112 protein-coding genes and 1 pseudogene (1 of these 113 only partly in view) are annotated in these 110748 nt (G+C 65.8%); 43 read left to right on the plus strand and 70 right to left on the minus strand.

What is annotated here, in order from left to right; genetic code table 11:
- Positions 1 to 180: 180 nt before the first annotated feature.
- The 10 genes from ACVWY0_RS08890 to ACVWY0_RS08935 form a co-directional block, all read right to left on the minus strand.
- Entirely contained in the window at positions 181 to 909 is a 729-nt protein-coding gene (locus ACVWY0_RS08890; protein WP_256471159.1) for an amino acid ABC transporter ATP-binding protein, read from the minus strand.
- A gap of 8 nt (positions 910 to 917) precedes the next feature.
- Positions 918 to 1607 carry an amino acid ABC transporter permease gene (locus ACVWY0_RS08895; protein WP_485836376.1) on the minus strand — a complete coding sequence of 230 codons (690 nt, stop codon included), beginning with the start codon at positions 1605 to 1607 and terminating at the stop codon, positions 918 to 920.
- Positions 1600 to 2271, minus strand: a complete 672-nt coding sequence (locus ACVWY0_RS08900) for an amino acid ABC transporter permease (RefSeq protein WP_056340879.1) — start codon at positions 2269 to 2271, stop codon at positions 1600 to 1602. The genes ACVWY0_RS08895 and ACVWY0_RS08900 overlap by 8 nt, the downstream gene beginning before the upstream one ends.
- 85 nt (positions 2272 to 2356) lie before the next feature.
- The gene (locus ACVWY0_RS08905) at positions 2357 to 3196 is read right to left on the minus strand and encodes a transporter substrate-binding domain-containing protein (protein WP_485836377.1); all 840 of its coding nucleotides are present in this window, start codon (positions 3194 to 3196) and stop codon (positions 2357 to 2359) included.
- Between the two features lie 275 nt (positions 3197 to 3471).
- Positions 3472 to 4221, minus strand: coding sequence for an SDR family NAD(P)-dependent oxidoreductase (locus ACVWY0_RS08910; RefSeq protein WP_485836502.1), 750 nt, complete (start codon positions 4219 to 4221; stop codon positions 3472 to 3474).
- 14 nt (positions 4222 to 4235) lie between these two features.
- Positions 4236 to 5078, minus strand: coding sequence for a fumarylacetoacetate hydrolase family protein (locus ACVWY0_RS08915; RefSeq protein ID WP_485836378.1), 843 nt, complete (start codon positions 5076 to 5078; stop codon positions 4236 to 4238).
- Entirely contained in the window at positions 5075 to 6280 is a 1206-nt protein-coding gene (locus ACVWY0_RS08920; RefSeq protein ID WP_485836379.1) for a fumarylacetoacetate hydrolase family protein, read from the minus strand. Before ACVWY0_RS08920 ends, ACVWY0_RS08915 begins: the two co-directional genes overlap by 4 nt.
- Positions 6277 to 7776: an aldehyde dehydrogenase (NADP(+)) gene (locus ACVWY0_RS08925; RefSeq protein ID WP_485836380.1), complete on the minus strand. Its 1500-nt coding sequence runs from the start codon at positions 7774 to 7776 to the stop codon at positions 6277 to 6279. The genes ACVWY0_RS08920 and ACVWY0_RS08925 overlap by 4 nt, the downstream gene beginning before the upstream one ends.
- On the minus strand, positions 7773 to 9119 hold the full coding sequence (locus ACVWY0_RS08930) for an enolase C-terminal domain-like protein (protein WP_485836381.1): 1347 nt from the start codon (positions 9117 to 9119) through the stop codon (positions 7773 to 7775). Before ACVWY0_RS08930 ends, ACVWY0_RS08925 begins: the two co-directional genes overlap by 4 nt.
- 136 nt (positions 9120 to 9255) lie before the next feature.
- Entirely contained in the window at positions 9256 to 9987 is a 732-nt protein-coding gene (locus tag ACVWY0_RS08935; protein WP_485836382.1) for a GntR family transcriptional regulator, read from the minus strand.
- A gap of 214 nt (positions 9988 to 10201) precedes the next feature.
- Here ACVWY0_RS08935 and ACVWY0_RS08940 point away from each other — a divergent pair, with 214 nt between their 5' ends.
- Together ACVWY0_RS08940 and ACVWY0_RS08945 are read left to right on the plus strand one after the other, a co-directional pair.
- Complete coding sequence (locus ACVWY0_RS08940) at positions 10202 to 11551, plus strand: MFS transporter (protein ID WP_485836383.1); 1350 nt, start codon at positions 10202 to 10204, stop codon at positions 11549 to 11551.
- A 128-nt stretch (positions 11552 to 11679) separates the two neighbouring features.
- Positions 11680 to 11991 carry a thioredoxin family protein gene (locus ACVWY0_RS08945; RefSeq protein WP_485836384.1) on the plus strand — a complete coding sequence of 104 codons (312 nt, stop codon included), beginning with the start codon at positions 11680 to 11682 and terminating at the stop codon, positions 11989 to 11991.
- Between the two features lie 173 nt (positions 11992 to 12164).
- Here ACVWY0_RS08945 and ACVWY0_RS08950 read toward each other — a convergent pair whose 3' ends face one another.
- Positions 12165 to 12665 (minus strand): hypothetical protein, encoded by a 501-nt coding sequence (locus tag ACVWY0_RS08950; RefSeq protein WP_485836385.1) that lies wholly within the window; start codon positions 12663 to 12665, stop codon positions 12165 to 12167.
- A gap of 143 nt (positions 12666 to 12808) precedes the next feature.
- Between ACVWY0_RS08950 and ACVWY0_RS08955 the strand changes: the two genes are divergently transcribed.
- Positions 12809 to 13057 (plus strand): hypothetical protein, encoded by a 249-nt coding sequence (locus ACVWY0_RS08955; RefSeq protein WP_485836386.1) that lies wholly within the window; start codon positions 12809 to 12811, stop codon positions 13055 to 13057.
- 30 nt (positions 13058 to 13087) lie between these two features.
- On the opposite strand, the gene ACVWY0_RS08960 is transcribed toward ACVWY0_RS08955, so the two are convergent.
- The gene (locus ACVWY0_RS08960) at positions 13088 to 14086 is read right to left on the minus strand and encodes an NAD(P)-dependent alcohol dehydrogenase (protein WP_485836387.1); all 999 of its coding nucleotides are present in this window, start codon (positions 14084 to 14086) and stop codon (positions 13088 to 13090) included.
- A gap of 165 nt (positions 14087 to 14251) precedes the next feature.
- Between ACVWY0_RS08960 and ACVWY0_RS08965 the strand changes: the two genes are divergently transcribed.
- Both ACVWY0_RS08965 and ACVWY0_RS08970 read left to right on the plus strand, forming a co-directional pair.
- Positions 14252 to 14983, plus strand: coding sequence for a TetR/AcrR family transcriptional regulator (locus ACVWY0_RS08965; RefSeq protein WP_485836388.1), 732 nt, complete (start codon positions 14252 to 14254; stop codon positions 14981 to 14983).
- 112 nt (positions 14984 to 15095) lie between these two features.
- On the plus strand, positions 15096 to 15251 hold the full coding sequence (locus ACVWY0_RS08970) for a VOC family protein (protein WP_485836503.1): 156 nt from the start codon (positions 15096 to 15098) through the stop codon (positions 15249 to 15251).
- Positions 15252 to 15317: 66 nt separating this feature from the next.
- On the opposite strand, the gene ACVWY0_RS08975 is transcribed toward ACVWY0_RS08970, so the two are convergent.
- From ACVWY0_RS08975 to ACVWY0_RS08990, 4 genes are all read right to left on the minus strand, one after another.
- Positions 15318 to 15890 carry an MOSC domain-containing protein gene (locus tag ACVWY0_RS08975; RefSeq protein ID WP_485836389.1) on the minus strand — a complete coding sequence of 191 codons (573 nt, stop codon included), beginning with the start codon at positions 15888 to 15890 and terminating at the stop codon, positions 15318 to 15320.
- Between the two features lie 107 nt (positions 15891 to 15997).
- Positions 15998 to 16222 carry a hypothetical protein gene (locus ACVWY0_RS08980; protein WP_104063475.1) on the minus strand — a complete coding sequence of 75 codons (225 nt, stop codon included), beginning with the start codon at positions 16220 to 16222 and terminating at the stop codon, positions 15998 to 16000.
- Between the two features lie 315 nt (positions 16223 to 16537).
- A complete protein-coding gene (locus ACVWY0_RS08985) occupies positions 16538 to 17770 on the minus strand; it encodes a ZIP family metal transporter (RefSeq protein ID WP_485836390.1) in 1233 nt (410 codons plus the stop codon).
- On the minus strand, positions 17760 to 18917 hold the full coding sequence (locus ACVWY0_RS08990) for a multicopper oxidase domain-containing protein (RefSeq protein ID WP_485836391.1): 1158 nt from the start codon (positions 18915 to 18917) through the stop codon (positions 17760 to 17762). The genes ACVWY0_RS08985 and ACVWY0_RS08990 overlap by 11 nt, the downstream gene beginning before the upstream one ends.
- Before the next feature lie 52 nt (positions 18918 to 18969).
- Between ACVWY0_RS08990 and ACVWY0_RS08995 the strand changes: the two genes are divergently transcribed.
- The 3 genes from ACVWY0_RS08995 to ACVWY0_RS09005 all read left to right on the plus strand — a co-directional run bounded on the left by ACVWY0_RS08995 (position 18970) and on the right by ACVWY0_RS09005 (position 21891).
- A complete protein-coding gene (locus tag ACVWY0_RS08995; RefSeq protein ID WP_485836392.1) occupies positions 18970 to 19638 on the plus strand; it encodes a metal-dependent transcriptional regulator in 669 nt (222 codons plus the stop codon).
- Positions 19639 to 20252: 614 nt separating this feature from the next.
- Positions 20253 to 20468 carry a hypothetical protein gene (locus ACVWY0_RS09000; protein WP_485836504.1) on the plus strand — a complete coding sequence of 72 codons (216 nt, stop codon included), beginning with the start codon at positions 20253 to 20255 and terminating at the stop codon, positions 20466 to 20468.
- 325 nt (positions 20469 to 20793) lie between these two features.
- On the plus strand, positions 20794 to 21891 hold the full coding sequence (locus ACVWY0_RS09005) for a D-TA family PLP-dependent enzyme (RefSeq protein WP_485836393.1): 1098 nt from the start codon (positions 20794 to 20796) through the stop codon (positions 21889 to 21891).
- A 20-nt stretch (positions 21892 to 21911) separates the two neighbouring features.
- On the opposite strand, the gene bcp is transcribed toward ACVWY0_RS09005, so the two are convergent.
- The 10 genes and pseudogenes from bcp to ACVWY0_RS09055 form a co-directional block, all read right to left on the minus strand.
- The gene (bcp, locus tag ACVWY0_RS09010; RefSeq protein ID WP_485836394.1) at positions 21912 to 22379 is read right to left on the minus strand and encodes a thioredoxin-dependent thiol peroxidase; all 468 of its coding nucleotides are present in this window, start codon (positions 22377 to 22379) and stop codon (positions 21912 to 21914) included.
- A gap of 66 nt (positions 22380 to 22445) precedes the next feature.
- Positions 22446 to 23147, minus strand: coding sequence for a winged helix-turn-helix domain-containing protein (locus ACVWY0_RS09015; protein ID WP_485836395.1), 702 nt, complete (start codon positions 23145 to 23147; stop codon positions 22446 to 22448).
- A 12-nt stretch (positions 23148 to 23159) separates the two neighbouring features.
- Positions 23160 to 24521 carry an allantoinase AllB gene (gene allB, locus ACVWY0_RS09020; protein WP_485836396.1) on the minus strand — a complete coding sequence of 454 codons (1362 nt, stop codon included), beginning with the start codon at positions 24519 to 24521 and terminating at the stop codon, positions 23160 to 23162.
- The gene (locus tag ACVWY0_RS09025) at positions 24514 to 25701 is read right to left on the minus strand and encodes a glycerate kinase (RefSeq protein WP_485836397.1); all 1188 of its coding nucleotides are present in this window, start codon (positions 25699 to 25701) and stop codon (positions 24514 to 24516) included. The genes allB and ACVWY0_RS09025 overlap by 8 nt, the downstream gene beginning before the upstream one ends.
- A gap of 36 nt (positions 25702 to 25737) precedes the next feature.
- Positions 25738 to 27516, minus strand: a complete 1779-nt coding sequence (gene gcl, locus ACVWY0_RS09030; protein WP_485836398.1) for a glyoxylate carboligase — start codon at positions 27514 to 27516, stop codon at positions 25738 to 25740.
- Positions 27517 to 27668: 152 nt separating this feature from the next.
- The gene (locus ACVWY0_RS09035) at positions 27669 to 28757 is read right to left on the minus strand and encodes a 2-hydroxy-3-oxopropionate reductase (protein WP_485836399.1); all 1089 of its coding nucleotides are present in this window, start codon (positions 28755 to 28757) and stop codon (positions 27669 to 27671) included.
- Positions 28693 to 29391 (minus strand): annotated as a pseudogene (locus ACVWY0_RS09040) (hydroxypyruvate isomerase family protein); the annotation flags it as partial. The gene ACVWY0_RS09035 and the pseudogene ACVWY0_RS09040, both read right to left, overlap by 65 nt.
- Positions 29392 to 29617: 226 nt before the next feature.
- Entirely contained in the window at positions 29618 to 29794 is a 177-nt protein-coding gene (locus ACVWY0_RS09045; protein ID WP_485836400.1) for a CsbD family protein, read from the minus strand.
- A gap of 167 nt (positions 29795 to 29961) precedes the next feature.
- A complete protein-coding gene (locus tag ACVWY0_RS09050; protein WP_485836401.1) occupies positions 29962 to 30906 on the minus strand; it encodes a hypothetical protein in 945 nt (314 codons plus the stop codon).
- A gap of 129 nt (positions 30907 to 31035) precedes the next feature.
- Positions 31036 to 31677, minus strand: coding sequence for an NADPH-dependent F420 reductase (locus tag ACVWY0_RS09055; protein WP_485836402.1), 642 nt, complete (start codon positions 31675 to 31677; stop codon positions 31036 to 31038).
- A gap of 41 nt (positions 31678 to 31718) precedes the next feature.
- On the opposite strand from ACVWY0_RS09055, the gene ACVWY0_RS09060 reads away from it, so the two are divergent.
- The gene (locus ACVWY0_RS09060) at positions 31719 to 32048 is read left to right on the plus strand and encodes a DUF1905 domain-containing protein (RefSeq protein WP_485836403.1); all 330 of its coding nucleotides are present in this window, start codon (positions 31719 to 31721) and stop codon (positions 32046 to 32048) included.
- Positions 32049 to 32118: 70 nt separating this feature from the next.
- Complete coding sequence (locus tag ACVWY0_RS09065; RefSeq protein WP_485836404.1) at positions 32119 to 33219, plus strand: ATP-binding protein; 1101 nt, start codon at positions 32119 to 32121, stop codon at positions 33217 to 33219.
- Between the two features lie 20 nt (positions 33220 to 33239).
- Here the strand turns inward: ACVWY0_RS09065 and ACVWY0_RS09070 are convergent, their stop codons facing one another.
- Positions 33240 to 33815: an RDD family protein gene (locus ACVWY0_RS09070; protein WP_485836405.1), complete on the minus strand. Its 576-nt coding sequence runs from the start codon at positions 33813 to 33815 to the stop codon at positions 33240 to 33242.
- Positions 33816 to 33936: 121 nt separating this feature from the next.
- On the opposite strand from ACVWY0_RS09070, the gene ACVWY0_RS09075 reads away from it, so the two are divergent.
- Complete coding sequence (locus tag ACVWY0_RS09075; protein WP_485836406.1) at positions 33937 to 34869, plus strand: threonine/serine dehydratase; 933 nt, start codon at positions 33937 to 33939, stop codon at positions 34867 to 34869.
- Positions 34870 to 34873: 4 nt separating this feature from the next.
- Here ACVWY0_RS09075 and ACVWY0_RS09080 read toward each other — a convergent pair whose 3' ends face one another.
- From ACVWY0_RS09080 to ACVWY0_RS09090, 3 genes are all read right to left on the minus strand, one after another.
- On the minus strand, positions 34874 to 35650 hold the full coding sequence (locus ACVWY0_RS09080; RefSeq protein ID WP_485836407.1) for a carbonic anhydrase: 777 nt from the start codon (positions 35648 to 35650) through the stop codon (positions 34874 to 34876).
- A gap of 165 nt (positions 35651 to 35815) precedes the next feature.
- Positions 35816 to 36760 (minus strand): formimidoylglutamase, encoded by a 945-nt coding sequence (gene hutG, locus ACVWY0_RS09085; RefSeq protein WP_485836408.1) that lies wholly within the window; start codon positions 36758 to 36760, stop codon positions 35816 to 35818.
- On the minus strand, positions 36757 to 37512 hold the full coding sequence (locus tag ACVWY0_RS09090) for an IclR family transcriptional regulator (RefSeq protein ID WP_485836409.1): 756 nt from the start codon (positions 37510 to 37512) through the stop codon (positions 36757 to 36759). Before ACVWY0_RS09090 ends, hutG begins: the two co-directional genes overlap by 4 nt.
- Positions 37513 to 37666: 154 nt before the next feature.
- Here ACVWY0_RS09090 and ACVWY0_RS09095 point away from each other — a divergent pair, with 154 nt between their 5' ends.
- A complete protein-coding gene (locus ACVWY0_RS09095; protein WP_058931198.1) occupies positions 37667 to 37966 on the plus strand; it encodes an antibiotic biosynthesis monooxygenase family protein in 300 nt (99 codons plus the stop codon).
- Positions 37967 to 37979: 13 nt separating this feature from the next.
- On the opposite strand, the gene ACVWY0_RS09100 is transcribed toward ACVWY0_RS09095, so the two are convergent.
- From ACVWY0_RS09100 to ACVWY0_RS09120, 5 genes are all read right to left on the minus strand, one after another.
- Positions 37980 to 40118 (minus strand): AfsR/SARP family transcriptional regulator, encoded by a 2139-nt coding sequence (locus ACVWY0_RS09100; RefSeq protein WP_485836410.1) that lies wholly within the window; start codon positions 40116 to 40118, stop codon positions 37980 to 37982.
- Between the two features lie 166 nt (positions 40119 to 40284).
- The gene (locus tag ACVWY0_RS09105; protein WP_485836505.1) at positions 40285 to 41097 is read right to left on the minus strand and encodes a bifunctional allantoicase/(S)-ureidoglycine aminohydrolase; all 813 of its coding nucleotides are present in this window, start codon (positions 41095 to 41097) and stop codon (positions 40285 to 40287) included.
- 10 nt (positions 41098 to 41107) lie between these two features.
- Positions 41108 to 42385, minus strand: a complete 1278-nt coding sequence (locus tag ACVWY0_RS09110; protein ID WP_485836411.1) for a DUF6986 family protein — start codon at positions 42383 to 42385, stop codon at positions 41108 to 41110.
- A 3-nt stretch (positions 42386 to 42388) separates the two neighbouring features.
- Positions 42389 to 43987 carry a malate synthase A gene (aceB, locus tag ACVWY0_RS09115; protein ID WP_485836412.1) on the minus strand — a complete coding sequence of 533 codons (1599 nt, stop codon included), beginning with the start codon at positions 43985 to 43987 and terminating at the stop codon, positions 42389 to 42391.
- Positions 43988 to 44003: 16 nt separating this feature from the next.
- Positions 44004 to 45398: an NAD-dependent malic enzyme gene (locus ACVWY0_RS09120; RefSeq protein ID WP_485836413.1), complete on the minus strand. Its 1395-nt coding sequence runs from the start codon at positions 45396 to 45398 to the stop codon at positions 44004 to 44006.
- Between the two features lie 221 nt (positions 45399 to 45619).
- On the opposite strand from ACVWY0_RS09120, the gene ACVWY0_RS09125 reads away from it, so the two are divergent.
- Positions 45620 to 46375 (plus strand): IclR family transcriptional regulator, encoded by a 756-nt coding sequence (locus ACVWY0_RS09125; RefSeq protein WP_485836414.1) that lies wholly within the window; start codon positions 45620 to 45622, stop codon positions 46373 to 46375.
- Positions 46376 to 46430: 55 nt separating this feature from the next.
- On the opposite strand, the gene ACVWY0_RS09130 is transcribed toward ACVWY0_RS09125, so the two are convergent.
- From ACVWY0_RS09130 to pucL, 3 genes are all read right to left on the minus strand, one after another.
- Complete coding sequence (locus tag ACVWY0_RS09130; RefSeq protein WP_485836415.1) at positions 46431 to 46904, minus strand: DUF2867 domain-containing protein; 474 nt, start codon at positions 46902 to 46904, stop codon at positions 46431 to 46433.
- Between the two features lie 121 nt (positions 46905 to 47025).
- Positions 47026 to 48501: a nucleobase:cation symporter-2 family protein gene (locus ACVWY0_RS09135; protein ID WP_485836416.1), complete on the minus strand. Its 1476-nt coding sequence runs from the start codon at positions 48499 to 48501 to the stop codon at positions 47026 to 47028.
- 165 nt (positions 48502 to 48666) lie between these two features.
- Positions 48667 to 49581 carry a factor-independent urate hydroxylase gene (gene pucL / locus ACVWY0_RS09140; protein ID WP_485836417.1) on the minus strand — a complete coding sequence of 305 codons (915 nt, stop codon included), beginning with the start codon at positions 49579 to 49581 and terminating at the stop codon, positions 48667 to 48669.
- Between the two features lie 373 nt (positions 49582 to 49954).
- Here pucL and ACVWY0_RS09145 point away from each other — a divergent pair, with 373 nt between their 5' ends.
- Complete coding sequence (locus ACVWY0_RS09145) at positions 49955 to 50128, plus strand: hypothetical protein (protein WP_167349832.1); 174 nt, start codon at positions 49955 to 49957, stop codon at positions 50126 to 50128.
- Positions 50129 to 50376: 248 nt separating this feature from the next.
- On the plus strand, positions 50377 to 51330 hold the full coding sequence (locus ACVWY0_RS09150) for a type IV toxin-antitoxin system AbiEi family antitoxin domain-containing protein (protein WP_485836418.1): 954 nt from the start codon (positions 50377 to 50379) through the stop codon (positions 51328 to 51330).
- 85 nt (positions 51331 to 51415) lie between these two features.
- On the opposite strand, the gene ACVWY0_RS09155 is transcribed toward ACVWY0_RS09150, so the two are convergent.
- Entirely contained in the window at positions 51416 to 52780 is a 1365-nt protein-coding gene (locus ACVWY0_RS09155) for an 8-oxoguanine deaminase (RefSeq protein WP_485836419.1), read from the minus strand.
- A 364-nt stretch (positions 52781 to 53144) separates the two neighbouring features.
- Here ACVWY0_RS09155 and ACVWY0_RS09160 point away from each other — a divergent pair, with 364 nt between their 5' ends.
- The 9 genes from ACVWY0_RS09160 (at position 53145) to ACVWY0_RS09200 (ending at position 64749) form a co-directional block, all read left to right on the plus strand.
- The gene (locus tag ACVWY0_RS09160; RefSeq protein ID WP_485836420.1) at positions 53145 to 53639 is read left to right on the plus strand and encodes a nucleoside deaminase; all 495 of its coding nucleotides are present in this window, start codon (positions 53145 to 53147) and stop codon (positions 53637 to 53639) included.
- 15 nt (positions 53640 to 53654) lie between these two features.
- Positions 53655 to 55166 (plus strand): NCS2 family permease, encoded by a 1512-nt coding sequence (locus ACVWY0_RS09165; protein ID WP_485836506.1) that lies wholly within the window; start codon positions 53655 to 53657, stop codon positions 55164 to 55166.
- Between the two features lie 296 nt (positions 55167 to 55462).
- A complete protein-coding gene (locus ACVWY0_RS09170) occupies positions 55463 to 56710 on the plus strand; it encodes an XdhC family protein (RefSeq protein ID WP_485836421.1) in 1248 nt (415 codons plus the stop codon).
- Entirely contained in the window at positions 56701 to 57636 is a 936-nt protein-coding gene (locus ACVWY0_RS09175; protein ID WP_485836422.1) for an FAD binding domain-containing protein, read from the plus strand. The genes ACVWY0_RS09170 and ACVWY0_RS09175 overlap by 10 nt, the downstream gene beginning before the upstream one ends.
- A 2-nt stretch (positions 57637 to 57638) precedes the next feature.
- Positions 57639 to 60473 carry a molybdopterin-dependent oxidoreductase gene (locus tag ACVWY0_RS09180; RefSeq protein WP_485836423.1) on the plus strand — a complete coding sequence of 945 codons (2835 nt, stop codon included), beginning with the start codon at positions 57639 to 57641 and terminating at the stop codon, positions 60471 to 60473.
- Between the two features lie 263 nt (positions 60474 to 60736).
- Positions 60737 to 62305 carry an NCS1 family nucleobase:cation symporter-1 gene (locus ACVWY0_RS09185; protein WP_485836424.1) on the plus strand — a complete coding sequence of 523 codons (1569 nt, stop codon included), beginning with the start codon at positions 60737 to 60739 and terminating at the stop codon, positions 62303 to 62305.
- Between the two features lie 46 nt (positions 62306 to 62351).
- Positions 62352 to 63095, plus strand: a complete 744-nt coding sequence (locus ACVWY0_RS09190) for an aspartate/glutamate racemase family protein (protein ID WP_252575260.1) — start codon at positions 62352 to 62354, stop codon at positions 63093 to 63095.
- A 27-nt stretch (positions 63096 to 63122) separates the two neighbouring features.
- Entirely contained in the window at positions 63123 to 63902 is a 780-nt protein-coding gene (locus tag ACVWY0_RS09195) for an SDR family oxidoreductase (protein ID WP_485836425.1), read from the plus strand.
- 223 nt (positions 63903 to 64125) lie between these two features.
- The gene (locus tag ACVWY0_RS09200; RefSeq protein ID WP_485836426.1) at positions 64126 to 64749 is read left to right on the plus strand and encodes a Pr6Pr family membrane protein; all 624 of its coding nucleotides are present in this window, start codon (positions 64126 to 64128) and stop codon (positions 64747 to 64749) included.
- On the opposite strand, the gene nboR is transcribed toward ACVWY0_RS09200, so the two are convergent.
- The 13 genes from nboR to ACVWY0_RS09265 form a co-directional block, all read right to left on the minus strand.
- On the minus strand, positions 64746 to 65354 hold the full coding sequence (gene nboR, locus ACVWY0_RS09205) for a nicotine blue oxidoreductase (RefSeq protein WP_485836427.1): 609 nt from the start codon (positions 65352 to 65354) through the stop codon (positions 64746 to 64748). The two genes, ACVWY0_RS09200 and nboR, sit on opposite strands and share 4 nt — an antisense overlap.
- An 83-nt stretch (positions 65355 to 65437) precedes the next feature.
- Positions 65438 to 68179 (minus strand): pyruvate dehydrogenase (acetyl-transferring), homodimeric type, encoded by a 2742-nt coding sequence (aceE, locus tag ACVWY0_RS09210; protein WP_485836507.1) that lies wholly within the window; start codon positions 68177 to 68179, stop codon positions 65438 to 65440.
- A gap of 211 nt (positions 68180 to 68390) precedes the next feature.
- Positions 68391 to 69122 (minus strand): maleate cis-trans isomerase family protein, encoded by a 732-nt coding sequence (locus ACVWY0_RS09215; protein WP_485836428.1) that lies wholly within the window; start codon positions 69120 to 69122, stop codon positions 68391 to 68393.
- 8 nt (positions 69123 to 69130) lie between these two features.
- Positions 69131 to 70573, minus strand: coding sequence for an amidohydrolase family protein (locus ACVWY0_RS09220; protein WP_485836429.1), 1443 nt, complete (start codon positions 70571 to 70573; stop codon positions 69131 to 69133).
- Positions 70574 to 70583: 10 nt separating this feature from the next.
- On the minus strand, positions 70584 to 71390 hold the full coding sequence (locus ACVWY0_RS09225) for an aspartate/glutamate racemase family protein (protein ID WP_485836430.1): 807 nt from the start codon (positions 71388 to 71390) through the stop codon (positions 70584 to 70586).
- A complete protein-coding gene (locus tag ACVWY0_RS09230; RefSeq protein WP_485836431.1) occupies positions 71387 to 72082 on the minus strand; it encodes a GntR family transcriptional regulator in 696 nt (231 codons plus the stop codon). Before ACVWY0_RS09230 ends, ACVWY0_RS09225 begins: the two co-directional genes overlap by 4 nt.
- 91 nt (positions 72083 to 72173) lie before the next feature.
- Positions 72174 to 73514 (minus strand): MFS transporter, encoded by a 1341-nt coding sequence (locus ACVWY0_RS09235; protein ID WP_485836432.1) that lies wholly within the window; start codon positions 73512 to 73514, stop codon positions 72174 to 72176.
- 394 nt (positions 73515 to 73908) lie between these two features.
- A complete protein-coding gene (uraH, locus tag ACVWY0_RS09240) occupies positions 73909 to 74250 on the minus strand; it encodes a hydroxyisourate hydrolase (RefSeq protein WP_485836433.1) in 342 nt (113 codons plus the stop codon).
- A complete protein-coding gene (gene uraD / locus ACVWY0_RS09245; protein WP_485836434.1) occupies positions 74247 to 74744 on the minus strand; it encodes a 2-oxo-4-hydroxy-4-carboxy-5-ureidoimidazoline decarboxylase in 498 nt (165 codons plus the stop codon). The genes uraH and uraD overlap by 4 nt, the downstream gene beginning before the upstream one ends.
- Positions 74745 to 74965: 221 nt before the next feature.
- Positions 74966 to 75769, minus strand: a complete 804-nt coding sequence (phnE, locus tag ACVWY0_RS09250) for a phosphonate ABC transporter, permease protein PhnE (protein WP_485836435.1) — start codon at positions 75767 to 75769, stop codon at positions 74966 to 74968.
- Positions 75766 to 76521, minus strand: coding sequence for a phosphonate ABC transporter ATP-binding protein (locus ACVWY0_RS09255; RefSeq protein ID WP_485836436.1), 756 nt, complete (start codon positions 76519 to 76521; stop codon positions 75766 to 75768). Before ACVWY0_RS09255 ends, phnE begins: the two co-directional genes overlap by 4 nt.
- Positions 76518 to 77435, minus strand: a complete 918-nt coding sequence (locus ACVWY0_RS09260) for a phosphate/phosphite/phosphonate ABC transporter substrate-binding protein (protein ID WP_485836437.1) — start codon at positions 77433 to 77435, stop codon at positions 76518 to 76520. Before ACVWY0_RS09260 ends, ACVWY0_RS09255 begins: the two co-directional genes overlap by 4 nt.
- Before the next feature lie 44 nt (positions 77436 to 77479).
- Positions 77480 to 78679 carry a TIGR03364 family FAD-dependent oxidoreductase gene (locus ACVWY0_RS09265; RefSeq protein WP_485836438.1) on the minus strand — a complete coding sequence of 400 codons (1200 nt, stop codon included), beginning with the start codon at positions 78677 to 78679 and terminating at the stop codon, positions 77480 to 77482.
- A gap of 165 nt (positions 78680 to 78844) precedes the next feature.
- Between ACVWY0_RS09265 and ACVWY0_RS09270 the strand changes: the two genes are divergently transcribed.
- A complete protein-coding gene (locus ACVWY0_RS09270) occupies positions 78845 to 79603 on the plus strand; it encodes a GntR family transcriptional regulator (RefSeq protein ID WP_485836439.1) in 759 nt (252 codons plus the stop codon).
- 10 nt (positions 79604 to 79613) lie between these two features.
- Positions 79614 to 80318 (plus strand): phosphonatase-like hydrolase, encoded by a 705-nt coding sequence (locus tag ACVWY0_RS09275; protein WP_485836440.1) that lies wholly within the window; start codon positions 79614 to 79616, stop codon positions 80316 to 80318.
- Between the two features lie 49 nt (positions 80319 to 80367).
- Here the strand turns inward: ACVWY0_RS09275 and ACVWY0_RS09280 are convergent, their stop codons facing one another.
- Complete coding sequence (locus ACVWY0_RS09280; protein ID WP_485836508.1) at positions 80368 to 80604, minus strand: hypothetical protein; 237 nt, start codon at positions 80602 to 80604, stop codon at positions 80368 to 80370.
- A 20-nt stretch (positions 80605 to 80624) separates the two neighbouring features.
- Between ACVWY0_RS09280 and ACVWY0_RS09285 the strand changes: the two genes are divergently transcribed.
- Positions 80625 to 81836: an FAD-binding oxidoreductase gene (locus tag ACVWY0_RS09285; RefSeq protein WP_485836441.1), complete on the plus strand. Its 1212-nt coding sequence runs from the start codon at positions 80625 to 80627 to the stop codon at positions 81834 to 81836.
- Positions 81837 to 81935: 99 nt separating this feature from the next.
- Here the strand turns inward: ACVWY0_RS09285 and ACVWY0_RS09290 are convergent, their stop codons facing one another.
- On the minus strand, positions 81936 to 82907 hold the full coding sequence (locus ACVWY0_RS09290; RefSeq protein WP_485836442.1) for a matrixin family metalloprotease: 972 nt from the start codon (positions 82905 to 82907) through the stop codon (positions 81936 to 81938).
- Positions 82908 to 83195: 288 nt separating this feature from the next.
- On the opposite strand from ACVWY0_RS09290, the gene ACVWY0_RS09295 reads away from it, so the two are divergent.
- The 4 genes from ACVWY0_RS09295 (at position 83196) to ACVWY0_RS09310 (ending at position 85411) form a co-directional block, all read left to right on the plus strand.
- Positions 83196 to 83969 carry an oxygenase MpaB family protein gene (locus tag ACVWY0_RS09295; RefSeq protein WP_485836443.1) on the plus strand — a complete coding sequence of 258 codons (774 nt, stop codon included), beginning with the start codon at positions 83196 to 83198 and terminating at the stop codon, positions 83967 to 83969.
- A 44-nt stretch (positions 83970 to 84013) separates the two neighbouring features.
- Positions 84014 to 84193, plus strand: a complete 180-nt coding sequence (locus ACVWY0_RS09300; RefSeq protein WP_104060605.1) for a hypothetical protein — start codon at positions 84014 to 84016, stop codon at positions 84191 to 84193.
- Positions 84194 to 84400: 207 nt separating this feature from the next.
- Positions 84401 to 84628: a hypothetical protein gene (locus ACVWY0_RS09305; RefSeq protein WP_485836444.1), complete on the plus strand. Its 228-nt coding sequence runs from the start codon at positions 84401 to 84403 to the stop codon at positions 84626 to 84628.
- 99 nt (positions 84629 to 84727) lie between these two features.
- Positions 84728 to 85411: a DNA alkylation repair protein gene (locus ACVWY0_RS09310; protein ID WP_485836445.1), complete on the plus strand. Its 684-nt coding sequence runs from the start codon at positions 84728 to 84730 to the stop codon at positions 85409 to 85411.
- Positions 85412 to 85495: 84 nt separating this feature from the next.
- Here ACVWY0_RS09310 and ACVWY0_RS09315 read toward each other — a convergent pair whose 3' ends face one another.
- Complete coding sequence (locus ACVWY0_RS09315; protein ID WP_058931239.1) at positions 85496 to 85693, minus strand: hypothetical protein; 198 nt, start codon at positions 85691 to 85693, stop codon at positions 85496 to 85498.
- 185 nt (positions 85694 to 85878) lie between these two features.
- A complete protein-coding gene (locus ACVWY0_RS09320; RefSeq protein ID WP_485836446.1) occupies positions 85879 to 86421 on the minus strand; it encodes a TspO/MBR family protein in 543 nt (180 codons plus the stop codon).
- A 184-nt stretch (positions 86422 to 86605) separates the two neighbouring features.
- Here ACVWY0_RS09320 and ACVWY0_RS09325 point away from each other — a divergent pair, with 184 nt between their 5' ends.
- Both ACVWY0_RS09325 and ACVWY0_RS09330 read left to right on the plus strand, forming a co-directional pair.
- A complete protein-coding gene (locus ACVWY0_RS09325; protein WP_485836447.1) occupies positions 86606 to 86938 on the plus strand; it encodes an ArsR/SmtB family transcription factor in 333 nt (110 codons plus the stop codon).
- Between the two features lie 12 nt (positions 86939 to 86950).
- Complete coding sequence (locus tag ACVWY0_RS09330) at positions 86951 to 87448, plus strand: SRPBCC family protein (protein WP_485836448.1); 498 nt, start codon at positions 86951 to 86953, stop codon at positions 87446 to 87448.
- 122 nt (positions 87449 to 87570) lie between these two features.
- Here ACVWY0_RS09330 and ACVWY0_RS09335 read toward each other — a convergent pair whose 3' ends face one another.
- Positions 87571 to 88863 (minus strand): MFS transporter, encoded by a 1293-nt coding sequence (locus ACVWY0_RS09335; RefSeq protein ID WP_252570491.1) that lies wholly within the window; start codon positions 88861 to 88863, stop codon positions 87571 to 87573.
- A gap of 24 nt (positions 88864 to 88887) precedes the next feature.
- Positions 88888 to 90108: a M20 metallopeptidase family protein gene (locus tag ACVWY0_RS09340; protein ID WP_485836449.1), complete on the minus strand. Its 1221-nt coding sequence runs from the start codon at positions 90106 to 90108 to the stop codon at positions 88888 to 88890.
- A 145-nt stretch (positions 90109 to 90253) separates the two neighbouring features.
- Here ACVWY0_RS09340 and ACVWY0_RS09345 point away from each other — a divergent pair, with 145 nt between their 5' ends.
- Positions 90254 to 91291, plus strand: coding sequence for an Lrp/AsnC family transcriptional regulator (locus ACVWY0_RS09345; protein WP_485836450.1), 1038 nt, complete (start codon positions 90254 to 90256; stop codon positions 91289 to 91291).
- A 97-nt stretch (positions 91292 to 91388) separates the two neighbouring features.
- Entirely contained in the window at positions 91389 to 91982 is a 594-nt protein-coding gene (locus ACVWY0_RS09350; RefSeq protein WP_485836451.1) for a DnaJ family domain-containing protein, read from the plus strand.
- 70 nt (positions 91983 to 92052) lie between these two features.
- Here the strand turns inward: ACVWY0_RS09350 and ACVWY0_RS09355 are convergent, their stop codons facing one another.
- Entirely contained in the window at positions 92053 to 94401 is a 2349-nt protein-coding gene (locus tag ACVWY0_RS09355; protein ID WP_485836452.1) for a transglycosylase domain-containing protein, read from the minus strand.
- A gap of 229 nt (positions 94402 to 94630) precedes the next feature.
- Here ACVWY0_RS09355 and ACVWY0_RS09360 point away from each other — a divergent pair, with 229 nt between their 5' ends.
- The gene (locus ACVWY0_RS09360) at positions 94631 to 95272 is read left to right on the plus strand and encodes a PadR family transcriptional regulator (protein ID WP_485836453.1); all 642 of its coding nucleotides are present in this window, start codon (positions 94631 to 94633) and stop codon (positions 95270 to 95272) included.
- A 21-nt stretch (positions 95273 to 95293) separates the two neighbouring features.
- Here the strand turns inward: ACVWY0_RS09360 and ACVWY0_RS09365 are convergent, their stop codons facing one another.
- Both ACVWY0_RS09365 and ACVWY0_RS09370 read right to left on the minus strand, forming a co-directional pair.
- Positions 95294 to 96595, minus strand: coding sequence for an ammonium transporter (locus ACVWY0_RS09365; RefSeq protein ID WP_485836454.1), 1302 nt, complete (start codon positions 96593 to 96595; stop codon positions 95294 to 95296).
- 371 nt (positions 96596 to 96966) lie between these two features.
- Positions 96967 to 97761: a carbon-nitrogen hydrolase family protein gene (locus tag ACVWY0_RS09370; RefSeq protein WP_485836455.1), complete on the minus strand. Its 795-nt coding sequence runs from the start codon at positions 97759 to 97761 to the stop codon at positions 96967 to 96969.
- A gap of 32 nt (positions 97762 to 97793) precedes the next feature.
- Here ACVWY0_RS09370 and ACVWY0_RS09375 point away from each other — a divergent pair, with 32 nt between their 5' ends.
- Positions 97794 to 98450, plus strand: coding sequence for a GntR family transcriptional regulator (locus ACVWY0_RS09375; protein ID WP_485836456.1), 657 nt, complete (start codon positions 97794 to 97796; stop codon positions 98448 to 98450).
- Between the two features lie 52 nt (positions 98451 to 98502).
- Here ACVWY0_RS09375 and ACVWY0_RS09380 read toward each other — a convergent pair whose 3' ends face one another.
- Positions 98503 to 99894, minus strand: a complete 1392-nt coding sequence (locus ACVWY0_RS09380; RefSeq protein ID WP_485836457.1) for an MFS transporter — start codon at positions 99892 to 99894, stop codon at positions 98503 to 98505.
- A 150-nt stretch (positions 99895 to 100044) separates the two neighbouring features.
- Between ACVWY0_RS09380 and ACVWY0_RS09385 the strand changes: the two genes are divergently transcribed.
- Together ACVWY0_RS09385 and ACVWY0_RS09390 are read left to right on the plus strand one after the other, a co-directional pair.
- Positions 100045 to 100731 carry a DUF2848 domain-containing protein gene (locus ACVWY0_RS09385; RefSeq protein ID WP_485836458.1) on the plus strand — a complete coding sequence of 229 codons (687 nt, stop codon included), beginning with the start codon at positions 100045 to 100047 and terminating at the stop codon, positions 100729 to 100731.
- 53 nt (positions 100732 to 100784) lie between these two features.
- Positions 100785 to 101183: a hypothetical protein gene (locus ACVWY0_RS09390; RefSeq protein WP_485836459.1), complete on the plus strand. Its 399-nt coding sequence runs from the start codon at positions 100785 to 100787 to the stop codon at positions 101181 to 101183.
- A 61-nt stretch (positions 101184 to 101244) separates the two neighbouring features.
- Here the strand turns inward: ACVWY0_RS09390 and ACVWY0_RS09395 are convergent, their stop codons facing one another.
- Positions 101245 to 101583, minus strand: coding sequence for a YnfA family protein (locus tag ACVWY0_RS09395; RefSeq protein WP_252570602.1), 339 nt, complete (start codon positions 101581 to 101583; stop codon positions 101245 to 101247).
- 75 nt (positions 101584 to 101658) lie between these two features.
- Here ACVWY0_RS09395 and ACVWY0_RS09400 point away from each other — a divergent pair, with 75 nt between their 5' ends.
- From ACVWY0_RS09400 to ACVWY0_RS09415, 4 genes are all read left to right on the plus strand, one after another.
- Positions 101659 to 102693, plus strand: coding sequence for an LLM class flavin-dependent oxidoreductase (locus tag ACVWY0_RS09400; RefSeq protein ID WP_485836460.1), 1035 nt, complete (start codon positions 101659 to 101661; stop codon positions 102691 to 102693).
- Positions 102694 to 102796: 103 nt separating this feature from the next.
- The gene (locus ACVWY0_RS09405) at positions 102797 to 103000 is read left to right on the plus strand and encodes a hypothetical protein (protein ID WP_141141640.1); all 204 of its coding nucleotides are present in this window, start codon (positions 102797 to 102799) and stop codon (positions 102998 to 103000) included.
- A 133-nt stretch (positions 103001 to 103133) separates the two neighbouring features.
- Positions 103134 to 104231, plus strand: coding sequence for a ferredoxin reductase (locus tag ACVWY0_RS09410; protein WP_058931257.1), 1098 nt, complete (start codon positions 103134 to 103136; stop codon positions 104229 to 104231).
- Between the two features lie 13 nt (positions 104232 to 104244).
- Positions 104245 to 105432 carry a fatty acid desaturase family protein gene (locus ACVWY0_RS09415; RefSeq protein ID WP_485836461.1) on the plus strand — a complete coding sequence of 396 codons (1188 nt, stop codon included), beginning with the start codon at positions 104245 to 104247 and terminating at the stop codon, positions 105430 to 105432.
- 62 nt (positions 105433 to 105494) lie between these two features.
- On the opposite strand, the gene ACVWY0_RS09420 is transcribed toward ACVWY0_RS09415, so the two are convergent.
- The 7 genes from ACVWY0_RS09420 to ACVWY0_RS09450 form a co-directional block, all read right to left on the minus strand.
- Positions 105495 to 106340: an alpha/beta fold hydrolase gene (locus ACVWY0_RS09420; RefSeq protein WP_485836462.1), complete on the minus strand. Its 846-nt coding sequence runs from the start codon at positions 106338 to 106340 to the stop codon at positions 105495 to 105497.
- 106 nt (positions 106341 to 106446) lie between these two features.
- Positions 106447 to 106644 (minus strand): hypothetical protein, encoded by a 198-nt coding sequence (locus ACVWY0_RS09425; RefSeq protein WP_111908848.1) that lies wholly within the window; start codon positions 106642 to 106644, stop codon positions 106447 to 106449.
- A gap of 272 nt (positions 106645 to 106916) precedes the next feature.
- Complete coding sequence (locus ACVWY0_RS09430; protein WP_485836463.1) at positions 106917 to 107726, minus strand: alkaline phosphatase family protein; 810 nt, start codon at positions 107724 to 107726, stop codon at positions 106917 to 106919.
- Positions 107723 to 108808 carry an ABC transporter ATP-binding protein gene (locus tag ACVWY0_RS09435; protein ID WP_485836464.1) on the minus strand — a complete coding sequence of 362 codons (1086 nt, stop codon included), beginning with the start codon at positions 108806 to 108808 and terminating at the stop codon, positions 107723 to 107725. The genes ACVWY0_RS09430 and ACVWY0_RS09435 overlap by 4 nt, the downstream gene beginning before the upstream one ends.
- On the minus strand, positions 108805 to 109719 hold the full coding sequence (locus ACVWY0_RS09440) for an ABC transporter permease (RefSeq protein WP_485836465.1): 915 nt from the start codon (positions 109717 to 109719) through the stop codon (positions 108805 to 108807). The genes ACVWY0_RS09435 and ACVWY0_RS09440 overlap by 4 nt, the downstream gene beginning before the upstream one ends.
- The gene (locus tag ACVWY0_RS09445; protein WP_485836466.1) at positions 109707 to 110630 is read right to left on the minus strand and encodes an ABC transporter permease; all 924 of its coding nucleotides are present in this window, start codon (positions 110628 to 110630) and stop codon (positions 109707 to 109709) included. The genes ACVWY0_RS09440 and ACVWY0_RS09445 overlap by 13 nt, the downstream gene beginning before the upstream one ends.
- Positions 110627 to 110748, minus strand: the 3' portion of a protein-coding gene (locus ACVWY0_RS09450) for an ABC transporter substrate-binding protein (RefSeq protein ID WP_485836467.1). The gene runs 1042 nt beyond the window's last position; 122 of the gene's 1164 nt are visible here — the last part of the coding sequence; its start codon lies off the right edge, out of view; it ends in the stop codon at positions 110627 to 110629. The genes ACVWY0_RS09445 and ACVWY0_RS09450 overlap by 4 nt, the downstream gene beginning before the upstream one ends.

Genomic DNA, 110748 nt, shown 5'->3' on the forward strand with positions numbered 1-110748 from the left:
CCCCTCACCCGCCACGAATTCCACGGCGAATGGAACTACACGCTCACCACACCCGACACGCCGTGACCGGCCGGCATTATTGTTTCGCGAGCCCTAAGGGCGGCTGCATGGCCCCGCGAACCGCGGCAGGGCGGGCCGACGGCGGAGGTCCCGCCGTCGTCCGCTTACTGCCTGTCGCCGTTACAGAACCTTGCTGAGGAACCCTTGAGTTCTGGCGTTCCGCGGCGAAGAGAAGATCTCATCGGGGGAGCCTTCCTCGACGATCAGTCCCTGGTCCATAAAAAGCACGCGGTCAGCCACTTCCCTGGCGAAGCCCATTTCGTGGGTGACCACCACCATGGTCATGCCCTCATTGGCCAGGTCCTTCATGACGGTCAGCACCTCGCCGACAATTTCCGGGTCCAGGGCTGAGGTGGGCTCGTCAAAGAGCATGATTTTTGGATCCATGGCCAGCGCGCGGGCTATGGCCACACGCTGCATCTGACCGCCGGACAGGCTCCCCGGGAAGGCCTCCATCTTTTCGGCCAGTCCTACCTTTGCCAGTAGCATTTCGGCTTTGGCGCGGGCTTCGTCCTTGTTGACCTTGGCCACCTTGAGCGGGGCCAGCATGACGTTGTCGATGACCTTCAGATGCGGGAACAGGTTGAAATGCTGGAAGACCATTCCCGCTTCCTGCCGGACCAGGTTGATATTCGTTTTCGAATCGTCCAACCGGTGCTTGTTGATCACGATGCTGCCGGACGTGATCGATTCCAGGCCGTTCATGCACCTCAGGAACGTGCTCTTGCCTGAACCCGAGGGGCCGATGACGCACACCACCTCGCGCTCACGGATGTGGCAGTCAACGCCTTTGAGGACATGGTTCGGGCCGAATTTCTTATTCAGATTCTCAACAAAAATCACAGTCATATTCCGATCTAAACGCTCGCGGGCTCGGGAAGTTTGAGGGGGTCCACCTGGATGCCGGTCCGTTTCTCGTACAGGCGTCCCAGCAGAGAGATGCTGTAGCAAATGACGAAGTACATGGCGGCGACGGTCAGGAACGTCATGATGGGGTCACCGGTGAGGTTGGTGACAATGTTGCCCGCGTGGGTCAGTTCGACCAGCCCGGTCACCGTCACCAGCGAGGAATCCTTGACCAGGCCAATGAGGAAGCCGACGCCGGGGGGAACCATGATCTTCCTGGCCTGGGGCATGACCACATACCGGAGCTTCGCCCAGTAGTTCAGTCCGAGGGCGTCTGCGGCTTCACTTTGTCCCCTGGGCACCGCCTCGATGCTGCCCCGCACGATTTCTGCCACATAGGCGGCGGCGAAGCAGGTCAGCGCGATGACGGCCGAGGCGAACTTATCCAGTTCCAGGCCGGGGAACAGCAGCGGGATCCCGAAGAAGATGAAGAAGATGATGACCAGAATCGGGATGCCGCGAACGCAGCTGATGTAGATGGTGCTGATCCACCGGGCGATCCTGCTGGGGGAGGTTCTGGCAATGCCAAGAATCAGGCCGAAGATGATTCCGAGAATGCCGGACATGGCGCAGAGCTGAATGGTCAGCCATGCTCCCTTGGCCAGCGGAATGAGGTCCTGCCAATCAAAGGCCCTAAACACGTGCGCCCACCGCCCACCGGAACAGCGTCGTCTCGGCCCGTTTGGAGGCCAGGGACAACAGGGCGGAAACGCCAAGGTAGAGCAGCCCGCCCACTGCGAGCACCTCGATGGTCCGGTACGTGGTGTTGCTGACGCTCATGATCGCGTTGGTCAGTTCAGGAAGCGAGATGATGGATCCAATCGACGAAGCCAGGAACAGCAGAATCAGCTGGTTGGTCAGTGCAGGGAAAACGTTCCGCGTGGCCGGCAGCAGGACGATGTAGCGCACGATCTGGGCGTTCTTCATGCCCAGCGCCTTGCCGGCCTCACGCAGGCCGTGGGGCACCGACTCGAAGCCGGCCCGGTATATTTCCGCCGTGTATGCCGCGTTGTTGAGGGTCAGGCCAATGACGGCGGCCCAGATGGGTTCGAGATTGATGCCCAGCGCGGGAAGGGCAAAGTAGATCAGGTACAGCTGCACCAGCAGAGGCGTGTTGCGGATGGCCTCGATGTAGCACGTGCAGAAGATGCTGACTGCTTTTCCGGGCCCGACCTTCCCCAGGTACAGAAAGACGCCGAGTGCGCTTCCCGCCACCATGGCCACGAGCGTGATGTACAGAGCTGTCCAGAGCCCCTCAAGCAATAGCGAGCTGAACGGGAGAAGGTCTCCGAAATATAAAGCCATGAGCAAAGGGTCCTATCCGTGAACGGCGGTGTGGGTGAACAACTGCCTGTCCTCCACCCACACCGGAGAGTGCGTCCGAATACTGTTAGTGGGCGAGGAAGGGCGGAAGTTCCAGCCCGAACCACTTCTGCAGGGAGGCCTCGTTCTGTCCGGAGATGGTGTAGTTCCGGATGAAGTTGTTGATGTAGTTAACCCACGTCTGGTCGCCCTGCTTGACGCCGATGGAGAACAGCGCCGGCCTGATCGGGTCGCCCTTGAGCACCTGGAATGCGGACGGCTCACTCTTCACGAGCCCGCCGATGATCGCGTTGTTTTCAATCAGTGCGTCCACTTTGCCGCTCTTGAGGGCCTGGATGGAATCGGCCGTGGTGTTGAAGCCGGCGATCTTGGCGTTCGGGAAGGTGGCCTTGAGGATTTGCTCGCCCACACTTCCGCGCGACGTGGCCACGGATTTCCCGTCCAGATCCGCGTAGCTGGCGATCGGGCTTCCCGCGGGCACCATAAAGACGGTGGAGCTGGCTGCGTACGGCTCGGACATGTCCACCACCTGGGCGCGCGCATCCGATGCCGTGAAGGTTGCAATGACGGCGTCCGCCTTGTCGGTCTGCAGCAGCGGGATGCGGCTTTCGTTCGTGGCCGTGACGAACTCAATCTTTGCGCCCAGCGAGGCGCCGAGCGCGTTCGCGACATCAATGTCGAAACCCTCGTGCTCACCAGATGACGTCATCACGCCGTATCCCGGAGAATCGGCACTGACGGCGATCTTGATCGTCTTCGTCTTGAGGATCTGGGTGAGGTGGCTGTCCGCCACGGCTCCTGTTGCGCTCGCAGCGCCGGCCGAGGCGCCGCCGGAGGAGCAGCCTCCCAGCGTGAGGGCCAACGCGATAGCCGGTACAAGAAGCAACTTCGGTGTTGCTTTGAACATGGGTGCTCTCCTGGAGATTGTTGATGCGGATCGGATGCGGGGTGACGGAGTCCGGGGATCCCGGTCGCTCGCCGTCGGAGATCATATAGGAATACGCACTATCATATAGGTGATGTGACACAGGTCAAGCCCCTCCTCAAAACCGCTTGTGTGCGCTCGCCGGAAGGGGACCGCGCCTCCCTCCTGAAACTCCAGAGGCGCCGCCGTGCCCCGATAACAGGACACGACGGCGCCTCGCAGCTTCTACTCCGACGGGGCGTTACCCTGGCGGGACGCTACTCGACGGGACGCAGACGCACCGCCTGCATGCCGCCGTCGACCGCCAGTTCAGTGCCCGTCGTCGAACCGGCCAGCGGACTGGCCAGATACGCAACCGCCGCTGCAACCTCCTCCGGCGTCACCAGCCGGCCGTGCGGCTGCCTGGCCTCCAGCGCCGCGCGCTCCGCTACCGGGTCATCCGCCTGGCTCAGCAGCCGGTTGATCCAGGGCGTGTCAGCCGTGCCCGGATTGACACAGTTGACCCGGATGCCTTCGCGGACGTGATCGGCCGCCATGCTGAGCGTCAGTGCCCGGATGGCGCCCTTGGTGGCCGCGTAGAGTGCGCGGGCGGGCAGCCCGGCCGTGGCGGCGATGGAGGACGTGTTGACGATCGCGGCGGCGGGAGACTGCCGGAGATGGGGCAAGGCGGCACGGCTTACCCGCACCGCGCCGATCACGTTGACGTCCAGAACGCGCTGCCACTCGGCGTCGTCATTGTCCGCAACGGTTCCCAGGGCTCCAATGCCTGCGTTGTTGACCACGACGTCGATCCCCCCGAATTCCCGGGCAACGCGTTCGACGGCGGCACGCACCGAAGCGTCATCGGCCACGTCGCAACGGATCGACAGCGCCGCTTCGGATGCTGCGTCCGGGTTCAGATCCAGCACCGCCACCTTCGCCCCGCGCCGGGTCAAGTGCGCCGTTGTGGCCGCTCCGATGCCGGAAGCCCCGCCGGTGACGATGACACGAATGCCTTCAAACTCCATTGCTGGGTCTCCGTTCATGCGATGAATTCATGGCGCTGGCGCCCCAGCCCTTCAATTTCGATTTCCACAACGTCGCCGGCCTTCAGGTACGGGAACCGCCCGGACAGCGCGACTCCCTCGGGGGTGCCGGTGCAGATGAGGTCGCCGGGCTCGAGCACCATGTACTGGCTCAGATTCCAGACGATGGTCTCGACGTCGAAGATCATGTCCGCGGTGGATGAATCCTGGCGGATTTCGCCGTTGACCCAGCTGCGGAGCCGCAGATTGCCGGCGTCGACCTCGTCCGGGGTGACCAGGTAGGGACCCGTGGGGCAGAACCCCGGTGAGCTCTTGCCCTTGGACCACTGGCCACCGGAAACGTTCAGCTGGAAGTCACGCTCGGAGAGATCGTCCACCACCACAAACCCGCCGATGTGGTCCCGGGCGGCCTCGGGGGAGTTCAGGTAGGAGGCGCGTTTGCCGATGATGATCCCGAGCTCCACCTCCCAGTCGGTCTTGGTCGAGCCCCGGGGGATGGCCACAGCATCGTCCGGACCACCCACCGTATTGGGCGTCTTGAGGAAGATGACCGGATGCTCAGGCGGCTGGGCACCCGATTCCGCTGCGTGGGCAGCATAGTTCAGGCCAACGCAGACGACGGCGGACGGGCGCACCACCGGGGCGCCGTAGCGTGCGACGTCGGAGCTTACGTCCGGCAGCGTGCCTGCGGCCAGTGCAGCGGCGGCAGCCGCGGGGCCACCGTTGGACAGAAAGTCACCGTTGATGGCCGGTGTGATGCTCTGGAGCAAGTAGTGCCGGTCCCCGTGGACCAGGACGGGCTGTTCGGCGCCCGGGGCGCCAATCTGGGCGAACTTCATGAGGCATATTCCTTACTGCTTGATGCGCGGACTTCGCGTTGGGCATGAAGATAGCCGAACAGCTGCCGCAGGCCAAACGACCATTCCGGTAACTCTTCTGCCGCCCCCACAACGTTCACGAGGGCTCCGAGATGGCTGCTGCGGATGGTCACAGTGTCGCCCAGGTGGTGCGTGAACCCCTGGCCCGGGTGGTCCCTGTCCTGGGTCGGCGCGAACAGCGTGCCGGTGAACAGGGCAAAGCCGTCCGGGTACTGGTGGTGCTTCCCAACCGTCGCGGTGACGAGCTCTTCGAACGGACGGCTGATCCGGGACACGGAATTGCGTCCCTCCAGCGAGTAGCCGTCCTCGCCTTCGATGCGCAGCAGGATCTCCTCCTGGCGCAGCGTCTCCAGGGTGAAACCGTCGTCGAACAACCGGATCAATGGACCTAGGGCGCTGGACGCGTTGTTGTCCTTCGCCTTCCCCAGCAGCAGGGCACTCCGGCCCTCCACGTCTCTCAGGTTCACGTCGTTGCCTAGGGTTGCGCCCACAACTGTGCCGGCCGAGGTGGCAATAAGCACCAGTTCCGGTTCCGGGTTGTTCCAGGAGGAGAACGCAGGGATCCCGACCCCCGCGCCCAGCCCCACCGAGGAGAGCACCGGGGCCTTCGTGAAGACCTCGGGATCCGGCCCGATCCCCACCTCCAGGTACTGCGACCACAGCCCTTCGGCGATGAGCACCTTCTTGGCTTCGGCAGCCGCGGGGGAGCCGGGCCGGATGGAGCTGATGCTGCCGCCGAGGGCACGGCCCACCAGTTCCCGCATCTCGGCCGCGCGGCTGGCGTCGCCGCCGCAGCGCTCCTCGATGACCCGTTCGATCATGCTGTCCACAAACGTCACGCCGCAGGCCTTGATGACTTGGAGGTCCACCGGAGCCAGGAAATGCGGACGGGCCGCGTCCCGCGTCAGCGACGCGTGAATGATCTCGCTGGTCTTCCACCGGGGCACTGTCATGGCGGCGCGGACGGCGGCCACGAGATCCGGCCGTTCCAGGAGCTCGGAGACGGTTTCGGCCAGATGCTGGAGGTCGAAGACGTCCTGCTCCTGGACGGCGACCACGCGTGGTCCGCCGGTTTCGACATCCCAGACGCGGCCGATCAGGAGTGCCCGTGCCGCGTCGTCCGGGAGTACCGAGGCCCCGCCGTGGTCCAATGCGGCGCTCATGGCCGGACCTCGATTCCTGCAGTCTGGACTGCAGTCTGTCCCTGCCGGACGGGCCGCTGCCACACCCCATCCACTCGCTGCGGAACCCGCCAGGGATTGGCGTCCTGCAGAGGTTCGGGCAGGCGACCTTCCGGGAACGACTGGTAGGCCACAGGCCGGAGGAAGCGCCGGATCGCGGCCGTTCCTACCGAGGTAGTGGCCGATGTTGTGGCGGGGTACGGTCCGCCGTGGTGCTGGGCGTAGCTGACCGTGACCCCCGTGGGCCAGCCGTTCCAGAGGACCCGGCCGCTGATGTCCGTCAGCCGTGCGGCCAGTTCTGACACGTCATCCTCCGGCTCCGCCTGGAGCGTGGTGGTCAGCTGTCCCTCCAGCAGTCCGGTGAGTTCCAGGAGTTCCGATTCGTCGCCGTACTCCACCACCAGGCTGGCGGGCCCGAACATTTCCTGCCGCAGAATTGACGGATCACTGCGGACAGCTGCGGAAGTCGTGTGGAGTACGGTTGGCGCCGGTGCCTCGTCGAAGTCTCCTTCCACAAGAACCTCCACCCCTGTGGTGCCCCGCAGATCCTGCACGGACTGCCGGTAGCCCTCGTGCAACCGCGGGCTCAGCAGCCGTGCTGCGGCAAAGTCCGCCAGCGCGCCGCTCAGAACCTGCCGGACGCCGTCGGCCTCTCCAGCCGGAACAAACAGCAGCCCCGGCTTGGTGCAGAACTGGCCCATTCCCATGGTGAATGAAGCGGCGTATCCGCTGAGGATTTCGTCGCGCCGCAGCGCCCAGGCGTTCTCGGTGACGAACACGGCGTTGATGCCGCCCAGTTCGCCGAAGAAGGGAATCGGTTCGGGCCGGGCGGCGGCACGGTTGAACAGTGCCCGGCCGCCCGCCGTCGAACCCGTGAACCCGATGGCCTTAACGGCGGGATGGTCCACCAGGGCCTCCGCGGCAGGCCGGCCGGTGACGAGCGAGAACAGCCCGGAAGGGGCTCCGGCGGCATCCAGCGCGGCGATGACAGTTTCGGCGGTGCGGAGCGCGAGGTCCCGGTGCCCGTCGTGTGCCTTGTGCACCACGGCGCACCCGGCGGCCAGGGCCGAGGCACTGTCGCCGCCCATCACGCTGAAGGCGAAGGGGAAGTTGGAGGCCCCGAAGACGCCCACGACGCCGATGGGCACGTTGAGCCGGCGCAGATCCGGCCGCGGGCCCATGCCCCAGTCCGCGTCCACGTGATCGATGGTGGCGTCGAAGTGCTCACCGTCGCGGACTTCCGTGGCGAAGAGCCTGAGCTGGAAGACCGTGCGCTTGAGCTCGCCCCGGAGCCGTGGCTCGCCCAGGTGGGTTTCCTGGGCGGCGATTTCCACCAGCGCATCGGCGTCGTTCTCCAGCGCGGCTGCTATCGCCTCCAGCCAGGCTGCGCGGGTGCCGGTGTCTGCGGTGCGGCCCTTTTCGAACGCGGCGTGGGCGGCGTCGACACTCGCGTTGAGGTCATGGACCGTGGTTGTCATCGGAGCGCACCGGCTCCGGTCACAGAGGCGCCTGTCACCGCGGCGCGGTCGCCCACTTCGAGCCATCCGGCCCCGGCGGGGAACTCCCAGCGTGCCCGCGAGGCGCTGAGCATTTCGGCGCCGGTGCCCGGGAGTTCCGGGGCGGCGTAGCGGCCGTTGACGATGCGGACCGGTTCGGCGAAGTGCTCGTGCAGGTGGTCAACGTACTCGATCATCCGGCCGTCCTGGCTCCCGGTGATGGCTGCATAGTCGAAGAAGGAGAAGTGCTGGACGAGTTCGCACAGCCCCACGCCGCCGGCGTGCGGGCAGACCGGTACGTTGAAGCGGGCAGCGAGCAGGAGGTTGGCGATGTTCTCGTTGACGCCGCCCACGCGGGTGGAATCCAGCTGGAGGACGTCGATGGAACCGGCCTGGAGCAGCTGCTTGAACACGATGCGGCTGGCGACGGCCTCGCCGGTGGCGACACGGACGGGGGCAACGCCCTTCCGGATCTCCGCGTGGCCCAGGATGTCGTCCGTGCTGGTGGGTTCTTCGATCCAGTACGGGTTGAACTCGGAGAGCTGGTTGACCCACTCGATGGCCTCGGACACTTCCCACCGCTGGTTGGCATCGATGGCGATCGGGAGGTCGCCCACGGCCTTTCGGGCCAGGGCCATGCGGCGGCGGTCGTCATTGATGTCGCCGCCCACCTTCAGCTTGATCATGGAGAAGCCGTCCGCGGCGGCTTCCTTGCTCAGGCGGACCAGCTTCTCGTCGCTGTAGCCCAGCCAGCCCGGCGAGGTGGTGTAGGCGGGGTATCCGTCCACCTTCAGGGCGGCGATCCGGGCGGCCTTTCCGTCTTCGCCGGCGCGCAGGATGTCCAGTGCCTGCTGGGGGCTGAGAGCGTCGCGGATGTGGGTGAAATCTACGACGTCGACGATTTCCTCGGCGGGCATCTCGCTGAGCAGGAGCCACAGGGGCTTGTTCTCGCGCCGTGCGCGGATGTCCCAGAGTGCGCTGACGAGGGCACCGGCCGCCATCTGCGTGACGCCCTTCTCCGGACCGAGCCAGCGCAGCTGGGAATCGTGGATGAGGCGCTTCGACGCGCCACCGAGGTCGTAGATCAGTTCATCAATGTCCCGGCCGAGGAGCAGGCCGGCGTAGGCGTCGATGGCGTGCGTGAGGATCTCGTTGCCGCGTCCGCAGGTGAAAACAAAGCCGTGGCCTTCGTCGCCCGCGTCGGTGCGGATGACGACGTACGCGGCGGAGTAGTCCGGGTCAACGTTGACCGCGTCGGAACCGTCGAGCTCCAGGGACGTGGGGAACCGCACGTCTTGGGTGTGGATGGAAATGACGGAGGTCATGGGTTTCTTCTCTCTCTGGTCAATTCAATTCGTGGACACGATTCCTATATGAATTCTCATAATCATATAGGAACGGTGACTCAGATCAAGTGCCGGAGAAAAAAGAAGCCCCGGCCAGCAGGCCGGAGCTTCGATTTCAGGTGACGATATGCCTTCTTGGTGGTCCGCCGTTCTCCAGCGGCGAGAGGTCTGCCGTGCCTTCGAAGGCCTTGGCGAACCGGGCGAAGGAGTTCCTGATGTGCTCGGCCATCGCCTCCTCGGCGCGGTCGGGCAGGCAGGATGCGATGGCCTCCCGTACGGTGGCATGCTCGGCGATGGTGATGGCGCCGTCGATGTCTGCCGGGTAGAGGCGGAAGGTGTGCAGGTGGCAGTGGGTCTGGGCGAAGGCGTGCTGGACTACCGGGTTCCCGGCTGCCAGCAGGATGGTGTCATGGAAGCGGGTGTCATGGGCCACGAGGTCCTGCCGCGCGTCGCCGCTGGTGGTCTTCATGGAGTCGCGGATGGCCGACAGTTCCTTCTCCAGGGCCGCGGCGGGGTTGGCGAGGCGGTCCACGGCCGCGGACCGCGCGGCCCACGGTTCCACCAGCAGCCGGAACTCAAAGAGCGATCGCAGCGCGGGCAGGTCCAGCAGCGGTGTGGTGCTGTATCCTCGGCCGGGGCTGTAGACCACCAGGTTGTCACCCTCCAGCCGTTGCAGAACTTCGCGGACCGGGGTCTGTGAGACGCCCAGGCTGCGGGAGACCGCATCAATATTGATCCGTGCGCCGGGTGCAATTTCGCCCTTGAGGATGGAGGCCCGCATGGCGGCGTAGACGTCACTGACGGCTGCCTTGCCTTTGGATGCATCGGATGATTGACGTGTGGGCACGCGGTTACCTCTTTGTGCTGGTTGGTGGAGTCGCTTTGGGAATCATATTCCACGGGTGGGAGCGGGCGGGGTGGGGCGTTTTCGTCCAAAAGTTGCTCTGGATCACATTAACTATATGATTATTCCGATTCCTACATGATATTGCGCCGGAATCCTCGGCGCCCTCCCCGGTGTCCAGGCACCCGAAAGCCACGTTTACGTCAAAGGAGACGGTATGACTGTCCTAGGCAGCAGGCTCGCCCCCAATTCTTCCCCCGATCGTTCCTCCAAGGCTCCCCGCACCATGACCCGCAAGCGCTGGGTGATCATCTGGCTCGCTTTCGTGGGACTCAGTATTAACTACCTTGACCGCTCCAGCCTCAGCGTTGCCCTGCCGATCATGGGTAAGGATTTTGAGCTCTCGGCAACCCAGCAGGGTCTCATTTTCGCCGCCTTCTTCTGGGCGTATGACTTCTGCCAGCTGGCCGCCGGGTGGTACGTGGACAAGGTTGGGCCGCGGAAGTCCTTCACCCTGGCAGCAGTATGGTGGTCCGTCTTCACCATGGTCACCGCCTTTGCGCAGAATTTCTGGTCGCTGTTCGCCGCACGCTTCCTGCTCGGTGTAGGTGAAAGCCCGGCCCCCAGCACCGCCGCCAAGGTGGTGGCCACCTGGTTCCCGGTCCGCGAACGGGCCTTTGCCACCAGTATCTGGGACTCAGGCTCCCGTGTAGGTGCGGTCATCGCGCTGCCGATCGTCACGTTGATCGTCGCCTTCACGTCCTGGCACGCGGTCTTCATCATCATTGGTGTGGCCGGCCTCATCTGGGCTGTCGTGTGGTGGAAGGTGTACCGGAGCCCCGAGGATCACCCGACGGCCAATGACGAGGAGCGGGCTTACATCCGGGAAGGCGGTGCCCGGAGCGAAGCGAGCGACGACGCCGACGCGGCGAAGCTTCCCTGGCGCTCACTCTTCAAGTACCGCACCATCCTCAGCATGATGTTCGGCTTCTTCTGCCTGAACAGCGCCATCTATTTCTTCATCACCTTCTTCCCGAGCTACCTCGTGAAGGAACGCGGCTTCGACCTGCTCAAGCTCGGCCTCTTCGGCGCCATCCCGGGCATCTGCGCGGTGGCCTTCGGCTGGCTGGCCGGCTATGTTGCAGACCGGGCCGTCCAGCGCGGCATCTCTGTAACACGGGTCCGCAAGTCCGCCATCGCCGGCGGTCTGATCGGCGGTTCGGTCATTATGTTTGCCGCCGTGGTCCCCGAGGCATGGATGGCACTTGCCATCCTGTCGGTGGCGTACTCCAGCCTCACGGTCGCCGCCACCGGCATCTGGTCCCTCCCCGCGGACATTGCCCCGAGTTCCCGCCACGTCGGATCCATCGGGGGGCTCCAGAACTTCGCCTCCAACCTGGCAGGCATCTTCACGCCGGTCCTGATCGGTGTCCTGGTGGACCAGACGGGATCCTACGTGGCGCCGCTCGCGGTCATCGGATTCGTGTCGCTGGCCGGTGCGGCGAACTACCTGTTCGTCCTTGGCAGGGTGGAGCCACTGAAGGTTCCTGCCTCCGCCGGGGCCTAGGCGAGCGGCAGGTTTCGACAAGCTCAACCACCGAGCGGACGACGGCGGGATCCCGCCGTCGTCCGCTTCTGCTGTTTCACACCGCCGGTGAGTCCCGCAGGCTGACGTTAGGGGTGGAAAATGATTCTATGAGGATCGAACTGCTCCACATCGACGAGTGCCCCAACCTTGCTAAGGCGCAGGAGCGGCTGGAATCAGCCCTGACCGCCTTGGGACACAGCGATATTCCAGTGACTACGCGACTCCTGGAGTCCGCGCCTGATACCGCGGGCACGGGATTTGCGGGTTCCCCCACCATCACCCTCAATGGGTCCGACATTTTCCCGACCGGCGCGCCTGCAAACGACCTGGCCTGCCGGATATACGCAGCTCCAAGCGGGCTAGCTGGCCTGCCAACTATCAACCAAATAACCGAAGCGCTCAAAAACAATGGACTCTGAAGCCACATGCAGATGCTCCTGCTGCGGCAGGGTGATGAGTCGCAAGAAGCTTCATGCGCTCGGCACCGAACCAGCCTACATTTGCCGGCGCTGCGGTTTATGGGTTGCCCTCAGGCTTCGGCGAGACGACCCAGAACGCATTGACTGACTTGCCGATTAAAAACGATGTGCCGTTAGGGCAGGTCCTTCACGCCGGCAGTCCCGTCGGCGGCCGCACCTGTTGAGATCCCGCTCAACGTGCCAATGTAATCCAGCGTTTTGGGACTGACGTGGCGCACGAGCGCAAGGGCTGCCCGAAGAGCGGCACCCTGGGTGTGGTCCTCGAGCGTGCCGCGGAGTTCCGCTACCGTTTCGATGCCCTGACGCTCGAACACTTGCGTGATGTCCTCAACCTGGGCCAGACGGCCGGGCGACGGCCAGTCGATGACTTCCGAGAGCTTCCCCGTATCGAGGTGCCGGCGGAATCCACTCGTCGTGGCGGCATCCGGCCATTCCGCGACGAGGGCTTCGACGCGCGGCTTGACGGTTTCGTTGTAGTTCTGGCGGCGCTGAAGCGTGGCATCCACAATGATGGCCCCGACGTGGTCCCAACCACGGCTGACATCGGTCGAGGCGTCTGTGCCGGGTGAGTCCATTGGCGCCGGAGTATTGGCATCATCATTATCGATAGTCATACCTGAATACTTCCACGTGCCGCGCGACGGCGGCTGGTCGGCGTCGTAGATCAGGGGCACTAAATGGAACGGACGACGGCGGGACCTGCCGCCGTCGTTCGTGGCGCCTTCCCGACACTGACGCACGGTGGGACCATTTCAGTATGAGTGAGAAGATCGCTGACGGCCCGCAGGATCACGGCCCACACCAGCACGCCCACGCCGCTCCGACAACGCAACAAATGCGGACCGTAGGTCAACGCCGCCGAGAGGCGGAGGAAAAACTGGAGCACCACCTCCAGGAAGCCCGCCACAAAGACGAACCGCACCACGATGCGGTGCCGGAGTCCGAAGGGGCGGGGCCGGTGGACGGCGAGTCCGAAGGATCCCCAGAAGGATCCCCAGAGGAATGATTCGGGGGCACGCTGCTTAAGGGGTGCGGCTCATGACGTCTGTCCCTGAAGTTGGTGGACCCGGAGGACCACATTGCCGCGCTTGCGTCCCGTGTCCACGAAGCGGTGGGCCTCGACGACGTCGGCGAGGTTGTAGGTCCTGTCGATGACAGCCTGATACTTGCCTTCCTCCGCGAGGCTCACAAGGTAGGCGACGTCGTCGGCGGTGTACGTGAGCTTGAGGCCGCCAAAAGTGACCAGCTTGCCGCTTCGGCGGCTCTGTCCTCGCGCGCCGAGCATGCCTTTGAGGTCGGCGATGACCAGAAGCAAGGCACCTCCCGGGGCGATGCTCCCTTGCACCCTCGCGAACGGGGCGTTCCCCACGCAGTCCATGACGACGTCGTACGTTGTTCCGTCTCCGGTGAAATCCGCCGCGGTGTAGTCGATGAAGCCGTCCGCGCCGAGTGATTCCACCAGTTCCCTGTTGGCCCCGCTGCTCACAGCGGTGACGTGGGCGCCCAGGTGTTTGGCCAGCTGTATTGCCGCTGTTCCCACCGCGCCCGAGGCGCCGTTGATAAGAACCGTGTCGCCGGTCTTGATGGCCGCCATGCCCAGGAAGGTTTTCGCCGTGAGTCCGCCGAAGAGCAGCGTGACGGCCTCCTCAAAGCCCATATTCCGCGGCTTGGCGGCGATGGGCCCATTCGCCGGAACGGACACGTACTCCGCGTGGCCGCCGAACCTTGCCCCGAGCATCGCAATAACCTCGTCGCCAGCCTGGAAGGCGGTAACGCCCGGGCCGATGGACTCCACTACGCCGGCCACGTCCACGCCGAGGACCCGGGTCCGCGGGCGGAAGACGCCGAGGGCCAAGACCGTGAATGCCACGAGTCCCTTGGGGACATTGCGGCTGCGGACGCGGTGGTCGGCGACGCTGACCGTGCTGGCCATGACTTTGATGAGCACCTCTCCAGCGCGCGGAGCGGGCCGTGCGATCTCCTCGACGCGGACCACGTCCGGCCCGCCGAACCGGCGGTAGGTCGCGGCTTTCACAGCGAGGCTCCGGCAGCGGCTGTGGCAGCCGCCGGCTGGGTTTGATTCATGATGCTCCTGAGTTTGGCTAGGTGTACGGCGTACACCTTTCTGATGAAAGCGACTTTAGGTGTACTTAGTACACTTGTCAATGGAAGATGTTTACGCCGTCGGAAGCAGGGAATAGTGACTCAGCGGATTGCGGTGGAACGCCGGCCGCGGTTGAACCGGGATCGGGTGTTGCAGGCCGCTGTCTCCCTCGCTGATGAGGTGGGGATCGGCCCGCTCAGCATGCGCCGCCTCGCCCAGGAACTCGACGTGGTGCCCATGGCGCTCTACAAACACGTGGCCAACAAAGACGAGCTCCTCGACGGCATGGTGGAGGTGATCATCGGCGAGATTGATCCTCCCGTTGCCGATGCTGACTGGAAGAGCACCGTGCGGCTGAGGGTGCTCTCGGCCAGGCGCGTCCTCCAGCGCCACAAGTGGGCCCGGCCCGTCCTCGAAACGCGCACAAACCCGACCCCTGCCGTCCTGGGCTACATGGACTCGTTCATTGGTATGTTCCTCGCCGGGGGCTTTTCGGTGGATCTCACCCACCACGTGATGCACGCCATCGGCAGCCGGATGTGGGGCTTCACGCAGGAACTGTTCGACTCAACCGCCGGCGAGTCCGGCGAATCGCGGGCTGAAGTGGCGCCGGAAGTCCAGGCTGCCATATTCCAGGAGATGTTCGTCCGCTACCCGAACGTCCTGCAGGTGGCAACGGCCGCCAGCCACGACGATGACTCGGTGGTGGGCCATGGCTGCGACGACCAGTTTGAGTTCGAGTTCGCCCTGGATCTCCTCCTGGGCGGCATCGAGCGGCTCCATCAGCGTGACTGGACCTCCAGGGGCGCGAGGCTGGAGCGGGCATAGCCGGCAAGGGAACGACCTCAAGAACGGTGAGACTGTTATTGGCCTCTTCCAGGGGATGTTTGAGAAGGACATGCTGACGTTCAACCCGGGCTGAAGCCAGAACGCGGAAGCGCTGGACTCCTTCACCGATGTGCGCGACCTGCAGCGGGAACTCAAGGCCCAGGGCGCGGAGTTCGTGTCCGAGGCTGACGAGGACACCACCGGGCCGGGGAGCTTTATCGTCGTGGATCCGGACGGCAACCCGGTGCTCGTGGATCAGCACGTCTGACCTGCCGGCGGCCGACTCTCACTAGGGCGGCGTCTGACTAGGGCGGCACCTTAGGGCAGCGTCCAACTAGGGCAGCCGCGACGCCCGCAACACCGTTGCCTCGCCAGCCCGTTCGGGCTCCAACGGCACAGGGCTGACCAGCACCGCCGGCCCGCGGTGCAGGACGCCGTCGGAAAGTACCCGGCACCGCACGCCGCCCCGCCCGCGCATTGCTTTGTGCGCCCCCGGGGCGAGCATCTCATCCATCCAGACGCACGGATGGGCGGGCCGCCCGGCCGCGAGCCGCACCAGGTCTCCCTGGGATTCCAGAGCAAAGTCGTGTCCCAGGAGCGGAGCCAGGTGGGCCCCTCGGAGTACAACGTTGCGCCGGGTCAGGAGCGGGTCCAGCCGTGCCGTTCCCAGTTCCGTGGCGATGGCCTCGAGTGACTCGATCGCGAACAGGGTGACTGCGGCGTCCATGTGCGCGGCCTTGCCGAAGAACCGGTCCCCGACGATGCCCTTGCCCGCCACGAGCTCCACCCGCCCGGCGTCCGTGGTGGGGACATCCGCAGCACCCTCGCGGGCGCGGCCGAAGTAGGCGTGCGCCGGCGACACCAGGAGATGCAGGACCTCAACGTCGTACCGATAGGTTTCCGTCATGCCACAAAACTACGCCACCACACGGGGGCTTAAGTGACCGTTCGCGCAGGCCCCAGACGCAAACGGATGACGGCGGGAGGTTCCGCCGTCGTCCGCTTGCGTTACTGCTACGCGGGCAGATCGCGCCGTTCGTGTGTCTGCCCGTAGGGGACATCGCGGCTGACGGCGACCGTGTAGCTGGTGTAGCTGTGTTGTGTGACCAGGATGCCGTGGCGGCTTTCCCTCATGGCGTGTTCGCGGGCCATTTCCACGGCGGTGTTGAGGTCGTTTTCGACGGTGTCAGGATCGTGGGCTGTGATTGCCAGGACGAGGTCAGAGTGGCGCTTGATCATGGTGGTCTCTTTCTCGGCGGGATCCCGGGACTCTGGGTGGGCACAGGCTTCCGGGGCCGGGCGTACCGGGGAGGCGGAAAGCGGTGGTTCCAGAGGGGTTGCCCGGCATCTCTGATGGGGCGGTGGCCGGCCGAATTGTCCGGCGGGCTGGATCGGCGGAAGCATCTGTTCCTGCGGATCTGTAGCCAGTGTGCCTGAAGCGTTGGTCCCGGGGCAATAGGTAGGCCGAAAAAATCGGGGCAGCCCGACTAAACGCCAGCGGACGACGGCGGGAGGTCCCGCCGTCGTCCGCCAAGTCGCTGTTGGTTCGTTGGCCTAGGCCTGGACTAGCAGGCCGGTGGCGAACATCAGTCCCATGCCCAGGACGACGCCGGCACCGGTGAGCGGGGTGAGGGTCTTGCCCGCGGTGTCCTTGAGCATTGGCAGGAGTTTGACGGCCACCTGGGCGACGGCTCCGGCTCCGATGCCGAGCAGGAAGGCCGCAAGGGCCGGCTGGTACACGGTCGCTCCGAGGAGGGCCCCGGCGGCCGCGGGCGCTCCTGCGATGAGTCCCAGGATCACCAGGCGGCCCAGGCCGGGGGGCTGTTTGGCGAGCGGGGTGACGATCGCCAGGCCCTCGGTGGTGTTGTGGATGGCGAAGCCGACAATCAGGGACGCGCCCAGGGCGAGTGAGCCCACCGCGTAGGCGGATCCTATGGCGAGGCCTTCGCCGAAGTTGTGCAGGCCGATGCCGATGGCGATCAGCAGCGCCAGGCGCTGGGGCGGCAGGGCTGCAGGTTCGCCCGAAGTAGTCGGGTTCTGGTGCCGGCGCATCCAGGCATCCGTCCCCTCGAGGATGAGGTAGGCGGTCACAGCGCCGAGGAAGACGACCATGGGGCCGCCGAACGCGCCGCTGCCGGCCACGAGTCCCACGGCTTCGAGGGTCGCGTCGATGGCCAGGAAGGCCAGCAGCCCGACGGTGACTCCCAAGAGGACGCGGACCCAGGACGCGGACGAACGGCGCACGAACGGCATCCACAGCATTCCCAGGGCCACGGGTATCACGCCCACATAGATCCCCATGAGCAACATGAGTCCGAAGAAGGAGCTGCCGCGCTCCGGACTCAGGGCGGCCGCGTCAATAACCGCCGGGATCTTGCCGCCGTTCGAGGTCACCAGCGCCACCTCGTAGGGGTCCCCTTCCACCCAGTTGTAGATGATGGTGAGGGTGGTGGACTCCAGCGGCGCCATGGTTTCCCGGGTCTGCGTGAACATGGCGTAGTAATCCGAGACGTTCACCTGGGCGACTGATACCGGGTCCGGTCCTTCGTTGCGGACGGTAATGGCGATCTGGCCAGCCGTCAGGCGGACGTCTTCGACGGCGACCTCCTCCTTCGGCGGAACGCCCTCGGAGAGTTTGTTGAGGCCCGGTGCGTTGAGCAGGGTGAACAGTCCGAGGAGGATCGCGATCAGGACCAGCGGACCGATGCCGAGCAGCCACCTTGGGACCGGCGGCCGGCGGTGGGGTGCTGCCGCCAGGGCGGCTGCTGACTTTTCATCAAGGCTCATGATGCGCCCACCTCGAAGAAGCCCATCCAGCCCAGTTCAGCGAACTCGGTCTTGTGGGCGTGGAACATGTATTTGCCCGGTACGGGAAGCGGAGCTCCACAATGCCGCGCTGGCCCTGCACCTGGGAGATGGTGTCGGTGTATTCACTCGGGGTCAGCATGGTCCCGGTGGGGTAGTAGTGGAAGAAGTTCCCGTGCACGTGGAATGAATTGATGGGGTCGTATTCGAGGACGTTGATCAGGTGGATCCGGACCAGCTCGTTCTGCTTGACCTGGACGGGGAAGTCCATGAAATGGAACGGCAGGCCGTTGACGGAGTAGAACTCGTTGTCGTCGCCGCCGTCGGTGTTGTAGCCGTTCATCACCATGACCATTTCGTTGTCGGCTTTCGGCCGGCCTTCTTTGGGTTCGATGATGAAGCCGCCGTAGAGGCCCTTGGCGATGTGCGGCGCCAGTGGCGACTGGTGGCAGTGGTAGAGATGCGTGCCGAATGGTGTGGCATCGAATTCGTAGGTGAAGCTTTGGCCCGGGGCGATAGACCCGGCGCCGATCCCCGGCGTGCCGTCCATCTCGGCCCGGTGGATCCCGTGGAAGTGGATGGTGTGGGGGTGTGCGCCGGCGTTGGTGAAGTGGATCCGGAGGGCGTCGCCTTCCTGCGCCCAGAGAGTGGGACCGGGGATCCGGCCGTTGTAGCTCCAGCCCGGGAACGTCACCCCGGGGGCGATCTCGAAATCTTTGTCCACCGCGACGATGTCCCATTCCCGGAGGGTGCGGCCGTCCGGAAGCTTACTGGTCGTCCCTCGGTCAAAATCGTGCAGGATCGCAGTCGGGTCGATCCCGGCGCGCTCCGGCGGGACGGAACCGCCGGCGAAGCCTGCGTGACCGGCATGGTTCGTCATGTGGCCAGAGTCCGTGCGGGGCGAACCAGCGCCCGCCGCTGAGGAAACGCCCGTGGAGGTCTTCGCTGCCTGACCTGAGACCGTGCCGTGTCCGGCGTGATGCCCGGGATCCTTGGAATCCAACGGTGCCCAGCCGGCAAGCGCAGGCGCGGCGGCGAAGGCCGCCGCTCCTGTGAGCATGGCACGCCGGGTCGGCATCGTCTTTCCCTCGGGTTTCGGCATGCCGTCCATCTCATCTCCATAGATCAAACACTTATGTTAGGCCAGTCTAACATTCATGTTCGGCTGGTAATATGGAGTTATGACCGTCTCCGAGCTGACAGCTTCCGCGCAGGACTACCTGAAGATGATCTGGTCCTCAACGGAATGGGCCGAGGCTCCCATCACTGTTGGCGCCATGGCCGAGCGGATGGCAGTGAAACCGTCAACCGTTTCGGACGGCATCCGTCGGCTGGCAAAGCAGGGCCTGGTCACCCATGCCCCCTATGGCAGCATCGAACTGACGCCCGCCGGCCGGGCACACGCTGTCGAAATGGTGCGCAGGCACCGGCTCCTGGAAACATTCCTCGTGCAGATTCTGGGCTACGGCTGGGATGAGGTGCACGACGAGGCCGAGATCCTTGAGCACGCCGTTTCCGACACCATGATCCAGCGCATTGACGAGAAGCTCGGCTTCCCCACGAGGGATCCGCACGGAGACCCAATCCCCTCGGGCGATGGGCTGCCGCATGCCCCGCAGGGGGAACCCCTAACATCCGTGGAACCGGAACGGACGGTCACCATCACCAGAATCTCGGACGCGGACCCGGACATGCTTCGGTACTTCACGCAGCTCGGGCTGGGACCGGACACCCGGCTCCAAGTCTTGGCACACCGCCCGTATGCGGATGTGACCACGATTAGGCTGGGGGACCGGGACGTTGATCTGGGTCCCTCCGCAGCAGAGGCCATCTGGGTAGTGGCAAACTAAGGGCCCTCCATGGGCGGGCGGGTGGCCCAGTGGCTCGCTATCGACCACTCGCAAGGTGTTCGTACGCTGATTCTTGCTGCCACCAGCGGAGGCAAACTGGCCGGAGCCGAGCCCACCAAGTACGCCATGGAAGCGCTGGTCAGCGGCGACATGGCGCCACTGGAGCCCCTGTTCTTCGCTCCGGAATGGGCTGCGGACCACTCCGACGCAATACACACTTTCTTCAATTCGAGGGCCACCGCCTGGGCCAAAGCACGCCACTTCCGGGCCAGCCGGGACCACGACGCGTGGAGCCGGCTCGGCAGCATCGAATCGCCCACCCTCATCCTCAACTGTCGGCCGGCGATTTGCCCCGATGTGGCCGCGGCCCGCACGCAGGCGGAGCGTTTCGTCGCCGTGAGCGACATCGTCAAGGCCAGCGATGAGGACCTCGCCTGGCTCTATCCGCACCGGACGCCGGAGGAAAGCCTGGCAGCCTGGCTTGAACTCGGACCGGCACTCGTAGTCCTGACGCGCGGCGCATCAGGCCCGGTCATTCTTGCCCGCCAGGGGAGGGCGGAAATGGCAGCCGACCCGTCTCTGTGGCAGACACCGTGGGCGCCGGCGACTCCTTCATGGCCGCGCTCATCTCCGGTCTGGACCAGCTCGCAGCGCTCGGGGCCGGCGCGCGGGACAGGCTCCAGAGCCTATCCCGCGATGAACTGCACGGGCTCGCCGCCTACGCTAACCGCGCCGCGGCGATCGCCTGCTCCAGGCCGGGGGCAAACCCGCCCCACTCGGCTGAACTCGGTCCGCTGTCTGTTCCGTTGCGGACCCAGTTAGGGCATTAACGAAAGCGGACGACGGCGGGAGGTCCCGCCGTCGTGCGTCTCCTGGACTGGGGCCCCAAGTGTCCGTTCGCGCAGGGTTCCGGCGGCGATGCCACCGGCCGTCACACCAAAACCATCGAGCCAGATCTCACACACTTGAACCTGGCTGCGGACGAACAACAACGAGCATGCGACAGCCGCCGCCGCTGAGGTAAGGTCCGTGAGGCATGCCGGGCGGACGGCAGGCGTACATGCCGGCTGTAAAAGTCTTCCCGAGGGTCAGTGTTGTATACATAGAGTATGCGAGGGTTGTTCCACATAAAGTGTTGAGATGAGGAAACCAAAGATGACCATCCCAGAGGAAATCGACACACCTGAGATCATCATCGACCGGGACGTGCTCCGGCGAAATATCGACCGCATGGCAACTGCTGTCCGGGCCAAGGGCCTGGACCTTCGGCCACATGTTAAGACGCACAAAGTGCCCGAAATCGCTGAAATGCAGCTGGCGGCCGGAGCCGTCGGACTGACAGTGGCCACCCTCGGAGAGGCCGAAGTCTTTGCAGAGCACGGAGCCAAAGACATCTTCATCGCCTATCCACTCTGGGTCGGTCCCCGACAGGCTGAACGGCTCCAACGCCTTGCAACAAAAGCCAGGATCGCAGTAGGTCTGGACTCACGGGGAGCAGCCGAAACCATGGCCGCGTCCATGGGCGATGCCGCCGGTGAGATTGAAGTGCTGCTGGAGATCGACAGCGGCCATCACCGCAGCGGGATAGCACCAGACGCCGCTGTCGACGTCGCCCAGGCCGCAGCGCGGGCAGGGCTGCGCGTCACGGGAATTTTCACGTTTCCGGGGCACAGCTATGCCCCCGGCATGCCGCTGAAGGCCGCGGACGAGGAACGGTTGGCCCTCGGCAAAACCGCCGACCTGCTCACCGCGGCAGGGTTCCCCATCACCCACGTCAGCGGCGGGTCCACCCCCACGGCCACGCTCACCGGCGACTCCGGAGCCACAGAAGTCCGGCCCGGCGTGTACGTCTTCGGCGATGCCCAACAAATGGAACTGGATCGCTGTGCGGCCGAAGACATCGCACTGACCATCGCGGCAACAGTCGTCAGCCGCCATGAAGGCACCGACCTCATACCGCGAAGGGTCATCCTGGACTCCGGCAGCAAAATCCTCGGCGGGGACCGGCCCGGCTGGGCCACCGGCTTCGGGCGGCTCCTGGACCACCCGGAAGCCCGGATTACCGCCCTGTCAGAACACCACGCCACCGTCATATGGCCGGCGGAGGCAACGCTGCCGGCTCTCGGAGACCGGTTGCGGGTTGTCCCCAATCACGTCTGCATAGCCATGAACCTCGTCGACGAGGTCACCGTGGTCAGCGGCGGCGAAATCGTGGACCGCTGGCGCGTGGCCGCACGCGGACGAAACAAATAACCCGCAAGAGACAGCGGTCCTTAGATGCCCAGTGCTTCCTTGAGCGCGGCGACGTGGCCCTGGGCCTTGATCTGGTACTGGGTGAGCGTGACGTTGCCTTCGGCGTCGAGCACCACGGTGGAACGGACCAGGCCGTCAACCACTTCGCCGTTCACCAGCTTTTCGCCCCAGGCACCGTAGGCCAGCGCCACGGCGTGGTCTTCGTCGGAAAGCAGCGGGAACGTCAGGGCGAAGTCGCCGGTGAAGGCCGCCAGTTTCTCCGGCGCGTCCGGGGAGATGCCCAGGACCTCGTAGCCCGAGGACTGCAGGCTGGCGAGGTTGTCGCGGAAGTCGCAGGCCTCGGCGGTGCAGCCGGGGGTGGCGGCTTCCGGGTAGAAGTACACAATGACGTTGCGTCCGCGGTAATCGGAGAGGGAGACCTTCTGGCCGTCGGCGTTGAGCAGAGCGAAATCGGGGGCCTGGGTTCCGGCGATGAGTTTCTGGGTCATGTTTCGATCCTTGACTTGTGGGGCAACCGCCGTGGCCGGCGATCATCTATCGGTGCAACGGGCTGCCTAGATGCAGTATTCCGCGGGTCCGCGGACCGTGCTGCCCGGTCCGGGCACAAACTGGTAGCCACCCCCGCGCACCGTGGCGATGGCGTGGCGGGCCGAGCCCAGCTTGCGCCGGACACGGCCAACATACACGTCGATGGAGCGGAAGGCCGCGCCCGGGCAGTCCAGGGACTCAAGGACGCCTTGCAGTTCTTCACGTTGAATCGTCCGCGACTGGTTTTCCACCAGGTACCTCAGGAGGCTGAATTCCATAAAGGTCAGGCTGACCGGGACACCATCCAAAAGGACGGTGTCCGCGGCCAGATCCACTGCCACGATGCTCCGCCGCCCGGCCAGGGAGACTGGCGGGGTGACGACGGCGGCGGTGCCGGTTCCGGCGTCGGACACCGTTTCCGAAACATCAGCGCCGCCGTCGGAAACGTCGGGACCGTCTGAACCCTCGACGCCGGACGTCCCGGTTCCGGCCGCGGTCCACAGGTGGACTCCGGCTTCCGGAGCGAGCTGCCGGGCACGCGCCAGGACCGCTTGGGCGGCCTGGGCCCAGACCGCCGGGTCGATGTCCTGGCCTTCACAGGGCTGGAGCCACACCGCCAGGCCGCGCGGCTGAAGCCCTGGCTGGAGGCCGGGACGAGCGCCCGGACTAACGCCAACACGGGAGCCGGCGTGCTGCCGCGGGTATGGTGCATGGACGTTGACGGCCATCGCGCTGGGCCCTCAGACGCCGCCGCGGCGGATCAGCTTGCCGCTGGGCGTGCGGCCGTCGATCTCGTTGCCGCGAAGGAACGTTTTGCGGACGACGCCGGAGAGCGCCTTGCCGTCGTAGGGCGTGATGGGGTTCTTGTGCTTGAGCTTGGTGACGTCGACGACGAACGCGTCGTCCGGCGCGAAGATGGAGAAGTCCGCGTCGTAGCCGAGGGCCAGCTGGCCCTTGTTGTGCAGGCGGGCCAAAGCGGCGGGCTTCTCAGCCATCCAGGAAACCACCTGTTCCAGGGTAATGCCGCGGTGCCGGGCCTCGGTCCAGATCAGGGACAGCCCCAGCTGCAGCGAGGAGACGCCGCCCCAGGCCACGGCGAAGTCGCCGTTTTCCAGGTCCTTCAGGTCCAGGGTGGAGGGGGAGTGGTCCGAGACGATGCAGTCGATGGTGCCCTCCTGCAGGCCCTTCCAGAGCAGCTCGCGGTTGGACGCCTCGCGGATGGGCGGGCAGCACTTGTACGCCGTGGCGCCGTCGGGGATTTCCTCGGCCATCAGGGTGAGGTAGTGCGGGCACGTCTCCACGGTGAGGTGGACGCCGTCGCGCTTTGCACTCGCGATCATGGGCAGCGCGTCGGAGGAGGACAGGTGCAGGATGTGGGCGCGGGCGCCGGTCCAGCGGGCCCGCTCGATGACCTCGGCGATGGCCTTGTTCTCGGCGCCGCGCGGGCGGGAGGCCAGGAACGTTTCGTAGTGGTCGCCGCCCGGGTGCGGGGCGCGGTCGATCGCGTGGGAGTCCTCGGCGTGGACGATCATGAGGGAGTCGAAGGACTTGAGCTCGGCCATGTCCTCCTCCATCTCGTCCGCTTCGAGGTGCGGGAACTCGTCCACGCCGGAGTGCAGGAGGAAGCACTTGAAGCCGAACACGCCCTCGTCATGCAGGCCGCGGAGGTCCTTCTTGTTGCCCGGTACGGCGCCGCCCCAGAATCCGACGTCCACAAACGCCTGGTCCTCGGCCACCTCGCGCTTGAGCTTGAGGCCTTCCACCGTGGTGGTGGGCGGGATGGAGTTCAGCGGCATGTCGATGATGGTGGTGACACCGCCGGCGGCGGCTGCACGGGTGGCGGAGGCGAAGCCCTCCCACTCGGTGCGGCCGGGCTCGTTCACGTGGACGTGCGTGTCCACGAGGCCGGGGATCAGGGTTTCGTCGTCGGCCAGGTCAATGACCTGAGTGCCGGTGAGGCCGTTGCCGAACGGCTCGATGGCGACGATCACGCCGCCGCGGATGCCGACTTCGCGGGCGGTGATGCCGGCGGTGGTGAGGATGCGCTGGCCGCGGATGACCAGGTCAAACACGCCGGCCGCGGGGGTGGTTTCTTCAGACATGGACGTTCTCCTTGGTGTCGGTACGGGCTGCACTCGTAGGCAGGTGCACGCCGATGTGCTTACCTAATTCTTCAAGCAGCGGGCCTGCTTCGGCCATACATTTTTCTACATTGGACTCAAAATCGGTCAGGGCGTGAACGGCTTTGAATCCGGCTTCGGTGAGTTGTTCCGGGCTCAGCGTACTGCGGCCGCAGACGGCAATCACAGGGATCCCGGCACGTGCCGCGGCGCGTGCCACACCCATGGGCGTTTTGCCGAGCAGGCTCTGCTCGTCCAGGCTTCCTTCGCCGGTGATGACCAGGTCCGCGCCGGCCAGCCGCTGCTCCAGTTCAGTGAATTCGAGGACGACGTCGATGCCCGGCCTGCGTGCCGCGGCCAGCGCCGCGATGGCAATGTAGCCGACGCCGCCGGCTGCTCCTGCGCCGGGTGCGACGGCGGCCCTCTCGGCGCGGATGCCGATCTCGCCGGCGAGGACCGAGACGAAATTCGTCAGGGCGGCGTCGAGGGCGACGACGTCACTCGGCGTCGCGCCTTTCTGCGGTCCGAAGATCGCGGCGGCGCCGCTGGGCCCCAGCAGGGGGTTGTCGACGTCGGACGCCAGGGTGAAGCGGGAGTCCTCCAGCCGGACGTCCAGGCCGGAGAAATCGATCCGGTCCAGGCGGGCCAGGGCGGCCCCGCCGCCGGGCAGCTCGTTGCCCTGGGCGTCCAGGAAGACCGCGCCGAGGCCCTGCAGGACGCCGGCGCCGCCGTCGGTGTTGGCGCTGCCGCCAACGCCCAGGATGATCTGCCGGCAGCCCAGGTCCAGGGCGGCACGGATGAGTTCTCCGGTGCCCAGGCTGGTGGCGGTGGTGGCCGTTCCGGAGTCCGGGCCGCCGCCTTGGATGACAGAGGGCAGCAGCGCGAGCCCGGATGCCGCGGCCATTTCGATCACGGCCTCCCGGCCGCGGACCGCGAAGTCGACCCGGACCGGCTGGCCCGTGGGGCCGGTGACAGTGGCGGTCCGGCGGGTGAAGCCGGAGCCGACGGCGGCGTCGAGCGTGCCCTCGCCGCCGTCGGCCACCGGAATGAGTGTGGTCTCAAGGTCCGCCACAGCTGACTGCAGTCCCGCGCTCAGGCGGCTGGCGACGTCGGGGGCGGACAGCGAGCCCTTGAACTTGTCCGGGGCGATGACCACACGCATTCCGGTACCTCCTTCTTTATGTGTCGAGTACGGGCGCTAGTCCAGCAGGGCGATGATCGCGGTGGGGGCGTCTTCGCCGCGGGCGGCCAGGTCCTCGAACTCGTTCACGCCGTTGATTTCAACGCCCATGGAGATGTTGGTGACCTTTTCCAGGATCACTTCAACCACCACCGGAACCTTGAACTCGCCCATCAGTGCCTTGGCCTTGTCGAACGCGGCCGGCAGATCGGACGGGTTTTCCACGCGGATGGCCTTGCAGCCCAGGCCCTCGGCCACCTTGACGTGGTCCACGCCGTAGCCGTTGGTCTCGGGGGAGTTGATGTTCTCGAACGCCAGGGACACGTTCTGTTCCATCTCGAAGCCGCGCTGCGACTGGCGGATCAGGCCAAGGTAGGAGTTGTTCACCACCACGTGGATGTACGGCAGGTTGAACTGCGCGCCCACGGCCAGCTCTTCGATCATGAACTGGAAGTCGTAGTCACCGGACAGGGCAACCACGGTCTCGTCCGGCTTGCCGCGGACTACGCCCAGGGCGGCCGGGGCGGTCCAGCCCAGGGGCCCCGCCTGGCCGGCGTTGATCCACTTGCGCGGGCCGAAAACGTGCAGCAGCTGCGCGCCGGCGATCTGCGACAGGCCGATGGTGGACACGTACGTGGTGTCCTTGCCGAACGCCTTGTTCATCTCCTCGTACACGCGCTGCGGCTTGATCGGCACGTTCTCGAAGTGCGTCTTGCGCTGCAGGGAGCCCTTGCGAGCGGTGCACTCGGCAACCCAGCCGGCGTAGTCCGGCAGCGACTTCGCTGCCTGGCGCTCGCGTGCCAGCTCAATCAGCCCGTCCAGCGCCGCACCGGCGTCGGACGCGATGCCCAGGTCCGGCGAGAACACGCGGCCGATCTGGGTGGGCTCAATGTCGATGTGCACGAACTTGCGGTCGGCCGTGTAGGTGTCCAGGCCGCCGGTGTGGCGGTTGGCCCAGCGGTTGCCGATGCCGATCACGAAGTCGGAGGCCAGCATGGTCTCGTTGCCGTAGCGGTGGCTGGTCTGCAGGCCCACCATGCCGGCCATGAGGACGTGGTCGTCCGGGATGGTGCCCCAGCCCATCAGGGTGGGGATGACCGGAACGTTCAGAAGTTCGGCCAGTTCCACCAGCTGCGCGGAGGCGCCGGCGTTGATGATGCCGCCACCGGCCACGATCAGCGGGCGCTCGGCTGCGGTCAGCATGTCCAGCGCCTTTTCCAGCTGCTTCCGGCTGGCCGTGGGCTTCTGGACAACGATGGGCTCGTAGGCGTCGATGTCGAATTCGATCTCGGCCATCTGCACGTCGAACGGCAGGTCCAGCAGGACCGGGCCCGGACGGCCGGAGCGCATCAGCTGGAAGGCCTTCTGGAAGGCGCCCGGAACCTGGCCGGGCTCCATGATGGTCATGGACATCTTGGTGACGGGGGCGGCGATGGTCTGGATGTCCACGGCCTGGAAGTCTTCCTTGTGCAGCTTGGCCACGGGGGCCTGGCCGGTGATGCAGAGCATGGGGATGGAATCCGCCCAGGCCGCGTACAGGCCGGTGATCATGTCCGTGCCGGCAGGGCCCGAGGTACCGATACAGATGCCGATATTGCCATCCTTGGCCCGGGAATAGCCGTCCGCCATGTGGCTGGCGCCTTCAACGTGGCGGGCCAGCGTGTGGCGGACCCCGCCGTTCTTCCGCATTGCCGAGTAGAACGGGTTGATTGCCGCTCCTGGCAGGCCGAACGCCTCGATGGCGCCTTCCTTTACCAGGATTGCGACGGCAGCGTCAACGGTGCGCATCTTAGTCATTGTGTACTCCTTGAAAAGTCTGTGGTCTTCGGTGGTTGAGCTTGTCGAAACCGTTTTTGGGTGTGCTGAAGGAAGTTTTTGTCCAGATAACGCCGTGTAGAGGGGCATTTGAGAGCGTTATCTGGACAAAAACTACGGGTGAGGAGCGAAGCCTACTTGCGGCCGCTGAGCTGCAGGACCTGCTTGAAGAGGCCGGAGTGGTCGAGGCCGCCGTCGCCCTGGTTGACGGTTGCGGCGACGAGCTGTGCGACGACGGCGCCAAGCGGGACGGCGACGTTGGCTTCGCGGGCTGCCGAGGTGACGATGCCGAGGTCCTTGTGGTGGAGGGCCAGGCGGAAGCCGGGGTCGAAGTTGCGGTCGAGCATCTTCTGGCCCTTCTGGTCGAGGACCTTGGAGCCAGCCAGGCCGCCGCCGAGGACCTTGAGGGCTGCGTCGGTGTCCACGCCGTAGGCCTCAAGGAACGCGATCGCTTCGCCGAGGACCTGGATGTTGACGGCCACGATCAGCTGGTTGGCTGCCTTGACGGTCTGGCCGGAGCCGGAGGGGCCCACATGGACGATGGTCTTGCCGACGGCGGTGAGGACCGGCTGTGCTGCCTCGAAGTCCGCTGCCTCGCCGCCCACCATGATGGAGAGAACGGCGTTGATGGCGCCCTGTTCGCCGCCGGAGACCGGGGCGTCGAGGGGGCGGATGCCTGCTGCGGCTGCTTCTTCGGAGAGGCGCTTGGCGACGTCCGGGCGGATGCTGCTGGCGTCGATCCAGAGGGTGCCCTTCTTCGCGTTGGCGAAGACGCCGTCCTTGCCGCTGACTACGCCCTCGACGTCGGGGGAGTCCGGCACCATGGTGATGACGACGTCGGCGTCCTTGACGGCATCGGCGATGCTCGTGGCACCCTGGCCGCCCTCGGAGACGAGCTTGTCGATCTTGTCCTGGCTGCGGTTGAAGCCGGTGACGGTGTGGCCGGCCTTGACGAGGTTGATGGCCATGGGGAGGCCCATGATTCCGAGTCCGATGACTGCAACGTTGCTCATTGTGGTTCCTTTACTGAAAGTCTGTTGGTGTTGCTGGGGGTGGCTAGCGGGCGACGCGCTGGTGGATGGCCCAGCTGAACGCGGTTTCCGCCGGTTCCTTGTATTCGAGGCCGATGTAGCCTTCGTAGCCGAGTTCGCGGCTGCGGGCGATCCATTCCCCGAGGGGAAGCTCGCCGGTTCCGGGAGCCCCGCGGCCGGGGTTATCGGCAATCTGGATGTGGCCGAAGTCCTTGGCGTGGTTTTCGATGACGGCTGCGACGTCGTCCTCGTTGACTGCCAGGTGGTAGAAGTCCGCGAGGAGCTTGATGTTCTCTGCGCCGGATTCAGCCTTGACGCGGGCGATCACCTTGAGGGCGTCCGCTGCCGTGAGGAGCGGGTACTTGGCGGCGCCGCTGACGGGTTCGAGGAGGACGGTGCCGCCGATGCCTGCGACGCCGGCAGCTGCCGCGGCGAGGTTTTCGGCGCCGATGGCGTCCTGCTTCTCGGCCGATTCGCCGTCCACGCGGTTGCCGTAGAGGGCGTTGAACGCCTTGCAGCCGAGGCGCTCACCGATGCCGGCAACGACGTCGATGTTGTCCAGGAATTCGGTGGAACGCGCGGGCCAGGAGACCAGGCCGCGGTCGCCGCCGGGCATGTTGCCGGCGTTGAAGTTCAGGCCCGTGAGCTGTACGCCGGCATCCTTGATGGCGTTCTCAAACCCGGTGATCTGGGCGTCTGTGGGGACGGAGGTGTCGAAGGGCCACCAGAACTCGACGGCGTCAAAACCGGCAGCCTTTGCGGCTGCGGGGCGCTCGAGCAGGGGAAGCTCCGTCAAGAGGATGGAGCAGTTCACTGTGTACGTCATCGTAGGTCCTTCCGAGGAGGGCTTTGATCTATCTTCCGCTTGCCTGGCTCTTCTCGAGTTTCCGCTTTGTGGAATTTAGATTCTGCTTTATGAAAAGTTTAGGGAAGGTGGGCGCGCGAGTCAAGGGGGTGTGTGGGTTGGGCGGGGGCGGGGACACCAAACTCTTCCCGACCGGGCATAAAGAGCGGGCGGCTCCTGGCAGGGCCGCCCGTTCGATTGATCGTATTCAGTGCCGCTTGAAGGCGTTCCTGATCTTTTCGCCGGCTTGCTTGAGGTCGGCCCGGACTGCGCGGGCCTTGCCTTCTGCCCTCATGCGGTCGTTTCCGCTGACCTCACCGGCGGCCTTCTTTCCCTTGCCGTGAAGCCTCTCCGCGGCGTTGTGGATCCTGTCACCCAAACCCATTGCGGTCCTCCTTGTGGTGCGGCCGGTTCGGCTGATTGCCGCCTATGCCGCCACTTAAATTGTAGAAAGGAATGGCCCCCACGGACCTGTTGGCAGCCTAAAAGATCTGCGGGAATGCGGGGGATTGAGGTAGTTCTGGTACCGGCCCCGCAGCTGAGTCCGGGCCTTCAGCTACGCCGACGCCGGCGGGCTAATTCCCCGACGGCCGCGCCTGCCAGCGCGATGGCCAGTGCCAGGAGGACGGTCGGGCCGGCCCCGCCGTCGGGTCCGAGCGTGGCCGTTAGGATCTGTCGGATCATCAGGGCCAATTCCTGCGGGTCCCGCTCCGGCAATCGTGTGCCCAGGACGTAATTGACGGAGATGAACAACGCAGGAACCACCCACAGAGCGGCCAGGTTCACCAGCCAAACGAATGCGCGGCGGGCGGGACGGAGGCCGCACCATGCCAGCGCCACGCCGACGAGCACCGCGGGCAACCAGCGCAGCAGCGTCAATACCGCTGGCGACACATTGGCCGCCCCGGCCAGATTCCCCGCCCACTCGCCGACCCACGACCCAAAAGGCACGGCGATGAGACCAACACCCAGGGCTGTCAGGGCCCTGGACTTCGCCGCGATGAGCAGAAGCGCCACCATGCTCGCGGCGATAGCGGCTAGCACCCCTGCGAGCAGCCCGGCGAAATAGACGCCTGACATCGCTCCGCCCGCCAATCCGCCGTCGAGCACTGAAAACGCCTGAACCGTCACCGTGGCCTGCACCGCGAGAACGCCCCCGGCCGCACACCAGACAATCAGCCGCCGTCGGGCAGGGGACCAAAGCCGCACCGCCAGGCCGGCGGCCGCCCCTCCCACGGTCATCAGCGCAACGAGCGTGGTGAGTTCGTATTGGCTCAACGGCAGGAGCGACACGGGCATCTGCTGCGGCAACACTTCCGCGCCCCAAAGGTTCTGCAGAGGAAGCTGCGCGCCGGTGACCAGCCACGGGGCCAGCCCAAGCAAACCCGCCAGAAGCCCGATCAACAAGGCGAGGGCTATGTCCCTGCCGAGGGCGTGGGGTGGCATTTCGGCGCCAGAGGCAGGCCGTGCGGCCTGGTTGTGGTTGAGGTGGCTCACGGAAATCCTTCGGTGTCAGGGGTCAGGGTTGGGCCGCGTCTGGGCCAAGAGAACGTGGATCACCCTGAATAATACGCCGAATGGATTAATTAATGCAGGCCGGCACCGGCCGGCACCGCCCGCCAAACGTCAGACGGTCCGCGGCGCCTTGGCCAGGGTCTCGCTGAGTTCAGCAGCGTTCTGCCGCACCACATTCGCCGGACGGCCCGGCTCCGCGCGCCAGCTCTCGGAGAGCGGGCCGAGGTCCACCGTGTCGAAGCCGAACTCGTCATATAGCTTCGTCACGAGCTCGCTGGCCTCGGCGTCGTCGCTTGCGCTGGCCAGGGCACGGCGGTTCGGGGTGCCGGCAGGCGTGCCGTCCGTGGTGATCTCGCTGTACCGGATGTGGTTGAAGCCCTTCGCCACCTTGGACGTGGGCAGGTGTTCCTGCACCAGCGCGGAGGACGTCGCTTCGCCGGCGTCGAGGGCCGGAACATGGCCGTCGCGCTTCCAGTAGTAGTTGCCGGTATCGATCACGATCTTCCCCGCGAGCGGCTCCACGGGGATGCTGCCGAGGCTCCTGAAAGGAATGGTCACGACGGCGAAATCGCCCGCCGCTGCCGCTTCGGCCGGCGTCGCGGCCCGGGCGCGGGGTCCCAGTTCCGCCACGAGTGCGGCCAGCGTTTCCGGACCGCGGGAATTGCTGATCACTACGTCGTAGCCGACTTCAACCGCTTTTCGGGCCACCTGGCTGCCAATGTGTCCTGCTCCGATGATTCCGATGGTTGTCATATCCGGGGCAACGCTGGCGCCCGTGGGGATATTTCGCCCCAATGGTCGCGTGCCATACTCAAAACGCGGCGCTGGAGTATTCGTTCCCGGCCAGGCTGTGGCTCTATCCCGGAGAAGCCGGGTGGTACTTCCTCACGCCCCCGGAGAAGCTTGCCACGGAGATCCGGGAGGACACAGCACTGTTGCGTCGAGGCTTCGGCTCAGTCAAGGTCACGGCAGTCATCTCCGGGGCCGGCTGGTCCACGTCGCTCTTCCCGGACAGCAAGAGCGGCTCCTACGTGCTGCCCGTCAAAAAGGCCATCAGGACCACGGTCGGCATTGGTGTGGGCGATCAGGTTCACGTTCACCTTGAGGTGTCCGAGCCAGCGTGAGCCGCGGACGAGTCGGGTAGTGTGAGATTCACAAGATTCACAAGATACACAGACATTCACAGGAGCCCTGATGGAGAACCCTTTTCGGCCGACCGCGGGAGCGACTCCGCCTGACCTCATCGGCCGCGGGGGAGTGCTCGACGAGTTTGCCTACGGGCTGCGCATCGGATCAGGGGCGCCAGGTCTTCTGACAATCTTTACCGGTGCCAGGGGCATCGGCAAGACCGTGATGCTGGGTGCGGCAGAAGACTTGGCACTGAACAACGGCTGGGCAGTAGTTTCCGAAACGGCCACAGGGGGATTTGTGGGGCGGATCGGAGAGTCGATGCGCCTGCTCACGAACGATCTGGGGGATGGGCCTACAGGCCGCCGGGTAACGGCGTTGTCCGTTGCCGGATTCTCCGTCACGACCCAGCTCGCGCCCGAAGAGCAAGTCGACTGGCGCGCCCGCGGTGCAGCGCTTCTGCGTCTGCTGGCTCAACGCGGGACCGGACTGGTCATTACCGTCGACGAAATCCATGCAGCAGATCGGGCAGAGTTGTCCCGGCTCGCCGCAGACGTGCAGCACTTCATCCGTGAAGGCCTTCCCATTGGCCTCATCTTCGCCGGGTTGCCCGCTGCGGTGTCGGACTTGCTCAACGAAGGCGTGGCTACCTTCCTCCGGCGTGCTGACCGCATCGATCTCCACGCGGCTTCCATCACCGAAGTGGAGCACTCATTCTCTGAAACGTTCGCTGAGGCCAGGATCTCGTTGAGCGCCAATCTTGCAAGGGAAGCGGCAGAGGCGACCGGCGGGTATCCATTTCTGATCCAGCTAGTCGGCTACCACTTGTGGCAGGAGTCGGAAAAGGCATCCGACGATCTGGATGCCGAGGCCGTGGCTCGGGCCGTGGCCGCCGCCCGACGCCGGAACGAACGTGTGGTCATCGAAGCGGCACTTTCAACCACGTCAGGCAGGGACCGGGATTTTCTGCAGGCTATGGCCGAAGACCGCCGTGCGTCGTCGACCACGGACATCGGCGCACGCACCGGAATGCGGCCAAACGCGGTAGGCAATTACCGCACGCGCCTCATGGATGCCGGACTCATCGAACCCGCAGGGCACGGGCTCGTGGACTTCGCCATCCCAGGTCTCCGCGAATACCTGACATCGCACCCCATTGCTCGCTGATTCAGTTCCTGCTGGTGCCGTCAGACCACCACCGTCCCGGCCGCGCGATCGTGCGGTCCACGGCCTGTGAACACCACCATGGCGATGTAAACCAATGCCGCGGCAGTTGAAGCCTGCAGCCCCAGAAAAACCCACACGGGCGGCGCGGCATCATAGCCATGCTGGTAGAACCTCCACATCATCTGCCACACGAAGAAATGGGCTGCCTCCCACGGCAGCAGCTTCACCACTGTGCGGACCAGGATCCGGCTGCGGGAAGGAGCCGCGCCGTCGGCTCCCACCACCGCCAGCCCCATCCGGCGCTTGCCCCAGGTTGAATGGTGCGGGCCCGACTCGCAGCGATACAGATAGACGCCAACAACGAAGGTCAGCAGAAAGAAGTACAGCACCTGGCTGCCGAGCGGCCCAAGGGTTCCAAGGGTGTCCGGCAGAGATCCTGTGACGACATAGGTCAGGAACGAGAGAAACCCCAGGAAAGCCATCCACGCGAGGATGACGACGTAGTCGAGCAGCAAGGCGAGCAGCCGCCGCCATACTCCGGCCGGCTTGAGTTCCCTTGTTGCGGCCACCGCTGGAGGCCCTGCAGAACGTGCCACGGAATCACCCTGTACCTTGCCTCCTGTTTGGGGGATTCTATCGCCGGATGCCCGGCGAAGGTCTACGCGGGCGATAGCCTGAACGTTGAACCCAGCCCCACCCCGGAACGAGGATTTCCCCATGATCACACGCACCGACGTCGACGAAGCCGCCGCCCGGATTGCGGGGAGGATCCGCGTCACGCCCGTGCTGGCGGCAGACCGCGGCGCGTTCCCCGGCGAAGTGTGGCTCAAGTGCGAGTTCATGCAGCACACCGGCACGTTCAAGGCCCGGGGTGCGTTCAACCGGGTCCTGGCCTGCCGGGAGCGCGGCGAGCTGAAGGACGACGTCGGCATTGTGGTGGCCTCCGGCGGCAACGCCGGGCTCGCCAACGCCTACGCGGCCACGGAAGTGGGCGTCCCTGCCACGGTGTTCGTGCCCGAGACCGCCCCGGCCGTGAAGGTCAAGAAGCTCTGGGCCATCGGCGCCAACGTGGTCCAGCGCGGGGCCGAATACTCCGAAGCGTACGACGCCGCGATGGCTTACGCCGCCGAGACGGGCGCGGTCTACTGCCATGCCTACGACCAGCCCGAGATCGCAGCCGGCGCCGGCACCATCGGAACCGAACTGCTGGAGCAGCTGGGCGACGTGGACACCGTGGTGGTGGCCGTGGGCGGCGGCGGGCTCATGGCGGGAGTCGCGGCCGCCGTGGAGGGCCTCGCCAAAGTGGTGGGCGTCGAGTCCGAATCCACGCCCACCCTGCACGCCGCTCTCGCGGCCGGGACCCCCGTGGACGTGGCCGTCTCCGGGATCGCCGCGGACTCCCTGGGGGCCCGGCAGATCGGCCGGATCGGCTTCGACGTGGCCGTCCGTACCGGCGTCCGCGCCGTTCTGGTCTCCGACGAGGACATCGTGGCCGCCCGCTCCCTGCTGTGGGAGCAGTACCGCATCATCGTGGAGCACGGCGCGGCCACAGCCTTCGCCGCCCTGCACTCCGGCGCCTACATCCCGGCGGCCGGGGAACGCGTGGCCGTGATCCTCTGCGGCGCCAACACGGACCCCGCCACCGTCTGAGGCCCTACTGGTCCACCGCGACGACGTCCCTGCCGTTGAGCGGCTGGACCGGCCGGCTGTTGCCCGCGTGCGCCGCGCGCAGTGCGGCGAGCTGCCCGGCCCCCAGCTCAATGGGGGTCTCGAGGATCAGCCAGCGCACGCCTTCCGAGCAGGGCGGAGTGGTCAGGCTGCCGTCATACGCGAAATGATCCAGCGACGCCGGGAACAGTGCCGGGAAGTCCACGACGCCGGCCGTCACCTTCTGCCCGCCGGCTGCGGCTGGCGCACCGTCCGTAAACGGCGCCCACGCCGCATTAGTAGCCCCCACTGTGGCGAGGATCCCGACGACGGCCAGCCCGCCGTCGTCGGCCTGGTGGACGAAGTGGAACTCCGCTTCGTGCCGTACACCGCCCAGCGTGTGCTCGGACGGGGCGTGGAAGTGCAGCTGCTTGAACGCGTACTCCTTGCCGCCAACCGTGATGCCCTGGGCGGTGAGGGCACGCAGCTCGGTGGTGTGGCCGTTGTCCGTCATTTCGCACTCGGAGGCGGAATAGGCCAGGGCGAGCGGCTCCGGGGAAAGACCCGAGCCACCACCGACGTCGATGGGGGACTGGGCGATGCCCGACGAGCAGGAGCCGAAATCGGAGCTCAAGGCGCCCCAGTGTTCGGGACCCTCGGCGCCGTCATAGGACCAGGTATGGGGAGCTGCGGAGGCGGACGGCGAGGGTGCCGCGGCCCCTGCGGCGGACCTGCTGCAGCCGGTGACAAGTGCCAGCAGCCCCAGGCCGGATCCAACTATCAAAGACTTCCTGGTCATTACTGTGGCGCTGCGCATTTCCATCCTTCGGGTCGTCATAGGTCCGCACCGGAGAGCCCGGTGCGGACCTACGACGACTACCACGGGGCCGGTGGCAGGTCTTGTCACAGAGGCTAACCGCAGGATGTGACCCGCTGTCCTTTCCGGAAGTCAGGGCGCCTTGGCCGCGCCGGAGGCGATCGTGTGGATGAGGCGGGCGGCCGTGCGTGCCGTGCGGGAGTCGATGTCGAACCTGGGGTTCAGTTCGACCACGTCGACGACGGCGAGCTTGGGGGAGCGGGCCAGCTGGCGGCACACTTCCAGCACCACGGAGAGCGGAACCCCGTACGACGCCGGTGCGCTGACACCCGGGGCGACGTACGCGGGGAGGACGTCGAGGTCGATCGTCAGATAGACGAGGTCCACGGAATCGATGAAGTCCTGCGTGAATTGCCGGACCTGTTCAGTCCTGGACTCGGTGCATTCCTCGTCCAGGAGGTACTTGACGCCAAGCTCCCGGGCTGTCTGGAAAAGTGCCTCGGTGTTGCCCGGCTGGCTGATGCCCACCACCGTGTAGCTGAAGCCGTGGCCGAGGGCGCGCTCGGCCTCGGCCACCTGCCGGAACGGCGTGCCAGAGGACGGGATTTCCTCGGCGCGCAGATCGAAGTGCGCGTCCAGGTTGATGATGCCGATGCGGCGTCCATCGGTGACCTGGCTGGCGCGGAGGCCCGTGTAGGTGCCGAAGGCGGTTTCGTGGCCGCCGCCCAGGATGATGGGCAGGTGGCCCGCGTCCAGGGCCTGGCGGACGGCGGCGCCGAGGCGCTCCTGGCCGTCCTCGAGGTTTCCGTCCACAACGCTGGTGTCGCCAAGGTCACGGACCAGGAGTCCCGCCGGCGCCGCCATCGGTGCGAGGGCGGAGCGGATGCTTGCGGGACCGTCGACGGCGCCGACGCGGCCTTTGTTCCGGCGGACGCCTTCATCGCTGCGGAATCCAAGGATGGCGATTCCCGTGGTGCCGGCCTGGGCCGTGTTCACGGCGTGGTGCCAGCGCCGGTGTTCGGGGCCGGGACCGTCGTCGCGGCCCCTCCACGTGTGCTGGATGGTGGGGTTGGTCATCGGGATCCTTCTCCGTGTCCGAGCGCCAATGCGGCGTCACGGGTGCTTGCTATGAGTTGCTTTTCGCGCCGGACCGCCCGGTCCGCCGGAGCCATGGTGCTGACGGCACCCAAAAGCCGGCCGCCGTCGTCGAACACGGGGAAGCTGACGCCCCAAACGCCCGCATCCACCGCCCCATAGCTGAGGCCGAAGCCGCGGCCCTGGACGATCTGGAGCTCGTGGTTCAGGTTGTCTGCGTCCTCTGCGCCCAGTCCGAGCCCAGCCACGATCCTGCTCTGCTCCTGGGGGTCCAGGTGCGCGAGCAGGGCCATTGCGCTGGCACCCTTGAGCAGGGGGAGCGAGAGGCCCGGCGAGTAGCTGCAGCGCAGCATCTGGGGGCCTTCAACGGCATCCACGCACAGTGCCTCCGCACCGCGGACCACCAGATAGGCGGCCAGCTCCTGGGTTTCATCGGAGAGCAGCTGTAGTTGCTCCGAGATGCGGCCCTTGACCATGGCCTCCTGGCGGAAGTTGGCGGCGAGGCGCAGGGTTTCCGGGCCGGCGCTGTACTGTCCGCGGCGCCTGGTCTGCGCCACCAGCCCGGACTGCACCAGCAGCGTCAGGTGCCGGTACACGGCGCTGGCGGGGATGCCCGTAGTCTTGCTGATTTGGGCTGCAGTCAAAGTCCGGTGCCGCGCGAATTCGAGCAGGATGTCGACGAACCGCGAGGCGTTGCCTTCCGATATCACGGAATGGCTCGGATCTTTATGCATGTCACTGACGTTAGTGGCTGGAATCATAGACGGCCTAAAGATGTTCCCATAGGGTGGGAATTTATTTTCCGTCGGGTGGGAATGTGCCGGGGGAACGCCTGGGGAACGGTCGCGGCCTACCGTTAAGCGAGAAATCTGAAAGGGGGTGAGAGCAATGGCAGACCACTATGCCTCAGGAACCTGGCAGGTGAAGCAGGGCAGCGAGCAGGAATTCATAGACCGGTGGACCGAGTTCCTTCAGTGGTCCCGGGCGAACTACCCGTCGATCCTGGTGGCGAACCTCATTCGTGACCGACGTGTCCCCGGTCATTATGTTTCGTTCGCGGAGTGGACCGACGAGGCGTCCCGGGACGCGTGGAAGCAGAACCCGGGGTTCATGACCCACTTCGATGCCTGCGTTGCGCTGTGCGAGCACATGAGCGGTGCTGATTTCGACCGGGTAGTGACCGTGTAAGGCATGGGCTTTACTACTCGGTGCCCTGCCGTTCTGAGGTTGTCCGGCGCGCGGCGGCGAGCGCCCGCAGCGCGCCGATTTGCTCGAACGCAATGGCAGCGTCGTCCAGCAGGTGCCGGTCAGCCGGACCGCCCGCGCCGGCCAATGCGGCCTGCAGCCGGCAGCGGGCGGACCAGAAAGGCTGATGGGCCCTTTCGTAGAGGCGCGCCGCGGAGAGGAATCGTTCGCGTGCCCCGCCCGCGTCCGCGTCGGTCAGCGCCAGCGAACCGCGGGCGGACTCGGCCATGGCAGTCCACGCCGAACTTTGGAAGGAGTGCCCAACCCGCTCGGCTGCCTGGGCGAATACGTTTGCGCCCGCCCTGTCGCCGAGCGCAGCGAACGCTTCGGCCGCCATCGGATACAGCAGGGCGGTGCAGGTCGGACATTCGCCGTAGCGCGCCGCGGTCGCCGCCGCGGACCGGACTATGCGGACTGCCTCGGCCGGATCGCGGCGCTCCAGCGCGTCCAACGCCGCTGTCGCATACAACCGGCCCCAGGTGTGCCGGGCCAAGGGTGACACCACGGCGATCGCCATCCCGTGACGAAGGTACGCCGCCGCCGCGATGCTATCGCCTCGCATTACCGCGAGTTCGGCAAGCCGCTGCCAAGGCAGCGCACCGGAGCGGGCATCGAGCTCAGCGTACAATTCCGTGCTTCGCTCCAAGCACCCCGCGGCTTCATCCCAGCGTCCCTGCAACAGGAGTGATTCCCCGAGCAGGCACCAGGCGAACGCCTGAGCGTGGCGCGCACCCCGGTCGATGGCCAGCGCCAGCGTGCCGCGGGCATAGTCTTCGACCGTCTCGCACAGCCCGTCCCCATACAGATGGTATTCACCGATGCAGCAATGGAATTCGAAGATCCTTCCCAGCCGCGGATTCTCGTCGCCCACATCGCCCAGCCGCTCGATCTCGGCCTGAACACCAGGCCGCCATGCTCCGCGCATATGACAGATGATGGCGAGTGTTTCCTGCACCGCGGCGACGTCCTCGCCCGTTCCGTAGACCGCGGCCGCCGCCAGGCTAGCCTCCGCTGCGGATTGTGCTTCGTCGTAGCGCCCCACGGACCACAGCCAGTTCGCGCGCGCCTCCAGGACCCGCGCCTTCTCGGCCTCGTCCTTCCTGCCTGCCAGCAGGCCCTCGGCCGCCCGTAAGTGGCTCTCCGCGGCAGCCGCGTCCTGCATCATAAGGTGGGCCTGCGCGGCTTTGCGGTGCAGCCGGGCCGACCGGTGATTGGCGCTGGAACCGCGCAGGCGCGCAACCGCCGCAACGAACGCTGCGACCGCACCCTGAAAATCGCCCGAGACCAACCGCAGGCCACCGACCTGCTCCAACAACTCGCCGGCCAGCTCAGGCTCCGACGACAGGCCTGAGCGGATCTGCTCGAACAGCCGTTCCGTGGCAGGGTCTGGCTCGATGCCTAGTTCCCGGTCCAGCGCTGCGCGCAGGCGCTCATGTTCCTGCATCGCCTCGTGTCGCCGGCCCGCCAGAGCGTGCACCCGCATCAACGCGGCACCTGCCTCCTCGTGGACGGGGTCAGCTGCAATGACCCGACGCAGTGCCGATACGGCGTCGTCGAAGTTGGCGCGGGCCTCCAACAATCGTGCCTGTTCGACCAGCAGAGCGAGGAAATCAGACCGGAGCGACCCCTCCCTGGTTATTGCCCAGTCCTCATATCGGTCCTCCGGCAGGAGATCCCCGTCGTACAGTCCGATCGCAGCCGCATACGCGGCCGGGTCGCCGGTCCGGCGTGCCCGCAAAGCCGCAGCCTCGAACGCCTCAACATCCACCCACGTCGACTCGCGGTCCAGCCGGAGCTGCTCACCCGAAATGAGGTACCGGTCCAATGCCGACAGGCTCGGATCCAAGACGAGGCGGGCCTCGTGGACCACCTTGCGAAGCTGACCGCCGGCCGCATCCGGGTCCAACCCGGGCCACAGATAATCCAGCACCTGCTCCCGCTGCAACCGGTGACCCGGTGCCAACGCCAGAAGTTTGACCACGGCCTTGGCCTTACGCAAACGCCACGCGCCATCCGGGATGTCCCGCGAACCCACCGACACCCGGAAGCCGCCCAGCAACCGGATTCGAACCTCGCCCTCGACCAACGCCGTCACGCTTCCAGAATCCCACCACCACGCTGTCAATGACAGGGCTGGCTGCGAGCCCCCGGCGGCGGATCGGGAAAGGATCCGCCTGGCTGCCGAGCCGCTGGTACGAACGACGACGGCGGCACTGAAGCGCCGCCGTCGTACGTTGTGTTTAAGCCGGCCCCCCGGCAGCCTAGGTGAGCTTGATCTGGCGGTTCATGTCCTTGTAGAGCAGGTAGCGGAACTCGCCCGGGCCACCCGCGTAGCAGGCCTGCGGGCAGAAGGCGCGCAGCCACATGAAGTCGCCGGCCTCCACCTCAACCCAGTCGTTGTTGAGCAGGTACATGGCCTTGCCCTCCAGAACGTACAGGCCGTGCTCCATGACGTGGGTTTCCGGGAACGGGATGACCCCGCCCGGCTGGAACGTCACAATGTTCACCTGCATGTCGTGGGCCAGGTCGCTGGAATCTGTGAAGCGGGTGGTCTTCCAGGCGCCGTCGGTATCCGGCATCGCGGTGGGTTCCACCTCGGCATCACTGGTAACGAAGGACTTTGCTTCGTAACCCTCAAGCCGCTCGTAGGCCTTGCGGATCCATTGGAACGAGACAATGTCATCCGAGACGTTCTCCAGGCCCCAGGTGGCACCGGCGGCCAGGTAGGCGTAGCCGCCTTCCTCCAGCTGGTGCAGTTCGCCGTCAAGGGTCAGGTTGACCTTGCCCTTGGTGACAAAGACGACGCCTTCCACTCCTGCTTCGAACTCGGCCTTGGGGGCACCGCCGCCGGGGCCGATCTCCACGATCAGCTGCGAGAACGTGGTGGCAAACCCGGAGATCGGGCGGGCCAGGATCCAGGAGCGCGTGTTGGAGAAACCCGGCAGGGTGCTGGTCACGATGTCGGTCATAACGCCCTTGGGGATGACCGTGTAGGCCTCCGTGACGATGGCCCGCTCCGTGGTGAGGTGGGTCTGCGGCGGCAGCCCGCCCTGGGGGTAGTAGTACTTGCCCATCATTGGATCCTTACTTCGAAGTGGAGTGTGCCAGCCGCGGGTGCGCCAGTGCGGTCAGCTGTGAAAGTTCGACGCCGGCAATCGCCTGAACCTCTTCGGTCCCCACGGCGCCGCACTGGACGCCGCGCAGGACGAAGGCGGCCAGGGCCCGGGCGGTGGCGGGTTCGTCCATGACCCCACCTTCGGTGCGTTCCACGTAGTTGCGCAGGCGTGCCGCTGCGGCCGGGAGCCCCTCGCGGTAGAACGCGTACGTGGCGGCGAAACGGCTGGGCAGCTGGGCTGCGTGCAGGTCCCAGCCCTGGTAATAGCCACGCTCCAGCGAGCGGCGGACGAGGCGTCCGTGCAGCTTCCAGGCATCCTCGACGGCGTCGCCCACCGGGATGATGTTGGTGGAACCGTCCGAGAGGCGGATGCCCGTGCCGGCGACGGCCAGTTGCATGACTTCCTTGGCGAAGTCCGCCACCGGGTGCTCCATGGACTGGTACTCGGCCGAGATCTGCAGCGAGGCGGAGTAGTCGTACGTGCCGTAGTGCAGGGCGCTGATGCGTCCCGGAACCACGTGCGGCAACTGTGCCACGGGGGAGGTGCCGTCCGGTCCGAGGATCAGCTGCGGCGTTTCCACCTGTACCTCGAAGCGGAGCCGGCCAGCGGGAAGCCCATGGACTTCCTCCAGACGGGACACGGCGAAGTCCATCGCCTGGACCTGGGCCACTGTGGTGACCTTGGGCAGGGTCAGGATAAGTCCGGCAGGAAGTTCGCCGGCCTGCGCGAGCGTGGAGACGAACAGGTCCAGTGTCTTCAGGCCGCGGGCCCGGGTGGGCGCCTCGAAGCACTTGAATCGGATACCGATGAACGGCGGCGCGGTGCCGGCGGCAACTGCCGCGGCCACAGCGTTGGCCGCCGCGACCGCCGCCACGTCCTCTGCCTCGTCGCCGCGGTCGCCGAAGCCATCCTCGAAATCGAGGCGCAGGTCCTCGATCGGTTCCGTACGCAGCTTGGCGCCGACCCGTGCGGCGACGGCGGCAGCCAGCTCCGGCGCCTGGCCCAGCAGCGCGCCGAGCTTCTCGAGTCCGCCGTGCGCCTCCGCCGTCGTGAGCGCCTGGGCGCCCCAGTCGGCAGCGAACGACGGTGTGAAACGGTCCGCCGGCACGTACACGGTGTGCACGGGCTGGCGGGTGCCGTCGTCGCCCGGGTAATTGCGTTCCAGCAGCTGGTCGGTGGCGGCCAGCTGTGCGTCGATGGCGGCGCGGTCCGCCGCGGAGAGCGACGGCGTGGGGGAGACCGCCATGCCTCAGCCCACCAGTTCGTAGGCCGGCGTGGTGAGGAAGTCCGTGTAGTCCTCGGACAGGCAGATCTCAGCGATCAGCGTGCTGGCCGGCCGGTAGTACAGGCGGAAGGCCTCGTCGCCGAATTCGGTCCGGAGCCGTTCTGTTTCCTCGCCCAGGATCTTTTCGACCAGTTCGCGGGTGACGGTGTTTCCGGTGTCGGCGAGGACGGACTTGTTGCGGATCTGCTGCCAGACCTGCGAGCGGGAGATCTCGGCGGTGGCGGCGTCCTCCATGAGGTTGTGGATGGCCACGGCGCCGTTGCCGGAGAGCCAGACGGCGGTATAGGCGACGGCGACATACAGGTTCAGCCGCAGCCCGCCTTCGGTGACCTGACCGTCGGCCGAGGCGATGTCGATCAGTTGGTCAGCGGTGACCGAAACTTCGGGGCGCTGCTTGTCCAGCTGGTTGGGGCGCTCGCCGAGTGCGGCGTCGAACACCTCGCGGCAGGTGGGGACGAGGTCCGGGTGGGCCACCCAGGAGCCGTCGAACCCGTCGTTGGCCTCACGGGTCTTGTCCGCGCGGACCTTGGCGAAAGCGGCCTCGGTGACCTCGGGGTGCCGGCGGTTGGGGATGACGGCAGCCATGCCGCCCATGGCGAAGGCGCCGCGCTTGTGGCAGGTCTTCACCAGCAGCTCGGTGTAGGCGCGCATAAACGGAGCCGTCATGACCACGGAGGCGCGGTCCGGCAGCACAAATTCCTCGCCGGCGTCGCGGAAGTACTTGATGATGCTGAACAGGTAGTCCCAGCGGCCGGCGTTCAGGCCCGAGGCGTGGTCCCGCAGTTCGTAGAGGAACTCGTCCATTTCGAAGGCGGCCGGGATGGTTTCGATCAGCATCGTGGCGCGGACGCTGCCCTGCGGGATGCCGAGGAAGTCCTGGGCGAACACGAAGACCTCGTTCCAGAGGCGGGCCTCGAGGTGCGATTCCATCTTGGGCAGGTAGTAGTACGGGCCGTGGCCGTTGAGCAGCAGTTGCTTGGCGGTGTGGAAGAAGTGCAGGCCGAAGTCCACCAGCGCACCCACGGCGGGGACGCCGTCGAGCAGCAGGTGGCGCTCCTCCATGTGCCAGCCGCGGGGACGGGCCACCACAACAGCCAACGGCGCGTCGGTGCGGAGCGTATATTCCTTGCCTTCGGGCGAGGTGTAGGCCAAGGTGCCGGTTGCGGCGTCGCGCAGGTTCAGGATGGCGTCGATGACGTTGGGCCACGTGGGCGTGCTGGCGTCCTCGAGGTCCGCCAGCCACACCTTGGCGCCGGAGTTCAGGGCGTTGATGGCCATCTTGGCCGGGGTGGCCGGGCCGGTCATCTCGACGCGGCGGTCCTGCAGCGCGGCGGGCGCCTCGGCGACCTTCCAGTCGCCGTCGCGGATTTCCTGCGTCTCCGGGAGGAAGTCCAGGCGGCTGGTGCGGGCGACGCCGTCGCGCTTGGCCTGGCGGGACTCGAGCAGCTCGTTGCGCGTGCCGGCGAAGCGCTGGTGCAGCGCCTCGACGAAGGCCAGGGCCTTCGGTGTCAGGATCTGTTCCGCGCGGTCGACCGGCTGGCGGTCAGTGACAGTGATAGCCATATTCGTAAGTCCTTTTCTAGAGAGCGCGGGCTGCATGAGCTGCGCCTGCCACTGCGGCAGCCACATCGGCGGCGACATGAGGATCGAAGACGCTGGGGATAATGTAGCTCGCGTTGAGCTCATCGTCAGCTACCCGGTTGGCAATGGCGTCTGCGGCGGCCACCAGCATCTCCGGCGTGATGTCGCTCGCGCCGGCGTCGAGCAGCCCGCGGAAGAAGCCCGGGAAGGCCAGCACGTTGTTGATCTGGTTGGGGTAATCGCTGCGGCCCGTGGCCACCACGGCGGCGTGCTTGGCCGCGATGACAGGGTCGATCTCCGGCGTCGGGTTGGCCATGGCGAAGACGATCGCATTCTCGGCCATGGCGGCGACCTGCTCTTCGCCGATCACGTGCGGGGCGCTGACACCGATGAAGACGTCGGCACCGGCCATGGCTTCGTGCAGGGTTCCGGAGAAGCCTTCCTCATTGGTGTTTTCGGCAATCCAGGCGCGGTGCTCGTCGTCGTACTGCTCGCCCGAGTGGATGGCTCCGGAGCGGCCGGCGGCAACGATGTGCTGCGCGCCCTGGGCCTTGAGGAGCTGGATGATGGCCGAACCTGCAGCGCCGACGCCGGAGACGACAATGCGGACCTCGGGGAGCTTCTTGTCCACCACCCGCAAGGCGTTGTGGAGAGCTGCCAGGGTGACGATGGCCGTACCGTGCTGGTCGTCGTGGAAGACGGGGATGTCGAGTTCATCGCGCAGGCGCTTCTCAATTTCAAAGCAGCGCGGAGCTGCAATGTCCTCAAGGTTGATGCCGCCGTAGACCGGCGCCATGGCCTTGGCAATCATGATGATTTCCTCGGTGTCCTGGGTGTCCAGGCAGACCGGCCAGGCGTCAACGTTGGCGAACTGCTTGAACAGGGCGGCTTTGCCTTCCATGACGGGCAGGGCCGCGGCCGGGCCAATGTTGCCCAGGCCCAGGACGGCCGAACCGTCGGTGAGGACGGCGATGGTGTTGCGCTTGACGGTCAGGTTGCGGGCTGCTGCCGGGTCTTCGGCGATGGCGAGGCAGACGCGGGCGACGCCGGGGGTATAGGCACGGGAGAGGTCGTCGCGGTTGCGCAGGGCTACCTTGGGGACCACCTCGAGCTTGCCGCCGAGGTGCATGAGGAAGGTGCGGTCCGAGACGTGCTGGACCGTGACGCCGTCGAGCGCGTTCAGGGCGTCCTTGACGCGGGCGGCGTGGTCGTCGTCGGTGGTGTTGCAGGTGACGTCCACAACCAGGGTGTCGTGGTGGGATTCCGTGACGTCAAGCGCCGTGATGGCTGCGCCGGCTGCGCCGACGGCGGCAGCGAGTTCACTCGTGGCAGTGAAGCTCGACGGCGCCGCGACGCGCAGGGTGATCGAATTTCCGGGGCTCGGGTTCGCCATTGAATTTCCTCCTCGTGGGGTCCGTTTCCGGACCGCTTATGCAACCGAATGTTTTCGTATTATGGATATTATTATCTGCAAAGTGGAAATGCAACCCCTCGACGGTCATGTTTGGGGGCATCGCGTACGGCCCGGTGGTGCTGTATGTTGAGTGTTCTAAGCAACTCTTTTCACGATGTGGATAAGAGTTGTCAGAATCTGAGCCACAAGGAGACAACGGAATGGCTGAAAAAGCCTCCGGAGGCGTGCAGTCCGTCGAGCGCGTCTTCGAACTGCTGGAACTCATCACAGACGCCGGCGGAGACGTGACGCTCAGCGAGCTCTCCTCCTCCACGGACCTGCCCCTGCCCACCATCCACCGCCTGCTGCGCACTTTGGTCTCGCTTGGCTACATCCGCCAGCTGCCCAACCGCCGCTACGCACTGGGCCCCCGACTGATCCGGCTCGGCGAAGGCGCCAGCAAGCAGCTGGGAGCCGTAGCCCGCCCGCAGCTGAAGAACCTCGTGGAGCGCCTCGGCGAAACCTCCAACATGGCCGTGCTGGATTCGGACATGGTCATCTACGTGGCCCAGGTGCCCTCCATGCACTCCATGCGCATGTTCACCGAGGTGGGCCGCCGCGCCCATACGCACGACACCGGTGTCGGCAAGGCGATCCTGGCCCAGCTGGACGACGAGGTGGTGCGCGGCATCGTGTCGCGCACCGGCATGCCCACCCCCACGTCCAAGAGCATTGGCGACATCGATTCCCTTCTTGCGGATCTCAAGCTGATCCGTGAGCGCGGCTACTCCATCGACGAGGAAGAGCAGGAGCTCGGCGTGCGCTGCTTCGCGATGGCCGTGCCCAACGCGCCCACCCCTTCCGCCATTTCGGTCTCCGGCCCGATCACCCGTGTGGACCAGAGCTTCGCCGACCGTGCCGTGCCGCTGCTGCGCCAGGCCGCGATGGCGATCTCGGCGGAGCTCAACCAGAACTGAGTTTCCCTCTCCGCGAGGTGGCAGATGACGGCAGTGTTTGTTCAAAACACTGCCGTCATCTGCCATTTCGGCGTGCCTTTGGATGGGTGTGCCGCTTCAGCATGGAGTCCACAACGATCGGGTGAAGCGGCCGCACGACGCCAAAGTACAGTCGCCCGCGCCACCCCTTAAGCTCGACGGCGGTTGTCACCCTGAGGATCCGGTTCACCGGATCCACCCCGACGGCGATCGCGCAGTCCAGGTGCCGGTCACGGATGAAGATCAGGGCTTCTTCGCCCGACTGCTCGGTCACGGTGAACACGTCCCGCGGTGCACGCGGTATGCCGATCAGGGGTACCAGTGCCTGGCGCAACCGCATCGCTCCCGAGATCCATCGGGGCATCGATTCCATGGAGAAGAGGCGCTGCGCCCATTCCGCAGGGTCCGTGCTGGCACCAGCGGGGAGGGTGGCCAGGCAGACGTCGGCGTAGTCGGGCTCCGGGATCTCCCGAAGGGCGAGTGAACGGAAGCAGGGTGTCTGTTCGGTCATGGCTTGAGCCTACGGCGAGTGTCGCGCGGTGGTGAGTGCCGCCGTCGTACTATCTGCGCGAAATGACAGATGACGGCAGTGTTCACGTGGAACACTGCCGTCAACTGTCATTTGGACGGGGTTAGTGCTCCGCGGACGTCTTGAGCGGGACTTCCTTGCCCTCTGCGTCGATCAGCTTGCCGCCCTCGAAGTGGTCGCCGTCGGCGAGGCACTTCAGGTCAGCCTCTGTGACCACCCGGGCGGTGCCGGCCACAAACACTGACTGGTTGTCCGAGTTGCCGGCCTTGAGGTGGTTGAAGAGCAGATTCAGCAGGATGGCCATAACGGCGGCCGAACTGATGCCCGAGTGGAAGATCGTGGCGAACCACGTCGGGAACTGGTCGTAGAACTTCGGGGCCGCAATCGGGATCATGCCAAAGCCAATGGACGCCGCGACGATGACCAGGTTCATGTTGTTTTTGTACTCCACCTTGGCGAGCGTGCGGATGCCGCTGGCGGCCACCGTTCCAAAGAGTACGACGCCGGCGCCGCCCAGGACGGGGGTCGGAACCGCCGCGACCACACGGCCGAGGATGGGCAGCAAGCCCAGGATCACCAGGATGAGCCCGCCGGCGCTCACCACGAAGCGGCTCTTGATGCCTGTGATGGCTACGAGGCCGACGTTCTGGGCAAAGGCGCTCTGGGTGAAGGAGCCGAAGAGCGGCGAGATGGCACTGGAGAGCATGTCTGCGCGCAGGCCGTCGCCGATGCGGCGTGAGTCCACCTTGGTGTCCACGATCTCGCCGACGGCGATGATGTCCGCCGAGGTTTCGGTCAGAGTGACCAGAATGACGATCAGCATGGAGATGATGGCCGCGATCTCAAAGGTCGGGAGGCCAAAGGCGAACGGCGTGGGGAAGGCAACTACGTCGCCCTGGCCCACTTTGGAGAAGTCCGCCATGCCCGTGAACAGTGCAATCACGGTGCCGATCACCATGGCCAGCAGGATGGACAGGCGGGAGATGGCGGCATTACCCACCTTGCTCAGCAGCAGGACGATGCCCATGGTGGCCGCGGCGAGGCCGATGTTGGCCACGCTCCCGTAGTTCTCGGCCTTGGCGTTGCCGCCCATTGCCCAGTTGGCGGCGACCGGCATAAGGGTCAGGCCGATCGTGGTGATGACCGTGCCGGTGACCACGGGCGGGAAAAACTTGATGATTCTGGAGAAGAGCGGTGTGATGGCAAGGCCGATCAGGGACGCCACAATGACCGAGCCGAAGACGGCCTGGATACCGCCGCCGCCCTGCACGATCGCCACCATCGTGGACACACCGGCGAACGAGACGCCCTGCACCAGCGGCAGTTGCGATCCAAAGAACGGGATGCCCACGGTCTGCAGGATGGTGGCGAGGCCGCCGACAAACAGGCAGGCCGCGATGAGCAGGCCGATGTCCGTGGCGGACATGCCGGCCGCGGCTCCGATGATGAGCGGCGGGGCGATGATGCCGCCATACATGGTCAAAACGTGCTGGAAGCCGTACGCGAACGTGCTTCCGATCGAGAGGCGCTTGTCCTCGGGGCGGGCTTCCGCTGGGCGGGAATTCTTCTTGCTGTTCATGGCAGACTTTCTTGGTTCATGGCAGACGCCTTCGTCTGGCTAACAATGTCTGGCTAACAATTTGGAGCTTTGGGGCCGGTGGATTTCGACAAGCTCAATCACCGGAGACGGGCCCAACCGCCGGGGTTGGTCCGGTGGTCGAGCCCGTCGAGACCCGGTGGCAGATCAGCAGAAGCCGGCGATGCCGTTCCAGGCGGCGGGGGCCGTGCCTGAGTTTTCGCGCTGGACCGTGGCCTCGATCAGGCCGTAGGGGCGGTCCGCGGCGAAGAAGACCTCGTTGGGGTTGTCGAGCCCGAACGGGCTGAGGTCAACCAGGAAGTGGTGCTTGTTGGGCATCGAGAACTTGATCTCGTCCACTTCGCCGTGTGCTTCCAGGACCTTCTTGCCCATGTCGAACAGGGTCTGCTGCAGGGCGTGGGAGTAGTTCTCCGTGAAGCCCTCAAGCAGCAGGGCCTTGATGTCCTCGTAGCTCTTGTTGAAGTCCGTGGCCGTGTGGTCCAGGCCCGTGCTGTAGCGCCAGCGGGCGGAAACATCCGTGGCCAGGATGCGGTCCGTGGTCTCGGGCAGGGTGGTGTACTTGTCTCGCGGGTAGCCGACAAAGCCGGACTGGGTGGTCTTCAGGACGGTCAGGTCCTTGAGCCCGGAGATCAGGTGCGTGGTGTTGCCGTCCCGGACCACGACGGCGGTGCGGACTTCCTGCCCGTTCCGGACAAAGCTGTGGTCGTGTTCGGAGCCGTGCGCCTGGATGCGGTCCCAGGTGTAGGACTCGGCTTCCCAACGGCCGCCCGTAACCCAGTCGAAGCCCGACGTGAAGTGCTCGCTGAGGCGAAGCAGGAAGGCTTCGGGGGAGCCAACGCCCGCCCGGGCGAAGGCGTAAATGGTGTTCTTCTGGGTGTCCGTGGCGACGACGTGGGCGTTGTCGCCCTGGAGGTGCGCAGCCTCGAAATCGCCGCGCAGCTGCGAGGTGACGTTCAGGTCTTCGATCTGGTGGCGGTCGGTGTCGCGGGTGACTTTGACGACGCGGACTTCTGCCTTGCCGTATTGGTTGTCGCCGAGGACGATTTTGTTGCTCATGGTCATATCCCAACTTCTGCGAGGTGGAACCTTCAAGGTCCACCAACGAAATTAAGCGCGTGTTTCAAGCGCGTTTCTGGTGGAGCCGACCCAACAAAAAAGAGCCGGCATCCATTGATGCCAGCTCATTTACGACCCTGCCTGCTGCTCCCAGGTTACGTGACCTGGGCCACGAAGTGATAAAAGCGTAGCCCACTCCGGCCAGTGGTGTACATCACTTCCGGGGAATTGTTATGTACTTTCCGATTGTGACCGGCGGGGCGCGTGCCCCTGCTGCGGAGCTCTTGACGCCGATCCCAGGCGCCCCTAGAATTTCCACATAACAATAAAATTTTTCCGAAGTGCGGAAAAGCTAAGCAGCAAGAACGAGGAGGAACAGATGGACTCGAAGGATAAGAACAACGTCGTGGATTTCCCGGCCCCCGGCCAGGAGCTGTACCTGCCGTTCGGCGCCACGGATCCCGACTTCTACATTCCGGCCGACTGTGACCGTGCAGGCGGGTTCTCCCGCTGGATGCGCGCGCTCCCGGTATTCGGCCGGCAGCGTCCCTAAGAGTCCTGCCTCGAAGGGACGCCGGACTCTGCGCAACAGAGCCAACGGGCGGGTGGCACCTGGGGAGGTGCCGCCCGCTTTTGCGTGCCTAGCCGTTCACGAGCCTCCGTGCCTGCGCCGATTCGATGGTTCCCTGCGCACTCGATGGTTCGAACCGTCGTGTGCGCAGGGAACCGTCGATCCGGTGTTATCCACATAGGACGAACTCCGGCTGTCGTCGGCTGGTGGTGCCGTCCGAGGCTTGACCCATGACGAACAACGCGCAGTTGACGATGACGCCGGCTGGCATGCTGCCCACCGGAATGGACCTGTGGCGGACCGGCGAGCTGCAGGAATCCGGGCTCAATGCCCGCAAAGTATCGGCTTTGGTGCGGGCCGGCGACTTGGTCAGGCTCCGCCGAGGTTGTTACATCCGCGGCAGCACATGGGCGGCCCAAAAGCCCTGGGTGCGCAGCCGGCAACTGATCGCCGCGCACGCCCACGGAACGCTCACGACGTCGGGCGGCGGCTTCGTCTACAGCCACACCTCGGCTGCCCGCCTTCACCGGCTGTTCCTGTGGGGCGTTGACGATTGTGTGCACGTCACCCAGGAGTCGGCTCCTTCGCGCACTTCCCATGGCCGCGACGTAGTTGCCCATACCAGGGCGCTGCAGATGGCGGACATTGTCTTCGTGGACGGCATGCCCTGCACCTCGCTGGAGCGCACCGTGGTGGATTGCTGCCTCATGCTGACCTACAGGCAGGCCTTGGTGTTGATTGATCATGCCCTCAGGATGGGCGCTGACCTGGAGAAAATCCGTCGGACGAGTGCTTCGTTGGCGGGACGCAATGGCGTACGGACGTTGCGTCGAGCCATTGAGAACGCCGACGCGCGGTCGGAGTCACCGGGCGAGACGTTGACGCGGGAGTTGATTCACCGGCTCTGCATTGAACCGCCCGAGCTCCAGGTGGTCGCATGGTCGCCGGAAGGCCAGTACCGGCTGGACTTCGCTTGGCGGGAGAAGAAGGTGGCACTGGAATTCGACGGCAAGGTGAAGTACTTCGACTACCAGCCCACCGATGAGGTCATCTACAAGGAGCGGCAACGCGAAAAGGCGCTGACCGAGGAGGGGTGGACGTTCATCCGGATCAAGTGGCAAGACCTGTTCCAGGAGCACGAGTTCAAGATGCGCGTCCTTCGGGCCCTCCGAAATGCAAGTTAGCCGGCACCATTTCGATGGTTCCCTGCGCACCCGATGGTTCGAACCATCGAGGCGGCAGGGAACCATCGAAACGGTCGGCAAAGAGCTACCCCGCCACGAGCTTTCGCGCGGCTGCCGAGTGTTCCGCGATGAGCCCGGCGACGTCCAGGCCCACGATGGCCCCGTCCACCACGCGCCATTCGCCGCCCACCATCACCCGGTCCGCGCGGTCGGCGCCGCACAGCAACAGTGCCGCAATGGGGTCGTGGCTGCCGGAGAACCGCAGGTCATCGAGGCGGAAGAGTGCCAGGTCGGCCTGCATCCCCGGCGCCAGTTGACCAATATCGGAGCGCCCCAGCACGGCTGCCGAGCCCCGCGTCGCCCAGCCGAGAGCGCGCTCCACCGGCACGTCCGCGCCATAGCGCAGCCGCTGCAGGTACAGCGCTTGCCGAGCTTCCAGAATCATGTTGGAGGCATCGTTCGACGCCGATCCGTCCACTCCCAGCCCCACCGGGACCCCGGCTGCCTCGAGTTCCAGCACACGTGCGGTGCCTGACGCGAGCCGCATGTTCGACGTCGGGCAGTGCGCGACGGCGGTGCCCGCGGCGCCCAGCCGGGCGATCTCGTCGTCGTTGAAGTGGATGCCGTGGCCCAGCCAGGTGCGGTTGCCCAGCCAGCCGACGCTCTCCAGATAGTCCACGGTGCGCAGGCCAAACATCGAGAGGCAGAAGTCTTCCTCGTCGATGGTTTCGGCGAGGTGCGTGTGCAGCCGGACGTCCAGCCGTTCGGCCATGGCTGCGCTCTCCGCCATGATTTCCTTGGTCACCGAGAATGGCGAACACGGTGCCAGCGCAATCTGGATGATGGCGCCGTCGCCGCGCTCGTGGTATCGGGAGATGAGGCGTTCGCTGTCCGCCAGGATGACCTCCGGCCGCTGCACGGTGGACTGTGGCGGCAGGCCGCCGTCGTCCGTTCCCAACGTCATGGAGCCGCGCGTGAGCGTGGCCCGCATGCCCAATTCGCGTACGACGCCGACCTCCACGTCGATTGCGTCCTCGAGTCCCGCGGGGAACAGGTAGTGGTGGTCGGCTGCCGTGGTGCAGCCGGAGAGCAGCAACTCGGCCAGGGCCACCTTCACCGCGAGTTCCAGGCTGTCCGGAGTCAGGCGCGCCCAGACCGGGTAGAGATTCTGCAGCCACGGGAACAGCGGGGCGTTGGCCACGGGCCCCCAGGCGCGGGTAAGGGTTTGGTAGAAGTGGTGGTGCGTGTTGATCAGGCCCGGCATCAGGACATACGCGGAGGCGTCGAACACGGCGGAACAGGGTGCGGACGGCTGCCCGCAAGCCGGAACCAGCTCGGCGATGATGCCTCCGCTGACCACGATGCCGCCACCGGCGTCGAGCTGGTTGGCCGTGAAAGCGGCGAGCGGGTTCTTGATCCAGAGCCTGGACGGGGATGGAGTGTGGGCCATGAGGTTTCCTCTTCTGGTCGGCAACAAACGCGTTCCAGCTCAGTTAGGCCCTGTCTGCTGATCCAGGATGCCGGCCTGCTCACTGGCGGCCGGTGGGATTCAGCGTAGGACGCACGCGGAAGCGCGTCAATGTGACCCGCCTGAAGCCTGAATTTCACATCACGAAATTAAGTTTCCAGAAACTATGGCGCTGATCACAGGTCCGGTGCTAATCTCGATCTTGCCAAAGGCGGGCACCCGGACTCCGGGAAGCTATCTACCAGGCGAACCTTCAAAAAGCACATGCTGAAGCCTGGTAGCCGTATCACTGGCGCGTCCCCGTCTCAGGGTTACTGGGCTTCCTTGCCACTAAGGAAGTCGCATAATGAGCACCACCGTCACGGCCGAACATTTCCTGGCCACATCCATAAACCTGGCAACAGCCAACGTCCTGAACAGCGGCGGCCCGTTCGGCGCCGTCATTGTCACCGCGGATGGCCTCGCCTTCGAAGGCGTCAACCGGGTCACCGCCACGAACGATCCCACGGCCCACGCCGAGGTCACTGCCATCCGCAATGCCTGCCGCGAACTCGGCACGTTCGATCTCAGCGGAGCCACCCTCTTCACCAGCTGCGAGCCCTGCCCCATGTGCCTGGCCTCGGCCCTGTGGGCCCGGATCGGCAACGTGGTCTTCGCCGCAGACCGGCACGACGCCGCCTCCGTGGGCTTCGACGACGCCGTCTTCTACGAGTACTTCGAGAACGAGGACCGGAATGCATTGATGCCGGTCGCCAAGCTGGAACTGGGCGACCCCCAGGCTCCCGCCATCCTGGAACCGTTCAACACCTGGAACACGCTCGATTCCAGGATTGACTACTAGGATCCGGTGGCTGACATGACAATCCTGGACAATTCCGCTGAAAAGCAGGCTGCGCCCGCAGGCGCAGAGCAGACAGCGGCACCCCGCCCCCCGGCGTCGAAATCCTTCCTGGATAGTTTCTTCCAGATCACCAAGCGTGGCTCCACGCTGGCGCGCGAATTCCGCGGCGGCATTGTCACGTTCTTCACGATGGCCTACATCGTGATCCTCAACCCGCTGATCCTGGGCGGTTTCTCGGCCGAGAACGCCCCCACGGACGTCGCCGGCGGCTGGCTCTCGGCAGCGCAGGTGGGGGCCGTTACCGGGCTCACCGCCGGCGTTATGACCATCGTGTTCGGCCTCGTCGCCAACCTGCCGTTCGGGCTCGCAGCGGGCCTGGGCATCAACTCGTTCCTGGCAGTGGCCGTCATCCAGGACGTCACCTGGCCCGAAGCCATGGGCCTGGTGGTCATCAACGGTGTCCTGATCGTCATCTTCGGCGCCACGGGTGCCCGGACGGCGATCTTCAAGGCAGTCCCCAAGGAACTCAAGGCTGCCATCACCGTCGGCATTGGCCTGTTTATCGCCTTCATCGGCTTTGTGGATTCCGGCTTCGTCCGCCCCACCAAAGGCGGCCCGCCGGTCCAGCTCGGCAACGACGGCTCCATCACCTCCATCCCCACCCTCGTCTTTATCGTCGGTCTGTTGGTCATGGGAATCCTCGTGGCCCGCAAGATCCAGGGCGGCCTCCTGATCGGAATCGTCGCCACCACAGCCCTCGCCGCCGTCGTCGAGGCCGCCATGCATATCGGTCCCGGCAGCGCCGACAACCCCGGCGGCTGGCACCTCAACGTGCCCGTGCTCGCCGGCCAGCTGGTCTCCGCCCCGGACTTCAGCCTGGTGGGCCAGTTCGATCTCTTCGGCTCGTTTTCAAGGATCGGCGGCCTCGCGGCAACCATGCTGGTGTTCACCCTGGTGTTCACCAACTTCTTCGACGCCATGGGCACCATGACCGGCCTCGCCAAGAGCGCCGGAGTGGCGCACAAGGACGGCACGTTCCCCAGGCTGAAGTCGGCCTTCATCGTCGAAGGCCTCGGCGCAGTGGCCGGTGGCGCGACGTCCGGGTCATCGAACACCGTGTACATCGACTCCGCCGCGGGAATCGGCGAAGGTGCCCGCACCGGCCTGGCCTCCGTGGTCACCGGCGTGCTGTTCCTGGGCTCGATGTTCTTTACGCCGCTGACCTCGGTGGTGCCGCTCGAAGTGGCGGCTGCCGCCCTGGTGGTAGTGGGCGCCATGATGATGGCACAGATCCGCGAGATCAAGTTCAGCAAGTTCTCGATCGCACTGCCGGCCTTCCTGACCATCATCACCATGCCGCTGACCTACTCGATCGCCAACGGCATCGGCGTCGGATTCATCTCCTTCGCGGTCATCAGTGCGGCGTCCGGCCGGGCCAGGAAGGTCCATCCGCTCATGTGGGTGGTCACCGCGGGCTTCATCATCTACTTCGCCCGGGGACCCATCAACGCCCTGCTGGGCGCGTAGGCCCCGGCGTAACCGCCCATTCGGGCGCCTCAAACGGCGGTCCATCCGCACCCACCGCATCGAGTAGGCGTCCGCCGCCGTGGTCCGCAGCACCGGGACCCACGACGGCGGGCGGCGGTGGAGTGCGGCTGCGCCGTCACGGACCGGGGCGGGATTAGAGGCCCCGCCCCGGTCCCCTCAAACAACTCCCCTGACTTTCCCTCTACACCAGCAAGGAATGAGATTATGAGGCAAGACCGCGCTCTGTTCCGGACAGGCTTCCCGTCCGGAACCCCAGTGGTAAAGGACGTGTTGCCATGCTGGACCTAATACCTTCACTGGGAGGCTGGCGGCCCGCGGTCTCCGGCCAGCGCTGCGCCGTCGCCACCATCGTGGGCGCCGGCGGCTCCGTGCCCCGGCCGCTCGGCACGTCCATGCTTGTGTCGGAACACGGGGACATCCTGGGTAGCCTCTCCGGCGGCTGCGTGGAAGGCGCCGTGGTGGACGCCGCCCTTGCGGCCATGCGCGACGGCGGCAGCCGCCTTGAGTCGTTCGGCTACAGTGCCGAGGACGCGTTCGCCGTCGGACTCTCCTGTGGAGGAGAGCTGGAAGTCCACATCCAGCCGCTCGGGTCATCGCTGGAGGCCATGGACTTCGCCATGCTGAACAACCTGGCGGGCCGTCACTCCACCGCTGCCCTGGCAGTCATCCGCCGGCTCGACGCGGGCGGAGGCGTGGTGGTCGTCGATGATCCTGTGAGGTTCCGCGCCATGGAGTCGCCGGAACTCGCCATGCTGGTGGGCGACCATCCCGCTACTGTTTTTGCGGCGGCAGCCCAACTCGAACCGCTGCTCCAAGGCGGCCGCGCGGGCCTTATCCGGCTTGCACCTCCCGCCGGCTGCACCGGCGGCTCGGAGGAAACACAGCCCGAACCCATCACGCTGTTCGTGGAAAGCCGGCTCCCCGCCGCGCGCATGCTCATTTTTGGCGCCAACGACTTCGGCGCCGCGCTGCTCCCGGCCGGGAACCTCCTCGGCTACGACGTCACGCTCTGCGACGCCCGCCCCGCGTTCTCCCGGCAAAGCCGCTTCCTCGCCGCCAACCAGGTGGTCACTGACTGGCCGCACCGCTACCTTGCCGCAGAAGCAGCCGCAGGACGCGTGGACGGCCGCACCGTGGTGTGCGTGCTGACCCACGACCCCAAGTTCGACATCCCGCTGCTGGAAACCGCGCTCGGCCTGGGCCTCGCCTATGTGGGCGCCATGGGTTCGCGGCGCAGCCACCGCCAGCGCATCGACGCGCTGCTCGCGGACGGCACGCCGGCGGAAGCGCTGGAGCGGCTCCATTCGCCCATCGGCCTGGATCTGGGCGCGGTCACCCCGGCCGAAGTCGCGGTGTCCATTACGGCCGAGATCATCGCCTCCCGTGGCCGGGCCGGACGAGGCAGCACCACGCCGGCGCCGCTCAAGGCATCCTCGCTCAAGGACGGCTCCGGCCCCATCCACCACCCCACATCAGAACCCCGCTCCACCCACGAAGCCCGCCAGGAGAACCCATGGACATGAACACCATCGAGGCCGTCGTGCCCACGACGGACCCCTCCGAATGGCGCGACGGCGATGCCTGGCTGGCCGGCGGCACGGTTCTGTTCTCCTACGGGAGTACCGTCCTGAAGCGGCTGCTGGACCTTGGCGAAGCGGGTTGGCCGGCCGTGACCGTGAGCAACGCCGGGATCGAACTGGCCGCCACATGCACCGTCGCGGAGCTCTACGCCCTGCCGGGTTCGGACGAAGTTGCCGGCAGGGAGTGGCCGGGCCTGGACTTGTTCCGTCCATGCTGCGACTCCTTCGTGGCATCCTTCAAGGTCTGGAACATGTCCACCGTGGGCGGCAACCTGTGCACCTCGCTCCCGGCCGGGCCCATGATCTCGCTCTGCGCAGGACTGGACGCCACCGCCACCATCCTCGGCCCCGGCGGCAGCAGCCGCACCGTCCCGGTGGCCATGTTCATCACCGGGGACGGGCAAAACAGCCTGGCACCCGGGGAGCTCTTGCGCAGCATCCACCTGCCGGCGTCGGCGTTGTCGTCAAAGGTGGCCTTCCGGCGGCTTTCGCTCAGCAACCTCGGCCGGTCCGGGGTGCTGCTGATCGGCCGGCGGGACGCCGACGGCGGCCTGGTCCTCACCGTCACCGCCGCCACCAAACGCCCCGTGCAGCTGCGGTTCACCGCTGCCAAGATGGCTGGCCCCGCGGCACTGGCGGCCGCCGTCGGGAAGGCCATTCCCGCGGAGCTGTACCACGACGACATCCACGGGCTGCCCGAATGGCGCCGGGACATGACCCTCCGGCTTGCCGAGGAGATCCGTGCGGAACTGCTGGAGGAACGGCTCACCGTGTCGGGCGATTTCTGGGCCGGCCAACCGCACGCCACGTCGCCGCAGCCGAGCGCGCAACCCGAAACAGCACAGAACAAGCAGCAGAAGGAGGCCTGAGCATGGCAATCGAAATCAACGGCACCGCCACCCCGGCCACACCCCGCCCCGGCCAGTGCCTGCGCACGTTCCTGCGCGAACAGGGCAATTTCGGGGTCAAGAAAGGCTGCGACGGCGGCGACTGCGGTGCCTGCACCGTGCACGTGGACGGCACCCCCGTGCACAGCTGCATCTACCCGGCCGTCCGCGCGGAGGGCAAGGCCGTCACCACCATCGAAGGACTCGCCCAGGGCGGTGCGCTGCACCCCGTGCAGGAGCAGTTCTTGGCCGAACAGGGCTTCCAGTGCGGCTTCTGCACCGCCGGCATGATGATGACCGCAGCCACCTTCGACGACGAACAGAAGGCCAACCTGCCCCGCAGCCTCAAAGGCAACCTCTGCCGCTGCACCGGCTACCGTTCCATCGCGGACGCAGTGTGCGGGACCCGAGACAAGCACAATCACGACGGCGGCGCGGCAAGTGGCGCGGCCCGTCCGGCTTCCGCAGTCGGCACCACCACCGCCAGCACCTCGGCATCCCGGGCCGGGCAGCTCGGCGACAACGTGCCCGCCCCGGCGGGGCTCGCCGTCGTCACCGGCACCGCCCGCTACACCCTGGATGTCCCGGCTGACGAGCTCCAGGGCCTGCTGCACCTGAAGCTGCTGCGCTCACCCCACGCGCACGCCCGGATTGTCTTCATCGACCGGGCGGCCGCGCTCCAGGTGCCCGGCGTCGTCGCGGTCTTCACCCACGAGGACGCCCCGGCCCAGCACTTCTCCACCGCCCAGCACGAGCTCTACACGGACGATCCCGACGACACCCGCGTCCTCGATGACGTGGTGCGGTTCATCGGCCAGCGTGTGGCCGCGGTCGTGGCCGAATCCGTGAGTGCCGCCGAGGCCGGGGCCCGCGCCCTGCTGGTGGAATACGAGCTGCTGGACACCGTCTTCAGCCCGCAGGACGCCATGCTCCCCGGCGCCCCGGCACTGCACGGGGACAAGGACGCCGTGAAGGCCCGGATCTCGCGGCCGCGGCAGAACGTCGTGGCCGAGCTGCACTCGGAGCTGGGCAGTGTGGCGGACGGTTTCGCCGCTGCCGACTTCATCCATGAGCACACGTACAGGACTCAGCGCGTGCAGCACGTCGCCCTGGAAACGCACTCCTCCATCGCCTGGCTCGACGAGGAAGACCGCCTCGTGGTCCGGACCTCCAGCCAGGTCCCGTTCCTGGTCCGGCGCACGCTGGGCCGGGTGTTCGACCTGCCAGAGGAGCGCATCCGCGTGGTGGCCGGCCGCGTGGGCGGCGGCTTCGGCGGCAAGCAGGAAGCGCTCACCGAGGACCTCGTAGCCCTCGCCACGCTCACGCTGCGCCGGCCCGTGCAGGTGGAGTTCACCCGCACGGAGCAGTTCACCGCCACCACCACGCGGCACCCCTTCACCATCAAACTCAAGGCCGGCGCCAGCAAGGACGGTCTCCTCACCGCGCTGCAGCTGGACGTGGTCACCAACACCGGCGCCTACGGCAACCACGCCCCCGGTGTGATGTTCCACGGCTGCGGCGAATCGCTGGCCGTGTACAAGTGCGCCAACAAGAAAGTGGACGCGCATGCCGTCTACACCAACACCGTGCCAGCCGGGGCCTTCCGCGGCTACGGGCTGAGCCAGATGATCTTCGCGATCGAGTCGGCCATCGATGAGCTGGCTGTCGGCATCGGGATGGATCCGATGGAATTCCGGCGCCGGAACATGGTGCGCGAAGGCGATGACATGCTCTCCACCAACCCCGAGCCTGAGGAGGACGTCCACTACGGCAGCTACGGCCTGGACCAGTGCATCTCCCTGGTGCGTGATGCCCTGGACCGCGGCAAGCAGCGCTACCGCGACGCCGGGCTCGACGACCTCGGCCAGGACTGGGTCACCGGCGAAGGTTCCGCGCTGTCCATGATCGACACCGTCCCGCCCCGCGGCCACTTCGCCCACACCCGCGTGAGCCTGCTCCCGGACGGCACGTTCGCGGCCGACGTCGGGACCGCAGAATTCGGCAACGGCACCACCACGGTGCACGCGCAGCTGGCCGCGACGGCACTCGCCACCACGGCGGGCAAGGTGGCCGTGCGGCAGTCCGATACCGACCTGGTGGAGCACGACACCGGTGCGTTCGGTTCGGCCGGGACGGTGGTGGCCGGCAAGGCCACCCTGATGGCGGCTACCGAGCTGGCCTCCCGGATCGTCACCGTCGCCGCGGCGCTGACCGGCGTGCCGGAGACCGAGTGCGTGCTCGACGACGGCGGCGTGGACTGTGCCGGACGGCGGGTTCTGCTCGCGGACATCCACGACGCCGCGCGGGACCAGGCCGTACAGCTCGCCGTCGAGGGCAACTGGGACGGGACGCCGCGATCGGTGGCGTTCAACGTGCACGGGTTCCGGGTGGCGGTCAACACCGGCACGGGGGAGCTGCGGATTCTGCAGAGTGTGCAGGCAGCCGACGCCGGCGTGGTGGTGAATCCGCGGCAGTGCCGCGGCCAGATCGAGGGCGGCATTGCGCAGGCGCTGGGCGCTGCACTGTATGAGGAGGTCCGGGTGGACGACGCCGGCCGGGTCACCACGGACATCCTGCGGCAGTACCACATCCCGTCCTTCGCGGACGTGCCGCGAAGCGAGGTCTACTTCGCTTCCACCAACGACCAGGTGGGCCCGCTCGGGGCGAAGTCCATGAGCGAAAGCCCGTTCAACCCGGTGGCCCCGGCCTTGGCCAATGCCATCCGGAATGCCACCGGGGTCCGGTTCGCGGAGCTGCCGATCGGTCGGGACAAGATCTACCTGGGTCTGAAGAAAGGAGGTCCAGTCCTCACCCGCTAGGACCAACGCGGGGTCAGATACGGCCCATGAAGCGGGGTTAATTGGGCCGTATCTGACCCCGCGTTGCTGTTGAAGCAACCGTTTGTGACCGGCCGTGATCCGGCGACCCCTTGACTGATGCGTGACCCAGGTCATACCGTTATTTCACTACTCGATACCCATCTTCCGCATTGTGGAAATTGCAATGACGCTCCTGCCGGTAGTTTCCGGCGCGAATCCCACTGCGGAATGCATGGAAGACCTCTTCAAGAAGTGAGATAACGATGCAAACACCACCGTTGACCGGCGTTGACCCGGCACCCGAGACAGAAGTTGACCTGGGCAAAGCAGCGAACCCCTCCGTGGGTGTCGACGCGCTTTGCGATGCAGCCAGCGCCGCCTCCGGCAGAACGATCAGCCCTACCCTCTACAACATCGACCTTGCCCCGACGAAGCGGGAAGGTCGCCGCTGGACCGGCTACAGCATCTTCACGCTCTGGGCTAACGACGTCCACAGCCTCGGCAACTATGCGTTCGCCATCGGCCTTTTCGCCCTTGGGCTTGGAGGCTGGCAGATCCTCCTTGCCTTGGGCATCGGAGCCGTACTGCTCTTTGCCCTGCTCAACTTTTCCGGCTTCATGGGGGTCAAGACCGGTGTACCGTTCCCTGTCATGAGCCGGATCAGCTTCGGTATCCGCGGTGCCCAGATCTCCAGCCTGCTCCGCGGCGCCGTCGCCATCGCCTGGTTTGGGATCCAGACGTACCTGGCCTCGGTGGTCCTCCGCGTAATGCTCGTGGCCATGGTCCCCTCCCTCAAGGAGCTGGATGGCAACTCCATCATGGGCCTGTCCACACTCGGCTGGATTGCCTTCGTTGCACTGTGGATCGTCCAGCTGGTCATCGTCAGTTTCGGCATGGAAATGATCCGCAAGTATGAGGCCTTCGCCGGGCCCATCATCCTGGTGACCATGGCTGCCATCGCCATCTGGATCTTCGCGGAAGCCGGCGGCTCTATCGCCTGGGCACCGGACAATGCGCTCGAAGGCGCCGACATGTGGCGCACCATCTTTGCCGGCGGCGCACTGTGGGTCTCCATCTACGGAACCTTCGTCCTGAACTTCTGCGACTTCACCCGCTCGGCGGTCTCCAAAAAGGCCGTGGTCCGCGGAAACTTCTGGGGCATCCCCATCAACATGCTCGTCTTCGGTGCCATCGTGGTCGTTATGGCAGGCGGCCAGTTCAAAATCAGCGGCAAGATCATCGAGAGCCCCTCGGACATTGTCCAGACCATCCCGAACACGCTCTTCCTTGTCCTGGCCTGCCTGGCCCTGCTGATCCTGACCATCGCCGTGAACCTGATGGCCAACTTCGTGGCCCCCGTCTATGCACTGACGAACCTGTTCCCCAAGCACCTGAACTTCCGCAAGGCGGCCTGGGTCAGCGGTACGATCGGCCTCATCATCCTTCCCTGGAACCTCTACAACAACCCCCTGGTCATTGTGTACTTCCTCGGCGGACTGGGCGCGCTGCTGGGGCCGCTGTTCGGCGTGGTCATGGCAGATTACTGGCTGCTTCGCCGCGGCAAGGTCAACGTGCCGGAGCTCTACATCGAGTCGCCCACGGGAGCCTACTACTACAAAAAGGGTTACAACCCCAAAGCGATCATGGCACTGATACCGGCTGCCACCGTCGCCCTCGTGATCGCTTTTGTCCCGGCCTTCGAGGGAGCCGCCCCGTTCTCCTGGTTCTTCGCAGCAGGCATCGCGGCAGTGGTGTACTACCTGATTGCGGATCGCAAGCAGCAGTTCGACGACGTCGACGGCGAGCCCATCGCCATCGTCAGCACCCACTGACCAAACCTCAAAAACTGACCAACCTGTCCCGAAAGAGGAAAGCACCATGCGCATCCTGGTGGCCAACGTCAACACCACACAGTCCATGACCGACTCCATCGCCGCCTCGGCCCGTAGTGTGGCGGCACCCGGAACGGAAATCATTGGAATCACGCCCCGCTTCGGTGCCGATTCCTGCGAGGGGAACTTCGAAAGCTACCTCGCGGCCATCGCAGTGATGGACGCCGTGGTCAACTACCCGGAACCGTACGACGCCGTCATCCAGGCCGGCTACGGCGAGCACGGCCGCGAAGGGCTCCAGGAGCTCCTGGACGTTCCGGTGGTGGACATCACCGAGGCGGCCGCGAGCACCGCGATGTTCCTGGGCCACAAGTACTCCGTGATCACCACCCTGGACCGGGCCGTGCCGCTGATCGAGGACCGGCTGAAGCTGGCCGGCCTCGACGCCCGGTGCGCCTCGGTCCGGGCCAGCGGCATGGCCGTCCTTGAACTGGAGGAGGAGCCGGAGCGCGCGGTGGAAGCCATCATCGAACAGGCGCTGCTGGCTGTCCGCGAAGACAAGGCGGAAGTTATTGTCCTGGGCTGCGGCGGCATGGCCGGTCTGGACGAGGAAATCCGGAAGCGTGCCGGAGTCCCCGTGGTGGACGGCGTGGCGGCTGCCGTCACCATTGCTGAATCGCTGGTCCGGCTTCGGCTGAGCACCTCAAAGGTCCGGACCTACGCCACCCCGCGGCCCAAGACAGTCATAGGCTGGCCCATAACGGCAGCGGAAGTGCCCGCTGCACCTTAGCCCGCCATCAAAACAAGGAGCGACCCCATGACTGTAACCCACCGGCCCGCACATCCCCACCGGCCGGCGCCGGTCGCCGTCGTGACCGGTGCAGGTTCCGGAATTGGCAGGGCGGTGGCGCGGCTCCTGTTGGCCGACGGGTACCGCGTGGTGTTGGCCGGCCGCCGTGAGGCTCCGCTGCTGGAGTCCGCGGCCGGCCACCGCCAGGCGCTGACGGTGCCCTGCGATGTAACAGTGCCCGACGACGTCGAGCGCCTTTTCGCTGCTGCCCTCGGGAAGTGGGGGAGGGTTGACCTCCTGTTCAACAACGCCGGCGTGTTCGGTCCGGCCGCATCGGTGGATGAAATCAGCGTGGCCGACTGGGATGCGGTGGTGGCGGTGAACCTCACCGGCTCGATGCTGTGCGCCGCCGCGGCCGTCCGGGCCATGAAATCCCAGGAGCCCCAGGGCGGCCGCATCATCAACAACGGGTCCATTTCAGCGCATTCGCCGCGGCCGCAAACAGTGGCCTATACGGTCACCAAGCACGCCATGACGGGTCTGACCAAAAGCATCGAGCTGGACGGCAGGGGCTTCGGCATCACCTGCGGCCAGATCGACATCGGCAACACAGCCACGGACATCATGGCCACCATCGGCGTGGACTCCGGTGCCCTGCAGGCTGACGGCAGCCGCCGGGTGGAGCCCACCTTCCCGGTGCAGGACGCCGCGCGTGCCGTGCTCCTGATGGCCGGCATGCCGGCGTCGGCCAATGTGGGCTCGGTGGTCATTACCGCCGCGGGAATGCCGTTCATCGGCCGGGGGTAGCAAGGAATAATCCACACTATTCCGCTACGGAAGCGGACGTCCGCATCGGGGATTTCCCGGGCGGGCGTCCGTTTCCGTGGCGGATTTTGCCTGTCCGGAAGGATTCTCAGTACGCGAAGTAGGCCACTTGGCCGAGGCGCTCGAGCTGCCGATCACGTAGCGCCCATTCAACTTCGGAGTGTCGAACCGCGTCTGAGCTGGGGATTCGGCAAGGATTGGGGCCATGACCAAGAGAACTGTGCTTATCGGGGGACGCTTTTTCTTTGGCCTTCTGACGTTGGTGGCGGTGGGAACACAGCTGACAGTTCATTTGGGCATGGGCTACGACGTCTGGAACTTCTTCAGCTACTTCACCAATCTGTCCAACATCTTCGCTGCGTTGGTGCTTCTCATCAGCGGCTACAGGGTGCTGATCCGCAAACGCCCCAGCGAAATCGACGACGTCACGCGCGGCACGGCAACCATCGCCATGGCCGTGGTGGGACTCGTGTTCGGTGCACTGCTCGCCGGGGAAGATCTCGGCTCGCTGCTGCCGTGGGTCAACTTCGTGGTGCACTACCTGATCCCGGTGGTCATGGTGGTGGACTGGCTCTTCCAACCGCCGCGGGCCACGCTCACGGTCAAGCACATCTGGTACTGGCTGCTCTACCCCGTCGGCTACCTGGCCTACAGCCTGGTCCGCGGGGCCTTGGTGAACTGGTACCCGTACTGGTTCGTCGACCCCGCACGGGCAGGTGGCTGGGGCGGGGTGGCGGTGTTTGCCCTCGCCATTTCCGTCGGCTTCCTAGTAGTGAGCCTGGCGATGCTGTGGCTCGGCAACAAGCTCAAGCGGCAGGTGGATTACTAGTCGAGGAGGTGCAGCTGTTCGGGGGAGTCGAGATCTTCGCCGCCGGAGAGGTCACCGCAATCGATGAGGTCTATCAGTTCGGGATGGGCCTGGAGGAAATAGCGGGCGCCGGCGTCGCCCGTTGCCATTTCTGCGGCCTCAGCGCGGAGGCTGGAATCCAGAAGCAGCGGATGTCCCCGCCGGAGTTTTCCTTCGGGGCCACGGTAGGCGGCGGCCGTCACCCGGCCTGGCCGGTGGGATGCCAGCAACCGGGCGACGGTCTCGGTGGTCAGGCCGGGCTGGTCCACCAGCGCAATGAGCACATGGTCCTCCGGGGCTGCTGCGGCGACTCCCGCCCGGAACGAACTTCCCATTCCACTGGCCCAGTCCGGGTTGTCGATGACCCGGTGCCGGCTGAGATCGGTGGCGGCGCGGACCGTTCCCGCGTCCGCGCCGAGCACCGTCACCACCTCCCAGCAGCCGCCGTCGAGCAGCACGTCGGCCAGGACTTCAACGAGCGTGCGGCCCTGGAACCGGAGTAACGCCTTGGGGCCGAGCCCCAGCCGCGTCCCGGCACCGGCGGCAAGCAGCACCGCCGTCGTGCGTTGTTTGTCCAGGTCAGCCATCGCCCCAGCCTATCCAGCCACATGACAGTTGACGGCAATGTTCCAGGGGAACACTGCCGTCAGCTGTTGTATGGATGAAGGGGTCAGGCGTCGCCGCCGGTGCCGCCGGTGGTCCCGGCGTTGACGTCCAGGAGCTTGTAGCGGTCCATCGCGTAGGCGGGCACGCCGCCGTCCACCTCGCCGCGCGAAGCCAGCAGCTGCAGGGTCTTCACCACAATCGAGTGGGTGTCGTTCTTGAAGAAGCGGCGGGCTGCCGCGCGGGTGTCGGAGAAGCCGAAGCCGTCGGCTCCGAGCGAGGCGAACTGGTGCGGGAGGAACTGGCGGATCTGGTCCGGGACGGCCTTCATGTAGTCGGTCACCGCCACCACCGGCCCCTGCGCCTCGGCGAGCTGCTGGGCCACGAACGGAACACGGGCGGGCTGGCCCGGGTTCAGGAACGCCTCTTCCTCCGCGGCGAGTCCGTCCCGGCGCAGTTCGTTCCAGGACGTGACGGACCAGACGTCGGCGGAGACGCCCCAGTCCTCGGCGAGGATCCGCTGGGCTTCGATGGCCCAGGGAACCGAGACGCCGGAGGCCAGGATCTGGCTCTTGGGCCCTTCAAGCTGCGACGCCGACACCCGGTAGATGCCTTTCAGCACACCGTTGACGTCGAGGTTCTCGGGTTCGGCCGGCTGGGAGATGGGCTCATTGTACACGGTGATGTAGTACATCAGGTTCCGGTCAGCTGAATCGGGCCCGTACATGCGCTGGATGCCGTCCCGGATGATGTGGCCCATCTCGTACCCGTACGCGGGGTCGTAGGTAAGGACGGCCGGGTTGGTCGAGGCCAGGATCGGGGAGTGGCCGTCGGCGTGCTGGAGGCCTTCGCCGGTCAGCGTGGTCCGCCCGGCGGTGGCGCCGATGATGAACCCACGGGTCATCTGGTCCGCGGCGGCCCAGAAGGCGTCGCCGGTGCGCTGGAAACCGAACATGGAGTAGAACACGTAGATCGGAATCAGCGGCTCGCCGTGGGTGGCGTAGGAAGTTCCCGCGGCAGTGAACGCTGCGACCGCGCCGGCCTCATTGATGCCGGGGTGGATCAGCTGGCCCTGGGCCGATTCCTTGTACGCAAGGACCAGGTCCCGGTCCACGGAGAGGTAGGCCTGGCCGTCCGGGTTGTAGATCTTGGCTGTGGGGAAGAACGCGTCCATGCCGAAGGTTCGGGACTCATCGGGAACGATGGGGACAATGCGGTGTCCGAACTTCTTATCCCTGAGCAGGTCCTTGAGCAGGCGCACGAAGGTCATGGTGGTGGCCGCCTGCTGCTTCCCGGAACCGCGCTTGGCAACCTCGTAGGTCTTGGCGTCCGGCAGCTCCACCGGAGCGTGGTCCGGCCGGCGTTCGGGGACGAAGCCGCCCAGGGCGCGGCGGCGTTCCATGAGGTACTGGATCTCGGGGGAGTCCATGCCGGGGTGGTAGTACGGGGGCCTGTAGAGGTCCGCATCGAGTTGTTCGTCCGTGATGGGGATGCGGAGGTAGTCGCGGAACTTCTTCAGGTCATCGAGGGTGAGCTTTTTCATCTGGTGGGTCGCGTTGCGGCCCTCGAAGTGGGGTCCGAGTCCGTAGCCCTTGACCGTTTTGGCCAGGATCACGGTGGGCTTGCCCTTGAACTCGGTGGCTGCCTTATACGCGGCGTAGACCTTGTGGTAGTCGTGGCCGCCGCGCTTGAGGTTCCAGATCTCGTCATCGGAAAGGTCCGCGACCATGTCCTTGGTCTGCGGGGTCTTGCCGAAGAAGTGCTCGCGGACGAACCCGCCGGACTCTGCCTTGTAGGTCTGGTAATCGCCGTCGGGGGTCTCGTTCATGATCTTCACGAGGGAGCCGTCGGCGTCCTTGGTGAGCAGGTCATCCCACTCCCGGCCCCAGACGACCTTGATGACGTTCCAGCCCGCGCCGCGGAAGAACGCCTCGAGTTCCTGCATGATCTTGCCGTTGCCGCGGACGGGACCGTCCAGGCGCTGGAGGTTGCAGTTGACCACAAAGTTCAGGTTGTCGAGCTTGTCGTTGGCGGCGAGCTGGAGCAGGCCGCGGGACTCGGGCTCGTCCATTTCACCGTCGCCCAGGAATGCCCACACCTGCTGGTCCGCGGTGTCTTTCAGGCCGCGGTTGTGCAGGTACCGGTTGGACTGGGCCTGGTAGATCGCGTTCATCGGGCCGATGCCCATCGACACGGTGGGGAATTCCCAGAACTTCGGCATGAGGCGCGGGTGCGGGTAGGAGGAGAGGGCGTGGCCTTCCTTGGACTTTTCCTGCCGGAAACCGTCCAGGTCCTCCTCGGACAGCCGGCCTTCCATGAACGCGCGGGCGTACATGCCGGGAGAGGCGTGGCCCTGGAAGAAGACCTGGTCACCGCCGCCCGGGTGGTCCTTGCCGCGGAAGAAGTGGTTGAAGCCGACCTCGTACAGGGTCGCTGCACCGGCGTAGGTGGAGATATGCCCGCCCACGCCGATGTCTGCCCGCTGCGCGCGGTGAACCATGATGGCCGCGTTCCAACGCAGCCAGGCCCGGTACTTCCGTTCGATGTCCTCGTCACCCGGGAACGCCGTTTCCTGGTCCACCGGGATGGTGTTCACGTAATCCGTGGAGGTCACCATCGGCACGCCCACGCTCTGGGCGCCGGCCCGCTGGAGCAGGCTCCGCATGATGTATTGGGCACGCTCGGTGCCCTGTTCCTGAATCAGGCTATCCAGGGACTCCAGCCATTCGGCGGTCTCTTCCGGATCACGATCAGGCAGCTGGTTTGTCAACCCGCTGAGGATATGGGAGGTCTCTTCTCCTGCAGCCACGTCCAGCCTCTTTTCATCGTTGAATAGTTGGCTCAAGTTTTCATTGTGTGAGAAAACTTTATTGCATCTCGAGATTATCTAGGCGACCATCCGCGCGTCAAGGCGAGCGGACGGTCACATTTGGCTGTTAAGGGAGCCACAAGCAACGCGGGGTCGGATACGGCCCATTAGGCCGCCCGGAATCGGCCGTATCTGACCCCGCGTTGCTTTTTCAGGAAGACGTAAGGAGCCTGCCCCAGCGCGGGTCCAGCAGCGGTGCGCCCGCCATCTTGAGGCAATGCCACAGCGTGACGGCCACGGAGTCCAGGACCGGTACACCGGTTCGCTCCTCCACTTCGGCCGTGATGTTGGCGCCGTACAGGTTGGTGCACAGGTAGATCAGAGCATCCGGATTCGAGGCTGCGAGTTCCAGCGAGCCCGGCAGCATCTCGGTATCGGTGACCGAGGCGAAGGACTCGTTGTCGCTCAGGTCCAGGTGCCGGTGGTCGATGGTCTTGATGCCGGCCTGTGCATACGATTCGATCACGGACTCGTTCACGTCCGCCGTGTAGGGCGTGAACAGCCCGATCCGCTCCGTGCCGAAGGACTTGAACGCCTCCAGGTAGGCCAACGTGGAGGTGGTGGCGGGGATGCCGGTTGCCTCGGTGATCTCGCGGACCAGGGCGTCGTCGTGGGAGGCGCCCAGCCACGAGCCGGAGGTGCCGTTCCAGGCGATGACGTCCACATCGGCGGTGGCGAGGAGTTCGGCGGCCGAGCGCATGACCGCGGCATTGAACTGCTGGTCCGAGGATTTATCCAAGGCAATCCGCGTTACGGGGATCCGGGCGAAGTGGATGGTGACGTCGTCACGATCGCCCAGGATCCGGTAGCTTTGCGGTTCGAGGCAGGTATTGGAGGACGGCACGATCATGCCGATACGGGTGGCGCGGGTTGCGGAAGGCATGGGAGCTCCTAGGCAGAAATCGTGACGGGGGCGGGCGCTGCAGGGGTCAGCGGGGACAGGGCATCGCGGTGTTCGGTGAAGCCGTTGCGGGCCACGAAGCGGCCCACGGGGCCGGGATCCTGGAACCCGGCGTCGTCCACCACCACGCGCCCGGCGGAGACGACGACGGCCGGCCAGCCGTGCAGGGTCTTCCCCTCGAAAGGCGAGAAGTCAGTGCCCATATGCAGTGCACCGCCGTCGACGACGCGCTCCGTAGCGGGATCGAAGACGATCAGATCGGCGTCGAACCCTTCCACGATTGCGCCCTTGCGCGGCAGGGCATTGATCCGGGCCGGACCCGCGGAGAAGACCTCCACGAAGTCCTCCACAGAGCCGCCGGCCGAGGCCAGCGCCGTGAAGGTCACCGGCATGCGGGTCTCGACGCCGGGCAGGCCGTGCGGCATGAAGCGGACGTCGTCCGTGCGCTCGCGTTTCTGCGAGAGGTCGTAGCAGGAGTGGTCCGAGGCTACGGTGTGGATGGCCCCGGCTGCGAGGCGTTCCTTGAGGGCGGCCACGGTTTCGGCGCTGCGCATGGGCGGGCAGCAGGCGTACCACTCGGGGAACGTGCTGCCGTAGACGGTTTCATCCAGGCTCAGGTAGTGCGGGCATGTCTCGGAGTAGGCTTCCTGGCCGCGGCTGCGGGCCTCGGTGACCAGGTCCACGGCGCCGGGAGTGGACTGGTGCACAAAGTAGACGGGGGCGCCGGTGTATTCGGCCATGGCCAGGGTTTCCTTGACCGAGACCTCTTCGGCCAGTTCGGGGCGGGTCCGGTGCAGGTGCTCAATGGCGATGCGTCCGTCCGCGGCGTGCTGCTCGGTGCAGTCGGCAATGATGGGGTCGTGCTCGGCATGAATGTAGGTGAGGCCGTCCAGGCGGACCATTTCGCGCATGACCTTGAGGATGGTGTCGCCGTCGGCCATGGTGGAGCCGCGGTTGGTGGTGTACATCTTCACGGAGCGCACACCCTCCGCGGCGAGCTGCTCCAGCTGCCACGGCACGGTCTCGTCCCAGCTGACCACGGAGCCGTGCAGCGCCACGTCGCAGCGCGATTCGGCGGCCAGCGCTTTCTTGGAAAGCACGGCGTCGAGCGGGGTTTCCTGGGCGTCGCGCGGGATGCCGAAATCGATGATGGTGGTGGTGCCGCCCCACAGCGCTGCCGTGGAGGTGGTGCGGTAGTCGTCCAGGGTGCGGAAGCGGCCGGTCACCTGGGCCACGTGGCAGTGTCCGTCGACGCCGCCGGGAATCACCAGCTGGCCGCTTGCGTCCACGGTGCGTGTTGCCGCGGGCACGGGCTCCGAGGCGTCGAGCAGCTGCACTATGCGGCCGTCGTGGACCACCACGTGCGCGGTCTGCCGGCCGAAGCTGTTGACCACGGTGCCGTGGGCGATGACGAGATCTGGGGTGTGGGACATCGTTGTCCTCCTACTTCTGGGTGGCGGGCTGGGCGGCCGAGGCAACGGCGGCGTTCGACTGGGCGGCGGCGTTCTGCGCGGCGGACAGGGCGGCGTCGAGGTTTTCGGACAGCCGGCTGCGGCGCTTGACGGGCGGCGGGGCAAAGGCGCCCTGCCGGTGGAAGCCGGACTGCAGGGCAACCACGGCTTCGGTCATCCGGATGCCGGCGGAGATGCCGTCCACCACGGGAACGGGGATCTGTCCCTCAAGTTCGCGGGCGAGCCCGGCGAGCGGGGCACCTGCCAGGATCACGACGTCGGCCCCGTCCTCCGCGACAGCCTGCCGGCTGAGTGCCAGGAGCGTGTCCTTGAAGTCGGCCTGGACGGAGCCGATCGAATTGAGGCTCTGGTTGATGGAACGGATCGAGGCCAGGCGGCCGCCGAGCCCGAAGTGCTCAACGCAGTCCCGGTACCAGGCGGTGATGCGGTCCGAGATGGCGATGATGGAGAAGCGCTGGCCCTGGAGGGCGGCTGCGCAGAGGGCGGCCTCGGTGATGCCGATGACCGGCACATCCACCAGTTCCTTGAGGGCCGGCATGCCGGGATCGCCGAACGCCGCCACCACGACGCCATCCACCTGGCCGTGATACTCGGCGATGATTTCGGCGACGGCGCCGGCGGCGATGAGGGATTCGAAGCGGGTTTCGATGTACTCGACGCCGTGCCCGGCGGTCCGCACGAGCAGCTCGGTGTCCGGCCCGGCCGAACGCACGGCCTCGGCTTCGATCAGCGCCGTGACGTCGGCACTGGTGTTGGGGTTGATGACCAGGAGTTTCATGGTTTTTTCCGATGCAGCTTGGGCTCGGCGGCGGTGGCGTCTTCGGGGAATTGCTCCCGGTACTTGCCGATGTGCGACGCCGATTGGGCGGCGGCGCGTTCCGGGTCGCCGCTGGCGATGGCGGCGTACAGGTCACGGTGTTCCTGGATCAGTTCCGGGAGGTCGCTGACGTGGCGGAAGAGCCAGTGCATGCGGCCCTGAAGGGGTTCCAGCGCTGAGCGGAGAAAGTCGTTGTTGGCGATGCGGGTGATGGCGTCGTGGAAGTCGCTGTTGGCGCGGTGGGCTTCCAGGATGGATCCCTTGGCGAGGCAGCGGTCGGCCTCGTCCAGCAGGCCCTGGAGTTGTTCGAGGTCCTGGGCCGTGGCGCGGGCCGCGGCCAGCCGGCAGGCGAGGACCTCAAGGGACTGGCGGACGTCAAAGAGGTCTTCCACATCCTTGGCGCTCAGTCCGCTGACTTCCATGCCGCGGGAAGAGCGGTCCCGGATCAGGCCTTCCTGGCGGAGCATCCGGAGGGCCTCGCGGACGGGAAGGCGCGAGACGTTGAATTCGGCGGCGAGGTCCCGCTCCACCAGCCGGGTGCCGGGCGCATAGTGGCCTTCGAAAATCCTCGTACGGAGCGTGTCACGCACGGTCTCCCGGAGGGGGCGGTCCGTGTTGTTCGTGTCTTCTGCGATAAGCAATTCTGGCTCCATTCGTGGTTCTTTCAGGCAGTGCGCCCGGCGTTCCCGGCCGGTGTCCGGCCTTTCGGCGGTACAGGCCGTCGGGCCGGCCCGGTCAGGCGAGTTAGACCGGGAGGCGCTTGTTGTAGTTCAGTGTCAGCACGGAGACGCCCATGATGACCGCGGATCCTACAAAGTACAGCAGTGCCCAGGTGTAGGAGCCCGTGGCCCCGACAATCAGGCCTACCACAATCGGGGTGACGAAGCCCGCGATGTTGCCGCTGAAGTTCATGGCGCCGCCCAGGACGCCGGCATTGGTCCGGCCGCCCAGGATGGAGGGGATGCTCCAGAAGAGGCCCACCCAGCGGAGGAAGAACATGACCACGGACAGCAGGACTACCGCCGTCGTCGGATCCGCCACGATGGTGACGCCTACCAGGCCGCCGATGACCACAACGCTGGAGATGCCCAGCAGGGTACGCATGACCAAGTTGGCCGAGGCGCCGGAGTTGCGCCACTTGTCGGCGATGTGGCCGCCCAGGATTTCACCGACGAAGCCGGCTCCGAAGATCACGAAGGTGGACCAGCCGATGGTCTTCAGGTCGAAGCCCTTGGCCTGGGCGAGGTAGAGCGGGCCCCAGGTGAGCAGGCCGTAGAACACGCCGTTGAAGCCCAGCCAGCCGAAGCACATGGCCCAGAAGGAACGGAACTTCAGGTACGGGAGCAGGGCGCGCTTGCCCGAGGCGCCTTCCTTCGCGGCTTCGGCATCTTCCGCGGCGTGCGAGGCCTCAATGTATTCGGCCTCGGCGGCGTTGACGCCGCGGTGCTGGCGCGGGTTATCCCGGACGTACCACCAGACGGCCAGACCCATGAGGACCGTTGCGGCGCCGGCGATGATGAACGCCGTGCGCCAGCTGCCGGTTGACGCGATGAGCCCGGCGATCAGGATGCCGCCCAGACCGGCCCCGAGGGGGGCGCCGGCGTCCAGGATCGTGGCGCCGCGGCCGCGTTCCGACTTGTGCATCCAGATGGCGTTGAGCTTGCCGCCGGCCGGCATCACGCCGGCTTCGGTGACGCCGATGCCGAGCCGGGCGATGAACATGCTCAGGAAGCCGCCGGCCAGGCCGGATGCGGCGGTAGCCGCACCCCAGCCCACGCAGGAAGCCGTCATGACCTTGCGCGGACCGAACTTGTCGATCAGCCAGCCGACCGGGATCTGCATGAGCGCGTAGGTCCAGAAGAAGGCCGAGAGCAGGAGGCCCACGAGCTCGGGGGCGAGATTGAATTCCTTCTGGATGATGGGGAGGGCCACCGAGATGGAGCCCCTGTCGATGTAGTTGACGGCGACGAGGACCAGCAGGAGCAGGAACATTTTCCAGCGGACGTTGGTGCGACGTTGCACGCCGTCCTTGCCGGTTTTGTCGTCGGGGAGCGGTACAGCGGTTTCAGTATTTTGAAGAGACACAACTTCTCCTTTGCAGAGAGGAAGATTGCAGACGGGAAGAAAGGCTGGGTGTTCGCGGGGCAGGAGGCCGGCTGGTGGGGCGTCCTGGAGCCTAAATCCGGCGAAGCCTGGCTATGAACTGTGGCTTGGGACCCGGATCGCGATCTTTGGGATCCCAATTTGGGATCCCAAAATTTAGAATAGAAGTGACCCGTGCCACTGTCAAGGAATTTGTTCCGTTATGGCCCACCCGGGCCAAATAACCGATTGTGACCGCTGCCGGCGTTCCGGCTGGCGGCGTGGTTGCGGCCGACGTGGAGGCGTTGAGGAGCCGGACGATGGGCGCGCGAAAGGGCCCGCGGCGACGCCGCGGACCCTTCCTGTCGTCTCAGTTCTCCGGCAGGGGCCGGTGGGCTCAGCTGCCCCGGTACGTGGAATAGGCGAACGGGCTCAGCAGGAGCGGCACGTGGTAGTGGGCCTCCGATTCCACTACGCCAAACGTGAGGGTCACCTCCGGGAAGAACGTTTCGGTGCCGGTGGCAGCGAAGTACTTGCCCGTGTCGAACGCCAGGCGGTAGGTCCCCGAAGGCAGCCGTTCAGGTCCCAGCTGTTTGATGCGTCCGTCCGCGTCGGTAGCGCCCCCGGCGATCCGGACCCAGCGCTCGCCGTCGAGCACGTGGAGGGTTACCGGGATCTCGGCCGCCGGTTTTCCGGAGCCGGTATCGAGTACATGGGTGGTGACGTGCGAGGTGCTCATCTGCCCATCAGTCCTTCGAGTCGGAGCACTGCGATTTCCCGCAACTGCTGGCCAATGATTGATTGTTCTGCTTCGGGGGCGTGGGCGAGCCTCGTGTTGAGGGCGGCCAGGATCTCCTCGCGGCTGCGGCCGGCGGCGCGGATCAGGAACACCTGCCCGAACTTCTCCTCGTAGGCCCGGTTGCCTTCTGCCAGGGCCTCGGCCACGGCAGCGTCGGCCACGCCCAGTCCGGCCTGTTCCGACTGGGACAGCCTGGCTTCCGCGCTGTCTCCCTGCGCCCGCTCGCCGATCCGCGGATGGTGGGCGAGGGCTGCTTCGATCTCCGCAGGGGTGAAGGGGTTGGCTGCGCTGCGGCCCGCCGCCAGGAGCGCGTCGAAGCTGGAATAGGGCCGCGCGTCGGCGAGCTCGTCGATCCAGCGTTGGATGTCCAGGCAGGGGCGCAGGAAATCGGTAGCCTCCGGGCGGCCGGCCGTGTTGAACTGTTCAAAGTGCATAAAACAGATCCTCGTGTTTTGATGCTGGCATCCACGGTGTAGGGCTATGCGGATACCTTATTCCGCATCATGGAACTGTTATTTCAGCATATGCAAAAGTCAACCGCACGCACCGGCGGGTGTCAACCGCCGGGACGCTGCGTGGGCCACGCCCAAACGGAAAGCGGACGACGGCGGGAGGTCCCGCCGTCGTCCGCTGTTTCTGTTCCCGGGGGCGCAGGTCAGGCGAGCCTGCGCCGGATCAGGGCCGACGCCTGGTCAACCACCACGATCAGGACTAGCACCACGATGATGTGCGTGAGCATCTGATCGAACTGGAACGACTTGATGGCCTGGTTGATGAGCAGGCCCACGCCGCCGGCGCCCACCAGGCCCAGGACCAGCGAGGACCGCACGTTTACGTCGAACCGGTAGAGCAGCAGGCCCACAAACTGGGGGACCACCAGCGGGATGCTCGCGTGGAACGTCTGCTGCAGTTTGCTGGCACCGGCGGAGGCAAGCGCCTGGACCGGCCCCTGGTCGCTCTCCTCCATGGCTTCGGCCCAGAGCTTCCCCATCACGCCGGTGTTGTGGCAGATCAGGGCCAGCACGCCGGCGAACGGGCCCAGGCCCACGGCGGTGACGAAGATCAGGGCAAAAACAACGTCAGGAACCGCCCGGAAGAAGGACAGCACGGCACGCGCCGCCTGGTACACCACGGGATGCGGAGTAGTGGTTTCCGACGCCAGCGCGGCCAGCAGGAGGGCGGTGGGAATGGACAGGGTGGTTCCCAACAGCCCGATCCACAGCGTTACCAGCGTTGCTTCCAGGCTGGGCTTCAGCACCTTCTCCCAGTTCAGGTCCGGCGGGAACGCGTCGGCGAGGAACCGTCCCATGCCCTGGGCGCCGTCAACCAGCAGCGCGGGTTTGAACTCGGTGCTTTCGAGCGCGATGACGTGCAGAACAATAAAGACCACGACTGCGGCGGCCATGGTCCCGGTGCGGGTCCACTGGCGCCGTGCCCGGGGGAGTGCGGGAGCGCTCATGCTGCAACCCTGTCCGGTGCGTACAGCGTGTCCAGGACATCGTCCGACAAGCCGGCCAGGCCGCCGTCGAACACAATCTTTCCCTTGAGGAGGCCGATGGCGCGGTCCGCGTAACGGATCGCGAGGTCCGGCTGGTGGAGCACCGCAGCGACGGCGAGGTTCTCCGTGTGGGCAAGCTCGGCCAGCAGCGCCATGACCTGTTCAGCAGCGTGCGGGTCCAGGGCGGAGACAGGTTCATCCGCGAGCAGCACAGAAGCGCGCTGGCAGAGGGCCCTGGCAATCGCGACGCGCTGCTGCTGCCCGCCGGACAGCTTGCCGGTCCGTTCCAGGGCAACTCCCGCCAGTCCTACGCGGTCCAGGCACGCCAAGGCTTCCTCCTTGAGTTCTTTGGCAAATAACGCCGGACTGACCGACGCGAGTCCGCTGACCCGCAGGAGTCCGCCGGAGCAGACGTTGTCCAGGGCCGTCCGGCGCGGGACAAGATGGACTTTCTGGAAGACCATGGCCGTCTGGCTGCGCGCCAGGATCTGGGCCCGGCCCTGGAGCGTCCCCAGGTCCTTGCCCTGGACGCGGATGGTGCCGGCGTCCGGACGGGTCAGCCCGATGACGCACTTGAGTGTGGTGGACTTTCCCGAACCGTTGGCACCCAGGAAGGCCAGCAGTTCCCCTGCCCGGACGGTGAAGTCGACGCCGTCCAACACTGTGGTTCCGCCGTAGGCCTTGGTCAGGCCTGCCACTTGGACAGCGGTCACAGGTCTTCCTCGGTCAGCCCCATAGTGGCGGCGAGATCGAACAGGGGCTGGTAGGTCTCCTTGGTGACGGCCAGCAGCGGGCCCGGAGGCGTGACGTCCAGGAAGGCGCCCACTTCGGCGATGGCCTCGGCGGGGAGATTCACCAGGGCGTCGCGGACGGCTTCCTTGAGGGCCGGGTCAGCGTTGCCGCGGATGGTGATGGGATCGTTGGGGATGGCGTCCGAGATCCAGATCTGGCGGAAATCCTCCGGCTTGAAGGTGCCCGCGGCGGTGGCTGAGGCAAGGGTCTGGGAGTTGATCTCGGCGGCGTCCACCGTCCCGTTGGTCAGGGCCAGGAGGGCTTCGGGGTGCCCGCCGGCGTAGCTGATGTCCAGGTCGGATTCGCTGATGCCGGCCTTCTTGAGCCCGTAGCGGGGGAGGACATCGCCGGACGTGGAGCCGATGCCGCCGAGTGCCACGTCCTTGCCCTTGAGGTCGTTGATCGACTGGATGGCGGAGTCCTTGGGCACCCAGATGCCGGCGGTGTAGGTGCTGAGTTCGCCATCGGCCGTTCCAAAGGAGGCGATGGGCTCCGCTCCCGCCTTGGTGCTGGCGAAGACGTAGCCCATGGGCCCGAACTGCCCGATGTCCAGGCGGTTGTTGGCCATGGCGAGCACCTCGGCCGAGTAGTCCTCCACAACCTGGACCTCCACCTCGCAGCCCAGCTTCTCCGCCATGGCGTCCGCGAGGACGCGGTAGGCGGGTTCGAGCTTGGCCGGGTCCTCATAGGGCTCGATGCCGAACTTGATGGGGCCCTCGGCGCAGTAGGCGGGGGTGTTCGCTGATGCGTTCTGGACGTCCGGGCTGGCGCAGGAGGACAGGCCGACGGCGGCGAGCAGGGCAGCCGGAATCAGGGCGAGGTAGCGGGTTTTCATGGGAATCCTTGGGGGGTCTTGGGGGAGGAAGAGGAGGAGTTGGTTCAGGGGAGGGCGGAGACGTTGCGCGCCGCCAGGCCGAACGAAACGGTCATGCCGATTCCCGCGGTGACGGACACGGCAGTGACTCCGGGGGCAACGGCGGCAACGAGGAGCGGGCCCGCCTCGCTGGAGGCGTAAATGCCCTGCCAGCGTTCCGTGATGTTGAGGGATTCGATCCCCAGGACGCCCTGGATCCGGTCCAGCAGGAGCGCCGTGGTGGACTCTGCCAGGAAGGGCTCGGCGGTTTTCTGGTAGGCATGCGAGTCGCCCAACAGCAGCGTGCCGTCAGGGCGCTGGGTGAACATCACGTTGGCGCCGATGTCCAGGAGGCCCGGATCCTGCGCCTGGACCTCGGCGAGGAGGTCCGCCGCGGACGGCATCTCCACAAAGGCGCCGTAGCGGAGCATGGACGTGGCGGTCAGTACCGCCGGTTCCAGATCCAAGCCCTCCGGGCCTGCCGCGGCTGCCATCTGGAGCGAGCAGCGTTCGATCTCGTGCCCTTCGGCAAGTTCCGGGAAGAGCAGGTCCACATCGTGGCCGACGCACACAAACACGTGGTCGGCCTCCACCTCGCCGCGGCTTGTCCGGACCAGGGCTGTCCGTTCGGTTCCCGCGCCAAAGCCGAGGGCGGAGGTGTTCCACCGCACGGACGTGTCCGGACGCGAATCCAGCCACGCGGCGAGGCTCGCCACCGTGGTCCGGGGATCGACCCTTAGGTCATCACGCAGCCACGCGCCGCCGACGACGACGGGACTCGTCGTTGCGTCCGGACCCTCAGCAGCAGCCGCTCGCCCCAGCCGGGCGGACGTTTCCGCGGCGCTGAGCAGAACGATCTGGCCGGGCTCGCGGTGTTCCGCCAGCTCGTGCAGGACGCGAAGTTCTGTTGCGGTGCGCGCCACCACCACGGCTCCGGATTCGGTCGCCCAGAAGCCGGCGCGTTCCGAGAAGTCCAGCCAGTGCTTGCGGCCGGTGATGGCAAGTTCATACAAGTCGCCGGTCTGGGCGGTGATGCAGCAGTGTCCGAAGTTCCGGATGGAGGCGCCCACTGCGCAGTGATCGCGATCAATGACCAGCACGGAGAGCCCCCGATCGGCGGCAAGGGCGGCGTGGGCCAGGCCCACGATGCCGGCCCCGACCACCACCACGTCCACGGAGGACGGGAGGCTGCTGGCGGCTTGGTTTTGAAGGTTTTCGGTATTCACAAGATCGATAGTGGCCGCCCGGGGCCAGGCCAATCAAGCCAGATTGACACTTGTCTGAACAAGTTTACGGTTTGTTCATTGGAAGCCCGCGAAATTAATGCCGTATTCATTCGATGGGATCGAAATCCTTGGAAATTCCACCAATACAACTTGTATGATCAAGTCATGTCCCTATCGCAGCTCCAGCCGCTCCACCAGCGCTTGACCGACGAACTTCGTACCCGGATCACGTCGGGCATGTGGCCTGAGGGGTTCCAGATTCCCAGCGAGGCAGAGCTTTGCCGGGAATTCGAAGCCTCCCGGGGAACCGTCCGGCAGGCTCTCGCGGCACTGCGCACCGAGAGCCTCATTTTGGGCGGTCGTGGCAAGCAGCCGGTCGCCGGCCGTGCGGCGCTGTCCCAGCCGTTCACCACGTTCATGTCGTTTACGGAGTGGGCCGGATCCATTGGCAAGTCGCCGGGGCAGCAGACCCGGGAGATTGCCCGCCGCCCGGCCTCGTCCGAGGTGGCAGCCCAGCTGGGCATCCAGGCGGGCGAGCCTGTGGTGGAGGTCCTGCGGCTGCGGCTCCTCGGAGACGCGCCGGCCATGGTGGAGCGGACCAGCTTTGTCCTCGACGTCGGCCGGCTGCTGTTCGACTTTGATACGGACAGCGGCTCCATCTTCAGCTTTCTGAAAAGCCAGGGCGTGGACCTGAGCCGGGGCCGGCACACCATCGACGCCGTGGCAGCCGAGGGACTGGACGTGGAACTGCTCGGCGTCGAACCCGGTTCACCCTTGCTCCGCGAGCGGCGCCTGACCTCATCCGCGGCCGGGGAGCCGCTTGAATACTCCGACGACAGGTATATCCCCGGCCTGACCAACTTCACCATCGAAAACACCAGCGAGCACCGCGCCAACCTGGTCCGCGTGCCAACCACAGCCTAAGGACACCGTAATGATTGAACTTGTAGCCCTCGACATGGCCGGAACCACCATCGACGAACACGGGGATGTCTACCGTGCCCTCGGGGAATCCGTCCGCGAGGCCGGCGCCGAGGTAACCCCCGAGGACCTCCAAGCGTGGATGGGCGCGGACAAGACCGAAGCCATCGCAGCGCTGCTGGAACTTGGCGGCATCGCCGCCGAATCCGGGCTCGTTGCGCACACCTTTGTCCGCTTCCAGGAGATCCTGGCGGCCCTCTACGCCGCGAACGCACCCGTTCCCCTGGACGGTGTTGAGGACGCGCTGCGGACCCTGAAGTCCATGGGCATCAAGGTAGCCCTGACCACCGGATTCTCGCGGGATGTGGCTGATCCGCTGCTGGCCACCCTGGGCTGGCGCGTGGGCGACGGCGAGCTGCTGGACGCCGTGGTCACCTCCGACGAAGTGCCCCGCGGACGCCCGGCTCCGCACCTGATCCACCGTGCCATGGAGCGCACCGGCGTCCTGAACGTGGGCGCCGTGCTGGCGGCCGGCGACACCGTCGTCGATCTGCAGGCCGCGGCAAACGCCGGCGTCGCCGGCGTCGGCGTCCTGACCGGGAAGCTCGGCGCGGAGGAACTGGGCCGCCACCCGCACCTCCGCATCCTTCCCGGCGTGAAGGACCTCCCCGAATTGGTGGGCTCCTTGGCCGCCGAAACTCCCGCCGTCGTTCGCTGACGCTTTTTGTAGCGTCAGGCAGGCTAGTAGCGTCGGGGCGGGCCGGACGCTACGAGAAAACCGAGGAGTTCCGGGGGACCAGGACCTTGACCGCGGCCGGGACAATCTCAACCGTTGCCGGCAGCGGGGCGATCATCTCGCCGTCGGCGTAGATTTTCAACGGCTTGTTGGCGCTGATAGTGACGCTGCGGCCGCGCGTGAAGCCGACACCCGGAGTGTCCAGGTGGGTGCCACAGTAGGAGCGCAGGAAGGTGGCCGCGACCCGGAGGATGGAGGCCCGCCCCAGAGTGACCCAGCATCGATCCCGTGTCCCACACCGCCACCTTTGAAGCGGGCATCCGCGGGCCGGCCATCGAGGCCGCGCTGTCCGTCCACGGCTTCACCCTGGGGCACCTGCCGCAGAGCCACCAGCAGGCCACCCTGGGCGGATACATTGCCACCCGTTCCGCAGGCCAGGCATCCACCGGCTACGGCCGCGCGGACGATCTGGTCAAGTCGGTCCACGTCGAGACTCCGGCGGGGCCCTTCGACGCCGGCAGTGAAGCCCCCGGCACCGCCGCCGGCCCCAAGCTGCTGGACGTCCTCGTTGGCAGTGAAGGCATTCTCGGCGTGATCACCACTGCAACGGTGAAAATCGCCCCGGCACCCCAGCACAAGGCCTACGGTGCGTGGTCCTTCCCGTCCTTTGAGGCCGGGGTTGAAGCCCTGCGCCAGTTACGCCACGACGGCGTCCGCGGCGACATGCCGCACGTCTGCCGGCTCAGCGATTCCGACGAAACCGCCACCACGTTCAAACTTGGCGGCCGGAAAACCGAACTGCTGGGCCGCTACCTTGGGCTCCGCGGCCAGAAGACACCGGCGCTGGCACTTTTTGTGTGGGAGGGTGACGCCCGCGAAACCCGTGCCCGCAAGCGTCGCAGTGCCCGGATCCTGCACAACGCCGGCGGCCTTGTGCTCGGCCCCCTGCCCGGCCAGTCCTGGGAACACGGGCGGTTCAGCGGCCCCTACATGCGCGATGAGCTGCTGACCCGCGGCGTGTATGTGGAGACGCTGGAAACGGCCGCAAGCTGGAGCCAAGTAGGCGCCACGCACACCAGCATCCGCCAAGCCATTCTGGATGCGCTGCAGGCAAACGGCGGCGGAGCCTATGTCCAGGCGCACGTTTCGCACGTCTACTCCGATGGCGCCTCGCTGTACTTCACCTTCCTCGCCGGACGCGAGGAAGACGGGCTCGCCCAGAATGCCCGGGTCAAGGAAGCCGCGTCCAAGGCGATCGTCGCGGCCGGGGCCACCATCACGCACCACCACGCAGTGGGCACGGACCACGCACCGTACATGACCGCCGAGATTGGCGACCTGGGCGTCAGGGTGCTCCAGGGAATCAAGGACGTGCTGGACCCCCAGGGCATCATGAACCCGGGCAAGCTCATCCCTGCGGCAACGCCGGCAAAAGCGGCGGCAGCAGCGCCGGCAGCAGCCCCGGCAACAACGCCGGCAGCAGCGCCAGCGACAACCTAGGAAAACGGCCTGAACGGAAAGCGGACGACGGCGGGGACGTCCCGCCGTCGTCCGCTGAAGGGCAAACGGTCAGCCGCTCCGACATGGATACGTCGGGGATTACAGCCGCGGGACGCATTCCCCGGTTCCCAGCAGCGCCAGCCCGGCGCGGTCGCCATCGCCGAAGTCGAACTGCCCGCTGTTTTCCTCATGCATCAGCTGCGTGGGATCGTCCACGTGGTCCAGCCCCAGGACGTGCCCCAGCTCGTGCATGATGATGGCGCGGATGTGGGCAGGTCCCTCCGGCCAGGCCAGTGTTTCCGCGAGGCCCGGCGCATCGAGGGTCACCTGGCCGGCGACGTACACATAGGGCTCGCCGGGAATATGCGCGTAGGCGCTTCCACCGGTCCCTGCAACCTTCCCTGCCAGCTTGGGTGCTTCCGCCGGGGACGACCACGCAATAAGAATCGGCGCCCACTGCTTGCCGTAGCGCGCCGGCTGGTACGCTTCGCGGGCTTCGGATGGCGCCTCGGACGTGGTTCCGTCATACACGAACTGCAGTCCCGAGGCCGCGGAAACTGCGGACACGGCCTCCTCGATAAGTACGTCTGTTCCTGGCGGCGCATTGTCCGGCCGGACCACGTAATGCAGCGGACGGCACGGGTCGTAGGCCACAAAGGCCTGGCCCGGGTCCGGGGATTTCTGCAGGACATAGGCGGTGGATCCGCTGGTGGCCGGCGGCAGTCCGAGCGGGGCTGATGCGGCCTCAAACCCTGGTGGCGGCACTTTGGCGCCTGGCAGGTGGGGCATGGCTGCCGGCAACACAAACCGGTCGAAGAGGGTCGGCGTGAAGTAGAGACCCGCCACGAGGGCGATGCCCAGGACAGTGGCGGTGCGCGATTTCCACTTGCGCCCGCGGACTTTCCGGCGGTGGACGGTCCTCTTGGCCGAGATTGGCGAGAGGGGGGCACCGCGCCACGGCTCGGGCGCTGGCGGCTTGCCCAGTGCCTCATCGATTGCCCATTGCGGAACGCGCCCGCTGGGCGAACGGCGGATGCGGGGAAACTCCCTGTCGCCAGAATCTGATTCCAACAGTTCCCCCTTGCGCTGCCGTGCCATCTCCTTTGATGGTCTGCCCAGCATAGTGGCGGTCCCGTTGATCCGTCCGAAATTACCCGTGAAGTTCGGTCGGCCAGGTTCACTCAAATGTTGCGTTAAATGAGGAAGCGGACGACGGCGGGAGCTCCCGCCGTCGTCCGCTTCCAAAAATGCGGGGCTACTCCTCGATGGTCACGCAGACGGAATACACGTCCTTGAGGTAGCCCGCATTGACGGCGTCGCGGGGGAAGTAGCGGTTGCCTTCTCCGGTATCGTGGGTCCATGGTGCGGAACCTGGCCGACATCGGCGCTGAAGGTGTATTGCTCGCCGGGGCGGGCCGCGCCATCCTGCTGCAGATCGCGAACCCCGCGGTGGGCCATGGCGTCGCCGAGCACAGTGACTTTATTGCCCGTCCCCTGGACCGCTTCCGGGCTACCGTAACCTATGTCTACGCGGTCGTTTACGGAACAGAGGCCCAGGTCGCGGCCGTTCGCCGCAGCGTCAACCGGGCCCACTCCACGGTCCGCCGTAAGCCCGAATCCGGCTCCCACGGGTACAGCGCGTTCGATGCTCAGGCGCAATTATGGGTGGTGGCCACCCTGTACGACACAGCCATCACCGTCTACGAGAAAATCTACGGCCCGCTGGACGACGAGGCAGCCGACCTAATGTACAGCGACTACGCAAGAATCGGCACCGTCCTGCAACTGCCGGCGAACCTGTGGCCGGTCGACCGCGCAGCCTTCAGGACATACTGGGACGCGTCCCTTCTGACGCTGGAGCTGGACGCCGTCACCGCCGGCGTCGGCCGCGACCTCCTGTACCCGCCGGCCGGGCCGCTCTGGCTGCGGATGAGCATGCCCCTGATCCGGTTCATCACCGCCGGGCTGCTGCCGGACCACTTGCGCGCCGGCTTCGGGCTGCCGTGGAGCGACCGCCACAGCCGCCTGTTCGACCGCACCACCCGGTGGTCCGCCCTGGTGTACCCCCGGCTGCCGCGGCCGGTCCGGCACTGCGTCAAGAACTACTGCCTCGGCCGGCTCCGCACCTCGTAGCCCTGAACCGCCATCTTTCGGGGTCGCCGTAACGAATCCCTGGCATGAACTATTACAGCCACGCGGCGCAGGAACGCGTTCGGGACGCCGCATACGACGCAGTCGAGAAAGTCCTCAACAGCATGTTCGAACCGTTGAACCGGCAGGCCCTCACGGCGCGCTGGAACCAGGCCTGCGAAGCCATGGCCAAACACCTGGAAGCTCGAGACACCGGCGAAGAGTAGACGCCCTGCTTTCGGTCTCAAATAGGATTGACGGACGATCGAGATCGAAAGGTTTGAGCTGTCCATGAAGGTCACCACCACAACGCTCCAGATGCTCCAACCGCCAGCCTGGGCGGCGCGTCCGTTGCCCGATGAGGCGCGACTGGACCGGGCTGTTGGGGTCACCCCGGAGTATGCCCGTTTCCTCTATGGCCTGGTCGGCGGGCCGTGGCACTGGACGGATCGGCTCGGGTGGACACGGCGGCATGGTCTTTGACGCAACGCGTCGACCTCCCGCAGGTGTCCCGTGTCTGGGTCCACACCTGCACCCTGGACGGTCCCGCGGCCCTGGCGAACTACCAGTCCCGCGGGTTTGTGCCCTGCGGGACCGAGGACGCGGACATGGAAGTGGCGGAGGAGCCGTTCGGTTCCTGGGTGGCCACCGGCGGTCGGTAATGGCCGCATAACTGACGCGGGCCACTGACGGTCGCATCTGCTGCAAACCCGCTGGCAGCCGTAGGCTGGAACCGACAAAAGGGTGACCGAAGGGGTGACATGTCGGAAACGATATCGGCCGGGCTGCTGGGCGAAGTGATGGCCGAGCTGGCCGTGCTTGAGGACCCGAAGATGCGCGATGCGAACGAGAAGCGCGGCGACGACCACGGGGTGAACCTGTCCAAGCTGCGCGCGGTCGCGAAGCGGCTGAAGACCCAGCAGGAACTCGCGCGCGAGCTCTGGTCCACGAACGACACTCCGGCCAGGTTGGTGGCCCTGCTGATCTGCCGGCCAAAGGCCTTCGAACGCGACGAACTGGACACCATGCTCCGCGAGGCGCGCGCCCCCAAAGTGCACGACTGGCTCGTGAATTACGTCGTGAAGAAGAGCCCGCACGCGGAGGACCTGCGCGTGGCCTGGATGGCTGATCCGGATCCGGTGGTCGCCAGCGCCGGCTGGGCCCTGACCAGCGAACGGGTGGCGAATACGCCCGCAGGGCTCGACCTCCCTGGGATGCTGGACATTATCGAGGCCCAGATGAAGGACGCCCCGGACCGGCTGCAGTGGGCCATGAACCACACGCTGGCCTTCATTGGGATCGAGCATCCCGAGCACCGGGCCCGGGCGCTCGATATCGGCGAACGGCTCGAGGTCCTCAAGGACTACCCGACGCCCCCGAACTGCACGTCACCGTTCGCGCCGATCTGGATCAACGAGACGGTGAGCCGCCAGGCCACCGCGTAAGGCTGTCAGCCCGGAAGCAAAACGAAAGGGGACGACGCCGGGAACCTCCCGCCGTCGTCCGCTTCAGTTTTAGCCGTGAACCGATCAGACGGTGGCGAGCTGGCGTTCCTGGCCACGGACGCTGACCGTGAAAGTGTTGGGGCCGCTGCACTGGACCGCAATGCGGCATTTGGTGGTGTTCGCCTTCACTGAGAGGTCGTGCACAATGCTCTCAAGGGTGTGCTCAATCGCAGACCGGTCCCAGATTTTCAGCGTGATGGAGTCAGTGTTTTCAAACGTCATTGTCAGTACTTTCGCTCATGCAGTTAACGGCTCCGCGTCGTCCTTGAGGGGGCCGCATCCTCGTCGGTGAGGATTGCTGATCTTGGTAGTGCGGGAACGGGGTCCCGATCTCATGGTTCATGCTTGCCGCCGACATTTGCAACAGAAATGGCGAAAGTGTGAGCGATTACACGTTGGCCCTGGCTTTAGTTATTGACAGCGGCGTAAAGGTTCAGGGACGCCGAAAACACCAGCCACGAGACGTTCGGCAGCATCAGCAGTCCGGCCGTTGGGCTGATGGGTCCAAAGCGCAGAACTGTCAGTGACGCTGTGAGGATGACGGCGGCGAGGACTACCAGGGCCAGCCAGAGGGCCGCGGTCCCCAGTACGGGATACAGGCCGAAGAACGTCATGGGCCAGACCAGGTTCAGTGCCAGCTGGAGCCCGTAGAGCGTGAGCGCGCGGCGGCGCGGGTCGCGCCGCTGCCGCCACACCAGCCAGGCTGCCACGGCCATTGCCGCGTACAGGACCAGCCAGACTGACGTGAACATCAGCCCGGGAGGCGTCCAGGGGGCTTTGTCCGCCAGCGCGTACCAGCCGCCGGCAGCCGTTCGGATCGGGAGGGACCCCACGAACGACACGGTCCAGGAAAGCGCGAGGAAGCCGATCAGGGCTGCAATCTGCCGCCATAGAGATGGCCCGTCCGGGACTGCCGGACCTTGCGCTTCGTTGGGGACAGTGTCAGGCACTGACCCACTGTGGACAATGGCGGGTACCCGCGTCAAACCCGGAGGTATCGGAGGTCTCCGTCAGGGTCCCTTCGAGATGGCATTTCGCGGCAATGTTGACCGGCGGCACTGCCGTGAAATGCCATCTCGTAGACCGCATTTAAGCCTTGACACTATGCTGCCCCCGGGCGTAGCGTACAACCAAATGGTTGTAGATCAGCTCAGAGACGCGGACGTGGACCGCCTGTTCCAGGCACTTGCGGACGCCACCCGGCGGGACATTGTCCGGCGGGTGACGGCGGGGGAGTATTCCGTCTCCGGCCTCGCCGCCCTCTATGCCATGAGTTTCGCCGCCGTCCAGAAGCATGTGGCGGTGTTGGAGCGGGCTTCCCTGGTAACGAAGGAGAAGCGCGGAAGGGAGCAGATCGTGCGGGGTGACCACGAAGGACTGCAGAAGGCCCGCCGGCTGCTCGATGAGTATGAGGCGATCTGGCGGCAGCGTGCCGGGCGGATCGCAGACATTCTGGCTGAAGGATAGGAAGGTTTTGCAATGCCTGTTATCAGTTCCACCAAGAATCTCGAAGCGCTCAGCTTCACCCTGGTGGCCGAGTTCGACGCCGGCGTCGAGCGTGTCTGGCAGATCTGGGAAGACCCGCGCCAGCTTGAGCGGTGGTGGGGTCCACCCACCTGGCCGGCCACGTTTGAGGCGTTCGATTTTCAGCCCGGCGGGAAGGCCGGCTACTACATGACCGGCCCCGAAGGGGAGAAGGCCGGCGGCTGGTGGCGCTTCACCGCCATCGAGGCACCCCGCAAGCTTGAGTTCGACGACGGCTTCGCCGACGACGACGGCGCCCCGAACGAGGCCATGGGAATCACGCATGCCGCCGTTGACCTTGAGGACCTCGGCGGCCGCACGCGGATGACCGTTCTGTCCACCTTCGAGTCCGAAGAGCAGATGGAACAGATGGTCCAGATGGGCATGGAAGAGGGCATGCGGGAGGCTGCTGGCCAGATCGACGCACTGCTCGCGGAACACGCCCGCGCCTGAGTAACGCTGACGGTTTTGACGCAAAGGCGAGCGCGAAAGGACACTTGCGGCCCCAGGATCCGGGGCCTCAAGTGTCCTTTCGCGCGTGGTGGTGGTCGCTCCTACGTAGGCAGCGTTGCCGGTTAGTGCGTCAGGTCCTTGCCCTTCGTTTCCGGGATGGTGAACACAACCGCGATGCTGACGGCCAGCAGAAGTACCGCATAGACGTTGAAGAGGTTGGCTTGCCCAATCGAGCCGAGCCAGGCCTGCAGGTACGGTGCCGTTCCACCGAAGGCTGCAACCGCGATGGAATAGGGGACGCCCACACCAACGGTGCGGATTTTGGTGGGGAACAGCTCGGCGTACACGGCCGGTACGATCGCGGCCGCTCCTGCGATGAAGAACAGCATGACGGACATGGTGACCGTGAGCTGCCACGGGGAGTCCTTCAGCAGCCAGGTCATGGGGAAATGGAACAGCGCGGCGCCGGCGGCGCTCATGATCATGACGGGCTTGCGTCCAATGCGGTCCGACAGCTTGCCCCAGAACGGAAGTGCGGCGATGAACAGTACATTGGCTATAACGCTGGCCCAAAGGGTCTCTCCGCGGTCCATCTTCAGCACAGACGCGGCGTAGCTGGGCGTCACGATACCCCAGATGTAGTAAGCCACGGTCAGGCCGACGGTCAGTCCGATAACCTGCAGGGCCTGCTTGCGGTGCCGGTAGATCTGCGGCCACATCGGCTCGTGCTTTTCCTTGGGCGATTCTGCCTCGAAGACCGCGGTTTCCTTCAGTCGCGCCCTCATGATCAGGGCGTACAGGCCCATGATGCCGCCGATGATGAACGGGATCCGCCAGCCCCAGGCGCCCATGTCAGCCTTGCTCAGGACGTTGGACAAGGTGGCGCCAAGGATGGTTCCGGCCAGGATACCGACGGTGCCGGAGGTGTAGATGAGCGTTGCCCAGAAGCCGCGCTTTTCCTTCGGTGCCATTTCGGAGAGGTATGTCTGCGACGACGGCAGCTCGCCGCCGTGGGCAAGGCCTTGGATCAGGCGGGCCACCAGCAGCATGACTGAGGCAAAGGCCCCGACGGCTTCGAAGGTCGGTGCGATACCGATCAGCAGGCTGCCCAGAGCAGCGAGCCCGACGGCGAACGTCATGGACGTCTTGCGGCCGATCCGGTCACCGATCCAGCCGAACACGAAGCCGCCGAATGGGCGGGCGACAAAGCCGACGGCGAAGATCGCCAGCGTGGCGAGGAAGGCCGACGTCGGATCCTCCTTGCTGAACAGGGCGCTCGCGATAAAAGGCGCGAAGGTTGCGTAGATGGCCCAGTCATACCACTCGACGGCGTTGCCGATGCCGGTGCCGACGAGGGTGCGCAGGTGGGACTTGTGAACCTGGACGTCTGCTGGGACGCCTGCAGTTGTGGTCATTGTGTACTCCAGGATTTGAGGGTTTTAGTGGGCCGAAGCCAAGGCTGCGATGCGGGAGACGGCCAACTCGGTGTAAAGAGCAGTTCCGTCGGACAGGACGCCGTCGTCAAAGGCGGCGTATGGGGAGTGGTTGAAAGCGGTGGTGGTGTGGTCGGCGCCGGGGGCGACGGCGCTGAGCCCGATAAACGTCCCGGGTACTTCCGCCAGCACCCTCGAAAAATCCTCGGATCCACTGAGCGGGGTGGCCCAGCGGGTGAGGCGCGAGTGTCCAAAGAGGTTTTCGATGGTCTTCTCCGCGGTGCGCGTTTCGTCGTCGTTGTTGACGGTGAGGGGGTACTCGTGACGGTAGTCGACGTCCACCTCAAGGCCGTGGGCAGCGGCGATGCCCTTCAGCAGCGTGGGAGCGGCGGTCATCATCCGCTCCCGGGAGGCATCCGAGAAGGTTCGGATGGTGGCTTCGATGCGCGCCGATTCCGGAATGATGTTGCGCTTCGTGCCTGCCTGGAGGACGCCCACCGTCAGGACCACGGGATCGAACATGTTGAACTGGCGGGTGATCATGACCTGCAGGGCTGTCACCATTTCTGCGGCCGCCGTGACGGGGTCCTTGGCCGCGTGCGGGGCCGAGCCGTGGCCGCCGGCGCCCAGAACCGTGACGGTGAGGGCGTCCGAGGCGCTCAGCATCACGCCCGGTTTGGTGCAGAACCGGCCATGCGGCTCCAAGGCGGAAAACACGTGCATCCCATAGGCGGCGTCAACCCGGCGCCCGGCCGCGTCCAGCACGCCTTCGCGGATCATGTGGCCCGCCCCGTCAAAGCCTTCCTCGCCCGGCTGGAACATCAGCACGACGTCGCCGGCCAGCTGGTCCCGGCGCTCGGCCAGAAGCGTGGCTGCTCCGGCGAGCATGGCGGTGTGGAGGTCGTGGCCGCACGCGTGCATGGCGCCGTCGATCTTGGACGCGAACTGGACGCCGGTGCGTTCCTGGACGGGGAGGCCGTCCATGTCGGCCCGCAGGAGGACCGCTGGTTTCGTTGCCGATGCGTGCGGCGCGGTGCCGCGCAAGACGGCCGTGACCGACGTCGTGCTCTTGCCCAGGGTGATTTCGAACGGCAGGCCGTCGAGCGCCTTGAGGACTTTTTCCTGGGTCCGGGGGAGGTCCAGGCCGATCTCCGGTTCCTGATGCAGCTCGTGACGCAGCCGGCCAAGGTCGGCCTGCAGATCCTTCGCATCGGTGATGATCGACATCTACTCTCCTAAATTTCTGAACGTTTGGTCAGCGACCTGATCCCATTGTGTGGTGATGTGGTTCACAGGCTAGGAAATAGCTGAAAAAAATCAAAAGTATGATGGATACGGCAGGATTCATTCACCAGAGATAGAAGCGTGCGAAGTGGTACTCAGCGAGGAAGACCTTGCCCTGATCAACGTGCTGCAGGTCGCGCCGCGGATCAGCTGGTCGGATGCAGCCAATGTGCTGGGAGTGCACGCCACAACGCTGGCTGCGCGCTGGGACAGGCTGAGATTGTCGGGGGCGGCCTGGACGACGGCCCACCTGATCGGCGATCCCAAAAAGATGTGCCTGGCACTGGTGAGCGTGGATTGTGAAATGCAGTTGCGCGCGGAGGTGACCGCGGCGCTCGCCGCCATCCCTGAGGTGGTCACAGTGGAAGAGGCGGCAAGCAACAGGGACCTCATGCTGACGGTCATAGCGCCCACCTTGGCCCGGTTCACGGATCATGTCCTTCCGCGGTTCAAGGAGATCCGCGGGTTGGTGAAGTACCGGACCTCGCTGGGTACCCGTCTGCATTCCGCTGGCCATGCGTGGCGGCTCAATACCTTGGACAAGGCGAAGCAGAATGCGCTTTCGGCCGTTGCCAGTCCTGAAGTCACCGGTTCAGCAGCCTCGAGACCCGGGGCGCCACTGCCGCCCAGCCACCTGGATCTGATCCCGTTCCTGGCGCGGGACGCGCGAGCGAGCGCAGCGGACATCGCGCGCAGCCTGGGCCGGAGCCCGGCGACGGTCCAGCGGCAGCTCAACAGGGTGGTATCCAGCGGGCTGCTGTCCTTCCGTTGTGAAATTGCCCAGAATCTCTCCGGCTACCCGGTGAGCTGCCAGTGGTTCGCCAACGTGTCGCCGGGCCAGCACGAGGCCGCGGCCGCTGAACTCCGCAGCCTCCGCACTGTCCGGTTCAGCGCGTCCACCACCGGAGGCACAAATTTTGTGATCCTCATGTGGCTGAATTCGCTGGCCGATGTGATGAACGCCGAATTGGCCCTCCAGCAACGCATCCCGCAGATCGAGCTCGTGGAGAGCGTCGTGATCCTGAGCAGCGCCAAGCGGATGGGCTGGATGCTGAACCCGGATTCGACGGCGAGCGGCGCCGTTGTGGTCTCAACCGCGGAGCTGCCGTCCGTAGGGTTCCCCTGAGCTTCCAAGCGGCTGCCATTGGCACCGTTGAAATCAGATGTGGACGCTTGAATACTGGAAAAAAGACTCGATTCAGGCACGGAGGCGGTGGCATTCTATGAGCGGCGGGGCGGGGTATTTCAAGCGCCGGCTGGAACGGGCCGCAGAAGTGCGCTCCTACCGCGGTGCGGGGATCAGCGCTGAAGAAGAGGCCGAACTCGAGGCTGCCGAGGCGAAGGAGCGGGGCAAGCGCAAGAAGGTGGACGATGCCCAGCGGGCGGAGTATCTGATCCGGGACGCCATGGCACAGGGCAAATTCGACAACCTCAAATACGCCGGCAAGCCCATCCCCGGGCTCGGGGATGCCTACGATCCCGACTGGTGGGTCAAGGGCCTGATCCAGCGCGAGAACATCAGCGGACTGGGGCCCAAAGCCATCCTGCTCCGCACCGAAGACGCAGATTTGGACGGCCGCCTTGATGCCCAGTTCACCGAAAAGCAGGTCCGCGACATCCTCGCCGACTTCAATGCCCGGGTGATCGACGCCCGCCGCCAGCTCCAGGGCGGCCCTCCCGTCGTCACCAAAACGCGGGACGGCGACGCTGAGGTGGCGCGCTGGCACGAACGCCGCGCCGCCCGCTCACAGGACGCCCTGCCTGATCCGGAGCCGCAGCGCTCCTGGTGGCAGCGGCTCTGGCGCGGCACCACTTAGCCGAGCGGACGGGGGGCAACGGACGACGGCGGCGCCTCCCGCCGTCGTCGGCTGTCAGGGTCGTCGGCTCCTAGCGCCTTGCGCCCGGGAAGCCGTTCTGAGGCGGAAAGCCCGGAATCTCTGGCGTTGGCGGTAGGACAGGCGCGGGCTCAGGTGCAGGAGGTGGCTCTGGCGCGGGAACCGGTGGCGGGGCAGGAGCGGGAGCCGGCGCTGGTGCGGGAGCGGGGGCCGGTGCTGGTGCGGGGGCAGGAGCGGGAGTCGGTTTCGGCGGGGCCACCATGGAAGCCGGTGGCGGCGGGAAGGGGTTGGCCGGGTAGAGCGGGGCGGCCTGGAGCATGTAGTTGACCCACTGCGGCCCGGCGATCATGTAGCCGTCAAGGCGCGGGTAGAACTGGCCGTTGACGGTGACGTTCTGGCCGGGGCGGTTTTGGCCTTCCAGTGCATCGCCAAAGAAGGACGCTGTGGCCAATCCCGAGGTGTAGCCCACCACCCAGGTGGAGCCGTTGTTGTTGGACGTGCCGGTCTTGGCGGCAACGGGCATCAGCGTGTGGATTTTGGGGTTGATCCACACCCCGGAGCCGACCTTCAGCACGTCCTGGAGCACCGCGTTTACGCCTCGGGCAACCTCCGGCTTGACGGCGTCGCGGCACTCGCTGGTCTGGCCCGGGAGTTTCCCGCCCGACACCTCCGTCACCTCAAGCACTGCGATGGGGGTGCAGTACCGGCCGTCATTGGCGAAGGTGGCGAAACCATTGGCCAGGTGGACCGGGGCGACGCCGATGGCGCCGAGGAGATTGCCCAGCTGATGCATGTTGATCTGGGCGCCATCGAGTCCGCTGTGCAGCCCCACGGCGTCCACCATCTTCTGGATGCCGCAGAAATCGAGCTGGGTGGCCGAGGCGAAGGTGGCCGTGTTGATGGAGTTGTACAGCCCGTAGTTCACGGGCATGGGGCGGTAGTAGCCCTCGTCCGAATTCTGCAGGTCATCGGCGGCGCCCAGCTCAGGATTGTTCTGCGCTGTGCTGTAGGCGCCCAGCACCTTTCCGCAGCTGGAGCGCCACGGGAAGCCCAGCGGATACACCCGGCGGGAGGCGTCCACCATCCCTGTCAGTGGCTTACCCTCGTTCAGCCACTCTGCGAACGTGAAGGGCTTCATGGTGGAGCCTGGCTGGAAACCGCCCGCCCCGTTGAGGTCATTGCCTTGCGGATCGCGGGAGTCCACGTTGAAGTTCAGTTGCGTATCGAACCTGCCCTCGGCAGGCAGGAATACCGTGTTCTGCGCCATTGCCAGGATTCTCCCGGTGCCCGGCTGGATCGACACCAGGGACGCGCCCCAGCGGTCGGGATTCGCCCCGGCGGTGGCGTCCACCTGCGCCTGGGCCGCCGCCTGGAGCCGGCTGTCCAGCGTAGTGACGATGGTGAGCCCGCCCCGGTACAGCTTCCGCTCGCGCTCGATCAGGGTAATGCCGTAGGCCGGGTTGTTCAGGATCAGGCGCGAAATGTAGTCGCAGAAGTAGGGTGCCATCTGAGCGTTGGCGCAGCCCTGCTTCCCCGGGCTGAGCTTGAGCTCGATGGGCGTGGCCGCGGCGGCGTCGTGGTCCGCCTGGGTGATCTTGCCTGTGGCCAGCATCTCGGCAAGAACCTGGTTCCGGCGGCTTGTGGCCTGCTCCGGATTGACCGCGGGGTTGTAGTAACTGGGGCTGTTGACCAGCCCGGCCAACAGGGCGGCCTGCGGCAGCGTGAGATCCGTGGCCGTGGCGCTGAAGAAATACTGCGCAGCCGCCTCGATTCCGTACGCCTCGCGGTTGAAGAACACGATGTTCAGGTAGCCCTCGAGGATCTGGTCCTTGCTGAACTTCTTCTCCAGCGCGATGGCCAGCTTCATCTCGCGGAGCTTGTCGCCGATGCTCTTCTGGCCGCTGAGGATCACCTCGTCGGTCTTGTCCTGGGACACGAAGGACTCGTTGATCACGTTGGTGACGTACTGCTGGGTAATCGTGGAGGCGCCCTGCTTGCCCTTATTCGTCAGGTTGGAGATTGCAGCCCGGACGATCCCTTGCGGGTCAACGCCCGGGTGCTCATAAAAGCGGCTGTCCTCGATGGCCACGATGGCATCCCGGACATAGGGGGATATTCGGTCCAGGGGGATCTTGATCCGGTTCTCGGTATAGAACGTGGCGATCGGCTGGCCGTCGGAGGTGAGGACTTTGGTGGATTGCGACGGCGGCGCGACGATCAGTTCCGTGGGCAGATTTTCAAAGTAGCTGATGGAGGTGCTGACTCCGTAACCGACAGTCGCAACAGCGGGGACCACCAGGCTTGCGGCCAGGACGCCGCACATGGCGCTCGCCGCAAAGAATCCGATGACCCTTCCCAGAGTGGAGGCCAACCGGTGCCTGCGTTTCTTTTGCTGCGCCATTGTTCAGCCCTCAAGCTCGCGACGTGTGAACAGGATACGCCGCTGCACCTGTTGCATCCAGATGCTGGACCAACTGATGCCAAACCGGTATTTTCCGTCCCTAAGTCCGTTCCGGGCCTTGTAACACGATACATACCGATATATCGTTAAGTGTCGGTGAGTGGTTGACCGATAACAATTCAACAAAAGGCCAGAGCATTCAAAAAGACAGCGAAGGGACGATGCCACCATGAAAGGCATTCACGACGACAAGTTTTTGGAACCGCTGTTCGGGCGGGGACAGTTTGAGCGGGGACGGTTTGAGCGCGGCAGGGGCCGCCGCGGACCGCACGGGCACCGCGGGGGAGGGTTTGGCCCGGGCTTTGGCCCACGGGGCGGATTTGGTCCTGGTTTTGGACCGGGCGGAGGGTTCGGTCCCGGCTTTGGGCCCGGTCCACGGAGGGCAAGCAGGGGGGACGTCCGGTGGGCCATCCTGTCGCTGCTGGCCGAGGCCCCGTCCAACGGTTATGGCCTGATCAAGACCATCGCGGAGAAAACATCCGGCGCATGGCGGCCCAGCCCCGGGTCGATCTACCCCACACTCCAGCAGTTGGTGGACGAGGACCTCATTGCGCCCCTCAGCGAGGGCCGGCGGACCGACTTCACCCTCACCGACGCCGGCAAGGCCTACGTGGCCGAGCATGCGGAGGAACTGGAGAACGCGTGGAACAGCGATGCGGAAGGATCCGGACCCGCCTTCCACCAGAGTGTGGGCAAGCTGATGGGGGTCATTCATCAGTTCCGGACGGCCGCTACGGAAGAACAGCGCAATGCTGCGGTGGAAAAGCTCGACGAAACCCGCCGCGCGCTCTACCGGATCCTGGCCGACTGAGCGCTTTTGAAGCCTGTGGCCTCAGGCGAACGTGTCTTCCTTGGCGGGAGCGGCAGCAGGTGTCGTGACGCCGCGACCCAGCGGGTTGAAGTGGTTACCCAGCCCGCCGAAGGCGTAGGCGGTCTCGGCATGCTCGGAGAGATCCACCCCCGCCATCTCGGCCTCGTGGCTCACCCGGAACCCGATGGTCCTGTTGATGGCCCGGCCGATCACCAGGGTCACACCACCGGAGAGAACTACGGTGACTACTACCGCCACGGCCTGTGCCGTCAGTTGCTGGAGACCGCCGCCGTAGAAGAGGCCCCCGCCCTGGCCGTCCACGGGGAGAGCGACGAAGCCCAGGGCGAGTGTGCCGATGAGCCCGGCGCCGAGGTGGACTCCCACCACGTCCAGGGAGTCGTCCAGCCCGAATCGGTACTTCAGGTCAACAAACACGCAGCAGGCTGCACCGGCCACCAGGCCCAGGCCGATGGCCGCCACTGGGCTGATGTTGGCGCAGGACGGTGTGATGGCCACCAGGCCGGCGACAACACCGGAGGCTGCGCCCAGGGACGTGGGATGGCCGTGGCGGATCTTCTCCGCCAGCAGCCAGCTGAGCATGGCCGCGGCCGGGGTGACCAGGGTGTTGATCCAGATCAGGCCGGCCTGCTCCGCGGTGGAGGCGGCGCCGCCATTGAACCCGAACCAGCCGAACCACAGGATGGCCGCGCCGAGCATGATGAAGGGGACATTGTGCGGGCGGTGGCTGGGATCCTTGGCGAAGCCGTGGCGCTGGCCAACCACCAGGGCCAGGACCAGGGCTGCCGTGCCCGAGCTGATTTCCACCACTGCACCGCCGGCGAAGTCGATGACCTGGCCGAAGGTCTCGGTGATGGCTCCGCCGGTGCTCATAAGCCCGCCGCCCCAGATCATGTAGGCCAAGGGGCAATAAACCAGCGTGACCCACAGCGGCACGAACACTGCCCAGGCGCTGAACTTGGCGCGGTCCGCGATGGCCCCGCTGATGAGGGCCACGGTGACAATGGCGAACGTGGCGCTGAAGCCTGCCTTGATGAGGTCAGGGGAGCCCATGAGGTTCTGCAGCCCGAAGTTGGCGAAGGGGTTGCCAAAAATGCCCAGGATTCCCTCGCCGGTGGTCATCGAGTATCCCCACAGGACCCACACAACTCCCACGATGCCGGCGGAGATGAAGCTCATCATGATCATGTTCAGCGCTGCCTTGGCGCGCGTCATGCCGCCATAGAAGAGACCGAGTCCGGGTGTCATGAACAGCACCATTGCCGCCGCGATCATCATCCAGACGTGTTGCGCAGTGATCTCCACCGGTGGGTCCCTTCCATTGATCCTGAATACGGGGACTTTTCCTACCTGGCCCCGCGCAATCCCCCCGATCAATATTTGTCGCCGCGTGTTTCCGTTTGAGCTTCGCTAAGTTGCGGATACGTTACGGCCCGGCGGCTTACGTGAAGATCGCATGACCGTGATGTTTCCGGCGTGTAAACGGGACCTGTTGAACGGCGCCGGGACGGGAAGCCCTGAGACTCCGATGCCAGCGACGGCGGGCGCCGGACCGCGCACGTGGTGAGAAGCCGCCGTCGGACGCTGAAAGGGCAACGTTTCCTGAAAGTGAACGGCGGCTCACCGCCGTGGCGGCCAGCCCCCGCGGCGTGAATCCGCCGGGTTGGCCCGCCAGGTCAGAAGGTCCGGGCGTTGGCCAGGACGGGCAGTTTGCCGCGGACCTCGGCAACGACGGCCGGGTCAATGTCGACGACGGTGAGTTCCGGTTCGCCGCCGAGGGCCACCAGGGCAGCACCCAGGGGAGAGATGACGGCGCTGTGGCCGACGCCGGTGGGAGCCTTGCCGGCGGAGGCGATGCCGACGCTTGCCGGGTCGCCCTGTCCGCAGGCCACCACGAAGGTGGTGCTGTCCAGCGCGCGGGCCCGGACCAGGAGGTCCCACTGGTCGGCCTTGCCCTCGCCGGCAGCCCACGAGGCGCAGACAATGTTGACTTCGGCGCCGGCTTTGGCGTTGGCCGTGAACAGTGCCGGGAACCGCACGTCGTAGCAGGTGGCCAGGCCGAAGGTGGTGCCGTTCACCCCGAAGGTCACGGGGGCTGTTCCGGCGTCCACGGTATCGGACTCGGCGAATCCGAATGCATCAAAGAGGTGGATCTTGTCGTAGGAGGTCTCGACGCCGGGGCCGGTGACCAGCAGGGTGTTCCGCACGCGGCCGCCGTCGCCCGGGGTGAACATGCCCGCGACAACGGTGATGTCCAGCTCTTGGGCAATGCTGCGGACGGCGGCGGCCCACGGCCCGTCCAGCGGCTCGGCAATGTCCTTCAGGCTGTTGCCGAAGGCGCGCATGGCGGCTTCCGGGAACACCACGAGCTCCGCTCCGGCGGCTTTGGCCCGCGTGGCGTAGTCTCGGATGAGCTCCAGGTTGGCGGCCAGATCGGCTCCGGTGATGATTTGGGCCACTGCTAAACGCATGAAATTACTCCAGTCTGTTGTATACATAATGTATGCGAAAAAGTTCGGGGACGGCGGCGTCCGGCCGCGAGAAGGCGTACGCGTACCTGCGCGAAAACATCCTGGTGGACCCGGAGGTGCAGGGGAAGTTCCTGAATGAGCAGGAGCTGGCCGCCGAGATCGGAGTCTCGCGAACTCCGGTCCGGGAGGCGCTCCTGCTGCTCGTCTCCGACGGCCTGGTGGAACTGATTCCGCAGCGCGGAGCCTATGTTCCGCCGGTGACTGGCCGTGAAATGTCGGAACTGATGGAACTCCGGGGTGTGCTGGAAAGCCATGCCGCCCGCCTGGTTATCGAACGGAACCGCGTTCCTGCGAAAACGATGCAGGACACCCTGGACCAGCAAGCCCAGCTTCCCGAGCAGCTGAATGCCGAGGCTGCGCAGGAGTTCATCCGGCTGGACACTCTCTTCCATCAGCTTCTGATCGACGCCGCCGGCAATGAGCTCATCTCCCGAACGTACAGCAAGCTCCATGTCCGGCAAATCCTGGTGGGCGTCTCGGCCTTGTTCCGCACCGGAGACCGGCGCGGAACAGTGTGCGCCGAACACCAGGACATCCTCGATGCCCTGGTGTCCGGCGACGCCGCACAGGCGCAGGCAGCCATTGACCATCACCTGGCTGTCACCCGGGATATCCTGCTCCGCACCTAAGCGCCGCCCTGTTAGTTGGATTCGCGTTTGTTGGCATCGCCAGCTGGCTCCGTCAGTTGCCTCGGCCGGGGGCCGACTGCTGGCGCTCTACCGCGGATCCTTCCAGCAGCAGGCGGTAGTCCTCGTCCTCCACGGTGTTGGAATCGCGGCCGAGGGCCAGGCCAACGGCGGTGACGCTTGCGGCGACTGCCACGTAGATGGCCACCGGAATCCACGTGCCGAACTGCGCCAGCAGCAATGTGAACATCAGCGGGGCGATGGCGCCGCCGATCACACCGGCGAAGGTGTAGGCCAGCGAACTGCCGGTGGACCGGAGCCTCGGTGAGAACTGCTCCACGATGAAGGCAGCCTGCGGGCCGTACATAAACGAGTGCGCCATGAGCCCCAGCACAATGCCGGCAATGAGCATCGGTTCGTTGTCGGCGCCCAGGACGCCGAAGAAGACAAACGTCCACACGGCGCCCACCACAGCCGCGGTGCCGTAGACCAGACGGCGGTTGAAGCGGTCGGACACGGCGCCGGCCAGCGGGATCATGAATAGCTGGAACGCGGAGCCGATCAGGACTGCCGTGAGCACCTGGCTGCGTTCGTAGCCGAGGGACTGGATGCCGTAGGTGAGGGTGAAAACGGTGAACAGGGCGTAGAGCACGTCCGGGCCCACCCGGCATAGCGTGGCGGCAATGAGGGGCCGGAGCTCCGTGCTGAAGACCTCACGGACAGGGGCGTTCGGCTGTTCGCCGTGGGCCTCGATGGCCTTGAAGATGGGGGTGTCTTCGAGCTTCAGGCGGATCCAGAGGCCGAAACCGACCAGCACGGCCGAGACGAGGAACGCGATGCGCCAGCCGAAACCGATGAACTGTTCCTCGGTCAGGGCGAGGGTCAGGACGGCGAGGGCGCCGTTGGCCATCAGGTTGCCGGCGGGCGGGCCCACTTGGGCTGCAGACGCCCAGAAGCCGCGCCGGTGGGGGTCGCCGTACTCGCTGGAGAGCAGCACCGCGCCGCCCCATTCGCCGCCGACTCCCACGCCCTGGGCGAAGCGCAGCAGCACCAGGATGATCGGCGCGGTGATGCCGATGCTGGCGTAGCCGGGAAGAACGCCGATCAGGACCGTGGCCACGCCGATGATCATCAGGGTGGTCACCAGCACCTTCTTGCGGCCGATCCGGTCACCCAGACGGCCGAAGATGATGCCACCAACAGGCCGGGACACGTAGCCCACCGCGTACGTGGAGAAGGCCAGGATGGTGCCCGTCAGGGGATCGGATGACGGGAAAAAGACGAGGGGAAATACGACGGCGGCCGCGGCCGAGTAGACGGCGAAGTCATACCACTCGAGGGCGGTGCCGGTGAGGCTGGCGGCGAAGGCCTTGTACAGGCCCTTGGGGTGAATCGGCTTGTCCGGACGCGGCGCTGCGCCGGAAGCCGGAACTGGGACGTTAGCCATGGGTGTTGTCCTCCACGAGATGTTTACGGGTGACGCCTGTCACGCTGGCGTTAAATGTATACATTACGCATACTGGATGTACATTGGCCACCGTTTCCGGTTTCCAGTTTGTAAATTTCTCCAGCAGGACACGCAAAGGATGGACAGAACATGACGACTCTGAGCTTCGAACTTCCCGACGGCAGCACCCGGACAGTCCAGGTCAAGCACCTCCTGAACGCCGGTTATGCAGGGCGGGAGCAGGAGGAAGTGCAGGCCCACATTGCCGAACTGGCAGAACTGGGAGTTCCCGGCCCCGCTACCACGCCGGCGCTCTACCCGGTCTCGCCCTACTTGGCGCAGCAGGTTTCCGAAGTCCGCGTGCAGCATGCCCGGACCTCCGGGGAAGCCGAATGGGCGCTGGTCATCACGGACGACGGCGTGCTGCTGACGGTCGCGTGCGACCACACGGACCGCGAGCTTGAGGTCCATGGGGTGGCCTGGAGCAAGAATGCCAGCCCCGACGTCCTGGGCCGCAAGGCGTGGCGGCTGGACGACGTGCGCGACCACCTGGACCAGATCACGCTGAAGGGCTGGGTGGGGCAGGGTGATACCGCGGACACGCTGATCCAAGACAGCTCGCTGGAAGCCCTGCTGACCCCGGACTACTGGCTGGAGGTGCTGACCGAGCGCGGCCTGAATGAGCCGGGGACGATCCTCATTTCCGGCACGGTGGCCATGACTAGCGGGGTAAACCAGTTCGCCCGCAGCTGGAAGGTAGAGATGACAGACCCCGTGACAGGATCCACCGTGGATGCCCAGTACGTGGTGGAGCAGATGGCCGAGCCCATCGGCTGATTCCGCCGGGCGGGGGCACGCTGGGGGTCGCAACTCCCGGTAGCATCATTGCTATGCCCACTGCGCTTGAAATGGCAGGTCCCATCCTGGAAATGATGACCTGGCTGTGCCTTCCGCCGGGGCTTGCCCTGCTGTTCTACTCGGGCATCCTTCGGCGGTTTGTGCACCCTTGGAACGTTGCGGATGCGGTGGTCTACGCGGACCTTACCGGAACGGGCTTCCGCTGGTTTGACCGCAAGTACCAGGTCCACCACGCCCCGATGTCGCCCCATGACATCAAGGACCTGGCCGTGGGCGACACGCTGCCGATCTACTACCACCCCAAGCGCCCCACGCAGTGGCAGACCGCAGCGCCCGAACCGGTGGGGCGGACCGCCGTCGTGCTTGGCCGCGTGCTCACTGGGATCGGTGCCGTGGCGCTCATCGCGGGCTTCCTGCTGCCGATGTTCTGACGTACCGCGCTGACACGCGGCGGCTGAAACAGCGTACGACGGCGGCCGCCGCGGGAGCGGGTCAGCCCGCGTTTCGCGGGGCAAACATGATCACAGCCACTCCGACCAGGCAGATGACGGAGCCCGCGATGTCCCACCGGTCCGGGCGGAAGCCGTCGAAGATCATTCCCCACGCAAGCGACCCAGCCACAAACACTCCGCCGTAGGCGGCCAGGATCCGGCCGAAATGGGCATCGGGCTGGAGGGTGGCCACAAAACCGTAGAGGCCCAGGGCAATCACACCCAGCCCTGCCCACCACCAGTCCTTGCCCTCACGGACTGACTGCCACACGAGCCACGCGCCGCCGATCTCGGCAGCAGCGGCCAGGACGAACAGCACAGTCGTTTTGGCGATCGCCACGGTTTCAGCAGGAATATTCACAGGATCATCATGCCAGCCGGGAATGCGGCCTGCCGCGGCCTGGTTGGGCCAAACATGCAACGCATCGGATTCCTTTCGTTCGGCCACTGGGGCCCCGGCCAGGGTTCCCGCACCAGAACCGCCGGCGAGGCCCTGCGCCAGGGCATTGAGCTGGCGGTGGCCGCCGAGGAACTCGGAATGGACGGCGCCTTCTTCCGGGTGCACCACTTCGCCCGTCAGCAGGCGTCGCCCTTCCCGCTGCTGGCAGCCATCGCCGCCCGGACCAGCCGGATAGAGATCGGCACCGGCGTGATCGACATGCGGTACGAAAATCCGCTGTACATGGCCGAGGAAGCCGCCGCCACGGATCTGATCAGCGGCGGCAGGCTGCAGCTGGGCATCAGCCGTGGTTCACCCGAGCCCGCCCGGAACGGGGCCGCCGCCTTCGGCCACCAACCGGCAGAAGGGGAGACCGACGCGGACATGGCCCGCCGGCACACAGCCCAGTTTCGGCACGCCATCAGCGGCGCCGGCGTGGCCGAGGCGGACCCGCGCTACGCCGGCGGAGCCATTGGCCTGTTGCCGGTCCAGCCGCAGTCGCCGGGCCTCACGGAGCGGATCTGGTGGGGCGCCGGAAGCCGCAACACCGCCGTGTGGGCGGCCGGCCTGGGCATGAACCTGATGAGCTCCACCCTGCTCACCGAGGACACCGGCGTCCCCTTCGACCAGCTGCAGGCGGAGCAAATCCAACTCTTCCGGGAGGCCTGGGCCGCGGCAGGACACAGCCACCAGCCGCGTGTCTCTGTCAGCCGGAGCATCCTGCCAATCGTGGACGACGAGGACAGCAGATATTTTGCGGGCAGCGCGCTGCGGGACAGCCGGGACCAGGTGGGCGTCATCGACGGCATGACGGCACGCTTTGGCAAGACCTATGCGGGCGCCCCGGATGTCCTGGCCGAACAGCTGGCGGCCGACGCCGCGGTCCAGGCCGCAGACACGCTGCTGGTGACAGTGCCCAACCAGTTGGGCGTTGACTTCAATGCCAAACTGCTGGGAAACATCGCCCGGTACATTGCGCCCGCCGTCGGCTGGACCCCGGCCCGTTCCTGATCCGGCGTAAATTTCTGCTGCGTGATCCGCCCGGAAGGGAATATCCTGAGAAGGTACGGGCCACGGTGGCCCGGCTTTTTGTCACGGCCCAGAGAGGCTTAACATGTCCGAAAAGCTCCACCTGACACCGGAAGATGAGTTCCCGGAAGATCTTTCCACCGTTCCGGACCGGGAGCTGCAGGTTCTGGACAGCCAGGTGCAGCGTCAATTGGACTATGAGTACGTGGCCGAGGGCGAACCAAATCCGGAGACGGAGTTCAGGCACCATGACCTCGATGAGGAATTCGAAGACCGGGACAGCCGCTGACCCGGGAACCATCCACAAGCCAGAGCCGTTAGGCTTGTAGCGGGCTTTGGGGGCTAAGGCCCCATAATTAATGCGTGACTGCGGAACGGTCAGGAGAGAGAAATATGGCTCGCGCCGCTTTAGGTTTTACGGCATGATCCGGCTACGTCAGCTGGCACAGGCGGCTTCCGTACTGACCACGCCATTGGCACCGGAAGATATTCTGGCGCTCTTCAACCCTGTCTTCTCCGCGCGCCAGTTGCGTGGAGTGGTGACCCGTGTGGTCCAGGAAACGGCACAGTCGGCCACCATCTTCTTCCGTCCCGGCCGCGGCTGGCATTCGCACCTGGCCGGCCAGTGGGCCCGCATCGGCGTTGAGCTGGACGGCGTCCGCCACTGGCGCTCCTACTCCCTGAGCGCCCCCGCCGGCAAGGACCCCGCCATCACCGTCACCGACGTCGGCGCTGTTTCCGGAACCCTGGTGCGGACCACCAAACCGGGCGACGTCCTTTTCCTGGCACCCCCGCAAGGCGACTTCGTCCTGCCCGAGCACCCCAGGCCGCTCCTGATGGTCACCGCCGGCAGCGGCATCACTCCGGTGATGTCCATGATCCGCACCCTTGTTCCCCGCCGCCCGGATGCCGACGTGGTCCTGGTGCACTCCGCCCGCACGCCCGGCGACAGCCTCTTCCGCGAGGAACTCGCCGAGCTGGCTGACCAGTTCCCCAACTTCCGGCTGGCCCACTGGTACACCGGCGAACAGGGCCGGATGGACCTGACCAACACGGCCGAGCTCGACGAGATCTGCCCGGACTGGAAGGAACGGGCCGCCTACGCGTGCGGCCCGGACAGTTTCCTGGACGACGCCGAGGCCCTGTGGAAGCAGGCGTCCCTCACCGCCGGCGCCCCCGGCTCCGATGTTGCGCTCGCCGGCGATCCCGGCAACCTGATGATTGAGCGGTTCAACACCACCTTCGCCGGGGGTGTAGGGCACGACGGCGGCCTGGTCACCTTCGAGGCGTCGGACCGGGAGGTTGACGCCGACGGCGACACCCCGCTGCTCGACGTCGGCGAGGATGCCGGGGTGCTGATGCCCAGCGGCTGCCGGATGGGAATCTGCCACAGTTGCCTGACTCCGCTCCTGGCCGGACAGGTCCGTGACCTTCGCACCAACGAGGTCCACGGCGAACCCGGCCAACTAATCCAAACGTGTGTCTCGGCAGCCGCCGGACCCGTCAACCTCGAACTCTGAGGAGCAATACCGCATGTCAGTAGTTTCAGAAAGCAAGAAAGTTTCCGCAAGCAGCACCGCCCCCACCGGAGCGGCAAAGACGCGCCCCGGAGCGCTGGCCGAGTCCGGCAGCCCCCTGGTCCGTCCTCCTGCCGCCGCGCACCTTACCGACGAACAGGTAGCTGAGCTGGGCCGCGAACTCGACGCGATCCGCGACGAAATCCTGGCCAAGCGCGGCGCCTCCGATGCCGCCTACATCCGCCGCATGATCAAGATCCAGCGCGGGCTGGAGATCTCCGGCCGCGCGGCACTGCTGGTCAGCAAGAACAAGGCAGCCTGGGTCACCGGCACCACGCTGCTGAGCTTTGCCAAGATCCTGGAAAACATGGAACTCGGCCACAACATCCTGCACGGGCAGTGGGACTGGATGCGGGATCCTGACATCCACTCCACCACCTGGGAGTGGGACTTCGTCACCCCGTCGCGCGCCTGGCAGCACACGCACAACGACCTCCACCACCGCTGGACCAACGTCGTAGGCAAGGACAACGACGTCGGGTACAACCTCCTCCGCATGGACGAGAACCAGCCGTGGCAGCCGCACAACCTGGGCAACCCGCTGTACAACGCCATCCTTTCCCCGCTCTTCGAATGGGGCATCGCCATCTACGACCTTGAGCTTGCTGAGTACCAGGCAGGCAAGAAGTCCAAGGAAGCGCTCGTCAAGGACCTCAAGGCCCTGGGCCGCAAGGTAGTCACCCAGTTCACCAAGGACTACGCCGCCACGCCCGCCGTCGCCATGCTCACCGGCTCCGGCAAGCAGGCCCTCTACGGCACCCTGACCGCCAACGCCGTCCGCAACGTGTGGGCGCACGCGGTGATCTTCTGCGGCCACTTCCCGGAAGGCGCTGACACGTTCACCGAGGAAATGGTGGAAGGCGAAACCCGCGGTGACTGGTACGTCCGCCAGATGATCGGCTCCGCCAACATCTCCGGTTCCAGGTTCATGCACCTGATGACCGGCAACCTGTCGCACCAGATCGAGCACCACCTCTTCCCGGACCTGCCGTCCAACCGGTACGCCGAGGTTGCTCCGCGGGTCCGCGAGATCTGCCAGCGCTACGGCCTGAAGTACACCACGGGTCCGCTGCTGAAGCAGGTGGGATCGTCCTGGGCGAAGGTCTTCAAGCTGGCGCTGCCGGGCAAGGCTGCCAGGGCTTGAGCTGACTAAGCCTTAAGAGTGGAAGGGCCAGGCGAAATGCCTGGCCCTTCCACTCTTTTTTGCTATCCGGTCTGCTTCTTCAGGAAGGCGAGCAGGGCTTCGTTGACTTCCGCGGTGTGCGTCCACAGCAGGCCGTGCGGGGCGCCGTCGATCTCCACATACTCCGCCGACGGCAATGCCTTGGCGAACCTGCGGCCGGTGACATCGATGGGGAGGATGTTGTCCTCGGTGCCGTGGACAATCAGCGCGGGGACATCGATCCGGGGGATGTCGCCGCGGAAGTCGGTCAGCCAGGTGGGCTGCGCGGCGACTGATGCGGTGGCGCCGGCTCCTGCTGCGATTTTCCAGCTGGCGTCCAGGACTTCCTGGCTGAGCCGCGGTGTGCCCAGGAACGTGTCCGAGTTGTAGAAGTTCTTGAAGAATTCCGTGAAGAACGCGTACCGGTCTGAGGTGACGGCTTCGGTGAGCCCGTCAAAGACCTTTTGCGGGACGCCGTCCGGGTTGCCGTCGGTCTTCAGGAGGAACGGTTCCAAGGATCCCAGGAACGCGGCCCTGGCCACGCGCGCCGAACCGTAGGTGCTCAGATAGCGGGCGACTTCACCGGTACCCATGGAGAAGCCCACCAGCACGGTGTTGTTCAGTTCCAGCCTGTTCAGGATGGTATTGAGGTCGGCGGCGAAGGTGTCGTAGTCGTAGCCGCTGGTGGTCTTGCTGGACTTGCCGAAGCCGCGGCGGTCGTAGGTGATGACACGGTAGCCGGCCTCCAGGAGGGCGGTGGTCTGCTTTTCCCAGGATGATCCGTCCAGCGGGTAGCCGTGGATCAGGACAACGGGCTGGCCGCTCCCGTGGTCTTCGTAGTAGAGCTCGATATCGGTGCTGTTCTCGGTTCCAACGGTGACGAATGCCATCTCGGCGGTCCTTTCGAAGCTTCGGAATCAGTTTCGGGCGCAAGCAAAAGCCGGCGCCCGGCATTCCCTACTCTAGGGACCGGCCGCTGCTGCACCAAGGATGTGGTTACTGGGAGGGTTGGGGCAGCTCGCAGGCGATCTGCGGGTTGACGCCCAGATAGTTCAAAGGCCCGGCGACGATGGTCACGGCCACCGTTCCAGCCTGGGCGCAGGACCCGGGAGCTCCGCCGAAGTAGCCGCGCTGCCAGGCGGCGATTCCTCCGATGATTAGCCAGATGACAATCAGTGCTCCGAGAAACTTCATGGTGTCCTCCCATGGCCGTGGCCGCCTGTGCGTTCAAGTATGCGCCGATATCCGGATTCCAGATACCTCCCCACTCCCGCCGCTCTCTCACTTCCTGCTGGAAAAGCCCAAACGCTCGCTCACCGACCCCAATGAACACGTCTCCGGCCACCGGCCGGCCGACGGCACCCAGCGACGGCACCCAGCGACGGCAAGAAGGGCTGGCCGGACCTGTCTGTCCATGGATGAGTCCGTCACTCGCAGGACATCGGAAGCCCCGCCGCCGAGAAAGTTTAGGCGGAGAGGCAGCAGAGCAGCAGTGGGGCAAGCTGGCTGGGTGTCAGCTGGGCGGGCCAGTCCGCCAGGGAGCCGCCGAAGCGGGTGGCTGCCACAAAGGATGTCCGCTCCACCTGGCTGTCACCGCCGTGTCCGCCCTCATCCAGGTGCCCGTGGTCAGTCGTCAGCACCATGAACCAGTCCTCGCCCAGAACCTCTACCCTGTGCCGGATAGCGGACCGGATCCGCGCAAGATGGTTGTCCACCCGGCCCATGGCTGCCGCGTACTCCGGTGTGTGCGGCCCGTAGACATGCCCCTCGTCATCGGCGTCGCAAAAGTAGACAAAGGACAGGTCCGGCCCCCGCCCGGAAATCGCATCGACGGCATGGTCTGCGATCTCGGCATCGACGAGTTTGTAGCCGTAGGTCTCGCCGTCGCGGGCAATCACCCGATGCTGCCCGGAGCGCTGCTGCTCGCGCCGCTCCCAGATGATGGGACCGATACCCGACGGGTCCACCAGCGGGGGCCAACCCCCTGCGGCCAGGGTGGTGGTGCTTTGATCCGCAAAGTAGGCCTGGCTGAGAAAATCCGGGCAATGCAGCAGGGCATGGCCCACGAAGTGGTTGTCCTTGACCTGATGATCGGCATGGGGACGGCCCGTCAGCAGGGTGGACCAGCCGGGTCCGGACAGCGTCGGCACCTCCATGCGCAGCTCGTTGAAGACCCCGTCAGCGATCACCGCATCTAGGGTTGGCATCAGGCCCCTGCCCCGGGCCAGGTCCACGCGCAGGCCGTCGATGCCCACAAGGCAAATCTTCGGGCTCACGCGGCGACCTCTTCCTTGGCCTCGGCACCGTTGCGGACCCCATCCACCAGCGCAGTGTTGTGCCTGGGGGAGACGTCCACGCGCTGGGCAATGGTGAAGTTGGCCGCCTCATGCGAGGGCAGGTCCACGCGCAGCAGGGAGCCGCCAACCGAGACATTCGCACTTGTCACGGCGCCGCGCAGCACCAGTGACCTGATGACGCCCGGCCCGTCGCCTGCGCCCTTCAACTCCAGGTCTTCCGGCCGCACCAGGGCCTCCAATTCCGTGGCCGGCAAGGCCTCCGGGGCCGCGTTGGAGATGGCCATGCGCCGGCCCAGAACCAGCACCTGGGCGCCGAACCGATCCGCCGGTATGCGGTTCACGGCTCCGACAAACTCGGAAATGAAGGCCGTCCGGGGACGCTGGTAGACATCCTCCGGCGTGCCCAGCTGCTCGATCCGGCCGTTGAGCATCACGCCAACGCGGTCGGCCACGGTCAGGGCTTCTTCCTGGTCGTGGGTCACCAGCAGCGTGGTGGTTCCTGCCTGTGTCTGGATCCGCCGGATTTCGTCGCGCAGATGCACACGGACCTGGGCATCAAGTGCGGAGAGCGGCTCGTCAAGCAGCAGCACGCGCGGCTCGATCGCCAGTGCTCGGGCCAGGGCAACGCGCTGCTGCTGGCCTCCGGAGAGCTGTGAGGGGAAATTGTCCCGGTGTTCGCCCAGCCCGACCGTCTCGAGAAGGTCCGTGGCCCGCGCCGTGCGTTTGCCCGTGCTTGCCCCCCTGATCCGCAGTCCGTAGGCGACGTTTTCCAAGGCCGTCATGTGCGGGAACAGGCTGTAGGCCTGGAACACAATTCCGATGCCACGGTTGCGCACGCTGGTATGGGTCACGTCCCGGCCGGCAATCCGCACCGTTCCGGCATCCGGGGATTCCAGGCCGGCCAGGACACGCAGGATGGTGGTCTTGCCGCACCCGGACGGTCCCAGCAGTGCCAGGAGCTCTCCGCCGTCGAGGGTCAGATCCAGCTTGTCCAGCACCAACCGTCCGCCAAAACTCTTGCTGATTCCGGCCAATGAAACTTCAGCTTCGTCCCGGGTCATCGGGATATTCCTTTCGTAGCGGAGCACGGCCCCGCGGGGGCGGACTCTTGGAGTCGCAGGCCGTTGGAAGCCTGCCGTTTGGAGCGAGTGGAGCTGCGTTTCCTGTTCCGCTTGGCGGAGGCCCCGGAGAGCGCCGCCAGTAACAACCAGGTGGCGACGATCGACAAGAAGGACAAGGCTGCAGCGGCGCGCGGTTGGTTCATGCCAACCTCCACCATGAACACCGGGAACGTTGAATGCAGCAGCAGGCTGGCCAGTGCATACTCGCCCAGCACCAGCGCGCAGGACAGGAGGCTTGCCCCCAGCATCGCGGCGCGCAGATTGGGAAGAATGATCCGGACCAAGGTCTGCAACGGCGTGGCTCCCAGGCTGGCGCTGGCCGCGAACAGGGTCCTGATGTCCAAGGCACGGATGCCGGCATCAAGCGTCCGGTACACCAGCGGCAGGGTCAGCACCATGTAGAACGGCACCAGCGAATAGGTGCAGACTAGAAAGCTGGGGGCCACGTTGCGGAAGAACAAGTTGGCGCCGCTCACCAGGGCAATGGCCGGCACCACGTACGGGACCACGGAGAGCCATTCGGTCAGCGGCAGCATCTTGGGTGCACGGAGGTGCAGGAAGAGCAGGGTCGGCACCAGGAGAAGCAGCGAGGCCAGGGTGCTGAGCGCCGCCAACTGAAGGGTGGTGGACAGCTGCGGCAGGAAGTTGGTGTTCTGCACTGCGACGTCGAGGGAATCCAGGGTGAATCCCTTGCCCGGCAGCGTGAAGCCGAAGGCAGCGGAGGCAACCAAGGGCGTGAAAAAAAGGATGAGCGCGACGGCAAAGATGGTCGTCTGGGCCGCTCCCCGCGCACGGGGGCGGCGCCGCCCCGACAGGGGCTTCGATCCAGCGGGGGTGTCTAGCGCAGCCATTTGTTGCTCCTCCGTTCCAGCAGTGTCCGCAAGCCCATGGAAGCCACCACGATCACGATCATGCCCGTGACCAATGCGGCGGCGAAGCTGTCGTCCGTCATCACGTTGCCTGAGACGAAGAATCCGATCAGGATCGGCACCAGGTTGACCCGGCCGCCGGCCAGTGCGTAGGCGGTGGCATACGCGCTGAAGGAGTTGGCGAACAGAAGGAGCAGCGCACCGATGATGGGCGGCCACATGATGGGGAATGCGATGTCCTTGAGGTAGCGGAAGCGGCTGGCGCCCAGACTGTACGCGGCCTCGGACCACTGCTTCTTCAGGGCTCCGAAGGCCGGCAGCATCAAGATGGCCATCAGCGGGATCTGGAAATAGAGGTAGACCAGTGCGATGCCCCAAAAGGATGCCAGCTGGATGCTGTCACTGAGGTTCCAGCCGGTCAGGCTGAGAATCATCCGGGTCACCAGGCCCTGGACCCCGATGGCGGCGACGAATGCGAAGGCCAGTGCCACACCGCCCAGTTGGGACGCCGCTGCCGAGAAGGAGAGCACCAGGTTCCGCAGCCATTTGGGCCGCTCGGAGGTGGCCAGGGCCCAGGCCAGGGTCAGCCCCAGCACGCCGCCGGCCCCGGCGGTCAGTAGGGAAAGCTGGATGGTCTGCATGAACGCATCCCGGTACTGCGGCTCGAAAAGCTTCGCCATGGAGGCCAGCGAAAGGTTCCCGTCCACGTGAAAGCTGGTCCAAATGTTGGTGGCAATCGGAGCAACGAGGAAAACCGCCAGGAACAGCAGGTACGGCAGGGCCCCGAGCCAGCCGGCCGTGCGGCCACCCCCGCGCCGCGGCGCTGCGGGACGTTCACGTCCCGCCGGCGCGGGACCAGCTGCGCCCAAGGTGCGTTCGGCTTGGAGCGTCACAGCGCGGCGACCTTCTGGCCCCACTGGTCGATGATCAGTTCGCTGGCCGCAGAGCCCTGGGCAATCGTGGGGAACTTGATCTTGGCAATCACGTCGGCGCTGGGCAGCTTGGCGAGCG

The organism is Arthrobacter sp. UYNi723 (genome assembly GCF_054057635.1).

Excerpts from the sequence above, each read along its gene's own strand:
- ACVWY0_RS08890 (WP_256471159.1), bottom strand. The coding sequence starts at position 909 with ATGACTGTGATTTTTGTTGAGAATCTGAATAAGAAATTCGGCCCGAAC.
- ACVWY0_RS08900 (WP_056340879.1), bottom strand. The coding sequence starts at position 2,271 with ATGGCTTTATATTTCGGAGACCTTCTCCCGTTCAGCTCGCTATTGCTT.
- ACVWY0_RS08905 (WP_485836377.1), bottom strand. The coding sequence starts at position 3,196 with ATGTTCAAAGCAACACCGAAGTTGCTTCTTGTACCGGCTATCGCGTTG.
- ACVWY0_RS08910 (WP_485836502.1), bottom strand. The coding sequence starts at position 4,221 with ATGGAGTTTGAAGGCATTCGTGTCATCGTCACCGGCGGGGCTTCCGGC.
- ACVWY0_RS08915 (WP_485836378.1), bottom strand. The coding sequence starts at position 5,078 with ATGAAGTTCGCCCAGATTGGCGCCCCGGGCGCCGAACAGCCCGTCCTG.
- ACVWY0_RS08920 (WP_485836379.1), bottom strand. The coding sequence starts at position 6,280 with ATGAGCGCCGCATTGGACCACGGCGGGGCCTCGGTACTCCCGGACGAC.
- ACVWY0_RS08925 (WP_485836380.1), bottom strand. The coding sequence starts at position 7,776 with ATGACAACCACGGTCCATGACCTCAACGCGAGTGTCGACGCCGCCCAC.
- ACVWY0_RS08930 (WP_485836381.1), bottom strand. The coding sequence starts at position 9,119 with ATGACCTCCGTCATTTCCATCCACACCCAAGACGTGCGGTTCCCCACG.
- ACVWY0_RS08940 (WP_485836383.1), top strand. The coding sequence starts at position 10,202 with ATGACTGTCCTAGGCAGCAGGCTCGCCCCCAATTCTTCCCCCGATCGT.
- ACVWY0_RS08945 (WP_485836384.1), top strand. The coding sequence starts at position 11,680 with ATGAGGATCGAACTGCTCCACATCGACGAGTGCCCCAACCTTGCTAAG.
- ACVWY0_RS08950 (WP_485836385.1), bottom strand. The coding sequence starts at position 12,665 with ATGACTATCGATAATGATGATGCCAATACTCCGGCGCCAATGGACTCA.
- ACVWY0_RS08955 (WP_485836386.1), top strand. The coding sequence starts at position 12,809 with ATGAGTGAGAAGATCGCTGACGGCCCGCAGGATCACGGCCCACACCAG.
- ACVWY0_RS08975 (WP_485836389.1), bottom strand. The coding sequence starts at position 15,890 with ATGACGGAAACCTATCGGTACGACGTTGAGGTCCTGCATCTCCTGGTG.
- ACVWY0_RS08980 (WP_104063475.1), bottom strand. The coding sequence starts at position 16,222 with ATGATCAAGCGCCACTCTGACCTCGTCCTGGCAATCACAGCCCACGAT.
- ACVWY0_RS08985 (WP_485836390.1), bottom strand. The coding sequence starts at position 17,770 with ATGAGCCTTGATGAAAAGTCAGCAGCCGCCCTGGCGGCAGCACCCCAC.
- ACVWY0_RS08995 (WP_485836392.1), top strand. The coding sequence starts at position 18,970 with ATGACCGTCTCCGAGCTGACAGCTTCCGCGCAGGACTACCTGAAGATG.
- ACVWY0_RS09000 (WP_485836504.1), top strand. The coding sequence starts at position 20,253 with ATGGCCGCGCTCATCTCCGGTCTGGACCAGCTCGCAGCGCTCGGGGCC.
- ACVWY0_RS09005 (WP_485836393.1), top strand. The coding sequence starts at position 20,794 with ATGACCATCCCAGAGGAAATCGACACACCTGAGATCATCATCGACCGG.
- bcp (WP_485836394.1), bottom strand. The coding sequence starts at position 22,379 with ATGACCCAGAAACTCATCGCCGGAACCCAGGCCCCCGATTTCGCTCTG.
- ACVWY0_RS09015 (WP_485836395.1), bottom strand. The coding sequence starts at position 23,147 with ATGGCCGTCAACGTCCATGCACCATACCCGCGGCAGCACGCCGGCTCC.
- allB (WP_485836396.1), bottom strand. The coding sequence starts at position 24,521 with ATGTCTGAAGAAACCACCCCCGCGGCCGGCGTGTTTGACCTGGTCATC.
- ACVWY0_RS09025 (WP_485836397.1), bottom strand. The coding sequence starts at position 25,701 with ATGCGTGTGGTCATCGCCCCGGACAAGTTCAAGGGCTCGCTGTCCGCC.
- gcl (WP_485836398.1), bottom strand. The coding sequence starts at position 27,516 with ATGACTAAGATGCGCACCGTTGACGCTGCCGTCGCAATCCTGGTAAAG.
- ACVWY0_RS09045 (WP_485836400.1), bottom strand. The coding sequence starts at position 29,794 with ATGGGTTTGGGTGACAGGATCCACAACGCCGCGGAGAGGCTTCACGGC.
- ACVWY0_RS09055 (WP_485836402.1), bottom strand. The coding sequence starts at position 31,677 with ATGACAACCATCGGAATCATCGGAGCAGGACACATTGGCAGCCAGGTG.
- ACVWY0_RS09060 (WP_485836403.1), top strand. The coding sequence starts at position 31,719 with ATGGTCGCGTGCCATACTCAAAACGCGGCGCTGGAGTATTCGTTCCCG.
- ACVWY0_RS09065 (WP_485836404.1), top strand. The coding sequence starts at position 32,119 with ATGGAGAACCCTTTTCGGCCGACCGCGGGAGCGACTCCGCCTGACCTC.
- ACVWY0_RS09075 (WP_485836406.1), top strand. The coding sequence starts at position 33,937 with ATGATCACACGCACCGACGTCGACGAAGCCGCCGCCCGGATTGCGGGG.
- hutG (WP_485836408.1), bottom strand. The coding sequence starts at position 36,760 with ATGACCAACCCCACCATCCAGCACACGTGGAGGGGCCGCGACGACGGT.
- ACVWY0_RS09090 (WP_485836409.1), bottom strand. The coding sequence starts at position 37,512 with ATGCATAAAGATCCGAGCCATTCCGTGATATCGGAAGGCAACGCCTCG.
- ACVWY0_RS09095 (WP_058931198.1), top strand. The coding sequence starts at position 37,667 with ATGGCAGACCACTATGCCTCAGGAACCTGGCAGGTGAAGCAGGGCAGC.
- ACVWY0_RS09105 (WP_485836505.1), bottom strand. The coding sequence starts at position 41,097 with ATGGGCAAGTACTACTACCCCCAGGGCGGGCTGCCGCCGCAGACCCAC.
- ACVWY0_RS09110 (WP_485836411.1), bottom strand. The coding sequence starts at position 42,385 with ATGGCGGTCTCCCCCACGCCGTCGCTCTCCGCGGCGGACCGCGCCGCC.
- aceB (WP_485836412.1), bottom strand. The coding sequence starts at position 43,987 with ATGGCTATCACTGTCACTGACCGCCAGCCGGTCGACCGCGCGGAACAG.
- ACVWY0_RS09120 (WP_485836413.1), bottom strand. The coding sequence starts at position 45,398 with ATGGCGAACCCGAGCCCCGGAAATTCGATCACCCTGCGCGTCGCGGCG.
- ACVWY0_RS09125 (WP_485836414.1), top strand. The coding sequence starts at position 45,620 with ATGGCTGAAAAAGCCTCCGGAGGCGTGCAGTCCGTCGAGCGCGTCTTC.
- ACVWY0_RS09130 (WP_485836415.1), bottom strand. The coding sequence starts at position 46,904 with ATGACCGAACAGACACCCTGCTTCCGTTCACTCGCCCTTCGGGAGATC.
- ACVWY0_RS09135 (WP_485836416.1), bottom strand. The coding sequence starts at position 48,501 with ATGAACAGCAAGAAGAATTCCCGCCCAGCGGAAGCCCGCCCCGAGGAC.
- pucL (WP_485836417.1), bottom strand. The coding sequence starts at position 49,581 with ATGACCATGAGCAACAAAATCGTCCTCGGCGACAACCAATACGGCAAG.
- ACVWY0_RS09145 (WP_167349832.1), top strand. The coding sequence starts at position 49,955 with ATGGACTCGAAGGATAAGAACAACGTCGTGGATTTCCCGGCCCCCGGC.
- ACVWY0_RS09150 (WP_485836418.1), top strand. The coding sequence starts at position 50,377 with ATGACGAACAACGCGCAGTTGACGATGACGCCGGCTGGCATGCTGCCC.
- ACVWY0_RS09155 (WP_485836419.1), bottom strand. The coding sequence starts at position 52,780 with ATGGCCCACACTCCATCCCCGTCCAGGCTCTGGATCAAGAACCCGCTC.
- ACVWY0_RS09160 (WP_485836420.1), top strand. The coding sequence starts at position 53,145 with ATGAGCACCACCGTCACGGCCGAACATTTCCTGGCCACATCCATAAAC.
- ACVWY0_RS09165 (WP_485836506.1), top strand. The coding sequence starts at position 53,655 with ATGACAATCCTGGACAATTCCGCTGAAAAGCAGGCTGCGCCCGCAGGC.
- ACVWY0_RS09170 (WP_485836421.1), top strand. The coding sequence starts at position 55,463 with ATGCTGGACCTAATACCTTCACTGGGAGGCTGGCGGCCCGCGGTCTCC.
- ACVWY0_RS09175 (WP_485836422.1), top strand. The coding sequence starts at position 56,701 with ATGGACATGAACACCATCGAGGCCGTCGTGCCCACGACGGACCCCTCC.
- ACVWY0_RS09180 (WP_485836423.1), top strand. The coding sequence starts at position 57,639 with ATGGCAATCGAAATCAACGGCACCGCCACCCCGGCCACACCCCGCCCC.
- ACVWY0_RS09185 (WP_485836424.1), top strand. The coding sequence starts at position 60,737 with ATGCAAACACCACCGTTGACCGGCGTTGACCCGGCACCCGAGACAGAA.
- ACVWY0_RS09190 (WP_252575260.1), top strand. The coding sequence starts at position 62,352 with ATGCGCATCCTGGTGGCCAACGTCAACACCACACAGTCCATGACCGAC.
- ACVWY0_RS09195 (WP_485836425.1), top strand. The coding sequence starts at position 63,123 with ATGACTGTAACCCACCGGCCCGCACATCCCCACCGGCCGGCGCCGGTC.
- ACVWY0_RS09200 (WP_485836426.1), top strand. The coding sequence starts at position 64,126 with ATGACCAAGAGAACTGTGCTTATCGGGGGACGCTTTTTCTTTGGCCTT.
- nboR (WP_485836427.1), bottom strand. The coding sequence starts at position 65,354 with ATGGCTGACCTGGACAAACAACGCACGACGGCGGTGCTGCTTGCCGCC.
- ACVWY0_RS09215 (WP_485836428.1), bottom strand. The coding sequence starts at position 69,122 with ATGCCTTCCGCAACCCGCGCCACCCGTATCGGCATGATCGTGCCGTCC.
- ACVWY0_RS09220 (WP_485836429.1), bottom strand. The coding sequence starts at position 70,573 with ATGTCCCACACCCCAGATCTCGTCATCGCCCACGGCACCGTGGTCAAC.
- ACVWY0_RS09225 (WP_485836430.1), bottom strand. The coding sequence starts at position 71,390 with ATGAAACTCCTGGTCATCAACCCCAACACCAGTGCCGACGTCACGGCG.
- ACVWY0_RS09230 (WP_485836431.1), bottom strand. The coding sequence starts at position 72,082 with ATGGAGCCAGAATTGCTTATCGCAGAAGACACGAACAACACGGACCGC.
- uraH (WP_485836433.1), bottom strand. The coding sequence starts at position 74,250 with ATGAGCACCTCGCACGTCACCACCCATGTACTCGATACCGGCTCCGGA.
- uraD (WP_485836434.1), bottom strand. The coding sequence starts at position 74,744 with ATGCACTTTGAACAGTTCAACACGGCCGGCCGCCCGGAGGCTACCGAT.
- phnE (WP_485836435.1), bottom strand. The coding sequence starts at position 75,769 with ATGAGCGCTCCCGCACTCCCCCGGGCACGGCGCCAGTGGACCCGCACC.
- ACVWY0_RS09260 (WP_485836437.1), bottom strand. The coding sequence starts at position 77,435 with ATGAAAACCCGCTACCTCGCCCTGATTCCGGCTGCCCTGCTCGCCGCC.
- ACVWY0_RS09270 (WP_485836439.1), top strand. The coding sequence starts at position 78,845 with ATGTCCCTATCGCAGCTCCAGCCGCTCCACCAGCGCTTGACCGACGAA.
- ACVWY0_RS09275 (WP_485836440.1), top strand. The coding sequence starts at position 79,614 with ATGATTGAACTTGTAGCCCTCGACATGGCCGGAACCACCATCGACGAA.
- ACVWY0_RS09295 (WP_485836443.1), top strand. The coding sequence starts at position 83,196 with ATGGTGCGGAACCTGGCCGACATCGGCGCTGAAGGTGTATTGCTCGCC.
- ACVWY0_RS09300 (WP_104060605.1), top strand. The coding sequence starts at position 84,014 with ATGAACTATTACAGCCACGCGGCGCAGGAACGCGTTCGGGACGCCGCA.
- ACVWY0_RS09310 (WP_485836445.1), top strand. The coding sequence starts at position 84,728 with ATGTCGGAAACGATATCGGCCGGGCTGCTGGGCGAAGTGATGGCCGAG.
- ACVWY0_RS09315 (WP_058931239.1), bottom strand. The coding sequence starts at position 85,693 with ATGACGTTTGAAAACACTGACTCCATCACGCTGAAAATCTGGGACCGG.
- ACVWY0_RS09325 (WP_485836447.1), top strand. The coding sequence starts at position 86,606 with ATGGTTGTAGATCAGCTCAGAGACGCGGACGTGGACCGCCTGTTCCAG.
- ACVWY0_RS09330 (WP_485836448.1), top strand. The coding sequence starts at position 86,951 with ATGCCTGTTATCAGTTCCACCAAGAATCTCGAAGCGCTCAGCTTCACC.
- ACVWY0_RS09335 (WP_252570491.1), bottom strand. The coding sequence starts at position 88,863 with ATGACCACAACTGCAGGCGTCCCAGCAGACGTCCAGGTTCACAAGTCC.
- ACVWY0_RS09340 (WP_485836449.1), bottom strand. The coding sequence starts at position 90,108 with ATGTCGATCATCACCGATGCGAAGGATCTGCAGGCCGACCTTGGCCGG.
- ACVWY0_RS09350 (WP_485836451.1), top strand. The coding sequence starts at position 91,389 with ATGAGCGGCGGGGCGGGGTATTTCAAGCGCCGGCTGGAACGGGCCGCA.
- ACVWY0_RS09355 (WP_485836452.1), bottom strand. The coding sequence starts at position 94,401 with ATGGCGCAGCAAAAGAAACGCAGGCACCGGTTGGCCTCCACTCTGGGA.
- ACVWY0_RS09360 (WP_485836453.1), top strand. The coding sequence starts at position 94,631 with ATGAAAGGCATTCACGACGACAAGTTTTTGGAACCGCTGTTCGGGCGG.
- ACVWY0_RS09370 (WP_485836455.1), bottom strand. The coding sequence starts at position 97,761 with ATGCGTTTAGCAGTGGCCCAAATCATCACCGGAGCCGATCTGGCCGCC.
- ACVWY0_RS09375 (WP_485836456.1), top strand. The coding sequence starts at position 97,794 with ATGCGAAAAAGTTCGGGGACGGCGGCGTCCGGCCGCGAGAAGGCGTAC.
- ACVWY0_RS09380 (WP_485836457.1), bottom strand. The coding sequence starts at position 99,894 with ATGGCTAACGTCCCAGTTCCGGCTTCCGGCGCAGCGCCGCGTCCGGAC.
- ACVWY0_RS09385 (WP_485836458.1), top strand. The coding sequence starts at position 100,045 with ATGACGACTCTGAGCTTCGAACTTCCCGACGGCAGCACCCGGACAGTC.
- ACVWY0_RS09390 (WP_485836459.1), top strand. The coding sequence starts at position 100,785 with ATGCCCACTGCGCTTGAAATGGCAGGTCCCATCCTGGAAATGATGACC.
- ACVWY0_RS09400 (WP_485836460.1), top strand. The coding sequence starts at position 101,659 with ATGCAACGCATCGGATTCCTTTCGTTCGGCCACTGGGGCCCCGGCCAG.
- ACVWY0_RS09405 (WP_141141640.1), top strand. The coding sequence starts at position 102,797 with ATGTCCGAAAAGCTCCACCTGACACCGGAAGATGAGTTCCCGGAAGAT.
- ACVWY0_RS09410 (WP_058931257.1), top strand. The coding sequence starts at position 103,134 with ATGATCCGGCTACGTCAGCTGGCACAGGCGGCTTCCGTACTGACCACG.
- ACVWY0_RS09415 (WP_485836461.1), top strand. The coding sequence starts at position 104,245 with ATGTCAGTAGTTTCAGAAAGCAAGAAAGTTTCCGCAAGCAGCACCGCC.
- ACVWY0_RS09420 (WP_485836462.1), bottom strand. The coding sequence starts at position 106,340 with ATGGCATTCGTCACCGTTGGAACCGAGAACAGCACCGATATCGAGCTC.
- ACVWY0_RS09425 (WP_111908848.1), bottom strand. The coding sequence starts at position 106,644 with ATGAAGTTTCTCGGAGCACTGATTGTCATCTGGCTAATCATCGGAGGA.
- ACVWY0_RS09435 (WP_485836464.1), bottom strand. The coding sequence starts at position 108,808 with ATGACCCGGGACGAAGCTGAAGTTTCATTGGCCGGAATCAGCAAGAGT.
- ACVWY0_RS09440 (WP_485836465.1), bottom strand. The coding sequence starts at position 109,719 with ATGGCTGCGCTAGACACCCCCGCTGGATCGAAGCCCCTGTCGGGGCGG.